This window comes from Kitasatospora sp. NPDC001159 (assembly GCF_053598235.1).
Genome location: NZ_JBSFJV010000014.1, coordinates 1 through 115,343 on the forward strand (window position 1 = coordinate 1; position 115,343 = coordinate 115,343).

At 72.2% G+C, this 115,343-nt stretch carries 72 protein-coding genes and 1 pseudogene (1 of these 73 running past the window's edge); 56 read left to right on the top strand and 17 right to left on the bottom strand.

Features of this window, described 5'->3' with window-relative positions:
- Window positions 1–99 precede the first annotated feature (99 nt).
- Window positions 100–936 (bottom strand): signal peptidase I, encoded by an 837-nt coding sequence (lepB, locus tag ACWC9T_RS10025; RefSeq protein ID WP_449820567.1) that lies wholly within the window; start codon window positions 934–936, stop codon window positions 100–102.
- A gap of 298 nt (window positions 937–1,234) precedes the next feature.
- On the opposite strand from lepB, the gene ACWC9T_RS10030 reads away from it, so the two are divergent.
- From ACWC9T_RS10030 to ACWC9T_RS10155, 26 genes are all read left to right on the top strand, one after another.
- Complete coding sequence (locus ACWC9T_RS10030; protein ID WP_449820568.1) at window positions 1,235–2,917, top strand: S53 family peptidase; 1,683 nt, start codon at window positions 1,235–1,237, stop codon at window positions 2,915–2,917.
- Window positions 2,918–3,409: 492 nt separating this feature from the next.
- Window positions 3,410–3,862, top strand: a complete 453-nt coding sequence (locus ACWC9T_RS10035) for a hypothetical protein (RefSeq protein WP_449820569.1) — start codon at window positions 3,410–3,412, stop codon at window positions 3,860–3,862.
- A 488-nt stretch (window positions 3,863–4,350) separates the two neighbouring features.
- On the top strand, window positions 4,351–4,488 hold the full coding sequence (locus tag ACWC9T_RS10040; RefSeq protein ID WP_449820570.1) for a hypothetical protein: 138 nt from the start codon (window positions 4,351–4,353) through the stop codon (window positions 4,486–4,488).
- A 223-nt stretch (window positions 4,489–4,711) separates the two neighbouring features.
- Window positions 4,712–6,052, top strand: a complete 1,341-nt coding sequence (locus ACWC9T_RS10045; protein ID WP_449820571.1) for a hypothetical protein — start codon at window positions 4,712–4,714, stop codon at window positions 6,050–6,052.
- Window positions 6,049–7,560: an NADH-ubiquinone oxidoreductase-F iron-sulfur binding region domain-containing protein gene (locus tag ACWC9T_RS10050; protein ID WP_449820572.1), complete on the top strand. Its 1,512-nt coding sequence runs from the start codon at window positions 6,049–6,051 to the stop codon at window positions 7,558–7,560. The genes ACWC9T_RS10045 and ACWC9T_RS10050 overlap by 4 nt, the downstream gene beginning before the upstream one ends.
- 955 nt (window positions 7,561–8,515) lie before the next feature.
- On the top strand, window positions 8,516–10,000 hold the full coding sequence (locus tag ACWC9T_RS10055; protein WP_449820638.1) for a sugar transferase: 1,485 nt from the start codon (window positions 8,516–8,518) through the stop codon (window positions 9,998–10,000).
- 73 nt (window positions 10,001–10,073) lie between these two features.
- Window positions 10,074–11,390, top strand: a complete 1,317-nt coding sequence (locus ACWC9T_RS10060; RefSeq protein WP_449820573.1) for a nucleotide sugar dehydrogenase — start codon at window positions 10,074–10,076, stop codon at window positions 11,388–11,390.
- The gene (locus ACWC9T_RS10065) at window positions 11,380–12,639 is read left to right on the top strand and encodes a glycosyltransferase family 4 protein (RefSeq protein WP_449820574.1); all 1,260 of its coding nucleotides are present in this window, start codon (window positions 11,380–11,382) and stop codon (window positions 12,637–12,639) included. The genes ACWC9T_RS10060 and ACWC9T_RS10065 overlap by 11 nt, the downstream gene beginning before the upstream one ends.
- The gene (locus tag ACWC9T_RS10070) at window positions 12,636–14,000 is read left to right on the top strand and encodes a Wzz/FepE/Etk N-terminal domain-containing protein (protein ID WP_449820575.1); all 1,365 of its coding nucleotides are present in this window, start codon (window positions 12,636–12,638) and stop codon (window positions 13,998–14,000) included. The genes ACWC9T_RS10065 and ACWC9T_RS10070 overlap by 4 nt, the downstream gene beginning before the upstream one ends.
- Window positions 13,997–15,529: a Wzz/FepE/Etk N-terminal domain-containing protein gene (locus ACWC9T_RS10075; protein ID WP_449820576.1), complete on the top strand. Its 1,533-nt coding sequence runs from the start codon at window positions 13,997–13,999 to the stop codon at window positions 15,527–15,529. The genes ACWC9T_RS10070 and ACWC9T_RS10075 overlap by 4 nt, the downstream gene beginning before the upstream one ends.
- 3 nt (window positions 15,530–15,532) lie before the next feature.
- Entirely contained in the window at window positions 15,533–17,467 is a 1,935-nt protein-coding gene (gene asnB / locus ACWC9T_RS10080; protein ID WP_449820577.1) for an asparagine synthase (glutamine-hydrolyzing), read from the top strand.
- Between the two features lie 55 nt (window positions 17,468–17,522).
- Window positions 17,523–19,724, top strand: coding sequence for a bi-domain-containing oxidoreductase (locus tag ACWC9T_RS10085; RefSeq protein WP_449820578.1), 2,202 nt, complete (start codon window positions 17,523–17,525; stop codon window positions 19,722–19,724).
- Window positions 19,721–21,679, top strand: coding sequence for an alginate lyase family protein (locus tag ACWC9T_RS10090; protein ID WP_449820579.1), 1,959 nt, complete (start codon window positions 19,721–19,723; stop codon window positions 21,677–21,679). The genes ACWC9T_RS10085 and ACWC9T_RS10090 overlap by 4 nt, the downstream gene beginning before the upstream one ends.
- A gap of 75 nt (window positions 21,680–21,754) precedes the next feature.
- Window positions 21,755–23,227, top strand: a complete 1,473-nt coding sequence (locus ACWC9T_RS10095) for a right-handed parallel beta-helix repeat-containing protein (protein WP_449820639.1) — start codon at window positions 21,755–21,757, stop codon at window positions 23,225–23,227.
- Between the two features lies 1 nt (window position 23,228).
- Window positions 23,229–24,620 carry an O-antigen ligase domain-containing protein gene (locus tag ACWC9T_RS10100; RefSeq protein ID WP_449820640.1) on the top strand — a complete coding sequence of 464 codons (1,392 nt, stop codon included), beginning with the start codon at window positions 23,229–23,231 and terminating at the stop codon, window positions 24,618–24,620.
- A 2-nt stretch (window positions 24,621–24,622) separates the two neighbouring features.
- Window positions 24,623–25,894 carry a glycosyltransferase gene (locus tag ACWC9T_RS10105; RefSeq protein WP_449820580.1) on the top strand — a complete coding sequence of 424 codons (1,272 nt, stop codon included), beginning with the start codon at window positions 24,623–24,625 and terminating at the stop codon, window positions 25,892–25,894.
- Complete coding sequence (locus ACWC9T_RS10110; RefSeq protein WP_449820581.1) at window positions 25,894–27,129, top strand: class I SAM-dependent methyltransferase; 1,236 nt, start codon at window positions 25,894–25,896, stop codon at window positions 27,127–27,129. The genes ACWC9T_RS10105 and ACWC9T_RS10110 overlap by 1 nt, the downstream gene beginning before the upstream one ends.
- Window positions 27,126–27,923: a glucose-1-phosphate cytidylyltransferase gene (locus tag ACWC9T_RS10115; protein WP_449820582.1), complete on the top strand. Its 798-nt coding sequence runs from the start codon at window positions 27,126–27,128 to the stop codon at window positions 27,921–27,923. Before ACWC9T_RS10110 ends, ACWC9T_RS10115 begins: the two co-directional genes overlap by 4 nt.
- A complete protein-coding gene (locus ACWC9T_RS10120; RefSeq protein WP_449820583.1) occupies window positions 27,920–28,600 on the top strand; it encodes a PIG-L deacetylase family protein in 681 nt (226 codons plus the stop codon). Before ACWC9T_RS10115 ends, ACWC9T_RS10120 begins: the two co-directional genes overlap by 4 nt.
- On the top strand, window positions 28,585–29,610 hold the full coding sequence (locus ACWC9T_RS10125) for an NAD-dependent epimerase/dehydratase family protein (RefSeq protein WP_449820584.1): 1,026 nt from the start codon (window positions 28,585–28,587) through the stop codon (window positions 29,608–29,610). The genes ACWC9T_RS10120 and ACWC9T_RS10125 overlap by 16 nt, the downstream gene beginning before the upstream one ends.
- On the top strand, window positions 29,598–30,881 hold the full coding sequence (locus ACWC9T_RS10130) for a DUF4910 domain-containing protein (RefSeq protein ID WP_449820585.1): 1,284 nt from the start codon (window positions 29,598–29,600) through the stop codon (window positions 30,879–30,881). Before ACWC9T_RS10125 ends, ACWC9T_RS10130 begins: the two co-directional genes overlap by 13 nt.
- A 5-nt stretch (window positions 30,882–30,886) precedes the next feature.
- A complete protein-coding gene (locus tag ACWC9T_RS10135) occupies window positions 30,887–32,200 on the top strand; it encodes a hypothetical protein (protein WP_449820641.1) in 1,314 nt (437 codons plus the stop codon).
- Window positions 32,197–33,144: a glycosyltransferase family 2 protein gene (locus ACWC9T_RS10140; RefSeq protein ID WP_449820586.1), complete on the top strand. Its 948-nt coding sequence runs from the start codon at window positions 32,197–32,199 to the stop codon at window positions 33,142–33,144. Before ACWC9T_RS10135 ends, ACWC9T_RS10140 begins: the two co-directional genes overlap by 4 nt.
- Entirely contained in the window at window positions 33,141–34,388 is a 1,248-nt protein-coding gene (locus tag ACWC9T_RS10145; protein WP_449820587.1) for a polysaccharide pyruvyl transferase family protein, read from the top strand. Before ACWC9T_RS10140 ends, ACWC9T_RS10145 begins: the two co-directional genes overlap by 4 nt.
- On the top strand, window positions 34,385–34,936 hold the full coding sequence (locus ACWC9T_RS10150) for a dTDP-4-dehydrorhamnose 3,5-epimerase family protein (RefSeq protein WP_449820588.1): 552 nt from the start codon (window positions 34,385–34,387) through the stop codon (window positions 34,934–34,936). The genes ACWC9T_RS10145 and ACWC9T_RS10150 overlap by 4 nt, the downstream gene beginning before the upstream one ends.
- 13 nt (window positions 34,937–34,949) lie before the next feature.
- The gene (locus tag ACWC9T_RS10155; RefSeq protein ID WP_449820642.1) at window positions 34,950–36,287 is read left to right on the top strand and encodes a glutamate-1-semialdehyde 2,1-aminomutase; all 1,338 of its coding nucleotides are present in this window, start codon (window positions 34,950–34,952) and stop codon (window positions 36,285–36,287) included.
- A gap of 7 nt (window positions 36,288–36,294) precedes the next feature.
- Here the strand turns inward: ACWC9T_RS10155 and ACWC9T_RS10160 are convergent, their stop codons facing one another.
- The gene (locus ACWC9T_RS10160) at window positions 36,295–36,990 is read right to left on the bottom strand and encodes a phosphatase PAP2 family protein (RefSeq protein WP_449820643.1); all 696 of its coding nucleotides are present in this window, start codon (window positions 36,988–36,990) and stop codon (window positions 36,295–36,297) included.
- Window positions 36,991–37,292: 302 nt separating this feature from the next.
- On the opposite strand from ACWC9T_RS10160, the gene ACWC9T_RS10165 reads away from it, so the two are divergent.
- Together ACWC9T_RS10165 and ACWC9T_RS10170 are read left to right on the top strand one after the other, a co-directional pair.
- Window positions 37,293–37,424, top strand: a complete 132-nt coding sequence (locus ACWC9T_RS10165) for a hypothetical protein (protein ID WP_449820589.1) — start codon at window positions 37,293–37,295, stop codon at window positions 37,422–37,424.
- Entirely contained in the window at window positions 37,421–37,555 is a 135-nt protein-coding gene (locus ACWC9T_RS10170) for a hypothetical protein (RefSeq protein ID WP_449820590.1), read from the top strand. Before ACWC9T_RS10165 ends, ACWC9T_RS10170 begins: the two co-directional genes overlap by 4 nt.
- A 64-nt stretch (window positions 37,556–37,619) precedes the next feature.
- Here the strand turns inward: ACWC9T_RS10170 and ACWC9T_RS10175 are convergent.
- Window positions 37,620–37,697, bottom strand: a pseudogene (locus ACWC9T_RS10175) (helix-turn-helix domain-containing protein); the annotation flags it as partial.
- A 99-nt stretch (window positions 37,698–37,796) separates the two neighbouring features.
- Entirely contained in the window at window positions 37,797–38,621 is an 825-nt protein-coding gene (locus ACWC9T_RS10180; protein ID WP_449820591.1) for an arylamine N-acetyltransferase family protein, read from the bottom strand.
- A 777-nt stretch (window positions 38,622–39,398) separates the two neighbouring features.
- Between ACWC9T_RS10180 and ACWC9T_RS10185 the strand changes: the two genes are divergently transcribed.
- The 6 genes from ACWC9T_RS10185 (at window position 39,399) to ACWC9T_RS10210 (ending at window position 45,775) form a co-directional block, all read left to right on the top strand.
- Complete coding sequence (locus tag ACWC9T_RS10185) at window positions 39,399–40,574, top strand: 3-deoxy-7-phosphoheptulonate synthase (RefSeq protein ID WP_449820592.1); 1,176 nt, start codon at window positions 39,399–39,401, stop codon at window positions 40,572–40,574.
- A gap of 50 nt (window positions 40,575–40,624) precedes the next feature.
- Window positions 40,625–41,395: a 2,3-dihydro-2,3-dihydroxybenzoate dehydrogenase gene (locus ACWC9T_RS10190; protein ID WP_449820593.1), complete on the top strand. Its 771-nt coding sequence runs from the start codon at window positions 40,625–40,627 to the stop codon at window positions 41,393–41,395.
- A 19-nt stretch (window positions 41,396–41,414) separates the two neighbouring features.
- On the top strand, window positions 41,415–42,074 hold the full coding sequence (locus ACWC9T_RS10195; RefSeq protein ID WP_449820594.1) for an isochorismatase family protein: 660 nt from the start codon (window positions 41,415–41,417) through the stop codon (window positions 42,072–42,074).
- A 26-nt stretch (window positions 42,075–42,100) separates the two neighbouring features.
- Window positions 42,101–43,990 carry an anthranilate synthase family protein gene (locus ACWC9T_RS10200; protein ID WP_449820595.1) on the top strand — a complete coding sequence of 630 codons (1,890 nt, stop codon included), beginning with the start codon at window positions 42,101–42,103 and terminating at the stop codon, window positions 43,988–43,990.
- Entirely contained in the window at window positions 43,978–44,319 is a 342-nt protein-coding gene (locus tag ACWC9T_RS10205) for a hypothetical protein (protein WP_449820596.1), read from the top strand. Before ACWC9T_RS10200 ends, ACWC9T_RS10205 begins: the two co-directional genes overlap by 13 nt.
- A 235-nt stretch (window positions 44,320–44,554) precedes the next feature.
- Entirely contained in the window at window positions 44,555–45,775 is a 1,221-nt protein-coding gene (locus tag ACWC9T_RS10210) for a 3-hydroxybenzoate 6-monooxygenase (protein WP_449820597.1), read from the top strand.
- A gap of 200 nt (window positions 45,776–45,975) precedes the next feature.
- Here the strand turns inward: ACWC9T_RS10210 and ACWC9T_RS10215 are convergent, their stop codons facing one another.
- From ACWC9T_RS10215 to ACWC9T_RS10225, 3 genes are all read right to left on the bottom strand, one after another.
- Window positions 45,976–46,179 carry a hypothetical protein gene (locus ACWC9T_RS10215; RefSeq protein ID WP_449820598.1) on the bottom strand — a complete coding sequence of 68 codons (204 nt, stop codon included), beginning with the start codon at window positions 46,177–46,179 and terminating at the stop codon, window positions 45,976–45,978.
- Window positions 46,180–46,284: 105 nt separating this feature from the next.
- A complete protein-coding gene (locus ACWC9T_RS10220; RefSeq protein WP_449820599.1) occupies window positions 46,285–47,316 on the bottom strand; it encodes a hypothetical protein in 1,032 nt (343 codons plus the stop codon).
- Window positions 47,317–47,553: 237 nt separating this feature from the next.
- Window positions 47,554–48,783, bottom strand: a complete 1,230-nt coding sequence (locus ACWC9T_RS10225) for a cytochrome P450 (protein WP_449820600.1) — start codon at window positions 48,781–48,783, stop codon at window positions 47,554–47,556.
- Window positions 48,784–49,028: 245 nt separating this feature from the next.
- Between ACWC9T_RS10225 and ACWC9T_RS10230 the strand changes: the two genes are divergently transcribed.
- Entirely contained in the window at window positions 49,029–50,075 is a 1,047-nt protein-coding gene (locus ACWC9T_RS10230) for a hypothetical protein (protein WP_449820601.1), read from the top strand.
- Between the two features lie 184 nt (window positions 50,076–50,259).
- Here the strand turns inward: ACWC9T_RS10230 and ACWC9T_RS10235 are convergent, their stop codons facing one another.
- From ACWC9T_RS10235 to hppD, 7 genes are all read right to left on the bottom strand, one after another.
- On the bottom strand, window positions 50,260–51,522 hold the full coding sequence (locus ACWC9T_RS10235) for a cytochrome P450 family protein (RefSeq protein ID WP_449820602.1): 1,263 nt from the start codon (window positions 51,520–51,522) through the stop codon (window positions 50,260–50,262).
- 70 nt (window positions 51,523–51,592) lie between these two features.
- Window positions 51,593–52,576 (bottom strand): TauD/TfdA family dioxygenase, encoded by a 984-nt coding sequence (locus ACWC9T_RS10240; RefSeq protein WP_449820604.1) that lies wholly within the window; start codon window positions 52,574–52,576, stop codon window positions 51,593–51,595.
- Window positions 52,577–52,885: 309 nt separating this feature from the next.
- A complete protein-coding gene (locus tag ACWC9T_RS10245; protein ID WP_449820605.1) occupies window positions 52,886–74,173 on the bottom strand; it encodes a non-ribosomal peptide synthase/polyketide synthase in 21,288 nt (7,095 codons plus the stop codon).
- The gene (locus tag ACWC9T_RS10250) at window positions 74,170–91,122 is read right to left on the bottom strand and encodes an amino acid adenylation domain-containing protein (RefSeq protein WP_449820606.1); all 16,953 of its coding nucleotides are present in this window, start codon (window positions 91,120–91,122) and stop codon (window positions 74,170–74,172) included. Before ACWC9T_RS10250 ends, ACWC9T_RS10245 begins: the two co-directional genes overlap by 4 nt.
- A 111-nt stretch (window positions 91,123–91,233) precedes the next feature.
- Window positions 91,234–92,049 (bottom strand): ABC transporter permease, encoded by an 816-nt coding sequence (locus ACWC9T_RS10255; protein ID WP_449820607.1) that lies wholly within the window; start codon window positions 92,047–92,049, stop codon window positions 91,234–91,236.
- Window positions 92,046–93,032 (bottom strand): ATP-binding cassette domain-containing protein, encoded by a 987-nt coding sequence (locus tag ACWC9T_RS10260; RefSeq protein WP_449820608.1) that lies wholly within the window; start codon window positions 93,030–93,032, stop codon window positions 92,046–92,048. Before ACWC9T_RS10260 ends, ACWC9T_RS10255 begins: the two co-directional genes overlap by 4 nt.
- Before the next feature lie 32 nt (window positions 93,033–93,064).
- Window positions 93,065–94,204 carry a 4-hydroxyphenylpyruvate dioxygenase gene (gene hppD, locus ACWC9T_RS10265; protein WP_449820609.1) on the bottom strand — a complete coding sequence of 380 codons (1,140 nt, stop codon included), beginning with the start codon at window positions 94,202–94,204 and terminating at the stop codon, window positions 93,065–93,067.
- A 435-nt stretch (window positions 94,205–94,639) separates the two neighbouring features.
- Here hppD and ACWC9T_RS10270 point away from each other — a divergent pair, with 435 nt between their 5' ends.
- From ACWC9T_RS10270 to ACWC9T_RS10325, 12 genes are read left to right on the top strand one after another with little or no spacing between them, the layout of a single operon-like run.
- A complete protein-coding gene (locus ACWC9T_RS10270) occupies window positions 94,640–94,888 on the top strand; it encodes an acyl carrier protein (protein WP_449820610.1) in 249 nt (82 codons plus the stop codon).
- A gap of 60 nt (window positions 94,889–94,948) precedes the next feature.
- Entirely contained in the window at window positions 94,949–96,184 is a 1,236-nt protein-coding gene (locus tag ACWC9T_RS10275) for a beta-ketoacyl-[acyl-carrier-protein] synthase family protein (RefSeq protein WP_449820644.1), read from the top strand.
- Window positions 96,181–97,320 carry a beta-ketoacyl-[acyl-carrier-protein] synthase family protein gene (locus ACWC9T_RS10280; RefSeq protein ID WP_449820611.1) on the top strand — a complete coding sequence of 380 codons (1,140 nt, stop codon included), beginning with the start codon at window positions 96,181–96,183 and terminating at the stop codon, window positions 97,318–97,320. The genes ACWC9T_RS10275 and ACWC9T_RS10280 overlap by 4 nt, the downstream gene beginning before the upstream one ends.
- The gene (locus tag ACWC9T_RS10285) at window positions 97,317–98,255 is read left to right on the top strand and encodes a beta-ketoacyl synthase N-terminal-like domain-containing protein (RefSeq protein ID WP_449820612.1); all 939 of its coding nucleotides are present in this window, start codon (window positions 97,317–97,319) and stop codon (window positions 98,253–98,255) included. Before ACWC9T_RS10280 ends, ACWC9T_RS10285 begins: the two co-directional genes overlap by 4 nt.
- Entirely contained in the window at window positions 98,255–99,103 is an 849-nt protein-coding gene (locus ACWC9T_RS10290; RefSeq protein ID WP_449820613.1) for an alpha/beta fold hydrolase, read from the top strand. The genes ACWC9T_RS10285 and ACWC9T_RS10290 overlap by 1 nt, the downstream gene beginning before the upstream one ends.
- A gap of 44 nt (window positions 99,104–99,147) precedes the next feature.
- Window positions 99,148–100,167, top strand: coding sequence for a hypothetical protein (locus ACWC9T_RS10295; protein WP_449820614.1), 1,020 nt, complete (start codon window positions 99,148–99,150; stop codon window positions 100,165–100,167).
- A gap of 50 nt (window positions 100,168–100,217) precedes the next feature.
- Window positions 100,218–101,327: a beta-ketoacyl synthase N-terminal-like domain-containing protein gene (locus ACWC9T_RS10300; RefSeq protein WP_449820615.1), complete on the top strand. Its 1,110-nt coding sequence runs from the start codon at window positions 100,218–100,220 to the stop codon at window positions 101,325–101,327.
- Between the two features lie 35 nt (window positions 101,328–101,362).
- Window positions 101,363–101,632, top strand: a complete 270-nt coding sequence (locus tag ACWC9T_RS10305) for an acyl carrier protein (RefSeq protein WP_449820616.1) — start codon at window positions 101,363–101,365, stop codon at window positions 101,630–101,632.
- The gene (locus ACWC9T_RS10310; RefSeq protein WP_449820617.1) at window positions 101,629–102,024 is read left to right on the top strand and encodes a 3-hydroxyacyl-ACP dehydratase FabZ family protein; all 396 of its coding nucleotides are present in this window, start codon (window positions 101,629–101,631) and stop codon (window positions 102,022–102,024) included. Before ACWC9T_RS10305 ends, ACWC9T_RS10310 begins: the two co-directional genes overlap by 4 nt.
- Window positions 102,024–102,527, top strand: a complete 504-nt coding sequence (locus ACWC9T_RS10315; RefSeq protein WP_449820618.1) for a 3-hydroxyacyl-ACP dehydratase FabZ family protein — start codon at window positions 102,024–102,026, stop codon at window positions 102,525–102,527. The genes ACWC9T_RS10310 and ACWC9T_RS10315 overlap by 1 nt, the downstream gene beginning before the upstream one ends.
- Entirely contained in the window at window positions 102,520–103,266 is a 747-nt protein-coding gene (gene fabG / locus ACWC9T_RS10320) for a 3-oxoacyl-[acyl-carrier-protein] reductase (RefSeq protein WP_449820619.1), read from the top strand. The genes ACWC9T_RS10315 and fabG overlap by 8 nt, the downstream gene beginning before the upstream one ends.
- Before the next feature lie 17 nt (window positions 103,267–103,283).
- Window positions 103,284–103,901, top strand: a complete 618-nt coding sequence (locus ACWC9T_RS10325; protein WP_449820620.1) for a DsbA family protein — start codon at window positions 103,284–103,286, stop codon at window positions 103,899–103,901.
- A gap of 118 nt (window positions 103,902–104,019) precedes the next feature.
- Here ACWC9T_RS10325 and ACWC9T_RS10330 read toward each other — a convergent pair whose 3' ends face one another.
- Complete coding sequence (locus ACWC9T_RS10330) at window positions 104,020–105,963, bottom strand: ABC1 kinase family protein (RefSeq protein WP_449820621.1); 1,944 nt, start codon at window positions 105,961–105,963, stop codon at window positions 104,020–104,022.
- A 377-nt stretch (window positions 105,964–106,340) separates the two neighbouring features.
- Between ACWC9T_RS10330 and ACWC9T_RS10335 the strand changes: the two genes are divergently transcribed.
- From ACWC9T_RS10335 to ACWC9T_RS10360, 6 genes are all read left to right on the top strand, one after another.
- Window positions 106,341–106,685: a hypothetical protein gene (locus ACWC9T_RS10335; RefSeq protein WP_449820622.1), complete on the top strand. Its 345-nt coding sequence runs from the start codon at window positions 106,341–106,343 to the stop codon at window positions 106,683–106,685.
- Window positions 106,685–107,092 carry a hypothetical protein gene (locus ACWC9T_RS10340; RefSeq protein WP_449820623.1) on the top strand — a complete coding sequence of 136 codons (408 nt, stop codon included), beginning with the start codon at window positions 106,685–106,687 and terminating at the stop codon, window positions 107,090–107,092. Before ACWC9T_RS10335 ends, ACWC9T_RS10340 begins: the two co-directional genes overlap by 1 nt.
- Window positions 107,093–107,147: 55 nt before the next feature.
- Window positions 107,148–107,489, top strand: a complete 342-nt coding sequence (locus ACWC9T_RS10345; RefSeq protein ID WP_449820624.1) for a hypothetical protein — start codon at window positions 107,148–107,150, stop codon at window positions 107,487–107,489.
- 192 nt (window positions 107,490–107,681) lie between these two features.
- On the top strand, window positions 107,682–107,936 hold the full coding sequence (locus ACWC9T_RS10350; protein WP_396325255.1) for a LysR family transcriptional regulator: 255 nt from the start codon (window positions 107,682–107,684) through the stop codon (window positions 107,934–107,936).
- A gap of 349 nt (window positions 107,937–108,285) precedes the next feature.
- Window positions 108,286–110,754, top strand: coding sequence for an aminotransferase class I/II-fold pyridoxal phosphate-dependent enzyme (locus ACWC9T_RS10355; protein ID WP_449820625.1), 2,469 nt, complete (start codon window positions 108,286–108,288; stop codon window positions 110,752–110,754).
- Window positions 110,751–111,863 carry a prephenate dehydrogenase gene (locus ACWC9T_RS10360; RefSeq protein ID WP_449820626.1) on the top strand — a complete coding sequence of 371 codons (1,113 nt, stop codon included), beginning with the start codon at window positions 110,751–110,753 and terminating at the stop codon, window positions 111,861–111,863. The genes ACWC9T_RS10355 and ACWC9T_RS10360 overlap by 4 nt, the downstream gene beginning before the upstream one ends.
- A gap of 74 nt (window positions 111,864–111,937) precedes the next feature.
- Here the strand turns inward: ACWC9T_RS10360 and ACWC9T_RS10365 are convergent, their stop codons facing one another.
- A complete protein-coding gene (locus ACWC9T_RS10365; RefSeq protein WP_449820627.1) occupies window positions 111,938–112,468 on the bottom strand; it encodes a YbaK/EbsC family protein in 531 nt (176 codons plus the stop codon).
- A gap of 92 nt (window positions 112,469–112,560) precedes the next feature.
- Entirely contained in the window at window positions 112,561–112,734 is a 174-nt protein-coding gene (locus ACWC9T_RS10370) for a hypothetical protein (RefSeq protein WP_449820628.1), read from the bottom strand.
- A gap of 15 nt (window positions 112,735–112,749) precedes the next feature.
- Between ACWC9T_RS10370 and ACWC9T_RS10375 the strand changes: the two genes are divergently transcribed.
- From ACWC9T_RS10375 to ACWC9T_RS10385, 3 genes are all read left to right on the top strand, one after another.
- Complete coding sequence (locus tag ACWC9T_RS10375) at window positions 112,750–113,568, top strand: LuxR family transcriptional regulator (protein WP_449820629.1); 819 nt, start codon at window positions 112,750–112,752, stop codon at window positions 113,566–113,568.
- Window positions 113,569–113,979: 411 nt separating this feature from the next.
- Window positions 113,980–114,939, top strand: coding sequence for an ACP S-malonyltransferase (locus ACWC9T_RS10380; RefSeq protein ID WP_449820630.1), 960 nt, complete (start codon window positions 113,980–113,982; stop codon window positions 114,937–114,939).
- A gap of 22 nt (window positions 114,940–114,961) precedes the next feature.
- On the top strand, window positions 114,962–115,343 hold the 5' portion of the coding sequence (locus tag ACWC9T_RS10385; RefSeq protein ID WP_449820631.1) for a thioesterase II family protein. It continues 365 nt past the right edge of the window; only the first 382 of its 747 coding nucleotides appear in the window; its start codon is at window positions 114,962–114,964; its stop codon lies beyond the right edge, outside the window.

Here is a 115,343-nt window from a genome sequence, read left to right on the forward strand (position 1 = left end):
CGCTGGTCATACTGGCGACGGCGCAGCCAGACCCGCGCCCGCCGCAGCCACTACAAACGCCGAGGCCACACCCCATAACTGCGGTTGCAGTACTAAGGATCAGCTCATCTGAGGGACCGCTGCCGTCGGCCCCGACACCCGCCGTTGCCGCCGGACGGGGAGCACGAGCGCACCCGGTGTGCCCGCTGCGGACGGAGCCCGTACGGGCAGGACACCGGGATCGAACGGTGGCCGACCGTGTTCCTCGCCGCCTGCCGCCGCGGCCGCCGGCGAGGAGAACGAGGCGGGCGCGTCCAGGTGCCGGATCCGCGGGACCGGCCAGACGATCGCGACCGCCCGGCCCACCACGCTCGTCAGCGGAATGGTTCCTCGGCCCGGACTCCCCATGTGGAAGCGGGAGTCGGCGGACACATCGCGATGGTCGCCCATCACCCAGAGCCGTCCCGCGGGCACGGTGACGTCGAACGTCTGCTGGGAGGGCGCGTTGCCCGGCGCGAGGTAGGGCTCGTTCACCGCGACGCCGTTGACGGTGATCCTGCCGTGGTCGTCGCAGCAGGCCACGGTGTCGCCGCCGACCCCGATCACCCGCTTGATCAGGTTCCGCCTGTCGTCCGAGGGGAACAGGCCGACGAAGGAGAAGGCCGTCTTCACCGTGCGCAACACCGGCCCGTCCGAGGCGTTCTGCCGATCTGCCTCCAGCCAGCCGCCGGGGTCCTGGAACACCACCACGTCACCGCGGTGCGGCCGGCCGCCGAACCACGGGCTGAGCTTGTCGACCACGACCCGGTCGCCGATGCCGAGCGTGTTCTGCATCGAACCTGACGGGATCACGAACATCTGCGTCAGGAAGGTCTTCAGCGCCAGCGCCAGCACCAGCGCCACCACCGCGATCAGCGGCAGCTCGCGCAGGCGGGAACGCTTCCGCCGGCGCGCCACCCGACGGGTGAGCCTGCGCCGCTCGGCCCGTCCCCGAGCGACACGGTGGCGCACCCGCCGCCGCGAACTGCGAAAGCCTCGAGTTCTCATCGGCCGGAGCTTAGCGACCATTTGCGGGTGAAAGCCGATACGCGCGTCGGTGGAAGTCGCCGGCGATTCCGAAAATCCCTGGATCACGGGGAGACGAGCTTTTCCATCACCTGTCGATAAAGCTGGCCTAAGCCTTCTCTAACGGTTCTTCGGCAAGGCTCGTTCGAACGTTCCCCAACCCGGAACGTTCCCGCCCTCTGGAGGATCCGTGCGATATCGATCGTTCGCCCTGTCTGCCAGTCTGGCCGTGTTGTCGCTGGCCGCCGTCTCGTTGAGTGCCAACGCCTCGCTGACTCCGCAGGCCGCGGCTGCCCGAACGGCGCTGCCGGAGACCATGTCCCCGGCCGTTTCCCATTCCCAGCGGCAGGGCGCCCTCGTGGCCGGGCAGCCGCTGGCGGTCTCCGTCAACCTCAAGCTGCGCAACACCGCCGCCCTCGACCGGTTCCTCACGGCGGTCTCCACCCCGGGGGATCCGCGGTACGGGAAGTACCTGACGCCGGATCAGTTCAAGGCCGAATACAGCCCGACCCAGGGCGACGTGGACCGGGTCACCCGTTTCCTCACCTCCCAGGGCCTGACCGTGACCGGGGTGAGCGCCAACCGGCAGGTGGTCGACATCGGCGGTACGGCCGACCGGATCGCCGCGGCCTTCGGGACCCACGAGAGCACGTACCTCGACGGCGAGCAGCGCCGGACGTTCCATGCCAACGACACTCCCGCGTCGGTGCCGTCCGATCTGTCGGACGTCGTCGCCGGGATCGTCGGCCTGGACGACCACACTAGCCGCACCACCCGCATGTCCGGACCGGACGCCTCGACCCCGGCCGCCACCCCGGGCGGGTACGGCCCGGCCCAGTACGACGGCGCCTACAACCTCGGCAAAGTCGGTACCAACGGCGCCGGAACCACGGTCGCCCTCTGGGAGTTCGACGGCTACCGGTCGTCCGACCTGACTGCGTACGACCGCAGGTTCGGACTGTCCGGCCCGGCCGTGCAGACCGTCCCGGTGGACGGTGCCAACTACGATGCCCGCCCCGGCCAGGGCCAGGGCGAGGTCGAGCTGGACAGCGAGATCGTGCGCGGTGTCGCGCCGAACGCCCAGCAGCTGATCTACGAGGCGCCCAACAGCGACCAGGGCGAGGTGGACATGGCGGCCAGGATCGTCGCGGACAACAAGGCGTCGGTCATCTCGATCTCCTGGGGCTCCTGCGAGCCGGACACCACCGCCTCGATCATGACCGCGGTCGACAACTCGTTCAAGCAGGCCGCCGCCCAGGGCATCTCGATCTTCTCCGCCTCCGGTGACGACGGCTCGCGCGACTGCACCCGCTCCGCCGGCGGCCCCGGCGTGGCCGCGGTCGACTTCCCGGCCTCCAGTCCGCACAACACCGGTGTGGGCGGCACCAACCTGAGGTTGAGCGGCAACACCTACTCCGCCGAGAGCGCCTGGAGGACCTCGGGCGGCGGCACCTCCAAGGTCTTCGCCAAGCCGGTCTGGCAGAACGGCACCGGGGTCAACACCGCCGGGCGCACCGTACCGGACGTCTCCTCCGACGCCGATCCCGCCAGCGGCTTCGCGATCTTCACCCAGGGGCAGGCCGGCCCCGGCTGGCAGACCATCGGCGGCACCTCGGCGGCCGCTCCGCTGTGGGCCGGCTTCGCCGCGCTGTACGACCAGAAGGCCAAGGCGGCGGGCCAGGCCGTGCTGGGCGAGGCGAACCCGAAACTGTACGCGCTGGCCGGCTCCGGTGGCGGCGGGGCGGCGTTCCACGACGTGAGCTCCGGCGGCAACCAGGACTTCCGGACCAGGACCGGCTACGACCAGGTCACCGGCTGGGGCACCCCGGTGGCCGACCAGCTGGCCGACCGACTGCTCGCCGCCCACCGCTGAACGGGACGGCCCGAGTGGGACGGCCCGAGTGGGACGGCCCCGCCCGACCGTTGAAGCCGCGTACGGCGCCGGCCGCTGCCGAACGCGTGAGGTCCCGCGCGCCCGGTGGCCCGGGAGCTCCCGAGGACTTCCCGCCCAGCACCGTCGACGCGGTGCTGGGCGGGACCCCGGTGGTACCGGTTGAGCCCGGAGTGAGCACTCCCTTAGGGAAACCTGAGGTTCTGCGCCGACGGTGTTTCGACGGGCCGAAACGCCGTACGGTCTCTCTCGCCAAGCCCGGTACGGGCAGCACAGCACCGGGCTCACCTCACCCGCCCGCGTCGCCACGCCGTCTGTCGGGCGGCCGGCATTCGGGCCCACACCGACGCATGCCGACGCATGCCGACGCATGCCGATGCATGCAGACGCACGCCGGGCCGCCGGCCACGGCCGACTGCCGACGCGCGTCCCCGCCACGACCCCCGCCACGACCCAGCACCGTAAGGATCACCCGTGAACGACATGGCCATCCCGGCTATCACAGCCGCCCCTGACGGAGGCGCGGAGCTGCGCCTCGTGGTCCGTCTCGACTGGCAATGCGTCGCCGAACTCGGCTTTCTCGCATCCGAGTTGGCCAGTGAGCTGAAGCGGCCGGTCACTCTCGACGAAGCGGTGAGCCACCAGCTGGCCCTCCGTACCCGCCCGGTGGCGCCGGCTCACGGCACCGCCGGCGCCGTCACCGGCAGCACGTCGGCGACGGCGATGGTGCCACTGTCCGGCGCGGCCGTCGAACCCCCTCGCCAGACACCGGCCGCGACGGGCAAGCCGGCCGCACCCGCGTTGCTGGAGAGCGGCCTCTCGGGCAGGTCCGCAGCCGTTGCGTCCGGCCAGCCTCCGGTACGGCAGGCAACCGCGCCGGTGCAGAGCGACGACAAGAACACGTATCCGCTGGCCGCCGCCGGCTGACCGCCGAGGGCGGACCGGCACCCGCCCTCCCGGGCCTCCTCGCTGGCTCCGGCCCGTCACGCACCCACACCACTCGTCGGAATCGCTCATCCAGGAGGGACCGCAGCATGGAACTCTCATCCCGGACCACTTCTCGCCGCCCCCGTGACGGAGGCGGCCGAGTGCCCGTCCGCAGGCGGATGTCGTACGGTCTTCTCGCCGTCGGGACCTCGTTGCTCGTCGTGGCGTGCGTGCCCACCGCCCCGGCGGCCGCGCCCTCCGCCGTGACGGCGCCGTCGGATGCCGGGGCGACCGGAGCGCCGAGCGAAATGCCGGAGAGCACACCGTCCGGCACGCCGATGTCCGGGGCTACGGGCACGCCGACCGGGGCGCCCGCCACCACACCGGTCGGAACGCCGACGCTGAAGCCGGGCAGAAAGCCCGCCCCCGGGCAGCCCGCAATGCCCTCCGGGCGGCCGCCCGCCGGTTCGAGCGGTATGCCGACCGTCATGCCGACCGCCATGCCGGCGTCCGGCCCGGCCGATCTGACCTCCGGCATGCCGATGTCCGGCCCGGCCTACCCGCCCACCGGCATGCCGACCTCGGCAGGCAGTGCCCCCACGCCGGTCTACGGCAGCCACTGGTAGAGCGCCACCCGCCGGGCGCGGAGGCGCGCCGGCACTCAGGCGGTGGGTCTCCCACCGCTTTCCCCGGCGCCACACGGCTGATGTCGTCCGTCGCCGGGGAACCCACGCTCATGTGCACCGGGTCCGTGCCGACCGCCGGGCCACCATCACCATCGGACAAGGACAGAGCTTGAGGAATTCGACAAGGCCGCGGCCACGTCGCAGCTCCCCGCGGGACACCGTGGTGCGACTTCGCGCGGCCGCCGCCGGCACGGCACCGGAGCTGCCGAGGCCCCCGATCCCGGTCCTGGTCGCCGCCGTCGTGGTGGTGCTCGCCGTGGTCGCCACGGTGTTGCAGGCTCTCCAGCTCCCCGCGACGGCGCACAACCGCAGCGGCACGGAGGCGGTGCACCGGTTCGTCGACTTCTTCTTCGGCGTGCTGACGCTGATGGCCCTCAGCGGCAGTGTCACCCTCGGACTCCTGGCGGCCGAGCGACGGCTGCTGACACCGCGCCACAGGGTCGCGGTGCAGGCCCTGCACCGCGCCGTCTCCGTGGCCGCGGTGGTGACGCTGGTGATCCACGTCGCCAACAAGGTCGCCGAGGGGCATGCCGCTCCGGCGGCGGCGGTCGTGCCGTTCGCTTCCGGTACCAGCTTCGTGGTCGGCGTCGGCACCATCGCCGCGGAGCTCCTGGTCCTGGCCGCGGCCACCGGCGCGCTCCGCGGCCGCTTCGCCGGCAACCCCCGTCTCACCCGGCTGTGGCGACCGATGCACTGGGTCGCCTACGCCGCGTGGCCGCTCGCCCTCGCGCACGGGCTGGAGGCCGGGCGACCGGCCAGGGCCTGGGTCGTGTGGTCGTACGGCGTCAACATGGCCGCGGTGGCACTCGTCCTGCTCATCAAGTTCCTGCACGGAGCCGGACGCAACACCACCGGCGTCAACGCCAACCGCCGCCTGATGGCCGTGGACCTGATCGGCCCCGGCGAGGAGGCGGGCTACCCGCCGATCGGCGACCAGTTGCCCGTCTTCGGCGAGTCCTCCGCACTGCTGGCGCTGGACGTGGAGATTCCGGACGCCCGGCCGGCAGCGACGCCGGAACCCGCCTCGGCTGCCGCCATGCCCGCCCCGGTGCCCATGGACCCAGCCGCCATGCAGTGGGACACCGGTGAGCTGAACGCCCTGCTCGACGCCGGCCGTCAGCAGTACCTGGCCGAACAGGCGGCGTTCCAGCAGCAGCAACAACAACAGCAGCAGCAGCAACAGCTGCAACAGCAGGCCCAGTTCACGATGGGTGCCTGGGACACCGGCGAACTCAACGCGATGCTCTACGGAGGGGGTCAGCAGTACTTCGTTGAGCAGGCGGCGTTCCAGCAGCAGCAACAGCACGTTGAGTACCCCCAACAGTCGTATGTCCAGCGGTACCCGCCCCAGGCGTACGCCGGCAACCTCGGGTACCCGCAGGGACCCGACACCGGCCCGCTGTTCCCGCCCGCGGAGGGGTCCTGGGCCGGTCCCGGCTACTGGTACCAGCCCATCCAGACACAGCCGCCCGGGTACGGAGTCGACTCCTGGCCGAACCGATGACGGCCGGCACCGTGGACGCCCCGGAGGTCATCCGGATGGGACCACCCCGGCTCACCGCCGGGCTCGACCAGTACATCCGGATGGGCTACGAGGCTCATCTCGCCGTCCACGGGCCACTGCCCAAGTACGGCGGTCCGGAGCTGGTCGAGCTCGCCCAGCGGATCGGGCTGGCCGGGAAGGGCGGCGCCGCCTTCCCCTTCGCCCGCAAGCTCCAGGCGGTGATCGACTCCACCCGGCGCCGGCGTCTGCCCGCGGCCGTCGTGGTCAACGCCACCGAGGGCGAGCCGGGCAGCGCCAAGGACCGGATGCTGCTCGCCCGCGCCCCGCACCTCGTCCTGGACGGCGCGCTGCTCGTCGGCGAGGCGCTGCGCGCCGACAGCGTCGCCGTCGGCGTGGACGAGGGCAGCCCGGGCGTCACCTCGATGCCCGCGGCGGTCGCGGAACGCCGCTCCCGGCTGCCGATCCGGGTCGTGCAGCAGCCGGCCCGCTTCGTCTCCGGCGAGTCCGGTTCGCTGATCCGCGGCATCAACGGCCTGGTCGCCCTGCCGCCGAGCCGCAAGGTCCGCTCCTCCGACGGCGGACCCGGCGGCGTCGACGGGCTTCCGACGCTGCTCTCCAACGCCGAGACGTACGCCCAACTGGCCATCGCCGCCCGGCTCGGAGCGGAGGCGTACTGCGCCGTCGGCCCGGACGCCGAACCCGGAACGGTACTGCTCACGGTCAACCGCCCGGGCGCCCGGCGGCCCGTGGTGGTGGAGGCCCCCGCCGGGACACCGCTCGGTACGGTGCTGGACGCCTGCGGGACCGGACCGGGCCAAGGAGTGCTGGTCGGCGGCTACCACGGCATGTTCCTGGACGCGGCGTCGGCGGTGACCGCTCCCTGCTCCCGGGCCGGGATGCGGCAGTCCGGCGGAACGTTCGGCGCCGGGATCGTTATCCCGCTGCCGGAGGACACCTGTCCGCTGGGCGAGGCGTACCGGATCGTCCAGTGGCTGGCCGCGGAGTCGGCCGGCCAGTGCGGCCCCTGCCGGCGCGGACTGCCGGAGCTGGCACGGGCCTTCGGCGCGATGGTCGCTGGCGGCGGCACCCCGGCGGTGGAGGAGGTCCGCCGGCTCGCCGCCGCGGTGGTGGGACAGGGCGCCTGTTCCCACCCCGACGGTTCCGCCGGGTTCGTCCGGTCCGCGCTCAGCGCCTTCAGCGAGGACGTCCGCGCGCACACCGAGGGCGCCGGCTGCGGACGGCGGGTGCGCGCAGTGCTGCCAACCGTTCCCTGGAGCCCGGGCCGGGACGTCGGCGAGGTCGGCCGGGTGAACCTGAAGGTGGACTGGGCGCTGTGCGACGGGCACGGGCTGTGCGCCGACATCGCCCCGGAGCTGATCACGCTCGACCGGCACGGCTTCCCGGTGGTCAGTGAGGGCCCCGTGCCGGTCTGGCTGACGCTGTCCGCCAAACGGGCGGTCAACCAGTGCCCGGCCTTGGCCCTTCGCTTCGCCGTGTCCGGCCGCTGAGACGGATGGCCAGGTGATCGAAGGGCCGGCCCGCGTCTGACTGCACGTGTGCCGGACCGCCGAGGCATTGGTGGACCAGCTGGCGAGGCTCCCGCAGGAGGAGATCCTCGCCCATCAGGAGCGATTCGACGACACTGACGAGATGCACCGACGATCCCGAACGGGGGCACCGGTGCTACGACAAGACCTGCGAGTCCTACCGGGCGACCGTCGCCATCGCCTCGATCCTGCTCCGGATCTGACCCTTTGGAGACGATCTCCGGTGTCTTGCGGATCTTGCCGGGCCCGCGCCACCCGGCACGCACCCTCGACGCACGGCGCCAGCGGACAAATGGCTTCGCCCGTGCCCTGGGCGCGGCCCGGCCGGCAGTGGCGGGACGCCTCGGGATTGCCGGTGCCGGCAGCCCGGAGAACTCCCGTCATCACAGGTCACGATGCACGCCGTCGTCTGCAGGGCACCCGTCGGCCGTCACCGTTGGGTAGATCCGGCTTCAAATCAAGAGCACGTGTTTCACACATCCCTCTCATTGGGTGGCCCCGATGCTCTACATTGATTTTCGCTTCGCACGGTTGGACGCGAGGCAACGAAAATGATCTACAGGTCCGGCGCTGCGGACAGCCGTAGTCGTGTCCCCGGCAGCAGCGGGAGGTGATCAATTCCTGGTGCCCGAGATGGGGCTTTGAGTGTGGAGAGCAACCGCCGACGGTTTCCCGCGCACCTCGGGACTCTGGTGGGGCATGCGAGTCTGCTGGCGCCTGGGCGGGATGTTCGAGCAGCGCGGCAATAGCCGGTTCGCCATTCGCGGGGGGCGGGGCCTCCCGGAGGTAGGAACAGCGCGGCACGGGAGGCGGGGCCTCCCAAGGGGAGGAACAGGTGCGGGAGGCTGCGGGCCTCCCGGGGGGAGGAACCGTGTGGAGCGAACACGTCGAACCCACTGGTGACCTGGAGGGGGCTGTGGAGCAGGGGGAAGGAGAATTAGTCAGCCCGTTTCTATCGGCGCGGGGGCGTCCGGAGAACGGGAAAATCAGCCGGCCCGGGATCGACTGGGAGCAGCAGTACCGCCGTACTGTGATCATCAGCGATACCGTGGCCACCGCCTTCGTGATAGCGGCGATAGGCGGCTTCTTCGGGGTTCGGGACGCGGCCAACTGGCACGAGAAATGGGGAATTCTCGCCTTCGGCACCGAGCTGCTGGTGCTGGGAGCGCTTGCGATGACCCGGTCGTGGGCTCCGGCCGTGCTCGGCCAGGGCGCCGAGGAATTCCGCCGGCTCGGACGCTCACTGTTCACGGCGGCCGTCGTACTGGCGCTCGGCGGGATCGCCCTCACCTCGCACAACATCAAGCTCTGGATCTTCGTCGCGATCCCGGCGATCACGCTCGTCACCATGACCGAGCGGTATCTGCTGCGCCTCTGGTTGCACAAGCAGCGGAAGGAAGGACGGTGCCTGCGGCCGGTGCTCGCTGCCGGGAGCCCGGCCACCGTGCACGACCTGATCACCCGAACCCGCAAGTTCCCGCACCTCGGCTGGCGGGTGGAGGCGGTGTGCACGCCGTACAGTCTCGGGCCGGGCGGTGACCGACTGGACGGAGTGCCGGTCGTCGGCCGACTGACGGACGTCGCCAGCCACGTCCGCCGCGACGGCTACCGTGTCGTTGCGGTCACACCGGACCCGTACTGGACACCGGACCGGCTGCAGCGGCTGGCCTGGAACCTCGAAGGCGGCGACGCCGAGATGGTCGTGGCCCCCGTGCTGATGGAGGTGGCCGGCCCGCGGCTGCACGTCGACGCGGTGCTCGGGATCCCGATGCTGCGGGTCAGCATGCCGACCTTCACCGGGGGCCGCCGGGTGGTCAAAGAGGTCGTCGATCGGCTGGGTGCCGCGGTCCTGCTGATCCTGTTTGCGCCGCTGATGGTGTTCGTCGGGCTGCTCGTGCTGGTGGACAGCCGGGGTGGGGCGTTCTATCGACAGCACAGGGTCGGCAAGGACGGCCGCGAGTTCACCCTGGTCAAGTTTCGCACCATGGTCGCCGGGGCTGACAGCGCACGTGCCGAGCTGGCCGACCGCAACGAGGGCGCCGGCCTGCTGTTCAAGCTCCGCCGGGATCCGCGGGTGACCCGGGTGGGAGGAGTGCTGCGCCGGTACTCGATCGACGAGCTCCCGCAGCTTCTCAACGTGCTCACCGGCTCGATGTCGCTCGTCGGTCCGCGGCCTCCGCTGCCGGAGGAGTCCGCCGCGTACGGCCCGGACATCCGTCGGCGGCTGCTCGTCAAGCCCGGGCTCACCGGCCTGTGGCAGATCAGCGGACGCAGCGACCTGCCCTGGGAGGAGGCGGTCCGGCTGGACCTGCGGTACGTGGAGGACTGGTCGCTCGCCCTTGACACGGTGATTCTGTGGAAGACGCTGCGAGCGGTGCTTCAGGGGCAGGGGGCCTACTGATGCGTGGGGGGCGTCGTCCGATCGGCGCGCGGATGGCCGGCCAAAAGGGCCTGCCCGAGGGGAGGAACGGGTCATGAGGGTCAGCGTCCTAGGGCTCGGCTACGTGGGCTGCGTGTCGGCCGCGTGCCTGGCCAGCCTGGGTCACGAGGTCATCGGGGTGGACGTGAACCAGGTGAAGGTCGACCTGGTCAACGACGGCAAGGCCCCGGTGGTCGAGGAACGGATCGGCGAGCTCGTCGCCGAGGTCGTGCGGTCCGGAGCGTTGCGCGCCACCGGCGACGTCCGCGAGGCGATCACGGGCAGCGAGGTGTCGCTGGTCTGCGTGGGCACGCCGTCGGAGCCCAACGGCAGCCTGTGCACCACCTACCTGGAGCGGGTCACCGAGCAGATCGGTGCCGCGGTGGCCGAGCGGGGTGGGCGGCACACCGTCGTGTTCCGCAGCACCATGCTCCCGGGCACCTGCCTCGACCTGCTGGTGCCGATCCTGGAGAAGCACCTCGGTGGCACGGCCGGGGTGGACGTCGGGGTCGCGGTCAACCCGGAGTTCCTGCGCGAGGGCACCAGCGTGCGGGACTTCTTCGACCCGCCCAAGACCGTCATCGGCGAGCTCGACCCGGCGAGCGGCGACGTGGTCGCGGCGCTGTACGACGGATTGCCCGGCGAGGTGTTCCGGGTGCCGGTCCCGACGGCCGAGGCGATCAAGTACGCGGACAACGCGTTCCACGGCCTCAAGATCGGCTTCGCGAACGAGCTGGGCGCGGTGTGCCAGGCGCTCGGGGTGGACTCGCACCAGGTGATGGACGTGTTCCTGGCCGACCGCAAGCTGAACATCAGCCCCGCCTACCTGCGGCCCGGCTTCGCCTTCGGCGGCTCCTGCCTGCCCAAGGACCTGCGCAGCCTGGTCCACGCGGCGCGCCGGGCCGACGTCTCGGTGCCCATCCTCTCCCACGTGCTGCCCTCCAACTCCGACCACCTCCAGCGCGCGGTGGAGCTGGTCGAGCGCACCGGCAAGCGCCGGGTGGGCCTGTTCGGCCTGTCCTTCAAGCCCGGCACCGACGACCTGCGCGAGAGCCCGCTCGTCGAGCTGGCGGAGCGGCTCTTCGGCAAGGGCTACGACCTGCGGATCTACGACCCCAACGTGAGCCTCTCCCGGCTCCTCGGCGCGAACCGCGAGTACATCGAGACCCGGCTGCCGCACCTCGCGCAGCTGCTCGCGGAGTCCGTCGACGAGGTGCTCGACCACGCCGAGGTCTGCGTGGTCGGGACCAGGGAGCCGGGCGTCCTGGCGGCGCTGCCCCACGGTGACGGCCCGGTGATCGTCGACCTCATCCGCCTTCCCGACGCCGAGGCGCGCCGGACCGAACCGGGGTACATGGGCCTTGCTTGGTGACGCAACCGGCGGCGACGGGCGGGCCCGTCGCGCGCTGATCCTGGTGGAGAACCTGTCGGTGCCGTTCGACCGGCGGGTGTGGCAGGAGTGCGCGACGCTGCGCGACGCGGGCTGGGAGGTCCACGTCATCTGCCCCCAGGGCAGCAAGCGGGACACGGAAGCGGAAGCGGAGATCGACGGGGTGCGGATCCACCGCTACCCGCTGCGGGCGGCCACCGGAGGGCCGGCCGGCTACCTGCGGGAGTACGGATCGGCGTTGTGGCACACGGCCCGGCTGGCCCGCGAGGTCGGCCCGGTCCACGTGGTCCACGCCTGCAACCCGCCCGACCTGCTGTTCCTCCCGGCCCTGATGATGAAGCGGCGCGGCGCGCGGTTCGTGTTCGACCAGCACGACCTGGTCCCCGAGCTGTACCTCTCCCGGTTCGACCGCGGGAAGGACCTGCTCTACCGCGCCGTGTGCGCGCTGGAACGGTGGACGTACCGCGCCGCGGACGTCGTGCTCGCCACGAACGAGAGCTACCGGGACGTCGCGCTGCGCCGTGGCGGTCGGCGGCCGGAGGACGTCTTCGTGGTGCGCAGCGCGCCCGACACCGACCGGTTCCAGCCGGTGCCGCCCGAGCCGGAGCTGAAGCGCGGCAAGCCCCATCTGCTGTGCTACCTCGGCGTGATGGGCCCGCAGGACGGCGTCGACTACGCCTTGCGGGCCCTGGCGAAGCTGCGCGACGAACTCGGGCGGACCGACTGGCACGCGGTGTTCGTCGGCGCCGGCGACACCTTCGACGCGATGGTGGAGCTGTCCCGGCAACTCGGGCTCTCCGAGCAGGTGCAGTTCACCGGGCGGGTGCCGGACGCCGACCTGGTGCGCTACCTGTCCACCGCGGACGTCTGCCTCTCCCCGGACCCGCGCAATCCGCTCAACGACGTGTCGACCATGAACAAGGTCCTGGAGTACATGGTGATGGGCCGGCCGATCGTCTCGTTCGACCTCCGGGAGGCGCGGGTCTCCGCCGGTGACGCCGCCGTCTACGCGCCCGCCAACGACGAGTCCGAGTTCGCCCGGCTCATCGCGCTGCTGATGGACGATCCGGAGAAGCGGGCCCTGATGGGCAAGCTCGGTCAGGAGCGGATCAACGGGCCGCTGTCCTGGCGCAACTCCCAGCGATCGCTGCTCGACGCATACGCCGCCGCCTGTCGCAACCCGAGGTCGGCGGGCTCCCCGGACCAGCCTGGGAGAAGGCCGCACCGTTGAGCGACGAAACGATACGCCTGGTCACGGTCGGCCGGATCCTCCGTCGGCGCTGGCGGCTCCTCGCCGTCCTCGCCGTGGTGGGTGCGCTCGTCGGCTACGGCACCTCCCTGCTGTTCCCGCCGCGCTACACGACGTCGGCATCGGTCCTGCTGCCGGGGGTGTGGCAGGACCGCGAGCTGCTGACCCAGGCGGAGATCGCGACCAGTTCGGTGGTGGTCGACCGCGCGGCCACCACGCTCGGCTGGACCGGGGTCAGCGGCACCGAGCTGCGGGACCGGGTGAGCGCCACGGCCGCGGACGGGAACATCATCAAGATCTCGGGTACGGCCGACACCCCGGAGCGCGCACAGCAGCTCTCCGATCAGGTGGCCCATCAGTTCGTCGCGTTCGCCTCGCGGATCGCGGGCGACAGCACCGACCCCGAAGCGGCGCAGCCCGAGGCACTGCGGCAGCTGGTGCTTCAGGCCGGCCGCCGCATCACCGACCTGGCCGCTGCGGCCGATCCGGGCCAGACCGTGGAGAGCGTGCAGACCCGTACCGAGCTGGAGAAGCTGCGCACCACGCTGCAGGACGCCATCAAGAAGCTGGACCAGGTCGACCCGGCCGCCAACAAGGCCAACATGGTCGTCATGGGGGCGGCGCCCCGACCGTCCGGCGAGGCACCGCCGACGAGGACACAACTCATCGCCGCCGGGGCGCTGTTGTTCTTCGTGCTCGCCGTCATCGGCCATCTCACCGCAGCACGGATGAGTCGCCGACTGCGCACCGAACCGGAGATCGCCGCGGCGCTGGGCTCGGCGCTCCTCGGCACCGTCGACGTACCCGGTGAACGGTCCGCGCAAGGGCCGGAAGGCCGTGGCCCGCGGGCCCGGATCCGCCGGCTGCTGGGCATCGACGTCCGGTGGGATCTGCCGACCCCGCACGCCTCCGGCGACGAGGCCGGCAGGCAGCTCCGCTACCGGCGGGTGTGCGCCCGCCTCCGCGACCAACGTCCGGGCCCCCGAAGGCTGTTGGTCATCGTCCCGGACGGCGACGAGTCGGCCCGCCGGGCCGCCGACCAGCTCGTCGCCGAGGCCGGGAGCGATCCGCTGCTGCGGGTGGTGGGGGTTCCGGTGTCCCGGCCGCTGGTGCCGGACCGCGACGAGGAGTCCGGTGCCCTGGTCGTGCTCAGCGCGGGCAGCTGGACCGAAGGCGAGCTCGCCGGTATCGCCGGGGCGTGCGCGGACGCCGAGCACGAGGTCGTCGGCATCGTCGTCGCGGGCATGGTCCAGGCCCGTCCGGCGAGGTCCGTCGGCCGTCGTCCGGACGGCGCCACGCCGGCTCTCGCGGTCGGCGACGAGGCGAGGAGAGGTTCGGGGTGACGGCGAGTACGACGTCGGAGTCGTCGGCCGCCGCTCCACTGCTGGACCTGCAGGCGCTGGTGGTCGCGGTGCGCAGGCGGCGCCGCCTCTGGTGTTCCCTGGCGCTGCTCGGGCTGCTGGTCGGCGCGGCGCTGGCGGTGCTGCGGCCGCCGCCGCCGACCGCGACGGCCAAGGTGCTGGTCGCGCATCAGGCGGACCAGCCGAACGACCCCGGAACGCTGATCCGTACCGACGCCGCTCTGCTGCAGACCACGGGGATCGCCGCCAAGGCTCTGCAGTCCCTCGGATCCTCGGAGAAGCCGGAGGACTTCATGCGGGACTACGGGGGGATCGGCTTGACCAACAACCTGCTGGAGATCACCGTGACGGGTCACAGCGACGCGGAGGCGCAGGCCCGGGCCAAGGCGCTGGCCGAGGCGTTCGTCGCGGACCACGTGAGGCGGATACAGGAAGCCGCGGACGCCGAGGCCAAGTCTCTGCTCGACCAGCGCGACCGGATGCGGGACGAGCTCGCCAAGGTCAACCAGGAGATCGGAGACGGATCGCAGCAGAGCGGGCCGAAGGCGTCGGCGAACCTGGAGTCGCTCTTCGCCAGCCGGGCGGAACTCACCTCGCGGATCACCGACTTCGGCCAGCGCGCCGCGGAGGCGCGCGTCGGCATGCCCCGGCTCGTCGCCGGCACCCAGATCGTGGACGCCCCGCGCGTGGTGCGGCAGTCCCTGCCGAAGACCGCCGCCACCGACGCCGCGATCGGGCTCGTCCTCGGGCTCGTCCTCGGGCTCGCGGTGGCCGCGGTCGGGGCGGTGGTGGCGGACCGCCCCGTGTTGCGCCGGGAGATCGCGGCGAACCTCGGCGCCTCGGTCATCGCGGAGCTGCGCCGCGTGCCCCGCCGGTCGGTCGGACGGTGGCAGCGCCGACGGACCCGGGCGGCACGGACCAGGCTCACCGCGACCTTGGCCCGCACCGTGCGCGGCTCCGCGGAAGCGGTGTCGCTGCTGGAACTGGGCTGCGCGCGCAGCACCAGCGTGATCGCCCTGGACCTCGCCGGGGCACTGGCGGCGGAGGAGGGGCCGGTGGTCATCGTCGACGGTCTGCCCGGCCCGCAGCTCGCCAAGCGCCGCGCGAAGCCGGGGGACCCGCCCGTGGTCGGCGGCGAGGGTGCCGCGGCCGTGCCGCCCCAGGAGCGCCGGCTCGGCGTCGGCTCGGTGGCGCCCGGCACGGCGTGGACCGACCTCCAGCACCTCGGCACCCGGACCGTGCTCGTCGTGCGTGCCGGGCACGGCAGCGCCGCATGGCTGCACACCGTGGCACGGCAGCTCGCGGACCAGCGCATTCCGGTGATCGGTGTGGTGCTGATCGACCCCGATCCGCGTGACCGGACCGACGGCACGCTGTGGGACGGGCCGCACACCGCGCCGCGCGGCCGGAACGAGCGGCCGGCCCGGCGGACCGGGACGGGCCGGCGGCGGACGAAGCGACGACCGGTGTGGACCGCACGGGTCCCGGACAGCGACCAGGAGGCGAGGTAGGACATGTGTGGCATCGCAGGCACGTACCGGTGGCCGGACGGGAAGGTCGTGACCGACCTGCTCACCGATACCCTCGCCCACCGCGGTCCGGACGGGGCGGGTCGCTACAGCCACCCCCTCGGTGACGGCGAAGTGCACCTGGGGCACCGCCGGCTGGCCATCGTCGACCTGTCCGGGACCGGCGCCCAGCCGATGGTCTCGGACGGTCTCGTCCTGACGTACAACGGCGAGCTGTACAACGCGCCCGAGCTGCGTGCCGAACTGGCAGCCGCCGGGGTGTGCTTCCGTGGTACCTCCGACACCGAGGTGCTGCTGGAGGCCTGGCGGCGCTGGGGCACGGACTGCCTGCCCCGGCTGCGCGGCATGTTCGCGTTCGGGATCTTCGACGAGCGAACCGGTGACCTGGTGCTCGCCCGCGACCAACTCGGCATCAAGCCGCTCTTCCTGGTCCGGCGCGGTGAGGGCCTGGTGTTCGCCTCCGAGCTCAAGGCGCTGGCCGCCGCCACCGGCGGGTCGCTGGAGGTGGACCGCGCCGCGCTGGTGGCCTCGCTGCTGTACTACTGGGTGCCGGACTCGCGGTGCGCGTTCCGCGAGGCGCAGAAGCTGCCGCCGGGGAGCTGGCTGCGGTGCCGGCCCGACGGCCGGGTGGAGCGCGGCCGGTTCTGGCACCTGCGGGACGTCGCCGCCGAGGGCCGGGAGCGGGCGCGGGCCGGTGAACTGCCGGACCTCGCCGCCATCGTCGAGGAGTCGACGAGGCGTCACCTGCTCGCCGACGTCCCCGTGGCGACCTTCCTCTCCGGCGGGCTGGACTCCAGCTACCTGACCGCGCTGGCGGCCCGCGACCACCCCGGGATCTCCGCCTACACGATCGGGTTCCGTGCCGAGGACGCCAGGTTCGAGGCGATGCCGGACGACCTCCGCTACGCCCGGCAGGTGGCCGAGCAGTTCGGCGTCGACCTGCACGAGATCGAGATCGCTCCGGACGTGCTCGACCTGCTGCCGCAGATGACGTACCACCTGGACGAGCCGATCGGCGACCCGGCCGCGATCAACACCTTCCTGATCTGCTCGGCCGCCCGGGAGGCCGGGGTCAAGGTGATGCTCTCGGGGATGGGGGCCGACGAGTTGTTCGCCGGCTACCGCAAGCACCTGGCCAACCAGCTCGCGCTGCGCTACCAGCGCATCCCGCGGCCGCTGCGGCGGGGCCTGTCCGCGACCGTGGACCGGCTGCCGGTCGCCACCTCCCGCCGGGGGTTCCGGTCGGTGCGGTTCGCGAAGCGGTTCCTCTCCTTCGCCGATCTGCCGGAGGAGACGGCGTTCCGGCGCAGCTACACCATGTACGACCAGGAGGAACTGCTCGCCCTGGTGAATCCGGACCTGGCCGGGACGGTCCAGGACGTGCTGACCGAGCACGCGGACGTCTACCAGGACAACGACCTCGACGACTTCGTCAACCGCATGTGCCTGGGCGACGCCCGGATGTTCCTGCCGGGCCTGAACCTCGCGTACACGGACCGCTCCAGCATGGCCGCGTCGACCGAGGTGCGGGTGCCGTACGTGGACGTCGAGGTGGTCAAGGCGGCGTTCACCGTGCCCGGCGATCGCAAGATCGTCGGACGCCAGGGCAAGGCCGTCCTCAAGGAGGCGGCCACCTCGATCCTGCCCCGGGAGATCGTGTACCGGCCCAAGGGCCTGTTCAGCGCCCCGCTGCGCGCCTGGATGAGCCGGGACCTGGCCCCGCTGGTGCGCGAGGTGATCAACGACGGCGTGCTCGTCCAGTCCGGGTTGCTGCGCCGCGACGCGCTGGCGCGGCTCGTCGCCGAGGACGCCGCCGGGCAGCGGGACTTCTCCAAGCACCTGTGGCACGTGCTGACCCTCGAGTACTGGTACCGCGGCGCGACCTCCGGCTCCGGCCACAGCGCTCATTCGAAGGCGTAGCGCTCATTTGACGGCGTAGGGCTCACCTGACGGCTTAGAAGCAAGGGGACTTCCGGTGAAACAGGTTGTGCAGAACTACAAGAGCGGCGAGCTGTCGGTGCTCGACGTGCCGGTGCCGGGGTGCAAGCCGGGTGGGGTGCTGGTCCGCAGCGCCTACTCGCTGATCTCCACCGGGACCGAGATGATGAAGGTCTCCGAGGCCGGCATGTCGATGGTGGGCAAGGCCCGCTCGCGTCCGGACCAGGTGGCCAAGGTCATGCAGAGCGTGGCCACCAACGGGCTGCCCGCCACGTACCGCAAGGTGATGGGCAAGCTGGACTCCTACACGCCGCTGGGCTATTCGCTGTGCGGGGTGGTCGAACAGGTCGGCGCGGGGATCGACGATGTGAAGGTCGGCGATCTCGTGGCCTGCGCCGGCAACGAGCACGCGCTGCACGCCGAGTTGAACTGGGTGCCCAGGAACCTCTACGCCCAGGTGCCGGACGGTCTCGCGCCGCAGCACGCCGCCTTCGGCACCGTCGGGTCGATCGCCTTGCAGGGGGTCCGCCAGGGCGAGCCGCAACTCGGCGAGGTGGCGCTGGTCATCGGCCTCGGGTTGATCGGGCAGCTGGTGGTGCAGCTCCTCGCCGCCTCGGGGGTGCGCGTCGTCGGGGCCGACCCCGACCCCGTGCGCTGCGAACTCGCCGAGGGCCTGGGCGCCGTGGCCTGCGGCGATCCCGCGTCCGCGGCCGTGGAGACCGCCGTCGCCGAGCTGACCGGCGGTCACGGTGTGGACCAGGTGTACCTGGCCGCCGGCGGCGGCAGCAACCAACCCGTGGAGCTGGCTGCCCACTTGAGCCGGGACCGCGGCCGGGTCGTCGACATCGGCAAGTGCCGCCTGGACCTGCCGTGGAACGCGTACTACGAGAAGGAGCTCGACGTCCGGTTCTCCCGCTCGTACGGCCCCGGGCGCTACGACCCGGAGTACGAGCTGGAGGGGCGGGACTACCCGATCGGCTACGTGCGCTGGACGGAGCGCCGCAACCTGGCGTGCTTCCTCGACCTCCTCGCCCGCGGCCGCGTCGACGTGGAACCCCTGGTCTCCCACATCGCCGACTTCGACGACGCCGTCGAGACGTACCGGAGCCTCAAGGACGGCGACCTCAAGGCCGTGGCCGTGCTGTTCCGGTACCCCGAAGCCGCGGGAGAGGAGAAGGCGCAGGCCCCGGCGGTGGCGCTGCCCGCGGTGCGACGCGCTGCCAAGGCGAGCACCCCGGCCCGGCCCGCGCTCGCCCGATCCGCAGGGGCTCCGGTGCGCCTCGCGTTCGTCGGCGCGGGCAACTACGCGACGTCGATGCTGCTGCCGCACCTGGCCCAGCGCGAGGGCGTCTCGCTGTCCACCGTCGTCACCACGACGGCGCTGTCCGCGGCCAACGCGCAGCGGAAGTTCGGCTTCGCCCAGGCGACCACCGATCTCGACGCCGTGCTCGGGGACAAGTCCATCGACGCCGTGTTCGTGGTCACCCGGCACAGCTCGCACGCCGACCTGACCCGTAAGGCGCTGCTCGCCGGCAAGACGGTGTTCGTGGAGAAGCCCCTGGCCCTCACCGAGGACGAACTGGCCGGCGTGCTCGCGGCGGTGGAGGAGTCCGGCAACGACCGGTTGCAGGTGGGCTTCAACCGCCGCTTCGCGCCGCTGCTGCGGGAGGCCAGGAACCGGTTCGGCGCCCGGAGCGGTCCGGCGAGCCTGCGCTACCTGGTCAACGCGGGCCGGCTGCAGCACGGCAGCTGGTACCTCCAGCAGGGCACGGAGGGCACGCGGTTCGCCGGCGAGGGCGGCCACTTCATCGACACGGCGAGCTGGCTGCTGGAGGCCGACCCGGTCTCGGTGTACGCCGTCGCCCCGTCCGGCAACGAGGACCTGCAGGTCGTCCTGCGCTACCCGGACGGCTCCACCGCCACCCTCAGCTACGTCACCACCGGCGCGCCCGGCTTCCCCAAGGAGACGCTGGACCTCGTCGCGGACGGCAAGGTGCTCAAGCTCGACGACTTCGTCCGCGCCTCGGTGTACGGCCGCAAGCGGTGGGTCAGCTCGCGGCTGCCCAAGGCCCGGGACAAGGGCCAGTCCGCCGAACTGGCCTCGTTCATCAAGGCCGTGCGCACCGGCGGGCCGATGCCGGTGCCGCTGGAGTCGCTGGTCGCCACCACGGCGGCCACCCTCGCCGTGCGGGCCGCCCTGGTCGGCGGCGCGCCGGTGACCTTGGCGAGGCCGCTGTGACCATGAGCCCGGGATGGTACCTGCGGCGGCTGTCCCGGATGGGACCGCAGGAGGTCGGCGGCCGGATCGGCGACGCGGTGCGCAGGCGCCGGTGGCGGTCGGCGCCACCGCACTGCCCGAACGTGACCGGCGCCCGGTTCACCGCCGTCCTGCCCGCCGGGGCGATCGACGCGGTGTCGCCGGGCGCCGCGAAGCGCCTCGTCGCCGAGGCGGACCGGTTGATGGACGGTCACGCCGAGTTCTTCGGGGTGGACCGTGACGACCTGGCCGCCCCGGACTGGTGGCGCGACCCGAAGACCGGGCGCCGGGCGCCGTCCGGTTACGCCTTCGACGTGCCGTACCGCGACGAGGACGCGGTCGGGGACGTCAAGCAGATCTGGGAGCCGTCCCGGCACCAGTACCTGACCGTGCTCGCCGCCGCCCACGCGATCACCGGGAACGAGCGGTACGCCGAGCGCGTGGCCGAGCACCTGCGGTCGTGGTGGGAGGCCAACCCGCCGCTGCGCGGCGTGCACTGGATCAGCGGCATCGAGCTGGGCATCCGGCTGCTGTCCTGGGTGTGGATCCGCCGGCTGCTCGACGGCTGGCAGGGCGCGGCCGCCCTGTTCGAGGGCAACCCGGTGGCGCTGGACCAGATCTGGCACCACCAGCGCTGGCTGGCCGCCTTCCCCAGCCGGGGGTCCTCGGCGAACAACCACGTCATCGCCGAGGCGGCCGGGCAGTTCGCCGCGGCCTGCGCGTTCGGCTGGTTCCCCTCCTCGGAGCGCTGGCGCTCCGACGCGCTGCGGTCGCTGGAGCGGCACCTGCGGGGCAACAGCTTCCCCTCCGGCCTCAACCGCGAGCTGGCCACCGAGTACCACGGACTCGTCCTGGAGCTCGGTCTGGCCGCGGTGGCCGAGGCGGACGCCGCCGCCGTGCCGGTCCCCGCGACCGTCCGGCTGGTCCTGCTGCGGATGACCGACGCGCTCGCGGCCGTCGTGGACAACCGGCTGCGGCCGCCGCGCCAGGGGGACGCGGACGACGGGCACGGTCTGGTCGTGGACGGCGCGGGCACCGATCGCTGGGCCTCGCTGCTGGCCACCGGGGACGCCGTGTTCGGCCGGCTCGCCTGGTGGCCGGAGGTGACCGGCAACGATGTGCGCACCCCGCTGCTGGCCGCGCTCCTGCGGCCGTACGGGAAGAGCGGAAGCTCACCGGCCGTGACCCGCCCGGCGAGCCGGCCGGTCCACTTCCCGGACGCGGGGATGACCGTCCTGCGCGGTGGGGAGGAGATCTGGTGCCGCTGCGACGGCGGTCCGCACGGGTTCCTGTCCATCGCCGCGCACGGCCACGCGGACGCGCTGTCCGTGGAGGTGCGGCACGACGGGGTCGACGTGCTCGCAGACCCGGGGACGTTCTGCTACCACGGGCAGCCCGAGTGGCGGCGGTACTTCCGGTCGACCCTGGGCCACAACACCCTGGAGCTGGACGGCACCGACCAGTCCGTCTCCGGCGGCCCGTTCCTGTGGGTCAAGCACGCCCGCAGCCGCGTCCTGGTCGCGGACACCTCCGACGAGAAGGTGGCCCGCTGGTGCGCCGAGCACGACGGCTACCAGCCCTCGGTGCACCGCCGCCGGGTGGAACTGACCGCCGCGAGCCGGGAACTGCGGCTGGTCGACGAGGTGCGCGGCCCGCGCCGGGCCGTGCGCCTGGCCTTCCACCTCGGCCCGGCGATCACCGCGGACCTGACGGGCAACCGGGCCGTGCTGACCTGGACCCGCGACGGCGAGGAGCGCTCTGCGGTGCTCGACCTGCCCGAGGAGCTGTCCTGGCGGGCGCACCGCGGCGAGAGCGACCCGCCGCTGGGCTGGTACTCCGCCGGCTTCGGACGCAAGGAACCCGCCACCACGCTCGTCGGCGCCGGCGTCGCCGACGGTGCGCAGGGGTTTACCACCGTACTCAGGTTCCGCGGCTAGGGGGGCGGGCAGGTGGGGATCACGAGGGGGCTCCGGGGGGCGTTGGCGGCGGCGCCGCTGACGCTGGCCCTGCTGATGGCGACCGGCTGTACGAGCACGTCGGACGCCCCGGCGGAGCCGACGGCCACGCCGTCCGGGCCCGGGCCCGTGGCCGTGGCCCAGGTGTGCGCCAGCCCCGCGGCCGGGCCGGCGGACGCGCCGGCGGGCGCGGTGACGGTCGACCCGGCGGTGGTCGGTGACCTGGCCGCGAAGACCAAGAGCAGCCCCCCGAACACCACGTTCTGGCTCCGACCGGGGACGCACCGGCTCGAACCGGACCGGTACGCCCAGGTCATCCCCAAGGACGGGGACAGCTACCTCGGCGCGCCGGGCGCGGTGCTCGACGGGGGGAAGACCAACCAGTACGCCTTCGGCGGTACCGCCGGCGACGTCGCCGTCCGCTACGTGACCGTGCAGGGTTTCGTCGCGCCGCAGAACGAGGGCGTGGTCAACCACGACTCGGCCGACGGGTGGGTGATCGAGCACGCGACGATCCAGAACAACTCCGGCGCCGGGCTGATGGCCGGTGCCCGCCAGCGGGTCCGCGCCAACTGCCTGCGCGGAAACGGGCAGTACGGCCTGAACGCGTACAAAGCCGGTGCCCCCGTCAGCGATCTGGTGGTCGAGGGCAACGAGATCACGGGCAACAACACCGACGACTGGGAGCGGCGGCAGCAGGGCTGCGGCTGCACCGGAGGCGTCAAGTTCTGGGCCGTCAACGGCGCCGACGTACGCGGCAACTGGGTGCACGACAACCGCGGCGCCGGGTTGTGGGCGGACACCAACAACAACGACTTCCGCATCGAGGACAACGTGCTGGAGGCCAACGACGGTGCCGCGCTGATCTACGAGACCAGCTACAACGCGGTCATCCGGAACAACACGATCCGGCGGAACAACTGGGTCGAGGGCCGCAGAGCCGCCGACCGCGGCGACAACTTCCCCTATCCGACGGTCTACCTGTCCGAGTCCGGCGGCGAACCGCGGGTCCCGGCCCGCACGGACAAGATCGAGATCGACCGGAACGTGCTGGAGGACAACTGGTCCGGGATCACCCTGTGGGAGAACGCCGACCGGTTCTGCAACAGCCCGGCCAACACCTCGTCGGGTGTCTGCACGTTGCTGGTGAAGAACACCGACCGCTGCGCACAGCCGACGATCGCCACCGCGCCGCTCTACGCCGACTGCCGGTGGAAGACCCAGCGGGTCGACATCCACGACAACCGCTTCGTGCTGGACCCGTCCGTCGTCGGGTGCACGGTGAAGTGCGGCCTGATGGCGGTGCTGGCCAACTACGGCACCTATCCGGACTGGTCGCCGTACAAGGGCGAACCGGTGGCCGACGCGATCACCGGAAAGCAGCAGAACCGCTGGCACGACAACGCCTACCTCGGACCGTGGAGCTTCGTCGCCCACGACCCCAGCCGGACGCTCGACTTCGAGCAGTGGCGGGCCGCGCCGTACCAGCAGGACACGGGCAGCACCCTCCAGCCACGGGCCGGTGGTTGAGATGGGCCGGGACCTGACGCACGACGGACTACCGGGCGGACCGGACGGGGCGGCGGAGCCGCCGAGCGAGTCGGAGGTGACCGCGGGCACACGGCCCGGCGCCCGACCGCGCCCCGCCGGCACCCCGAAGGCCGTCGAGCTGGTCTGGGGGCTGCTGATCCTCAACACGCTCGGCTCCGCCGGGGCGCAGACCATCATCCCGCTGCCCCGCTCCCTCATCCAGATGGCCACCATGGGCGCGCTGGTCTCCGCGTTCGCGCTGGCGCTCGTCCTCGATCTCCGGCTGCGCGTCCGGGCCAGCGCACTCCTGTTCCTGCTCACCCTGATGCTGGTGCTGAGCGTGATCTCCAGCGCGCACCTGGAGTCCGGGTTCGGCGCGCTGTTCCGCTGCTTCCGGCTGGCGCTCTTCGTCGGCACGCTGTGGCTGCTCAGCCGCTGGTGGGACGGCGGCCCGACGTTCGTCCGGTACCACATCCGGATGTACTTCGCGGTGCTCGCGACGGTGGCCGCCGGCCTGGTCGTCTCACCGGGCGCGGCCATGCCCGAGCTCTACGGCGGGCGGCTGGTCGGCGCGTTGTGGCCGCTCACCCCGCCGCAGATCGGACAGTACGCCGCGGTGATCACCGGGCTCACCGTGCTGCTCCTCCTGGATCGTCGGACCACCGGGGCCGGCGCGGCGGCGGTCATCGTGCCGTCACTCGTCCTGCTCGCGTTGACCCACACCCGGACGGCCACGCTCGGCCTGATCATCGGCTTGGCGTTGGCGATCGGCTCGCTCATCCTGACCAGCGCCGCCGCCCGACGGTTCTTCGCCTGGGCGGTGCTGTGCGCCACCGCGGCCGCGGTGGGCCTGAGTTCGCTGCTCCGGGCGTGGTTCCTGCGCGGACAGAGCCAGGAGAACTTCTCCAACCTCACCGGTCGGGCCAAGGTCTGGGACGCCCTGCTGGCAGCGCCCCGGACGACCACGGAGCAGCTCTTCGGCACGGGCCTGGGCGACAAGTCGTTCGGCGGGCTGCCGATCGACAACAGCTGGCTGGCCGTCTACAACGAACAGGGTCTGGCCGGCGTCGCCGTCGTGACGGCGATCTTCATCGTGCTGGGCGGCGTCGCGTTGCTGCGGCCGCCGTCGCTGTCGAGGGCCTGCGCGATCTTCCTGATCAGCTACTGCGCGATCGCGTCGTACACCGAGGCCGGGCTGGGCGACGCCTCGCCCTACCTGCTGCACCTGACCGTGGCCGCCTCGCTGCTGGCGGCACCTGCCGCCGCCGCGGCCCTCCCGACGCCCGAAGTCCATCGACGACGCTCAGGGCCTGTCCGGCGGATCTTGCCGGGACCGACGACATCCGCCGGACAGGCCCCAGCGCACCGGGCCCAGAGATCGGAGGGAACCTGAGCATGCGCATCCTCGTGGTGCACAACCGCTACGCCTCGGCGCAGCCGAGCGGGGAGAACAAGGTCGTCGACCAGGAGGTGGGGCTGCTGCGCGAGGCCGGCCACCGGGTCGAGCTGTTCGAGCGGCGCAGCGACGACATCGCCGCCCGGTCCCTGCTGGGCAAGGTCGCGGTGCCGCTGCTGGTGCCGTGGAACCCGGCGGTCCGCGCGGAGCTCGCCGCCCGGCTGCGCACCGAGCGGCCGGACGTGGTGCACGTCCACAACGTCTTCCCCCTCCTGTCGCCCGCGGTGCTGTCCGCCTGCGCCGACGCCGACGTGCCCGCCGTCGCCACGCTGCACAACTACACCCAGGTCTGCCCGCCGGGCACGCTGCAGCGGGACGGCCGGCCGTGCACCGAGTGCGTCGGGGCGTCACCGGTGCCCGCCGTCCGGCACGGCTGCTACCGGAACTCCCGGCTGGCGACGGTGCCGCTCGCGGTCAGCCTGTCGGTCAACCGGCGGCGGTGGTGGTCCGGCGTGGAGCGGTTCTTCTGCATCTCCGCGGCGCAGCGCGACGTCCTGGCGCGGGCCGGCATGCCGCCCGAGCGGCTGGCGGTGAAGCACAACTTCGCGCCCGACCCGGGCGCCTGCCGAACGGGCGCCGGCGAGCACCTGCTCTACCTCGGCCGGCTCGCGGAGGCCAAGGGTGTGCGGCTGCTCATGGCCGCGTGGGACGAGATCGCCGCGGCCGGCGGTGTGGGCGTGCCGCTCGTGGTCGCCGGCGCGGGGCCACTGGAGCGAGAGGTGACCGCCTGGGCGGCGGGCCGGGACGACGTGCGGTACGTCGGCCTGTACGACCCGGACCAGTGCCGGCAGGCCGTCGCGCGGTCGGTCGCAGTGGTGGCTCCCTCGACGTGGCTGGAGGCGTTCGGCCTGGTGGTCGTGGAGGCGATGGCGGCGGGGGTCCCGACCGTCGCCGCCGGTCACGGCGCCTTCGTCGAACTCGTCGAGGACGGGGTGACCGGGCTGCTGCACCAGCCGGGCGAGGCAGCCTCGCTCGCGTCCTGCATACGCCGGATCACGGCCGAGCCGGACCGCAACCAGGAGATGGGCCGGGCGGCCCGGCGCCGTTACGAGCAGGGGTTCAGCCCGGCCGTCGGGCTGGAGCGCCTGGTGGAGGGGTACCGCACCGCGATCGCGGGTCGGTCCGGCGGCGCGGACGGCGCGTCGCCGGTGGGGAACGGAAACGCTGGCTCGCGGCGGGGCACCCGCGCGAGCAGGAATGGGGGCAGTTGATGACACGATGCCGACTCTGCGGCTCGGCGGCGATGGGGAGCGTCGTCGATCTGGGGGCGACCCCGCCGTGTGAGAGCTTTCTCGCCGCGGACCAACTGGACCAGCCGGAACCGGCGTACCCGCTGCACCTGCGGGTCTGCACCGACTGCTGGCTCGCGCAGATCCCTCCGCTGATCACGCCGGAGGAGACGTTCACGCAGTACGCGTACTTCTCCTCCTACTCGACCTCCTGGGTGGAGCACGCACGCACGTTCGTCGCCGATGCCGTCCAGCGGCTGGGTCTCGGCCGCGACGCCTTCGTGGTCGAGGTCGCGAGCAACGACGGGTACCTGCTCAGGCACGTGGTGGACCGGGGGATCCGCTGTCTCGGCATCGAACCGTCGGTGAACGTCGGCGCCGCGGCGCGGGACGCGGGTGTGCCCACGCTCACGGCGTTCCTGGACCCGGCCACCGGCTCGGCCGTCCGCGCCGAGCACGGCCCGGCGGACCTGGTCGTGGCCAACAACGTGTACGCGCACATCCCCGACGTGGTCGGGTTCACCCGGGGGCTGCGCGCCCTGGTGTCCGACGACGGCTGGGTCTCCATCGAGGTGCAGCACCTGCTGACCCTGATCGAGGAGAACCAGTACGACACGATCTACCACGAGCACTTCCAGTACTACACGGTCGCGTCCGCGATCCGGGCGCTGGCGAGCGGCGGACTCACGCTCGTGGACGTCGAGCTGCTGCCCACGCACGGCGGCTCCATCCGGCTGTGGGCCCGGCCGGCCGAGGCGGCCGGCGAGCCGACCCGGCGGGTGGCCGACGTGCTGGGCCGGGAGAAGGCCGCCGGGCTCCAGGAGCTGTCCGGGTACACCGAGTTCTCCGCTCGGGTGGCCAAGGTGCGCCGGGACCTCCTGCGGTTCCTCATCGACGCGGCCGAGCGCGGCGAGACGGTCGTCGGCTACGGCGCCCCGGGCAAGGGCAACACCCTGCTCAACCACTGCGGCATCCGGCCCGACCTTCTCCCGTACACGGTCGACCGGAACCCCTACAAGCACGGCAGGTTCACCCCGGGCACCCGCATCCCGATCCTGCCGCCCGAGCAGATCCGCACCGACCGGCCGGACTACGTCCTCGTCCTCCCGTGGAACCTGCGGGCCGAGCTGGTCGAGCAGTTGTCCTTCGTGCACGAGTGGGGCGGCCGGCTGGTCTTCCCCGTCCCGGAACTGAGCATTGTCGAGGTCAAGCCATGAAGGTCGTACTGTTCTGCGGCGGTTACGGGCTGCGGATGCGCAGCGGAGCCTCCGACGACATGCCCAAGCCGATGGCGATGGTCGGCCCGCGGCCGCTGATCTGGCACGTCATGCGCTACTACGCGTACTTCGGGCACACGGAGTTCATCCTGTGTCTCGGGTACGGCGCTCACCACATCAAGAACTTCTTCCTCAACTACGAGGAGACGACGTCCAACGACTTCGTGCTGCGGGGCGGGCAGACCGAGCTGCTGTCCACCGACATCGCCTCCTGGACGATCACGTTCGCGCAGACCGGCATCGAGTCGCCGATCGGAGAGCGGCTGCGCCGGGTGCGGCACCACCTGGACGGCGACGAGATGTTCCTCGCCAACTACGCCGACGTGCTCACCGACGCCCCACTGCCGGAGATGATCGACCGGTTCGCCCAGCGCGACGCCGGGGCGTCGATGATGGTGGTGCCGCCGCAGTCCTCGTTCCACTGCGTGGAGTTGGGCGAGGACAACCTCGTGGGGGGCATCACCGCGGTGAGCGAACTGCCGCTGTGGGAGAACGGCGGCTACTTCGTGCTCCGCCAGGAGGTCTTCGACCACATCCCGGAGAACGGGGACCTGGTCGCCGACGGATGTTCCCAACTGGCCAAGCGCGGCCGGCTGGTGGCACACCAGCACCGCGGCTTCTGGAAGCCGACCGACACCGTGAAGGAGCGGGCCGCGCTCGACGCCGCCTACGCGCGGGGCGACCGCCCGTGGGCCGTGTGGGAACGGGACGGCTCCGGCGTGAGGACCGCGTGATCCGGCTCGGGGCCGGGCGCCTGGAGCGGATCGTCGCGGTGGGGGCGCACTGCGACGACATCGCCATCGGCGCCGGCGGCACGCTGCTGACGATGTGCCTGGCGCGGCCGGGTCTGCGGGTCGACGCGCTGGTGCTCTCCGGCGGTGGGGGCGAGCGGGAGCAGGAGGAGCGGGCCGCGCTCGCCGCCTTCTGCCCGGGCGCCGAACTGCACCTGACCGTCCTCAAGCTGCCGGACGGCCGGGTGCCCGCGCACTGGGAGGAGGCCAAGGCCGCGGTGGAGGAGCTGCGCGCGCAGACCGAGCCGGATCTGGTCCTCGCCCCGCGCACCGAGGACGCGCACCAGGATCACCGCGGCCTGGCGAAGCTGGTGACCACCGCGTTCCGCGACCACCTCGTGCTCGGCTACGAGATCGTCAAGTGGGACGGCGATCTCGGCCGTCCGGCGGCCTACCAGCCGCTGTCCCCGGAGACCGCCGAACAGAAGGTGCGGCTGCTGCAGGAGCACTACCCCTCGCAACGGCACCGGCCCTGGTACGACCGGGAGGCCTTCCTCGGGCTGGCGCGGATCCGCGGCATCGAATGCCACGCGCGCTACGCCGAGGCGTTCGCCGCCACCAAAGTCACGCTCGATCTGGGCACTCTCAACCTGGGGGATGAACCATGCGCGTACTGCTGACCGGGCACCAGGGCTACCTGGGCACCGTGATGGCCCCGGTCCTCGCGGCCGCCGGGCACGAAGTCGTCGGGCTGGACGCCGGCCTGTTCGCGGACTGCGTCCTCGGCCCGACGCCCGCCGACCCGCCCGGGCGGCGGGTGGACCTGCGCGACGTCACGGCCGACCACGTGGCCGGGGTGGACGCCGTGATCCACCTGGCCGCGCTGTCCAACGACCCGCTGGGCTCGCTGGCCCCGGACCTCACCTACGACATCAACCACCACGCCTCCGTACGGCTGGCCAAGCTGGCCCGCGACGCCGGAGTGCGGCGCTTCCTGTACGCCTCGACCTGCTCCGTCTACGGCGCCGCCGGCGGAGACGACCTGGTGGGTGAGGACGCCCCGCTGCGCCCGGTGACGCCGTACGCGGAGTCCAAGGTGCGGGTGGAGGACGACCTGCACGACCTGGCCGACGGCGAGTTCAGCCCGGTGTACATGCGCAACGCCACCGCCTTCGGCTACTCGCCCCGGCTGCGCGCCGACATCGTGCTGAACAACCTGGTGGGCCACGCGCTCCTGTCCGGCGAGGTGCTGGTGCTCTCCGACGGCACCCCCTGGCGCCCGCTGGTGCACGCCGCCGACATCGCCCGGGCCTTCGCCGCCGCGCTGACCGCGCCGCGGGAAGCGGTGCACGACCGGGCGTTCAACATCGGCAGCGAGATCAACAATGTCACGGTCGCCGAGATCGCCGGGCAGGTCGCCGAGGCGGTGGACGGCTCGCGGGTGGTGATCACCGGGGAGAACGGTGCCGATCCGCGGTCGTACCGGGTGGACTTCTCGCGGTTCCGCGCCGCGCTCCCCGGTTTCGACTGCGAGTGGACGGTGAAGCAGGGAGCACTCGAACTCGCCGACGCCTACCGGAAGTTCGGTCTGACCCGGGAGGCCTTCGAGCGACGCTTCACCCGGCTGGCCGTGCTGCGCGAGGCGTCCGAGGCCGGCGCCGTCGACGACACCCTGCGGTGGCGCCGATGACCGCGCTCGGCGAGGAGATGTACGAACTGGTGGAGCGGATGTACCCGCTCTGCCGGAGCATCACCGGCGACGGTGTGCGCGCCACCCTGGACATCGTCCGCGAGTACCTTCCGCTGCAGGTGCACGAGGTGCCGACCGGGACGCAGGTGCTCGACTGGACGGTGCCGCAGGAGTGGAACATCCGGGACGCGTACATCGCCGACAGCGCCGGCAACCGGGTCGTCGACTTCGCCGCGTCCAGCCTGCACGTGCTCGGCTACAGCGTGCCGGTGGCGGCGACCATGCCGCTGAGCGAGCTGCGCGGACACCTGCACACCCTGCCGGACCAGCCGACCCTGGTTCCGTACCGCACCAGCTACTACGCACCGGACTGGGGGTTCTGCCTGTCCCAGGAGACCCTGGACGCGATGCCGGACGGCGAGTACGAGGTGCGCATCGACTCCACGATCGCCGACGGCCACCTCACCTACGCCGAGCACGTCGTCCCCGGTCAGGTCGCCGACGAGGTGATCGTCTCCTGCCACGTCTGCCACCCGTCGCTGGCCAACGACAACCTGGCGGGCATCGCGGTGGCGACGTTCCTGGCCCGGGAGCTGGCGCAGCGCACGCCCTGGTGCACCTACCGGTTCATCTTCGCCCCGGGCACCATCGGGGCGATCACCTGGCTGGCCCGCAACGCGGAGCGGGTGGAGCGGGTCAAGCACGGGCTGGTGCTGGCCTGCGCCGGCGACCCGGGCCGGCTGACGTACAAGCAGAGCAGGCGCGGCGACGCGGAGATCGACCGGGTGCTGCGGCACGTCCTGGCCGCATCCGAACGCCCGCACCGCGTCGCCGAGTTCACACCGTACGGCTACGACGAGCGGCAGTTCTGCTCGCCCGGGTTCGATCTCGGCGTCGGTTCGCTCACCCGGACCCCGTACGCCGGGTACCCCGAGTACCACACCTCGGCGGACAACCTGGACTTCATCTCCCCGGAGGCGATGGCGGACACCCTCGCCGTCTGCCGCGAGGCGTTCGCGCTGCTCGACCGCAACCGGCGCTACCTCAACCTCAGCCCGTACGGCGAACCACAGCTGGGCCGGCGAGGGTTGTACGACTCGCTCGGCGGCCGCAGCGACGCCAAGCAGGCCCAGATGGCCATGCTCTGGGTGCTCAGCATGTCCGACGGCGAGCACAGCCTGTTGGACGTCGCCGAGCGGTCCGGGCTGCCGTTCGACACGGTCGCCGTCGCGGCCGGCGCCCTGGAGGGCGCCGGGCTGATCAAGGCATGACGCGGATGACCACCGAGGGGGTGAAGACGACGACGGCCGGTCCGTCCGGGGAGACCGGGCGGACCGCCAAGCGAGGCGTGCTCGGCCGGCTGTCCTGGGGACTGGCCGACCAGGCGGCCTCCAGCATGACCAACTTCGCGGTGGGCATCTACGTGGCACGCTCGCTGGGGGTGACCGCGTTCGGCGTGTTCAGCCTGGCCTGGCTGACCTACGGCGTGGTGCTCAACGTCGCCCGCGGGCTGGCCACCGACCCGCTCGTGGTGCGCTTCAGCGGCGTGCCGGACGCGCCCTGGCGCGCGGCGGCGGCCCGGTCGACGGGTGCCGCGCTCGGCGTCGGTGCCACCCTCGGAGCGGTGTGCCTGCTGGTCGGGCTCGGCCTCGGCGGCCGCGTGGGGCCCGCCTTCGCCTGCCTCGGCGTCGCACTGCCGGCGCTGCTGCTCCAGGACTCCTGGCGGTTCGCGTTCTTCGCCGCCGGCACCGGGAAGAAGGCGTTCGCCAACGACCTCGTGCAGGGCGTCGCGCTCGTCCCGGCCATGCTCCTGGCGGCCCGCGTGGGCAGCGTGGCCGCCTTCGTGCTGGCCTGGGGCGCCTCCGCCGCGGTGGCCGCCGGGTACGGCTGCCTCCAGTCCGGCATCCGGCCCCGAGCGACCGAGGCCCGCGGGTGGCTCCGCGAACAGCGCGATCTCGGCTCCCGGTACCTGGTCGAGAACGTCAGCCTCAGCGGCGCGAGCCAGCTGCGGGCGTACGGGCTCGGCGTGATCGTCGGGGTCGGCGCGGTGGGTGCGGTCCGGGGCGCCGAGCTGCTGCTCGGCCCGTTCCTCGCCCTGCTGATGGGGCTGTCGCTGGTCACCGTGGCGGAGGCGGCACGGGTGCTGAGGCAGGCACCGCAGCGGCTCGGCAGGTTCTGCCTCCTGCTGGGCGGTGGGCAGGCCGCCGCCGCGCTGCTGTGGGGCGCGGCGCTGCTGCTGATGCCGGACCGGGCCGGCGAGCTCGTCCTCGGCGACGTCTGGCACTCCGCCTCGGAGCTCATCGTGCCGGCCACGCTCGGCGTCGCCGGCGCCGGCCTCGGCAGCGGCGCGGCGGCCGGGCTGCGCGCGCTCGCCGCGGCCCGGCGCAGCCTGCGCTGCCAGCTGTTCGCCTCCGCCTGCTACCTCGGCGGCGGGCTCGGCGGGGCGGCCGCGGCCGGCACGGTCGGCTCGGCCTGGGGCGTCGCCGCCGCGACCGCCTGCGGCTCGGCCGTCTGGTGGCTGCAACTGCGGACCGCCCTGCGCGAGCGCCACCGCCACCCTCTCCCCATCCCCGACATGAGGACACCATGACCGCCCTTCCCCGGTTGAGCATCGGGCTGCCCGTCTACAACGGCGAGAAATACCTCGCCGAGTCGCTCGACGCCCTGCTCGGCCAGACCTACGAGGACTTCGAGCTGGTCATCTCCGACAACGCCTCGACCGACGCGACCCAGGACATCTGCCGCCGGTACGCCGCGCGGGACTCGCGCATCCGCTACCTCCGGCTGCCCCGGAACATCGGCGCCGCGCCGAACCACAACCACGTGTTCACCGAGTGCCGTGGCGAGCTGTTCAAGTGGGCCTCGCACGACGACCTGTACGCCCGGGACCTGCTGCTGCGCTGCGTGGAGGCGCTGGACGAGCGGCCGGACGTGATCCTCGCGCACTCCGGCCAGGCGGTCATCGACGGCGACGGCAAGGTGAAGGTCCCCTACGAGTACGGGCTCGCCACCGACTCGCCGCACGCGCCGGAGCGCTTCCGCAGTCTGCTGTTCGAGCCCGGTGGCGACGACTTCTACGGGGTGATGCGGGCCGACGTGCTGCGCCGGGTGAAGCCGCACGACAGCTACCACCATGCGGACCGCACGTTCGTCGCCGAGATCACCCTGCACGGGCCCTTCCACCAGGTGCCGGAACTGCTGTACTTCCGCCGCGACCACCCCACCCGCGCCGAGCGGGCGAACCCTTCCAAGCGCTCCCGGTGCGTCAACCTGGATCCGCGCCGGGCAGGCCTGCTGCACCCGACGCCCCGGCTGCTCGCCGAGTACGTCGGGGGCTTCGCCTCGGCGATCCGGCGGGCGCCGTTGTCCCCGGAGGACCGGCGCGCGTGCTACCGCCACCTGGTCGCATGGATGACCAGCCGGCTCCGGCCGGGCGCCGGCGAGCGGGTCGAGGACCGCGCCCCGGTCGAGCCGGCCCTGCTCACCGTCTCCGTCGACGCCCTCGTGGCCGGACGCGAGGGGAGGCAGGGATGACGTCCGCGGACGGAACTCCGGTGCGCGTCGGGGTGTTCGGCCTGCTCGGCTCCGGCAACCTCGGCAACGACGGGTCGCTGGAGGCCGTGCTCGGCTACCTCCGCACCGAACACCCGGAGGCGGTCGTGGACGCGCTGTGCGGCGGACCCGAGGTCGTCACGGCCCGGTACCGGATCCCCGCGACGCGGCTGCACTGGTACCGCGGGGAGTACCGGACCGCATCGCGGGCGGGCGCGATCGCGGCGAAGGGCCTGGGCAAACTCGTCGACGCCGTCCGCACCGCTGCCTGGGTGCGCCGGCACGACGTGGTGATCGTGCCAGGCATGGGCGTCCTGGAGGCCACGCTGCCGCTGCGGCCGTGGGGCTTCCCGTACGCGCTGTTCCTGCTCTGCGCATCCGGCCGGCTGTTCGGCACGCGAGTGGCGCTGGTCGGCGTCGGCGCCGCCCCGATCGGCAACCGGCCCACCCGGGCCCTGGTGCGCTGGTCGGCGCGGCTGGCCGCGTACCGGTCTTACCGGGACGCCCTGTCCCGCGACGCGATGCGGGCGATGGGCGTGGACACCGTGCGGGACGAGGTCTACCCGGACCTCGCCTTCTGCCTGCCGACGCCGCCGGCGAACGCGTCCTCGGGTCCGCCAGGCCCGGTCTGCGTCGGCATCATGGACTTCCACGGCGGCAACGACGACCGCGTCCGGGCCGAGGAGATCCACCGGCGCTACCTCGACGGGACGACCCGCTTCGTCCGCGCGCTGGTCGAGGACGGCAGGCCGGTCCGGCTGCTCACCGGCGACGAGGTCGACGTTCCGGTGGTCGCCGCGATCCTCGACGCGGTGGACTCGCCGCTGGTCACCGCCGCCGAGGCGGCCTCACTGACCGACCTGATGAAGGAGGCGGCGGCTGCCGACGCCGTGGTGGCGACCCGGTACCACAACCTGGTCTGCGCGCTGAAGGTCGGCACGCCGGCGCTCGCACTGAGCTATGCGGCGAAGAGCGACGCGCTCATGGCCCAGATGGGGCTGGGCGCGTACTGCCACCCGGCCCGCGAGGTCGACGCCGACCTGCTGATCGCGCAGTTCCGGGAGCTGGAGCAGCGATCGGCGGAGCTGCGACGAACCCTCACCGCGCGGAACCTGGCGGCCACCCGCCGCCTTGAGCACCAGTTCACCGCCTTGACCGCGGCCCTCTTCCCGACGACCGACCACGACCACCATGACCACGCCCATGCTCTGAGGGAGGCGCCGTGAAGGCGACCGAAGTCCCGGCGATCGCCGGCGCGTACCTGTTCGAGCCGACTCCGTACGCCGACGAGCGCGGCTTCTTCTGCCGCACCTTCGACGCCGACGTGGTCCGCTCGGTGGGCCTCGACCCGAACGCCTTCGTCCAGCACAGCGTGTCCCGCTCGGTCCGGGGCGTGCTGCGCGGCCTGCACCTGCGCTCCGGTGCCGGCGAGGCCAAGCTGGTGCGGTGCTCGTACGGGAGGGTCTTCGACGTCGTCGTGGACCTGCGGACGGACTCGCCGACCTACCGAGGCCGGGCCTTCTTCGAGCTGTCCGGCGAGACACAGGTGAGCGTGTACATCCCGGCGGGGTGCGCGCACGGCTTCCAGGCGCTGACCGAAACCGCCGACGTCTCGTACCGGATCGACCGCCCGCACGATCCGGCCGAGGACGTGACGATCGCCTTCGACGACCCGGAGCTCGCCATCCCCTGGCCGCTGCCGGCCCTGTCGATGTCCAAGCGGGACCGGGAGGCACCGAGCCTCGCCGAGGTCCTGCGGCAGAAGGAGAAATGAGGCCGGCGTGAACATCCAAGTCACCGACGAATCCGGAGAGTTCGCCCTGCCCCGGTCGCGGGCGGCGAACGAGCGGCTGCACGCCCTGATCCCCGGGGGCGCGCACACCTACGCCAAGGGCGACGACCAGTACCCCGAGAACCTGGCCCCGGTCATCAGCCACGGCCGCGGTGCCCACGTGTGGGACATCGACGGCAACCGCTACGTCGAGTACGGCTCCGGCCTGCGGTCGGTCAGCCTCGGCCACGCCCACCCACGCGTGCTGGAGGCGGTGCGGCGGGAACTCGACCGCGGCAGCAACTTCGTCCGGCCGTCCATCGTGGAGGTCGAGGCCGCGGAACGCTTCCTGGCCACGGTGCCGACCGCCGAGATGGTGAAGTTCGCGAAGAACGGCTCCGACGTCACCACCGCCGCGGTGCGACTCGCCCGCGCCGTCACCGGGCGCCCGCGGGTGGCCATCTGCGGAGACCATCCGTTCTTCTCCGTCGACGACTGGTTCATCGGCACCACGCCGATGTCCGCCGGAATTCCGGCCGCGATCACCGAGCTCACCGTGGCGTTCCCCTACGGGGACCTGGCCGCCACGGAGGAACTGCTCACCCGGTACCAGGACGAGGTCGCCTGCCTGATCCTCGAACCTGCCGGCCACACCGAGCCGCCGCCCGGGTACCTCGCCGGCCTGCGCGAGCTGGCCGACCGGCACGGCTGCGTACTGATCTTCGATGAGATGATCACCGGCTTCCGCTGGTCCGAGGCGGGCGCCCAGGGCCTGTACGGCGTCGTCCCCGACCTCTCCACGTTCGGCAAGGCGCTGGGCAACGGGTTCGCCGTCTCCGCTCTGGCCGGGCGCCGCGACCTGATGGAGCGGGGCGGGCTGCGCCACTGCGGCGACCGGGTGTTCCTGCTGTCCACCACGCACGGCGCGGAAACGCACTCGCTGGCGGCCGCGATGGCCGTGCAGACCACCTACGTGGAGGAGGGCGTCACCGCTCGGCTGCACGCCCTCGGCGAGCGGTTGGCCGCCGGTGTCCGCGAGGCCGCCGCCGGTATGGGCGTCGGCGACCACCTCGTCGTCCGGGGCCGGCCCAGCAACCTGGTCTTCGCCACCCTCGACGAGAACCGGCAGCCGTCGCAGCAGTACCGCACCCTGTTCCTGCGCCAGCTCCTCGCGGGCGGAGTGCTGGCCCCGTCGTTCGTGGTGAGCAGCGCGCTCGACGACGCCGACATCGACCGCACCGTCGACGTGGTGGCCGGGGCATGTGCCGTGTACCGGAAGGCACTGGACGCCGCTGACCCCACCCCCTGGCTGGCCGGGCGGCCGGTGAAGCCCGTGTTCCGCCGCCTTGCCTGACGCGGCGTCAGCAGCTCTCCCGCCGACCGGCGTCGGGCGGCCGGCCGACCAGCCGGTCGGCGGCCCGGTCGACCAGCCACGCGGTCGCCGGTACCACCGCCAGCGCGGTGCACCAGCCGCCGAGGACGTCGGTTGGGTAGTGCGCGCCCAGAGCGACCTGCGCCCAGCCCATTGCGGCGCCGGCGACCAGCGCCGCGGCGAGCATGAGCAAGGTGCCGGCCGTTCCGCCGAGGCCGGGCCCGTCCCGGCCTCGGCGGCGAGTCGCGAGCATCGCCACCACGAGGGCTAGCGCGGTGACGAAGGCGGTGTGCCCGCTCGGGTAGGACAGGTTGTCGCCGTGGATGGTGCGTCCCACCAGGTGCTTGAGCAGTGTCGCCGTCCCCACGGTCATGCCGACGCCGGCAACGACGAGCACCGCCGCGCAAGGGCGCCGAAACAGTAGACAGCCCGTCATGATGGCCACGACCAGGGCGGAGGCTCCCACCGGCTCACCCAAGGAGTCCATGGCCGGAGCAACGGACCGCCACGGCGACCCCACGCCGTACACCGCCGCCCCGATCCGCGCGTCCATCCTGCCGGGCTCGCTCTCGTCGGCGTACAGGATCCCGAGCGCGACGACCACCAACGCGGCGAAGGCTGCGAACAGCCCGAGCCACACGCGTAGCGACGGGGGCAGCACCGCGGGCGCCGGCCGGCCGGTCAGCAGACCCGAACGCGCCAGCCTGGCCGTCGTCCTGGCACGCGGCATCGGGATCAGCCTCCACTTGTCAACCCAACCGATGATCCGGCGCGGCAAATAGCTGACGGACAGTCACAGAGCCTGAGTCGCAACCTGCTTCGCGGCTTCCCTGAAGTCGGATCCATGGTACTGGCGTACGGCGACAACCGAGCAGTGTCAGCACCACGCGGAGCCGTCGGCCGCCGGGTGGCGCCGACGGGAGGTCCTCGTTCACCAGGGTCTGGACCGACACCACGCTCGGCCAGAACCTCCAGATCACCCTGCTGGTGGCTGGCGGCTCGACCCTCCTGGTGCTGCTGGTCGCCCTGCCCGCCGCCTACTACACCGCCCGGGTGCGCTTCCGCGGCCGCAAGGCTCGCCCGACCGGCAACCGCTCACCGTCGGCATCAACAACATGATCGGCGCCTACAGCGTGCAGTGGAACTACGTGTTCGCCGCCGCGCTGGTGGCCATCGTGCCGGTGGTCGTGCTCTTCGCGGCGATCGAACGGCACGTCGTGTCCGGACTCACCGCCGGCTCCGTCAAGTAGCCCGCGCAGACCACGGCCGACCGTCACCGGCCCGCTCCTGGACGGGACCAGGGGCGGGCCGGTGCGATCGGACGGTGGCCTTCTCCCGCAGCCGGTCGGCGATGTGGATGCGTCCGTCCTCGTGCAGGAACCGGGACGGCCCGAAGTTCCGACCACTATGCCGCTTTACCTGGCCGGATGATGTACCGGCACCCACAGCGGCGGTGATCCGTCATCCCCACCACGCTGCCGGGGGCCGGGCTCACACGGGCAGGTGGAGACCCTCGGGGAGCTCGATGCCGAAGACGTCGGCGAGCACCGCTCGCACCTCCTCCACGCTGCCCAACTGGCGCTTGCTGACGGCTCCTTCGGCGCGCTGCTCCACCAGGACCCGGCCGGTCAGTGCGATGTGGGCCTCCGGGGTGGTGATGTGGACGTGGACGAGTCGGCGGGCGGGAGAGCGGGGGTTGGTGGCGATGTGCCAGTTGAGGACCGCAACGTCGACCGGCTCGAAGGGCTCCAGGGTGAAGAAGTACTGCGTCTCCCAGTTGCCGTCCTGGCGGGAGCGGAGGACCCAACGGTCGGTCAGTCCGGCCTGCGGCTCGCGGTCCAGACGCAGCTCACGGCCGAACTGGTGGAACTCGGCGCACGGCTGGAGGGGAACGGCCTCCAGCAGTCCACCGGCGAAGCCGAAGCCCACATCGGCCACGTAGGGCGTCTCCTCACCCGGCACGTCCACCAGCAGCAGCATGTGGGTGCGGGGTAGCACCTTGCCCCCGGCTCCCGCGATGACCCGGCCGGTCAGGATGGTGACGGTGAACCCGATCTCTCTCAGGGCCGCCGCGAGCAGGGTGTTGTGTTCGTAGCAGTAGCCGCCACGGCGTCCGTGCACCATCTTGGCCTGGAGATCGGGCAGCTCGAGTGACGGGACGGAGTCCAGCATGGGGTCGAGGTTCTCGAACGGAATCCCCATGGCGTGGGCCCGGTGGACCGAACGCAGTGTGGCGGCGTCGGTGCGCGGCTCACCGGTCCAGCCGATCCGGCGGAGGTAGGAGTCAAGGTGGAACTGGTGGGTGGCGGTGGCCATCTGGTCGTCCTCCTGTGTCTGGGGTCTGGTCTTTCAGGCCCTCCGGACCGGTCTCGCGGCCCGTGCGCCTCCCGAATGTCGGATTCCCAGAATGTGGCACTTGACTGATCATCAGGTCAAGCAGGGTTTGATGCGCCTTAAGTGGCCGTTGCCGTTCCGGTCTTGAGCGGTCGAACGGGGTATCGACCGGATGGCTGGCGGCACCGAGATCGTCTCGCGGAGCCCCTCGGTGATCGGCCAGCTCAGGCGGCATGTTGGTGCGCGTGGAGAGTTCCACCGAGCCGGTCTCGTCGGCAGACCTCCAGCCGTGTCCGCGCGGAACGCCGGGCTACGGCGGGAAGGTGTGGTTCCAATCGCCGTGGAATTTTTGATACAGACCTGCCGGCACGGGCTCCTCGACCGCACCCTGATCTGGAGCCGCGCCCATCTCCTCCACGAACTCCGCGAGTTCGAGACCCACTACGACGAGCACTGGCAACACCGATCGCTGGGACAAACCGTACCCCTGCGCCCACTACCCGAACCAATCAACCTGCCAGCCCACAGCGCACAACTGGAAATCCGCCGACGAGACCGACCCGGAGGAACCCTCCACGAGTGCCAACATGCCGCTTGACCTGGCCGGATGATTCATCGGCACCCGCAGAGCCCACCTGACGACGCGCGTCATCGCCAGGCCGACACCTTGCCGACACACACGAGGCCCGTACCGCTTCACACGCGGCCGAGCCCGCCACCAGCCAGGGTGACTCCGACATGCACCGCCGAGGGAATCCTATGACCGACATTGAGTCCTACGTTCGCTCCCTGCCCGCCCTCCAGCAGCCTGACTGGGCCGACCACCCACGTCTCGACCAGGCCCGCGTCCATCTGCGGCGCATGCCCGCCCTCGTGGACATCGAGGCCGTGCGCCGCCTCGGGTCTCTGCTGGGCGAGGCCGCAGCCGGCCATCTGCAGATCGTGCAGGCCGGCGACTGCGCCGAGGACCCGGCCGAAGCGACGCCCGAGGACGTCGCGCGCAAGGCGGCGCTGCTCGATGAACTCGCCGGGACGATGAAGCTCGCGTCCGGCCGGCCGGTGCTGCGGGTGGGCCGGCTCGCCGGACAGTTCGGCAAGCCCCGCTCGAAGCCGACCGAGACCGTGCGCGGCGCCGAACTGCCCGTCTACCGGGGCCACATGGTCAACCGACCCGAGCCCGACGCCGAGCTGCGTCGCCCCGACCCCGGCCACCTGCTCTCCGGCTACCGGGCTGCCAGCGACACCATGGACCACCTGGGCTGGCGCGGCACCGCCGGCCGTCGCCCGGAGTGCGACGTGCCGGTGTGGACCAGCCACGAGGCGCTGCTACTCGACTACGAACTGCCCATGCTGCGCCGCGAACCCGATGGCTCGCTGCTGCTGGCCTCCACCCACTGGCCGTGGGTGGGCGAACGCACCCGGCGGCTGAACGGCGCCCACGTCGCCCTGCTGGCCGCCGTGGCCAACCCGGTCGCCGTCAAGGTCGGGCCGAGCATGACGACCGAGGAGCTGCTCGGACTGTGCGAGCGCCTGGATCCCGAGCGCAGCCCCGGCCGACTCACCCTGATCGCACGCATGGGTGCCGAGAACGCCCCGCGCAAGCTGCCCGCCCTGGTGGAAGCCGTCGCCCGGGCCGGCCATCCGGTCCTGTGGCTGTCGGACCCGATGCACGGCAACACCGTCTCCGGCCCCGAGGGGCTCAAGACCCGCCTGGTCGAGACCGTGGTAGGGGAGGTCCGCGCGTTCCAGGAGGCGGTGTGCACAGGTGGCGGCGTCGCAGCAGGCCTGCACCTGGAGACGACTCCCGAAGCGGTCACCGAGTGTGTCTCGGACACGGTCAACCTGCACCGCATCGGCGACAAGTACCTGAGCTTCTGCGACCCGCGGCTGAACCCGCAGCAGGCCATCGAGGTGGCCTCGGCCTGGCGGGGCTGACGCCCCGCCGCTGCTACCCAACTTACCTACATCACAAGGAGGCTGGAACCGTGAAAGGAACCATCGCCCTGGTCACCGGAGCGGCCGGCGGCATTGGGCAGGCCGTCGTCCGGTTGCTCGCCGAGCGCGGAGCGGAGGTCGCCGCTGTGGACCTCGACGCGGAGCGGACCGCCGCCACTGCCGCCACTCTGCGCGCGGAGGGCCTCATGGCGACCGGCTTCGCTGCTGACGTCACCTCCAGTTCCGCCGTGGACGAACTGGTCGACGAGGTCGAGACCCGGCTCGGCCCGGTGTCGCATCTGGTGAACGCCGCCGGTGTGCTGCGTCTGGGCCAGGCCCGCGCCCTGTCCGACCAGGACTGGAACGCCACGTTCGCCGTGAACGCCACCGGCGTGTTCCATGTGTCGCGCGCCGTGGTCAACCGCATGATCCCTCGCGGCGCCGGCGCCATCGTCACCGTCGCATCCAACTCCGCGGGCACCGCGCGCGCCGAGATGGCCGCCTATGCGGCGTCCAAAGCCGCCGCGACCGCGTTCACCAAGTGCCTGGGCCTCGAAGTGGCGCACCGGGGCATCCGTTGCAACGTGGTGGCTCCCGGCTCCACCGACACCATGATGCTGCGCGGCATGCACACCGCTGAGACGGCCGCCAAGGCGTCGATCGCGGGCAACCCGGAGCAGTACCGGGTCGGCATCCCGCTGGGCAAGGTGGCCCGCCCCGAGGACATCGCGCGGACCGTCGCCTTTCTGCTGTCGGACGAGGCCGGGCACATCACGATGCACGAACTGACCGTGGACGGCGGAGCCACCCTCGGTGTCTGAGAACGAAAGGAACCGGCCCATGCCCGGCATCCCCCCCATCCAGCCGTACTCGCTGCCCACCGTGGAGCAGCTCCCCGAGAACACGGTCGACTGGCAGCCGGATCCCCGGCGCGCGGTGCTGCTCCTGCACGACATGCAGGAGTACTTCCTCAAGCCGTTCCCGCGCACCACCGAACTCGGTCGGGCCCTGGTGGACAACACGGCGCGGCTGCGCGCGCGGGCCAGGGCGCTGGGCGTCCCCGTCGCCTACACCGTGCAGCCCGGCGGCATGACGCCCGAACAACGCGGGCTCCTCAAGGACTTCTGGGGCCCCGGCATGCGGGCCACACCCGAGCACCGCCGGGTCGTCCCGCCGTTGGAGCCCGACGACGGCGACTGGACGCTCACCAAGTGGCGCTACAGCGCCTTCTTCAAGACCGACCTACTGGCCCGGATGCGGGAGCAGCGCCGCGACCAGCTGATCATCTGTGGCGTGTACGCGCACGTGGGCGTCCTGATGACCGCCGTGGATGCGTATACGAACGACATCCAGCCGTTCCTGGTGGCCGACGCGGTCGCCGACTTCTCCGCCGAGTACCACCGGCTGGCACTCACCTACGCCGCCGAGCGCGCCGCCAAGGTCGTGACGACCGAGGCGGTACTGACCGGCCTGAACGCAGCCACCATCGCGACGCACTGAGCGCGCCCGAAGGAGAATGGATCCCCATGACAACGCAGGACGGCGTGCTGCTGCTGTCGCGCATCCTCGACGGCTCGACGGAAGCCTTTGCCCTGCTGCACCGTCCTGAGGCAGCGGGAGACGACGCTCTCGAGGTGCTGACCGGTGAGATGACCCAGGTCGGCGCGATCGCCGAGCTCGAACTCGCCGAAACGCCGGAGGCCGGCGCCCGCCAGGAACTGCTGGTGCTCATCCCCTATCGGCAGCTGGCCGAACGCGGCTTCGCGGCTCCGGACGACGGCCGGCCGCTACTGGCGATGCGGGTGGGCGAGCAGGCCGCGCTCTCGTTGCGCGACAACCTGGGACTGCTGCCGAACCATCCGGTGAAGGTGACCGAGGACCACTTCGACATCGACGACGACACGTACGCGGAGACGGTTCGTCGCATCGTCTCCGACGAGATCGGTATGGGCGAGGGCGCCAACTTCGTGCTCAAGCGGTCCTTCGTCGCCCAGCTGCCAGGCTTCGGCGTGCCGGACGCGCTGTCGTTCTTCCGTCGTCTGGTCGAGCGGGAGACAGGCGCGTACTGGACGTTCCTCATCCACACCGGCGAGCGGACGTTCGTCGGAGCCACTCCCGAGCGGCACATCAGCGTTCGCGACGGCCGTGCGGTGATGAACCCCATCAGCGGCACTTACCGCTACCCCGTGTCCGGACCGGATCTTGACGGCGTTCTGGCCTTCCTCGCCGACACGAAGGAAGCCGACGAGCTGTACATGGTGGTGGACGAAGAGCTGAAGATGATGGGCCGGATCTGCCCCGAGGGCGGCCGGGTCACGGGGCCGTACCTCAAGGAGATGGCGCGTCTGGCGCACACCGAGTACTTCATCGAGGGCCGCACCGACCGCGATGTGCGCGACATCCTGCGCGAGACCCTGTTCGCGCCGACGGTGACCGGCTCCCCGCTGGAGAGCGCCGCCCGGGTCATCAGCCGTTACGAGCCGGCCGGGCGCGGCTACTACAGCGGGGTGGCCGCCCTTATCGGGCGCGATGCCGCGGGCGGGCGCACACTGGATTCCTCGATCCTGATCCGGACCGCCGACATCGACTTGGCCGGAGTGATGCGGATCGGGGTGGGCGCGACGCTGGTGCGCCACTCCGACCCGGCCTCCGAGGTGCAGGAGACCCGCGCCAAGGCCGCGGGGCTGCTGGCGGCGCTCGGCGGGGCCGAACCCACTCGGTTCGGGTCGCACCCTGCGGTGCGCGAGGCGCTCGACGCGCGGAACGACGGCATCGCGCGCTTCTGGCTGAAGGACACGGCCGATCCCTGTCGGCGCACCGGTCCACTGGCCGGACGCAAGGTCCTGGTGGTCGATGCCGAGGACACGTTCACCGAGATGATCGCGCACCAGATCCGTTCGCTGGGCTGCGAAGTGGACATACGTCGCTTCGACGAGCCGTACGACTTCGACGCGCACGACCTGGTGGTCATGGGCCCGGGTCCGGGCGACCCGCGGGAGACGACACACCCGAAGATCGCTCATCTGCGCTCGGCGACGGCCCGGCTCCTGGACGAGCGGCGGCCTTTCCTCGCGGTGTGCCTGAGCCATCAGGTGCTCAGCATGTTGCTCGGCCTGGACCTGGTGCGCCGTGCGGTGCCCAACCAGGGCGCCCAGCACGAGATCGACCTGTTCGGCAGGGCGGCGCGGGTGGGCTTCTACAACACCTTCGCCGCCCGGTGCGCCGCGGACTCCTTCGAGCACCCGGTGCACGGCAGGGTGGAGGTCAGCCGGAACGCGGCGACGGGCGAGGTGCACGCGCTGCGGGCGGCCGGGTTCGCCTCGATGCAGTTCCACGCCGAGTCCGTCCTGACCGTGGCCGGGCCGAGCATCATCGGCTCGCTTCTCCAGGAGGTGTCCGGCGCATGTACGCGGTGATCGTCTGGTGGGATCTGGCGCGCTCGGAGCAGACCGTCGAATCGCTGCGTGGCTTCCTGCGCGAGGAGGCGGTGGATCGCTTCTCGCAAGTGCGCGGACTGCGGCTGAAGTTCTGGATCTCCGACGGCGGCGCCAACCGGTGGGGTGCGGTGCTGCTCTGGGAGTCCCGGCAGGCCGCCGAGGCCCCGCTGCCCAACCGGGCCGCCCAGCTGATCGGCTATCCGCCGACCGAGCGGTACGCCTTCGCCGTGGAGGCCACTGTGGAGGGTGAGTTCGCCGTGGCGGCACTCGCCGGGCGCGGGATCGCGCTTGAACCGGCCGGTTCCTGACGGGTAACCCCCTCCCCTGGCGCACGACCGGGGCCGTACAGGGACCCGCTCGATGCCCGGGGCCCACACCGTGGGACCTGAACACCGGAAACCCCGCCCCGGACGGTCCCGGCTGCATCGTCGAGACCTTCCCAGGCTTCCACGAGGAACTGCCCAGGTTCTTCCCCCGGCATCCGCTGCCGGCCTTCGCCCGACAGCTACACACCACCAACCACCTGAAGGAACGTGACGAACCGTGGCACACGTCATCATCGCCGGCGGCGGCATCTGCGGGCTCGCGACGGCACTGTCGCTGGCCCGGTTCGGACACCGCGTCACCGTGCTCGAGCGCAGCGGCACCTTCGCGGAGATCGGCGCCGGCATCCAGCTCGGCCCCAACGCCTTCCACGCTCTCGATCGCCTCGGCGTCGGCGAGAGCGTTCGCGAACGCGCGGTGTTCATCGACGAGTTGCGTTTCATGGACGGCACCACCGGCGAGAAGGTCATCGCCATGGAACTGACCGGCGCCTACCGTGAGCGGTTCGGCAACCCGTACGCGGTGGTGCACCGCGGCGACCTGTACCGGCCGCTGCTCACCGCCTGCCAGGAACTGGACGGCGTCGAGCTGCTCGCCGACGCCGCGGTGCGGAGCTACGAGCAGGACGCCGCGGGCGTCACCGTGCGCACCACCGACGGGAGGGCCTTGCGCGGTGCGGCCCTGATCGGCGCGGACGGGATCCGCTCCACCGTGCGCGCGGCGATGCTGGGTGACGGCGAACCCCGCGTCTCGGGTCACACCATCTACCGCTCGGTGATCCCGATCGAGAAGGTGCCGGAAGAGCTGCGCTGGAACACGGTCACGCTGTGGTCCGGACCCAAGTGGCATTTCGTGCACTACATCATCGGCGGCGGCGAGTACCTCAACCTCGCGGTCACCCGCGACGACGGGGCGACCGTTCCCGTGACCGGGCGGGAAGCCGAACGCGACCACGTGCTTGGCCAGTTCCCCGGAATCGGCGCCACCGCCCGCCGTCTGCTCGAACTCGGCGAAGGGTGGCGCGAATGGGTGCTGTGCGACCGCGACCCGGTGCGGACCTGGACCGAACGGCGCGTCGCCCTGGTCGGTGACGCCGCCCACCCCATGCTGCAGTACGCGGCCCAGGGTGCCTGCCAGGCGCTGGAGGACGCCGTGGTCCTCGGCGACCTGCTCGACGGGATGGGCGAGGACGACGTCGTCCAGTGCCTGGAGAAGTTCAACGCCGTACGTCATGAACGCGCGGGACGCACCCAGCTGGTCGCCCGGCGCATGGGCAGCGAGCTGTACCACCCGGCGGGTGAGGCGGCCGAGGCGCGCAATGCGATGCTCTCCGCGCTGACGCAGACGGAGATGCACGACAAGGCGGCGTGGCTGCACGGTGACCGTGATTTCACCGACAGCGGCCTCGGGGAGAACCGTCGAGTGGGCCGCACCGGCTGACCGCGGGGCGTCTGCGGGTGCCGATTGATCATCCGGCCAGGTCAAGCGGCATATTGGTGGTCGTGGAGGGTCCCACCGGGTCGGTCTCGTCGGTGGACCTCCGGCGACGCGCTGTGTGCCGGCGGGTCGATCGGTGTCCACGCCGGGGGCGGGCGTTCGGGCGGCACTTGGCGTCCGGCAGGTGCCGGCCGTCCGCCGGATCACGACCGGCGCGAGCACGACTCCCGTAGGTTGATGACAGCCCGATACGCGCGATGGTGGCCGATCACCTGCATGAACAGCTGCTTGGAAGCTGCCGCGGTGTCCGCTCTGACGGTCCCGTCCAGCAGCGTCGGTGTGACCAGTGCCGCCAGGAACACGAGGGCGACGCAGCCGAGCAGGTGGCGCCGTCCGATCGTGAGCACGGGCCCTCCTCCAGGAGAAAGCCCCTGCTACGTGGGGCCGTTGGTGAATGCGAATCGCTGACCCGCCCACCTGGGGAGGCGCCAGGCGCTTCCCCAGGAGTCCGACTACTCGGGCTGCGTCACTTCCAGGGCGCTGGAACAGATGGGGCGGGTGCGGGCGGCGTAGGAGCGGGCGGCCAGGATGAGGCCGATGCCCAGTCCGCCGAATGCCAGGCCGCCGAACTCGGCGAACCAGGTGATCCCCGAGCTGGAGGTGAACGGCGGGGTAGGCTTGATCTCGGGCAGTGCGCCGACGGCGATGAGCGGGGCCGAGATGGTGAGGACAGCCCCGTACATCGCCAGTGGGATGCCGGTCAGCCAGGCCGGGATCAAGGGCAGCAGGCGCGGGACCCGTCGTCCGGACAGAAACAGCGTCCAGCGGGGGAACACCTGCCCCCACACGTAAAGCAGCCCCAGCAGCAGGAAGATCCCGACCATCGAGGCCAGCACGGTCACGTCGATCCCCGCCGACGCGGTTGCCTTCGCCGGGCCCGACGCGTCGGCGGTCGCTATCTTCTGCCAGTCATCGCCCGCGACGCCGAGCGCGTTGCCGCCCAACGTCCAGATGGTCTTGGATCCCGCCCACGGCAGGAGTCCGCACATGAACAGGTACACCGCGACGCGGGTGCGCCTCGGGGCTCGGGAGGCGGTTGGGTGGGCCAGCGGGCCGTCGCTGGCGCCGGCGTGCGGCCTGCCGCAGCGCGGGCAGTCTCCGCGCAGCCGCCGACGGTACGACAATCCGACGAGGAGTAGGAGAGCGGCGCCGGCCGTGTTCAGCAGCACCTGGGCCAGCCCGGTGGCGCTCTCGACCCCGGAAAGCGTCGTGATCGTCACGAAATAGATCGGCAGCCCGTTCATTCCCACGACGAACACCGGGAGCGCCGTCATCAGTGCCGTCGCCACCGCAACCCGGCCGAGCCTGGCGAGCGTTCGGGTGCTGGCCAGGCAGGCGCCGCCGGCCAGGAGCGCGAGGGCCGCCAGGAAGAGCTGGACCCCCGGCGCGTAGGCGGAGTGCTCCTTCCATTGCACGCGGGTTCCCGTCACCGCCCAGGCAACCTCGACAGCGGCGTACAACACGCCCCAGAACGCGGCTGCCACGGGCGTCCACACGGGCCATCGTCGCCACCACAACATCCGCCCCGGGCTCGGGGCCTGCGGCCGGGGAACGCCTCCTGCCTTCGAGTCCGTAAGAACAGCCACCGTGACCTCCGTATTTTCGGAATGTGCATCCACGTCAAGACTTCCCGTCGGCCGCGACGGTCACATCCGTCGATCGGATCATCCGCCTCCCCCACGCGGGGGAGGCGGGATCGTGGGTGTCGGCCCGGTGGAGGATCACGGTGCGGTGCGCCTGGTCAGGGTGAGCGGCATCGAGGTGAAGCCCCAGATCAGGTTGGATTCCATCCGTTTCGGAGTACCGCGCAGTGTGGCGGTGGCCACGCGCGCCGTGAACTCCTCGAAGAAGATCGAGAGTTCGCTGGTGGCCAAGGCCGATCCGAGACAGAAGTGCGTGCCCTGCGCGAAGGCCAGGTGGCGGTTCGGGGAGCGGGTGATGTCGAAGCGGTCGGGCTGGGTGAACACCGCCTCGTCGCGGTTGGCCGCGGGCAGCCACACCGCCAACTGGTCACCCGGGCGGATCAAGTGGCCACCGAGGACCGCTTCCTGGCGTGCCGTGCGCAGCACGTGCAGGGCGGGACTGGTGAATCGCAGGATCTCCTGCACGGCGGAAGGGATCAGACCGGGATCCGCCCGCAGCAGGTCCCACTGCTCCGGTTGCCGGATGAACGCCAGTAGTCCGCCGACGGTGGAGTGGCGGGTCGTCTCGTTGCCGCCGGAGATCAGCCCGTTGCAGTTGAGCAGGATCTCCTCGTCGGTGAGGGGGGCTCCGTCCACCAGGCCGTGCGCCAGGGCGCTGACGATGTCGTCCTGGGGGTCGCGCCGTCGTTGCCGCAGCAGGTCGTCGTAGTAGACCAGGAGTTCGGTGTGCGCCTCGGCGACGGTGTTCCGGTCGGTGTCGGTGGCTTCGTCGGCGCCGAACGCGATCATGGTGAGCTTGAGCATGAAGTCCCAGTCGGCCCTCGGGACACCGAGCATGTCGGCGATGACCGAGACCGGGAGGCGAGCCGCGACCTGGGTGAAGTCGACGTCGCCCTGATCGAGCGCGGCCTCGATCACCTGCACTGCGGTCAGCCGGATGTTGTCCGTCAGCCGCTGCACCATGCGGGGCGTGAAGGCGGAGTTGATGACCCGGCGGATCCCGCCGTGCCGGGGCGGGTCGGTGACGATGAGCATCTTTCCGGCGGCCGCCGCGTTGGCCACCGGGTCCGCGTCGAGCCGCATCCCTCCCGTGGAGGAGAAGGTCGCGCTGTCCTTGAGGACCTGGGTCGCCAGGTCGTGACTCAGGACCGACCAGAAGTCGGTGGACCTGGGACGCCGGGTCAGGAAGACCGGTTGGGTCTTGCGGAGCCTGCTCCAGACCTCCTCGATGCCGTCCTCGGTGTACCGGTGGGGATCGGAAAGGTCGGGGGTGGCGCTGCTGAGCAGCGCGTCGGTCATGTCGGTCATGTTTCCGCCGTTTCGTGCGGGCTGGGGATACCCGGCGGGGCCGCGGCACTCGACGGGCTGCACCATCCTGGCCTGCCGGACCGGGTGCGGCCGAGGCTGCTTCGAAGAATTGAGTGCGTGACCTGCTGCCGCCGCGCGCCCCGGACCGGCCCGCCCCGGTTTTGAATCTTCGAAGTGAACTTCCGTGCCGGCCCGGCGAACTCCTAGGGTGCATGCGACCTAGGTGGCACGGGCGGGGAGCTGGCATGACGACGAGCGAGTGGGCCGGCGGCGTCCCCGGTACCCGATCCGCAGAACACCGCCGAGCACGGCTGCGGGCCCGAACGGCGCTCGCGATGGCCGGTTGCGCCGCGACGTTCGCGGCGAGCGCGCTCGCCCGCCGCAGTGGCGGGAGCAGCCGCTATCCGGGCGAGCGACTGGTGCGGGGAGCGTCCGTCGTCGGCGGGTTGGCTCTCGGTGCGGCTCTGGCGGCGGACCCGGCTGTGCCCCGACGCGCGCGCCGGGTCGCCGAGGTCGGGGCGCTCGGCGCCGCCGCGGGGCTCGCCCAGGGCGGCAGCCCGGTGTTGTTCGATGTGCTGGGCGCCCTCGTCCGTCGGATGACCGGCTCGGGGGACCCGGATGTTCCCCGCTTCGAGGCGGGTCGTGTCGTGGTCCGTTCGCTCGCGCTCGGTTCGGCCGCGCTGACGGCGTCGGCCGCTACACGGAGCGCGGCGCACGGAGCGGCGGCCTGCGACGAGTGTGGGCGCCCGGCCCCCGAGGACCGCATGCGGGCGCCGTCCTGGAGCGGCTACGCGGCGGTCGCGCTGTCCCTGCCGTACCCGGTGGTCAAGCTCGCCTGGGAGTGCGGCAGCAACGTCGGGATCACCCGGCCCGAGGTGATCCACAATGCCCCCGGCGGATGGGTGCCCGTCGTACCGGCGCTGGCCGGGACGGTGCTGTCGCTGGCACTGGTACGGCCCTTCGGGCGGGACTTCCCGCGCTGGGTGCCGGCAGTCGGCGGCTCCCGCGTGCCGCGTCTCCTGGTGCTGGGACCGGCCTGCTTCGGTACGGCTCTGCTGGCCCAGGTGGGCCCGGGGGCGTTCATGTCGCTGGTGCGGCACTACTTCGGCCCGCGGAAGGCGTCCACCGACGACTTCGGGCTGCGTCCGTGGGTGCCCTGGACGTTCTACTCGTGCTGGATGCTGTGGGGTGTCGCGCTCGGCGCCGCCACCTGGGAGTACCACCGGACGACCACCGGGTGCCCGGCATGTGCGCCCGGGCGGGGAGGCAACGGCGCCCCCGCCACCGCGTGAAGCGGTGATCGACGTGGGCCCCGGAGGAGTGGGCCGCCTTCCCCGCCGCGTCGACGTGGTGCGGGGCGCGCCGGCCGCCCACAGGTGACGCCGCGACCTCGCCGTTCCCCCTCTGCTCCGCACCCGCGGCACAAGTCGGGCCGCCCTCGCATCGTGCGATGGCGGCCCGATGGCTTTCCGTGCGTCAGTCCAGTCGGAGCATCAGGTTCAGCGGCGTGCGGCCGAGGGGGTTGGGGATGTAGGGCACGTTCGGGCCCTCGGCGTGGCGCAGGTTGGGGAAGCGCTGGAACAGGCGACCGATGGCGACGCCCGCTTCCATGCGGGAGAGCGGCGCGCCCAGGCAGCGGTGGATGCCGTAGCCGAAGGCGAGGTGTCCGGTGGTGTCTCGGGTGATGTCCAGCTTGTCCGGGTTGGGGAACTGCTCGGGGTCGCGGTTGGCGGCGCCGAGCGAGAGCAGGACCGGCTGGCCCTTGCGGATGTCGACGCCCGCGACGGTGGTGGGCGCTCCGGACATGCGGACGTTGGTGAGGAAGAGCGACGGGTCGAACCGGAGGAACTCCTCGACGGCCGCGGGTAGCAGCGTCGGGTCGTTCTCCACGAGGGCTCGCTGATCGGGGTTGAGGAGCAGTGCGTGCACGCCGTTGCCGATCAGGCTGACGCTGGACTCGAAGCCGGCGAGCAGGACGATGAAGGCGGTGGAGATGAGCTCCATCTCACTGAGCTTGCCCTCGTCGGCGTCCCGGGCCTGCACCATCTGGCCGAGCAGGTCGTCGGTGGGGGTGACGCGCCGCTCCTCGATGAGGTCCTTGATGACGTCGATGATGCGGTAGGCGATTTCCTCGCGGCCCTCGTGGGTGCCGCCGGTGAAGTCCCGGGTGTTGCGGGACCAGTCGTGGAAGACGTCGCGGCGCTCCTCCGGGATGCCGAGCAGCTCGCAGATCAGGACCAGCGGCAGCGGCCAGGCGAGGCCCTCCATGAGGTCCACGGGAGCGCCGTCGGCGCCCTGCCGGGCGAGGCCGTCCAGGAGTTCTTCCACGGTCTGTTCCACGCGCGGGCGCAGGCGTTCGGTCTGGCGGGCGGTGAAGGCGCTGCTGAGGAGCTTGCGCAGGCGGGTGTGCTTTGGGGGATCGGACACGACGGGGTGTTCGTTGTAGATGCGCCAGATGCCGCCTTCCTCGTCGGTGACGGGGTCGTCCTCCGGATCCGGCTTCTGGCGCAGGGCCGGGTCGAGGTGGGCCTGGCGGATGTCCTCGTAGCGGGTGGGGACCAGCCAGCGTGCTCCGTCCGGCAGTTCGGCCCACCACACGCGGGACTTGGTGCGCAGCTCGGCGAAGAACCCGTACTGGTCCTGGACCAGCCTGGGGTCCATCAGCTGGAAGACGGGAACGCCGTCGTCGTCGGCGGACGAGGGCTGCGGGTTCTCCGCCGTCCCGGGCGTTTGCTGCATGTGTTGTGCTCTCCTTCTCCTGGGTGAACCCCGGACGGCTGCCGGGATGACGACGGGGACAGTGGGCTGCCTAGCGCTCCAGCACGTAGCCGTCGCCAGGCCGGTGGTCGCGCGATCGGCGCAGGTCGGCCAGGACGAAGGTCCGCTGGAGCCAGCGGTCCTGGCCGTCGTAGCGGGGCTGGAAGGCCGTCCGGCCGTGCAGGGTCACGTGGTTGTCGACGATCGCCAGGTCGCCGGGCAACAGCCTTACGGTGCGGGACACTTCGTCGAGAGCCAGGGACAGCTCGATGAGTGCTTCACGGGCCGACGGGGTCAGCCCGGTCGTGGCGGCGAAGTCGACCCGGATGTCCGGATCGGCCGAGTCGCCGGTCAGCACCGGAAGTTCCGGGACGGAGCCGCCGAGGGAGCCGAAGGACGGCGGGGGCTGGGTGCTGAACTCGGGGCGGGCGAGGTTCTCCCTGGCCCGGTCGGACAGCAGTGGCAGCGCCTCGCGGATCGAGGCCGTGCGCAGCCCGGCGACCCGGTCGTGGTCCGGGCGCAGGCAGAGCAGCATCACGTAGTCCGGGCGGTGCGGGTGGAAGGCGTTCTCGTTGTGCATCATCAGGTCCACCGACCCGGCGTTGCCCTGGAACTCCTCCCTGCCCGGCACAGGGACGACGTCCTGGACCAGTGCGCCGGACTTCTCGGCCAGGAAGGCGGCGGGATCGCCGAGCCCGCAGGCCGTCATCATCAGCAGTGCGGCCGGCCCGGTGGTGGTCCGCTGCACGGACCCGGGGACCGACGGGGTGGCCGGCACCCGTCTTTCGTCCACCGGAAGTCCGCGTACCACCAGCACGCCGCCCGGACCGGAGTCGCGGCGGAATTCGCGGATGCGCTGCCGGAAGGTGCCGGGCAGGGACTGCCAGGAGTCCCGGGCGGCGGCTACCCAAGCATCGTCGTCGACCTCGTCCGAGACCGCCTGCAGCTGCTCGGCGATCCGGCCGATCTCCATCGATTCCGCGGGGGAGACCGTGAGGGTGGCCTCCGGGGGCGCGAGCTGTAGGGCGTTGAGCATGGCTACTCCCAAGAGCCTAGGGTTGCGGTCGTCCCGCCGGCGGTGATCTCGGCGAACACAGGCGACAGGGCGTGCTGGCCCTCGTCGTCGTTCAGTCGCACCAGCGGGTCGGTTGTCCGGGACGTGGATACGTCGTTCTGCCGACCGCGCGGGATCGGTCCCCCGGTCGGGCAGCGGCGATGGAAGGGACACCGCCATCCTGGCCCGGCCGGTCGCTGTGGTCGCTGACGCTTCCAAGACTTGAATACGTGTGCTGCTCCGCCCGGACGGCCGCCGTGCCGGCGGCCGTCCGGGCCGGGAGCCCCGCCCTTACTGTTCGGCGGCGGCCCGGGTTTCGCGGGCGTCACGCAGGGACTGTGCGAGCAGCGGACCGATCTGCGCCCAGGCGGGGGCCGTCGTCAGGTCGTTGTGGGCGAAGGCGAGGTCGTGCCTGATCACCCTTCCCTCGACGTGCGGCTCCCACAGGGCCGGTGTGTACGCCGAGCCCTCCTTGCCCACCGTGGCGACGAACATGAGCAGGTCACCGCGGAACCGGTCCAGGCTGAAGTCCTGGGTGATCCGCGCGATGTTGGTGCCCACCCGGGCCAGCGCCTCGATGTGCCGCTCCTCCAGGCCGGCGATGGCACTGTTGCCGTCGTCGAGCAGGCTGCGCGCCCGGGCGTAGTCCAGTGGGTCCTCGCCCAGCTCGGTGAGGTCGTGGCCCAGGTAGCCCAGCAGCTGCCGCAGGACGTCCTCGGGCCGTTCCTCGACGACCTCGTGCTCGTTGATCACCGGATAGGCGTCGAGGACGGCCAGCGTCGCGACCTCCTCTCCCGCCTCCTGCAGGCGGGTGGCGATCAGGTGGCCCAGGAGGCCGCCGAGCGACCAGCCGGCCAGGTGGTACGGGCCGTGCGGCTGGACCGCCCGGATCTGCTCCAGGTAGTCCTCCGCCATCGCGGTCAGCGACTCCGGCAGCGCCTCGTCCCGGGCCAGGCCGCGCGCCTGCAGCGCATAGACCGGATGCTCCGGGTCGATGTGGCGCAGCAGGCCCGCATAGCTCCAGCTCAGGCCGCCGGCGGGCGGCAGGCAGAAGATCGGCTCGGCCGTGCCGGTGCTCCTCAGGGGGAGCAGCACGTCCAGCGGATCGCTCTCCTCTCCCGTGGTCAGCCGCTCAGCGAGACTCTCGACGGTCGGACTCTCGAACAGCGCCGCGATGCTGACCTTGGTTCCGAAGGTGAGGTTCACCCGGCTGACCAGACCCGCCGCCATCAGCGAGTCACCACCGAGATCGAAGAAGCTGTCCTCGATCCCGACCCGGCCGACCTCGAGGGCCTCCGCGAACAGACCGCACAGCACCTCTTCGCGCGGCGTCCGGGGCGCCCCCCTGCTCACGCTGCCCTCGGCGTCCGGAGCGGGCAGGGCCGGACGGTCCAGCTTCCCGTTCGGCGTGACCGGCAGCGCCGCCAGCGATACGAAGGCGGCCGGCACCATGTAGTCGGGCAGCTGTCCTGAGAGCTGCTTGCGCAGCACCATCGGGTCGATCGTGACGCCGTCGCCCGGCACCACGTAGGCCACCAGCCGGCGGCCGCCCTGGCTCATCTCCCGCAGGACGACGGCCGCCTGGGACACGTCCGGGTGGTCGAGGAGCACCGACTCGATCTCGGCCGGCTCGATCCGGAAGCCCCGGAGCTTGAGCTGCTGGTCGGCCCGGCCGACGTAGGCGAGCCGGCCGTCGCGGGTCCAGCTGGCCAGGTCGCCGGTGCGGTACATCCGACTGCCCGCCGCGCCGAACGGGTTCGGCACGAAGCGCTCCGCCGTCAGGCCGCCGCGGTTCAGGTAGCCGCGCGCCAGACCGGGGCCGCTCACGTACAGCTCGCCCGCCACGCCGGTCGGCACTGGCCGGAGCCGCGCGTCGAGCACGTAGACCGAGGTGTTGGTGATCGGCCGGCCGATCGAGATCGCCGTCGTGGACAACGGGTCGCTCATGGTGGCGCAGACGGTCGTCTCGGTGGGGCCGTACGCGTTGATCATGCGCAGTCGGGGTGCCCACTGGTCGACCAGGTGCTGCGGGCAGGGCTCGCCGGCGACCACCAGGGTGCGCAACCCGGGCAGGTCGTCGGGCGAGATCGCGGCCAGCACCGTGGGCGGGATCGTGGCATGGGTCACCCCGTGGCGGGCCATCACCCCGGTCAGCGTCGGGCCCGGCAGCAGCTCGGCCGTCGGGGCGAGCACCAGGGTGGCTCCGGCGACCAGGCTCGTCACGATCTCCGACACCGCGGCGTCGAAGCTCGGCGACGCGAACTGCAGGAGCCTGCTCTCCGTGTCGATCGCGAACCGCTCGATCTGCGCGGCGGCCAGGTTGCCGATGCCCCGGTGGGTGACCACGACGCCCTTGGGGCGACCGGTGGTGCCCGAGGTGTAGATGACGTACGCCGCGTCGTCCGGGGACGGCTCGGAGGCCGGCACCAGGGGCGTCGCGGGCTGCGCCGCCCACTCGGCCCGCAGCTCCGGGTCGTCCAGGACGAGGGTCGGGATGTCGGTGCCCACCTCGGCCAGCAGCTGGGCGGTGGCAGTGCTCGCCACGACCAGCGCCGGACGGGCGTCGGCCAGGATGAACGCGCGCCGGTCGGCCGGGTACCGCGAGTCGACCGGCAGGTAGGCGGCCCCGGCCCGGGCGACCGCGAGGACCGCGACGACCGTGTCCGGGGTGCGCTCCAGCACCAGCCCGACCAGGGACTGCTCGGTGGCGCCGTGCCGGGCCAGCAGCCGGGCGAGCTGGTTGGCCCGCCGGTCGAGCTGCGCGTAGCTGAGCCGCTCGTCCTGGTAGACCACGGCGGTCCGGTCCGGGCTCAGCCTTGCCTGATCGGCGACGAGCTCGGACCACCGCTGCGGCGGTACGGGCCGTTCGGTGGCGTTGAACCGCCGGACCACCTGGTCGAACTGGTCGGCACTCAGCAGGTCGATCAGGCCGACCGGCTGGTCCGGGTCCGCGGCCAGGGCCCGCAGCCAGCTCACCAGCTGGTCGAGCAGACCGGTCACGCTCTGTCCGTCGAACACGTCGGGCCGGTGGTCCACTCGCAGCCGCAGGGACGAGCCGCGCATCGAGGCGCACAGCGCCAGCGGGTAGTGCGTGGCGTCGCTGCTCTGATCGTCGCTGACGTCCACCTCGCCGGGCTCGGCGTGCAGGCCCTGGGGCGGTGCCGGGTAGTTCTCGAACACCGTGGCCGTGTCGAAGAGTTCACCGAAGCCGGCGAGTCGCTGGATGTCGGACAGCCGCAGGTACGAGTGCTCCGTCAGCTCGGACTGCTGTTGCTGGATCCGTCCGAGCAGGGCGATCACCGGCTCGGTCGGCTCCAGGCGCACGCGGACGGGCAGGGTGTTGATGAAGAGCCCGACCATCGTCTCGATACCGGCGATCTCCGGCGGCCGGCCGGACACGGTGGCACCGAACACCACGTCGTCCCGCCCGGTCAGCCGACTCAGCAGGGCCGCCCAGGCGCCCTGGACCAGCGTGGCCAGGGTCAGCCCGTGCCGGCGGGCCAGCGCGGCAAGCGTCGTGCTGAGCTGCTGGTCGACCTCCACGGTCCGGCGGTGCGGCGTGACCGCCGCCCGCTGTCCCGTCGAAGGGGCGAGCAGGAGGGGCTCCTGCAGCCCGGCCAGCGCCGTTCGCCAGGCCTTCTCGGCCTCGCCGCGGTCCTGCCCGGCAAGCCAGGTCAGGTAGCCGCGGTAGTCGGCCGGCCGCGAAAGGGTCCGGTCGTCGCCGCCCGTGGTGTACAGCTCGCCCAGCTCGCCGAGGACCATCGGCATGGACCATCCGTCGAGCAGGATGTGATGGTTGGTGAGCAGGAAGCGGTACGCGTCGTCGGCCACCCGGATCAGCGTGAAGCGGATCAGCGGCGGACGGGCCGGGTCGAAGCGGCGGGTGCGGTCCTCCTCGGTGATCCGGGCCACCTCGCGGTCGAGGTCCTCGCCGTCCAGCGCCCGCAGGTCATGCTCGTACCAGGGCAGCGCCGGGTCCTCCACGACGACCTGCACCGGACGGGCGAGGTCGTCCTGCCGGAAGGCCACCCGGAGGTTCGGGTGGCGGCGCAGCAGGGTCCGCGCCGCGGCCCGCAAGGTGTCCCGGTCGACGTGGCCGTCCAGCGCCCAGAGGAGCTGGACGGTGTACGGGTCCGTGTCGCTTTCGTCGTACCGGGCGTGGAAGAGCAGCCCTTCCTGCAGCGGCGTCAGCGGCAGCACGTCGGACAGGTCCGGCAGGTCGGTCTCCAGACGCTCGATCTGGTGCTGGGTCAGCTCGACCAGCGGCAGATCGGACGGCGTGTGTCCGGCGTTGCCGGGGCGCTGCAGCTGGTCGGCCAGCACGCGCAGTGCCGCGACCCAGCCCTCGCAGAGCTCCAGGACCTCCTCGTCGGTGAAGAGCCCGTCCGGCCAGGTCCACATGCAGCTCAGCGAGGAACCGGCGGTGAAGTCGTCCGTCCGCGCGTTGATCTCCAGCGCGTGGGTGAACGGTCGTCGGCCGTCCGCACCGCCGTCGTACCGTCCGGTCTCGAAGGTCGGCTCGGTCGCGGTCGGTGCCGGCTCGCCCTCCGGCGCCGTGAAGCGGCCGAAGTAGTTGAAGGCCACCTGGGGCTCGGCGCCGTCGGCCAGCCGCTCGGACGCCTGCGGGTCCAGGTACCGCAGCAGGCCGTAGCCCAGACCGTGGTCCGGGATCCGGCGCAGCTGCTCCTTGACCGCCTTGGCCGCCCGTGCGGTGGTCGGTCCGCCGGCCAGCGCACGGGCGGTGTCCACACCGGAGAGGTCGATCCGCGCCGGGTACATGGCGGTCAGCCAGCCGACGGTCCGGGTCAGGTCGACCCCTTCGAGGACGTCGTGCCGGCCGTGGCTCTCCACGGCCACGAGCAGGTCCTGGCGGTCGGTGCCGCGCCACTTGGCGCGCCACTGGGCGAGTGCCAGTGTCAGGCCGGTGAGCAGGACGTCGTCGACGCCGGCGTGGATGGCCCGTGGGGCGTCCGCCAGCAGCGAGGTGCTGAGGTCGGCGGGCAGCCGGACATGGACGAAGCGGGTGGCGTCGACGGTGTCGCGGGCCGGGTCGAGCGGCCGGAGGCCGAGCAGCGGCTCCGGATCCCGCACCATCGCTTCCCAGAGCTCGAGTTCGCCCCGGCGTTCGGCCGCGAGCTCGTGCAGTCGGGTCGCCCAGCCGCGCAGCGAGGTGCCGGGCGGGTCGAGCGCGATGGGCCTGCCCTGCTCGGCCGCGTCGTAGCCCTCGAACAGGTCGGGCATGAGCACCCGCCACGAGACGCCGTCGACGGAGAGGTGGTGCACCATCAGGAGGAGCTGGCCGCTGCGCCCCTGGCCGGCGTCGAACCACACGGCCTGCAGCATGACGCCGTCGTCCGGGGCCAACCTGGCCATCGCCGCGGTGCGGTGCTCGACGATCACGGCTTCGAGCGCCTCGTCGTCCAGGCCGGCCGTGTCGACGCGGTGCAGCAGGTCGCCCGCGCGGACCGTCCCGGTCTCGGGGACGCTCAGCCGCCACTGCCCGTCGGTGCGGTCCAGCCGCATCCGCAGGGCACCGTGCCGGTCGATCAGCGCCTGCAGTGCCTGCTCCAGCAGGTGCAGGGTGGCTCCGGCCGGGGCCGGGACGATCCGGGACTGGTTGAAGCCTTCGATCGGGCCGCCGTTCTCCCGCAGCCAGTGCACGATCGGCAGCAGCGGGACGTCGCCGGTCTCCGGCTCGTCGGCCGCGGCCGAGACCGCGCCGTCGGCCAGCCGGACCACCGCCGCCAGTTCGGCGACCGTCTTGTACTGGAACACGTCACGCGTGCTCATCAGCAGCCCGGCACGCCTGGCACGACTGACGAGCTGGATCGACATGATGCTGTCGCCGCCCAGGTCGAAGAAGTTGTCGTCGATGCCGATCGCCGGCAGGCCGAGGACGTCGGCCATGACCGTGCAGACCCGTGCCTCCAGCTCGGTGCGCGGCGCCCGGCCCGTCGACGCGCTGGACAAGTCGGGAGCCGGCAGCGCACGGCGGTCCAGCTTGCCGTTGGCGGTCATCGGGAGGGCGTCCAGCGCCATGAACGCGGCCGGCACCATGTACTCGGGCAGCCGCTGCGCGACGAACGACTTCACGGAGCTGACCAGTTCACCGGTTCGGTCAGAGTCCAGCGAGTCATCGCCGGACTCCTCCGGCCGCTCCGGGTCGTACGGCTGCGCGTCGTGCTCCTGCGACTGTCCGGTCTGCTGGCCGGCGGTGCCGTTGTCCCCGGTCGTCCCGGCCGCGTCCGCGGACGGCGTCGTGTCCGGCACCAGGTAGGCCACCAGTTGGCGGTCGCCAGGGCGGTCCTCGCGTACCAGGACGGCCGCCTGGGCGACGTCCGGGTGGTCGGCCAGGGCCGCCTCGATCTCGCCGAGCTCGATGCGGAAGCCACGGATCTTGACCTGCTCGTCGGCCCGGCCGAGGAACTCGACCTCGCCGTCGGCATTCCAGCGCACCAGGTCGCCGGCCCGGTACATCCGGCTGCCTGCCGGGCCGTGCGGGTCAGCGACGAACCGTCCGGCGGTCAGACCCGGCTGGCCCAGGTAGCCGCGGGCCAGCCCCGCACCGGCGATGTACAGCTCGCCGGCGACCCCGACGGGGACCGGCTGCAGCGCCTCGTCCAGGACGTAGACCCGCATGTTGTCCAGCGGTCGCCCGATCGGGATCTGGGCAGGGATCCGCTGTGCGTCGTCGACCCGGAAGATGGTGGTGATCGCGGTCGCCTCGGTCGGGCCGTAGGCGTCGACCACCGCGGTCTGCGGGCAGGCCGTCATGACCCGGCGCACCGCTTCGGCGGGTATCACGTCGCCGCCGGTCCACACCTCGGCCACGCCCGCGAAGCACTCCGGGGACTCCTCGGCGGTGAGCCGGAACAGACCCGCGGTCATGACCAGACCGGTGACGTGGTTGTCCTTGAGGACCCGGGCGAGGGTCGCCAGGTCGAGGTCGCCGCGGGGGGCGACCACGGCCTGGCCGCCGTTCAGCAGCGGCACCCACAGGTCGAAGGTGGACATGTCGAACGCCTGCGGGGAGTGGACCAGCACCCGGCGGTACATCTGCGGACGGAAGACCCGGTCCGTGGCGAACGCCGTCACGTCCGCGTTGGCGATCCCCACGCCCTTCGGCACACCCGTCGAGCCGGAGGTGTACATCACGTACGCGAGCTGCTCGGGGTGCACGACCGCGGGCAGCCGGATGTCCCGGACGCTCGGGTCGGTGTCGGTGTCGGCGTCCACCACGATGACCGCGCCGGCGTACTCGCATTCCAGCGCCGGTGAAGTGGTGTCCGTCAGCAGCACGCGGACCTGGCTGTCGGACATGATGTGGCTGCGGCGGGAGGCGGGGAAGCGCGGGTCGATCGGCACGTAGGCCGCACCGGCCTTGAGCACCGCCAGGATCGACACCACCAGCCACGCCGAGCGTTCCTGGAACAGCGCGACCCGGTCCTCGGGCCGGACGCCGGCCGCCACCAGTCGGCGCGCGAGTCGGTCGGACTCCTCGTCCAGCTCGCGGTACGTCAACTGCCGTTCCTCGTAGGACACCGCGAGCGCGTCCGGTGTGCGGGCGACCAGCGCGGCGAACCGCGCGGGAACACTGGTCGGCACGGAGTCCGTCGCGGTGTCGTTCCACTGCCGCAGGACGGTGTGCCGCTCGGCGTCGTCGAGCAGGTCGATCGAGGCGATCGGCAGCTGCGGGTCCTCCGTCACGGCGGTCAGCAGGCGCTCCAGCCGCTTCACCAGAGCGGTGACCGTTCCGGCGTCGAACAGGTCGACGCTGTATTCGACGAAGCCGTTGATGCCCGCGGGCGCCCCGCCGGCCTCATCGAACTGCTCGGCGAAGTTGAGCAGCAGGTCGAAGCGGGAGGCTCCGGTGAAGCTGTTCTCCGGGCTGAGGGTCAGATCGGGCAGCTCGACGTCCGTGGCGACGGTGGCGTTCTGGAGTGCCAGCATCACCTGGAACAGCGGCTGGTGTGCGGCGGAGCGGGTCGGCCGGAGCACCTCCACCAGGTGGTCGAACGGGACGTCCTGGTTGGCGTACGCCGCCAGCGCGGTCTCCCGCGCCCGGCCCACCAGTTCGGCGAACGAGGGGTTCCCGGTCAGGTCGTTGCGCAGCACCAGGGTGTTGACGAAGAAGCCGACCAGATGGTCGAGCGCCTCGTCGGTGCGGCCCGCGATGGGGCTGCCGAGCGGGATGTCGGGGCCGCCGCCGAGCTTGCCGAGCAGCGCCGCGACCGCGGACTGGAGCACCATGAAGGTGCTCGCGCCCTCCCGCTTCGCCAGGGACCGCACCGCGGCGTGCAGCTCGGGGCCCAGCTCGATCGGCAGGCGCCCCCCTCGGTAGCTGGCCACCGAGGGGCGCGGCCGGTCGGTCGGCAGGTTCAGCAGCTCCGGCAGGTCGGCGAGGGCCTGCTTCCAGTAGGCGACCTGTTCGGAGAACAGGCTGTCGGGGTCGGACTCGTTGCCGAGCAGCTGCCGCTGCCACAGCGTGTAGTCGGCGTACTGGACCGGCAGCGACTCCCACTGCGGGGCCTGGCCGGCGTGCCGGGCCGTGTACGCCCGCGACACGTCGGCGGACAGCGGGGCCAGCGACCAGCCGTCGCCCGCGATGTGGTGCACGACCAGGACGAACACGTGCTCGGTCGGGGACAGCGTGAGCAGGGTCGCCGCGACCGGCAGCTGGGTGGTCAGGTCGAGCGCCACGCGCACGGCGGCGTCGGTCGCCTCCTCCAGATCGGCCTCGGCCACCTGGCGGCAGGTCAGCTCGATCCGCGCCTCGTCGGTTCCGAGCACCACCTGCCGGGGCAGGCCGTCGATCTCCGGGAAGACCGTGCGCAGACTCTCGTGCCGGGCGACGACGTCCTGTAGCGCCGCCTTCAGCGCGTCCAGGTCGAGGTGACCGGAGAGCCGGACGACGAACGGCATGTTGTAGGTGGGGCTCGGGCCCTCCAACTGGTGCAGGAGCCACATCCGGCGCTGGGCGAAGGACAGCGGGACGGCGTCGGGGCGCGGCTGCGGCCGAAGGGCCGGGCGGGCCTGGTCAGCCGTGTCCAAGCGCTCGACCAGTCCGGCGACGGTCGGGTTTTCGAACAGGGCGCGCATCGCGAGTTCAACCCCGAAGACCGTCCGGATCCGGCTCATCAGTCGGGTCGCCATCAGCGAGTGGCCACCGAGATCGAAGAATCCGTCCTCGACGGAGACCACGGCCAGCCCCAGCGCCTCGGCGAACAGGCCGGACATGATCTCCTCGCGCGGCGACCGCGGCGCGACGATCTCCCCGGCGGCGCTGTCGGCGGGCACGGGCAGCGCCCGGCGGTCCAGCTTGCCGTTGGCGGTCATCGGCAGGGCGTCCAGACTGACCACGACCGACGGGACCATGTAGTCCGGCAGGTCAGTGCCGGCCCACCGGCGCAGCGCTGCGGCGTCCACCGACCGGCCGGCCAGCGGCACCACGTAGGCCACCAGCCGCTGGTCTCCGGGCCGGTCCTCGCGCAGGACCACCACGGCCTGGGCGACGTCCTCGTGGCGCGCCAGCACCGACTCGATCTCACCCGGCTCGATCCGGAAACCACGCAGTTTGACCTGGTGGTCCACCCGGCCGAGGTACTCCAGCCTGGATCCCCGGCCCCAGCGGGCCAGGTCACCGGTCCGGTACATCCGGGCACCACCGGCGAACGGGCTGGCGACGAACCGCTCCGCCGTCAGGCCCGGACGCCCCAGGTAGCCCTGGGCCACGCCCGCTCCGGCGATGTACAGCTCGCCGGGCACGCCCGGCGGGACCGGGCGGAGCCGCTCGTCCAGGAGGTGGACGTCGGTGTCGGTGATCGGGCTGCCGATGTGCGGCGCTCCCGTGCCGAGCACCGCGGCCGTCGACCAGATCGTGGTCTCGGTGGGCCCGTACAGGTTGGTCACCCGACCGCCCGCGGCGGCCAGTCGGTCGGCCAGCTCCGGCGGCAGCGCCTCGCCGCCGACCAGCTTGCGCAGGCCATGCAGGGCAGCGGCGTCGTGGTCGGCCAGCGCCTGCCACAGCGAGGGGGTCGCCTGCAGGATCGTGGCTCCCGCCTCGGCCGCCAGCCCGAGCAGGGCCGAGGGCTCGCGCACGGTCTCCCGGTCGGCGACGACCACCGCAGCGCCGGCCGTGAGCGGCAGGTAGAGCTCCAGGGCGGCGATGTCGAAGGACACCGTGGTGACCGCCAGCCACCGGTCCTCGATGGTCAGCGGGAACCGGCCGGCCATGTCGTGCAGGAAGTTGGCCAGCCCGCGGCGCGGGACCACGACGCCCTTGGGCCGTCCGGTGGAGCCGGAGGTGTAGATGACGTAGGCGGGGTGCTCGGCGTGCACCGGGGCCCGGCGCTCACCGTCCGTCCAGTCCCGACCCGACTGCTCCGCGATGGCCTTCCGGGTCTGCTCGTGGTCCAGCAGGACGACGGCGTCGCCCAACGGCAGTTCTTGTACGGCGGCGGAGGTCACGGTCAGCGTCGGCCGCGCGTCGGTGATGGTGTAGGAGAGGCGGTCCACCGGGAGACCGGGGTCGAGCGGCAGGTAGGCCGCGCCCGATCGGAGCACCGCCAGCAGGGTCACCAGCAGTTCGGCTCCGCGTGGCAGGGCGACGGCGACCAGCTCGCCGGGAGCCGCGCCGAGCGCGACCAGGTGCCGGGCGAGCCGGGTGACCTGCTCGTCCAGCTCGCGGTAGGTCAGCGACCGGTCACCGGCGCGGACGGCCAGGGCTTCCGGCAGGTCCGCCGCGCGGCGGGCGAGCAGGACGTCGACGTCCTCGGCCCGCGCCGTCCGACGCGGCCCCGCGCCGGCGGCCCGGACGGCCGCGAGCTCCGCGGCGTCCAGCAGCTCCAGCTCACCGACCGGGCGGTCGGGCTGCTCCACCGCGGCGGTGAGCAGCCGGACCAGCCGGGCGCCCAGGGTCTCCACTCGGTCATGGTCGAACAGGTCGACGGCGTAGCTCGCCGTGCCGACGATTCCGGCCGGCACACCGTCCTCAGTGCGGTGCTCGGCGAAGGTGAAGGAGAGGTCGAACTTCTCCGTCTCCAGGTCGAAGCCCTCCGGCTCCACCTCCAGACCGGGCAGGCCCATGCCCCAGTCGGCCTGGGCGGCGTTCTGCAGGTTGAGGGCCACCTGGAACAGCGGGTGGCGGGACATCGACCGGCTGGGGTTGAGCGCCTCCACGAGCCGCTCGAACGGCAGGTCCTGGTGGGCGTACGCGCCCAGGCCGGTGGCACGGACCCGGTCGAGCAGCTCGGTGAAGGTCGGGTCGCCGGAGACGTCGGTGCGCAGCACCAGCGTGTTGACGAAGAAGCCGACCAGATCGTCGAGCGCCTCGTCGGTGCGCCCGGCGATCAGGCTGCCGATGGGGATGTCCTCCCCGCCGCCCAGCCGGGACAGCAAGGCGGCCAGACCCGCCTGGAGCACCATGTAGACGCTCGCCTGCCGGGTGCGGGCCAGCTCGTTCACCCGCTGGTGGACGTCGGCGGGGATCTCGATCGTGATCCGCGCGCCCTGGTAGCTCGCCACGGCCGGGCGGGGCCGGTCGGTCGGCAGGCCGAGTTCCTCGGGCAGCCCGGCGAGGGTCTGCTCCCAGTAGCGCAGCTGCTGGGAGATCTGGCTGTCCTCGTCGGCCTCGTCCCCGAGCACCTCGCGCTGCCAGAGCGCGTAGTCGGCGTACTGCACGGGCAGCGGCTGCCAGTCGGCCTCCTGACCGGCGGTCCGGGCCCGGTAGGCGGTGGCGAGGTCGGCCAGCAGCGGAGCCAGGGACCATCCGTCGGCGGCGATGTGGTGCATGGTGACCGTGAGGACGTGCACGTCCCCGGCGAGGGCGAACAGCCGGGCCCGGAGCGGGATCTCCTCGGCGAGGTCGAAGCCGCGACTGATCTCGGCGGCCACCTCCTCGGCCAGCTGCTCCTCGGTGGTCTCGGTGACGTCCAGGCGCAGCCCGGCCTCGTCGGTGGCCCGCACCCGCTGGACGGGTACGCCGTTCCACTCGGCGAAGACAGTACGGAAGACCTCGTGCCGCTCCAGCAGGTCGCGCAGGGCCGCGGCGAGGGCTTCCCGGTCGAGGCCGCCGACGAGTCGCAGCACGATCGGCAGGTTGTACGCCGAGCCGGTCTGCTGGTCGAAGCGGTTGAGGAACCACAGTCGCCGCTGGGCGAAGGACAGCGGGAGCTCGTCCGGGCGCGGCATCGGCGTCAGCGCCCGGCGGCCTGCCCCGGCGGTGCCGAGCCGTGCGGCCAGCTTGGCCACGGTCGGCGCCTCGAAGACGGCGCGGATCGGCAGCTCAAGGTCGAAGGCGGTGCGGATCCGGCTGATCAGCCGGGTGGCGAGCAGGGAGTGCCCGCCCAGCTCGAAGAAGTTGTCGTGCACCCCGACATCCGGCACGCCGAGCATGTCCGCGAACAGGTGGCAGAGGATCTCCTCCTGCGGCGAGCGCGCGGCGGCCGGGGCCTGGGAGTCCAGGCGGTGGACGGGGGCCGGAAGCGCCTTCCGGTCGACCTTCCCGTGCGCGGTCAGCGGGATCCCGTCGATGGGCACGAACAGCTGGGGGACCATGTACTCGGGCAGCCGTCCGGCGAGGTGCGCGGACAGCTCCGCGGCCGTCGGCGCCTCCGCCGTCGGCACGACGTAGCCGACCAGGCGCTGGTCGCCCGGCTGGTCCTCACGGACGATCACCGTGGCGGCGCGCACCGCCGGGTGGGAGGCCAGCGCGACCTCGATCTCGCCCAGCTCGATCCGGAAGCCGCGCAGCTTGACCTGGTCATCGCTGCGGCCGAGGTACACCAGTTCCCCGGAGCGGTTCCACTTGGCGACGTCGCCGCTGCGGTACATCCGGCTGCCCGGCGCCCCGAAGGGGTCGGGCACGAAGCGCTCCGCGGTCAGCGCCGGCTGGTTCAGATAGCCGCGCGCCAGCCCCTCGCCGGCGAGGTAGAGGTCGCCGGGCACGCCCTCGGGCACCGGCTGGAGCCCGGCGTCCAGCACGTACAGCCGGGCGTTCGCCTGCGGGCGGCCGATCGGCACCGGGCCGTCCGGCACCGGCTCGCCGGGCGCGATGCGGTACTCGGCGCAGTTCACCGTCGCCTCGGTCGGGCCGTACACGTTGCGCACCGTCACGTCGGGGTGCTGTTCGCGCCACTCCCGCAGCACCGCGCCGAGCAGCGCCTCACCACCGAGCAGCAGCTCGCCCGAGGGCGAGTAGCCGGCCGGGAGCGCCGTGAGCAGGGGCAGGTGGCTGGGGGTCGCCTTGAGGAAGGTCGCCGGAGCCTTGGCCAGCCCGGCGGCCTCGCGCGGCTCGGGGTCGGTGAGCGAGGCGAGGTTGACGCAACCGCCGACCAGCAGCGGGGTGTAGAGGCCGGTGACGGTCAGGTCGAAGGACACCGGCGAGTGCACCAGCGCCACCCCGCGGGCCGCGTCGTACTCCCGGGTGGTGTGCGCCAGGTAGTCGCTGACCGAGCGGTGCTCGATCACGACGCCCTTGGGCCGCCCGGTCGAGCCCGAGGTGTAGATCACGTACGCGGCGTCGCGCGGCGACAGCGGCCGAAGCCGCTCGGCGTCCGTGACGGGGCCGCTCGGGTGGGCCGCCAGCTCCCGCGCGGTCTCGGGCCGGTCCAGCCGGATGACGGGGGCGGCGCCGGACGGCAGGGCCGCCGAGGTGGCCCCGTCGCTCAGCACCACCGTCGGGGCCGCGTCGCCGAGCACGTAGGCGATGCGGTCGGCCGGGTTGGTGGGATCGATGGGCAGGTACGCGGCACCGGCCTTGAGCACCCCGAGCAGGGCCGTGACCAGCTGCGGCGTCCTGGGCAGCGCGATCGCCACCAGGGAGCCGGGCCCGGTGCCGCCCGCGATCAGCAGGCGGGCGAGCCGGTTGGCGGCAGCGTCGAGTTCGGCGTAGGTCAGCGTCTCCTCCCCGCGGACCACCGCGGTGGCGTCCGGGGTCCGCCCGGCCTGGGCGGCGAACAGCTCCGGCAGCGGCGTGGCCGCCACCTCGTTGGCGGTGTCGTTGTACTCCGCCAGGAGCCGGTACCGCTGCTCGGCGGGCACCATGTCGATGGTGTCGATCGGCTGGTCCGGGTCGCCGGCGGCGGATCGGAGCACCCGGACCAGGTATGCGGCGAAGCCCTCCGCCGTGTCCCGGTCGAAGAGGTCCGTGCTGCACTGGATGTCGCCCTGCAGACCGGCCGGCCGGCCCTGTGCGTCGAACTCCTCGGAGAACCCGAAGCCCAGGTCGAACCGGGCCGCGCCGAGGTCCACGACGTACGAGCTGAGCTCCAGGCCGTGCATCTCGGTCGTGTAGTCCTGCAGGTTCTGCAGGTTGAGCAGCACCTGGAAGAGCGGGTGGCGGGCCAGCGAACGGGTCGGGTTGACCGCCTCGACCAGCCGCTCGAACGGCACGTCCTGGTTGTCGTAGGCGTTGAGGTCGGTCTCCCGCACCCGGTCCAAGAGCTGACGGAACGTCGGCCGCCCCGAGGTGTCGGTGCGCAGCACCAGCATGTTGGTGAGGAAGCCGACCATCTCGTCGAGCGCCTCGTCGGTGCGGTTGGCGATCACGCTGCCGATCGGGATGTCGGTGCCCGCCCCGACCCGGTGCAGCATCGTGGCCAGCGCGGCCTGCAACACCATGTAGAGGCTCGAGCCGGTCTCCTTGGCCAGCGCCAGGAGCTGCTCGTGCACGTCCGGGTCGATTCGGAAGTACACCGGCATGCCGTGGTAGCTCGACACGGCCGGACGGGGCCGGTCGACCGGGAGCGCCAGCTCCTCGGGCAGGCCGGCGAGGTTCTCCTGCCAGTACCGCAGTTGCTTGGAGTAGACGCTGTTCGGGTCGTCCTCGTCGCCGATGACCTCCAGCTGCCACAGCGCGTAGTCCGCGTTCTGCACCGGCAGCGGTGCGAACTCCGGGGCCCGGCCCGAGCAGCGGGCCTCGTACGCCTGCGCGAGGTTGGTCGCCAGCGGCCGCATCGACCAGCCGTCACCGGCGATGTGGTGCAGCACGAAGAGCAGGACGTGGTCCTCCTCCCCGAGGGCGTACAGGTGCACGCGCAGCGGCACCTCGGTGGTGAGGTCGATGCCGGCCCGGACCGCGGCCTCCAGCTGGGCGTCCAGGTCCTCGGGCCGGGTCTCCACCACGGTCAGCGGCGGCCGCGCCTCGCTGGCCGGCAGGATCCGCTGGTACGGCACGCCGTCGGCCTCGGGGAAGACCGTCCGCAGCGCCTCGTGCCGGGCGACGAGGTCGCCCAGCGCCTCGGCCAGCGCGGTGCGGTTCAGCGGCCCGGTGAGCCGCAGCGAGATCGGCATGTTGTACGTGGCGCTCTGGCCGTCGAAGCGGTTGATGAACCAGAGCCGGCGTTGCGCGAACGAAAGCGGGATGAGTTCCGGCCGCTCCATGGCCCGGAGCGCGGTGCGGCCGGTGCGGGCGCCGTCCATGAGCTCGCCGAGGGTGGCGACCGTCGGAGCGTCGAAGACCATCCAGATGGGCACCTCCACACCGAAGGCGGCCCGGATCCGGCTGACCAGGCGGGTGGCGAGCAGCGAGTCGCCGCCGAGCTCGAAGAAGCTGTCGTCGATGCCCATGTCCGGCTGGCCGAGCAGGGCGGTGAACAGGCCGAGCAGCTGCTCCTCACGCGGGTTGCGCGCGGCCCGGCCGGTGACCACGGCCTCCGGCGCGGGCAGGGCCTTGCGGTCGACCTTGCCGTTGGCCGTGAGCGGGAGCCGCTCCAGCTGCACGAAGGCGGAGGGGACCATGTACTCGGGCAGTTGGGCGCCGAGCCGATCACGGACGGCCGATTCGTCGAGCGTTGCCCCCTCGGTGGGGACGAGGTACGCGACGAGCCGGGGCTGGCTGTCGTCGTCCCGGCGTGCGACGACCGTGGCCTGGGCCACCTCGGGCATTCGGGCCAGGGCCGACTCCACCTCGCCCAGCTCGATCCGGAAGCCGCGGATCTTGACCTGGTCGTCGGCGCGGCCGGCGAACAGCAGGCTGCCCTCGGGCGTGCGCCGCACCAGGTCGCCCACCCGGTACATCCGGCTTCCGGCCGGACCGAACGGGTCGGCGACGAACGACGCCGAGGTGAGGCCCGGCTTGGTCCAGTAGCCGGCCGCGAGGCCCTCGCCAGCGAGGTACAGGTCACCGACGACCCCGACCGGGACCGGGCGCAGCGAACCGTCCAGGACGTACGCGCGCATGTTGTCCAGCGGGAGACCGATCGGCACGCTCTCGGCCGGCGGGTTCGCCGCGTCCATCCGGTGCGACGTGGCGAAGGTCGTGGTTTCCGTCGGGCCGTAGGTGTCCCGGACGACCATGTCCGGGAAGCGCTCCAGGACGCGGCGGACCGAGGCCGCGGGCACCACGTCGCCACCGGCCAGCAGCTCGCGCACCGGGGCCAGGCAGTCCAGGTCCTCGTCGACCACGAGCCGGAACAGACCGGCGGTCAGGTGCAGCGCCGTCACCCCGTACTCGGACACCAGCCGGCCGATGGTGGCCACGTCCAGGTCCTGGGGCGGCGCGAGGACGATCCGGCGGCCGTTGAGCAGCGGCATCCACAGCTCGTAGTTGGAGGCGTCGAACGCGTGCGGGGCGTGCATGAGCACCGTGCCGTGCGCGTCCCCGGCGAAGCAGCGGTCGAGCGCGAACGCGAGCAGGTCACGGTGGGTGATGGCGACGCCCTTGGCCTGCCCGGTGGAACCGGAGGTGTACATGATGTACGCCAGCTGCTCCGGGTGGCCCTCGACGGCGGGCGCCGTGTCGGACTGCTCCGCCAGGCGCGGCTCCCGGTCCACGACGATCGTCGGGACCTCGGACCGCGGCGCGGTGGCCGCCGACGCGGCGTCGACCAGGAGCAGCGAGGCCTCGGTCTCGGCCAGGATGCTCTCGTGCCGCGCCTTCGGCGCACGGGCGTCGAGCGGCACGTAGGCCGCGCCCGCCTTGAGCACGCCGAGCAGCGAGACCACGAGGTCGGGGGAGCGGCGCTGCAGCACCGCCACCCGGGAGCCGGTGCCCACGCCGGAGACGCGCAGCAGGTGCGCGAGCCGGTTCGCCGCGTGGTCGAGCTCCCGGTAGGTGAGCTGCCCGTCCTGCCAGACGAGGGCGATCTCCTCCGGCCCGCGCTCGACCTGCTCGGCGAAGCGCGCCTGCACCGGCGCGGCCAGCGCCGGCACCTCGACCGCGGTGTCGTTCCAGCCCGTCAGCAGCTGCTCGCGCTCGGCCTCGGTGACCAGCCGCAGCTGCGACAGCCGCCCCTCCGGGGCAGCGGCCATCTGCGCGAGCACCGAGACCATCCGCTCCCAGAGACGGGACACCGTCTCGGCGTCGAACATGGTGGCGCGGTAGTACAGCCGCCCGGTGAGCTCCTCGCCACCGGACCGCTCGTCGACGACGACGGAGAGGTCGAACTTCTCCAGGCCCAGGGCGGCGTCGTCCGCGCGCACGACCAGGCCGGGCAGCTCAAGGGCGAGGTCGCGGTGGCTCCGTACGGTGAGGGCGACCTGCGCCAGAGGATGACGGGCCGCTTCGAGGTCGGGTTCGAGGCGGCTCAGCAGCCGCTCGAACGGCACCGGTCGCAGCTTCGCCGCGGCGGCCGTCTCGCCCGTCCGGGCCAGCAGTTCGGCCACGGACGGGTCGGCGGACACGTCGACCCGCAGCACTGTGGGGTTCGCCGCGAACGCGCCGGCGCCGTCCTGGCGCAGCTGGGACAGGGTGGCGATCGGCAGGTCCTGGCCCGCGCCGAGCCCGCTCAGCACGACGGCGAACGCACCGCGCAGGACCGTCTCCAGGTCCACTCCGGCCTGCTCGGCGAGCGCGGTGACGCTCTGCCGCCGGGCGGTCGGCAGCTGGATCGGCACGCTTTGCAGGTGCTGGGACCCCTTGCCGGCCCGCGGCCGGTCGGTGGCCAGGACGAGCTCCTCCGGCAGCTCCGCGAGCTGCTCGGCCCACCACTCGACGGCCTCGTCGTCCACCGCGAACGCGGCCGCGTCGTCCCAGCTCACCGGCTTCCCGGCGATCCTGGACCGGTAGGCGGCCGTCAGATCGGCCAGCAGCCGCCCGCCCGCCCAGTCGTCGCCGGCGATCCGGTGCAGGACCGTCACCAGCACGGTCTCCGTGGCACTGACCCGGAACACCGTGAAGCGCACCGGAACCCGGGTGGTCAGGTCGAATCCTTCGGCGGCCTCCGTGCACACGGCGGTCTCGTCGAAGTCGGCGACCGTCAGGGCCGGGCGCACGCTCTCCGGCGGCAGCACGGCTCCGGTCGGCTCGCCGTTGAGCTCCGGGAAGATCGTCCGCAGCTCGTCGTGGCGGGCGAGCACATCGTGCACCGCGCCGGTCAGCGCCTCGTGGTCGAGGTCGCCGGTGAGACGAACGGCGAACGGGACGTTGTGCGTCGGGGTCCGCTGCGCGAAGCGGTTGATGAACCAGAGCCGGCGCTGCGCGTGGGAGAGCTCCACCGGCCGCGTCTCGGCCGCTGGGGTGGTGTCGGGGAGCAGTGCCTCGATCTCAGCGACCAGCGCCTCGGGGGAGGGGGAGTCGAAGACGACCCGGATCGGCACGTTCACGCCGAAGGCGGTGCGGATCCGGCCGACCAGCCGGATCGCGAGTAGCGAGTGCCCGCCGAGCAGGAAGAAGTCGTCGTCGATGCCGACCTCGGGTTCGCCGAGGACGTCGGCGAACAGGCCGCAGAGGATCTCCTGATTGGGCGTCGAGGGTGCCTTGCGTGCCCCGCGCGCGACCACCGGCTCGGGCAGCGCGGCCCGGTTCACCTTGCCGTTCCTGGTCAGCGGCATCTCGTCGAGCAGGACGAAGGCGCTGGGCACCATGTGCTGGGGGAGCTGGTCCCCGAGGTACCGGCGCAGCGTCTCCGCGTCCGCGCCCTCGGTCACCGCGTAGGCCACCAGCCGGCGATCGCCGGGGCGGTCCTCGCGCACGATGACCGCGGCGTTCTGCACCGCGGGGTGGGAGCGGACTGCGGCCTCGACCTCGCCGAGCTCGATCCGGAAGCCGCGGATCTTGACCTGGTCGTCGGCGCGGCCGGCGAAGGCGAGTTCGCCGGAGTCGGTCCACCGGCCCAGGTCGCCAGTGCGGTACATCCGGCTTCCGGCCGGGCCGAACGGGTCGGCGACGAACCGCTCGGAGGTCAGGGCGGCACGGCCCAGGTAGCCGCGGGCCAGCCCGGGACCGGCGGCGTACATCTCGCCGACCGAGCCCACCGGCACCGGCCGCAGTGCCTGGTCGAGCACGTAGACGCGGTAGTTGTCGATCGGCCGACCGATCGGCGGGGTCTTGCCGTCCGCGGTGAGCGGGCCGTGCTGGGTCGCGAGGACGGTCACCTCGGTCGGGCCGTACTCGTTGAACATCCGGACGTGGGGCGCGATGGTGGCGACCGTCTCGGCCGGGAGCGCCTCGGCACCCGTCAGGAGCACGCGCAGCGTGTCGAGGCTCCCCTTCGGCATCGCCGCCAGCGGTGATGGCGGCAGGAGCACGTGGGTGATCCGACTCTCGGCGATCAGCTCAGCCAGGACCGGCCCGACGGTCAGCCGCTCCTCGGGCGCGACGACCAGCGTGGCACCGCTGAACAGCGCCATCGACAGGGCCCAGTAGGAGGCGTCGAAGCTGTGGGACGCGAAGTGCAGCACGCGGTCGCCGGGGCCCACCGGGAAGGAGCGGCGCTGCAGGGCCGCACCGTTGGCCAGACCCAGGTGGTTGATGACGACGCCCTTCGGGCGTCCGGTCGAGCCGGAGGTGTAGATGATGTACGCCGGGTTGAGCAGGTGCGGCGGCGAGGTGCGTTCGGCGTCGGTCAGCGGGTCGTCCGGCGCTGCTGCCAGCGCCTTCTGGACCTCGGGGGAGTCGATCAGCAGATGCCCGGCGTGCGTGGCCTCGGGCAGCAGCGGTGCGGCGCCGGTCGTGGTGATCACTGCCGTGGGGGCGGAGTCCTCGATGAGCAGGGCGATGCGTTCCTTCGGGTACGCGACGTCCACCGGGAGGTGGGCGGCCCCGGCCTTGGCGACGGCGAGCACCGACATGACGAACTCGATCGACCGCGGCAGGGCCAGCGCGACGACCTGCTCCGGCCCGATCCCCCGGGCCGCCAGCAGCCGCGCCATCTGGTTCGCCCGCGCGTCCAGCTCCGCGTACGTCAACAAGGTCGACTCGAACTCGATCGCCACGGCGTCCGGCGTGCGGGCGGCCTGGGCTTCGAAGAGCTCCGCGAGCGTGGCCGGCTCGACCGTTCGGTCGGTCTCGTTGTTCCGCACGAGGACCCGGTGCCGTTCGGCGGGGTCCAGCAGGTCGAGTCGTCCGACCAGCTGCTGCGGCTCGGTGACCAGGGCTTCCAGCAGCAGCCGGGCCCGGTCCAGCAGCGCGGCGGTCTCCTCGGCGGAGAACAGGTCGGGCTGGTAGCTGACCCGCAGGTGAAGCCGCTCGCCGGGCAGCGCGATCAGCGTGATCGGGAAGTGGCTGTAGTCCGTGCCGTCGGATCCGAGCACCTTCAGCCCGGTGCCGGGCAGGCTCTCGGCGTTGTGGTCGACCGGGAAGCTCTCGAACACGGTCACCGTGTCGAACAGTTCCGCCCCGCCGACCAGCTGCTGGATGGCGGCAAGCCCCAGGTGCTGGTGCGGCAGCAGCTCTGACTGCTCGGCCTGCAGCCGGGTCAGCAGGCCGATGAGGGGCTCGCTCGGATCGATCCGGACCCGCACCGGCAGGGTGTTGAGGAAGAGGCCGATCATGTTCTCGACGCCGGGCAGCTCCGGCGGCCGGCCGGAGACCGTGGCCCCGAAGACCACGTCGCCGCGGCCGGTGAGCTGGCCCAGCAGCAGCGCCCAGACCCCCTGGACCACAGTGTTCAGGGTGATGGAGTGACGGCGTGCCAGGTTCGTCAGCGCCGTGGTCAGCGAGCGACTCAGGTCGATCACGGCCCGCTCGGGCACCATCAGGGCGCGGCTGGACTTCACCGGCCGAACGATGGTCCCTTCGGCGAGGTCGTCGAGCGCCTGGCTCCACGCCAGCTCGGCTGCCGGCTTGTCCCGCTTGGCCAGCCAGGCGAGGAAGTTGCGGAACGGGGCCACCGCGGCCAGGCCGCTGTCGTCGGTGCCGCCGCGGGCGTACAGCGTGAACAGCTCGCTCAGCAGCAGCGGGATGGACCAGCCGTCCAGCAGGATGTGGTGGTGGGTGAAGAGCAGGCGGCATCGCTGGTCGCCGAGGCGGATCAGGGTGAAGCGCAGCAGCGGCGGGCGCCCGAGGTCGAACCGGCGGACCCGGTCCTCCTCGGTGATCCGCTCAGTCTCGGCTGCGCGCTCGGCCTCGTCGAGTCCGGAGAGGTCGTGCTCCGCCCACGGGATCGGCACCTCACGAAGCACCACCTGGACCGGCCTGGCGGAGTTCTGGTGCTGGAAAGCCGTACGGAGGTTGGGGTGACGGCGCAGCACGGTGGCCGCCGCCGCCCGGAACGCCTCGACGTTCAGGTCGCCTTCGAGGTCCACGCTCATCTGCGAGGTGTAGAGGTCGACGCCGCGGTCGTCGTAGAGGCTGTGGAAGAGCAGCCCCTCCTGCAAGGGAGTCAGCGGCAGGATTGCCTCAACTGCTGACGTGCTCATTCCGACACCCTCCAGTTTGCTTCGAACATCTTCAATTCGTCATCGGACAGTGACACCAGCGACAGGTCGATCGCCGTGTCGTCGGGGGCCGGTGGTTCGGCCGCTGCTTCATCGGCTGCCGGTTCGGCGTCATCGACCGCGGCCAAGGCCGCCATTGCCGCCGCCGTCTTGTGTCGGAAGACATCGCGTGCGGACACGACGACGCCTGCGGCCCGCAGCCGGCTGACGAGCTGGATCGAGATGATGCTGTCGCCGCCGAGGTCGAAGAAGTCGTCGTCGACCCCGACCGTGGGCAGAGCCAGGACCTCGGCCATGACCGCGCACACCCGCGCCTCCAGCTCGGTGCGTGGCGCCCGCCCGCTCGCCGCGCTGGAGAAGGTCGGCGCCGGCAGCGCGCGACGGTCCAGCTTGCCGTTGACCGTCATGGGCAGGGCGTCCAGCGGCACGAACGCCGCCGGCACCATGTACTCCGGCAGTCGCTTCTCCGTGAACGACCTCAACTCGGCGACCAGCGAACCGAGTTGGCGCGACCCAAGTGGGTTGCTGACGTGCGCTGCCGGCTCCAGCTGCGCGCTGGCCAGGTAGATCCCGGCGAGCGTCCCGTCGTCGACGCCGAACACCGCGTCCAGCCGTCCCGGCGCACCCGGTGCGTACGTCACCCGCACGCCCACCCCGCACCGGTCGGCCAGCTCGTGCAACTCCTCCGGGTCGATCCCGGCGGACAGTTCGAGCAGGGCCGCCACCTCGGCGACCGGGCGTCCGTCGGTCAGCGCTTCCGCCGCCGCCAGCTCACCGGCCACCCGGGCGTCCGGGATGCCGGTGACGCGGAGCGGATCGCCGTCGAGCGAGGCCAGCCGCTGCTCCACGTCCGCCAGATCCATGACGTCCACGCCGTAGCGCAGGACCGCCGCGCCGCTGACGTCGCGGGCCCCGGCCGGAGCCGTCCGCAGGACCACGTCGTAGCGGTGACGGGTCAACTCGTTGGCGCCCCGGCCCCGCTTGACCTGGACGTCCACGGCCTCGAACGCCGGGATCTGCCGGGCCGCCGCCGCGAAGTACTCCGGGTCGACCAGGAGTTCCTTCTCCATCATGATCGCCTGCTCGACGGCGCGGGACAGCGCCGCCTCGTTCTGCTGCTCCGTCCGCTGGTTCAGCCGGATCGCGGTCTGGAAGCCCCGCTGGGTCCGCAGGTTGCGCTGGTCGCCCAGGAAGACGGCGCCTCCCGGAACCAGCAACTGCGACAGCGAGCCGAGCAGGTCGGTCAGGTAGGCGGCGTTGGGGAAGTACTGCGCGACCGAGTTGATGACCACGGTGTCGAAGAACTGCTCGGGCAGGCCCTCCAGTTCGTGCGCCGCGCTCACCCTCAGCTGCACCCGCTCGGCGAGGTCGGGTTGCGCCGCGACCTGCCTGCGCAGGACCCCGATGGCTTCGGTGGAGAAGTCGACGCCCCAGTACGCCTCGACCTGCGGAGCCACCTTCGACAGCAGCAGACCGCTGCCGACACCGATCTCCAGGACCCGGCGCGGTCGCAGCCCGAGGATGCGGGCGACCGTGGCGTCCCGCCACTCGCGCATCTCTTCCAGCGGGATGTCGTCGCCGGTGTAGCTGCTGGTCCAGCCGCTGAAGTCCTCGCCGAACTCCTCCGGCCGCTCCGCGCCGTACATCAGCTCGTACACCTGCTGCCACTGGTCGACCTGCTCGTCCGCGGTGCCGGCTTCCGCCGGGGAGGCGTCCGTGCTGGGCACCACGTACGCCACCAGCTGCGGATCGTCGGCGCGATCGGTGCGGACCACCACCACGGCCTCGTCCACTCCGGGGTGACGGCGCAGCGTCTCCTCGATCTCGCCCGTCTCGATGCGGTAGCCGCGGACCTTGACCTGGTCGTCGACCCGGCCGACGAACTCCTGGTTGCCGTCAGGGAGCCAGCGGACCAGGTCGCCGGTGCGGTACATCCGCTCGCCCGGCGCGCCGAACGGGTCGGCGACGAAACGCCCCGCCGTCAGGGCGCCCTGGTTGAGGTAGCCGCGGGCCAGCAGCCCGCCGGCGATGTACAGCTCGCCCGGCACACCCACCGGAACGGGCTGCAGATGGGCGTCCAGCACGTACATGCGGGTGTTCCACGCGGGCGGGCCGAGGACGACCACGCCGGGACCGGGGTCCTCGCCGGGTGCGATGCGGTGGACGCTGCAGCCGACGGTGGTCTCGGTCGGGCCGTACTCGTTGTACACGGTGGCCTGCGGGTTCCGAGCGCGCCAGCCCGCCAGGGCGGCACCGGTCAGTGCCTCGCCGCCGGTCACCAGGTCCCCGGTGGGGGAGAACTCCGGCGGCAGCGCGTCGAGCAGCCGCAGGTGGGTGGGCGTCGCCTTGACGAAGGACAGCGGGTCGGCCGCCAGCGCCTCTTCAGTGCGCCGGTCCTCCTCCATCGGCGCCACGTGCAGGCGCCCACCGGAGATCAGCGGCCCGAACAGCGCGGTGACCGTGAGGTCGAAGGAGATCGGCGAGTGGAGCAGCGCCGTCCCGCCGCCGAGCGCGGGATAGACGTCCGCCGCCCAGGCCAGGTACTGCAGGACGGAGGCGTGGTTGACCAGTACGCCCTTGGGGCGCCCGGTGGAGCCGGAGGTGTAGATGACGTAGGCGATGTTGCCCTGGCGCAGTGCCACCGTCCGCTCCTGGTCGGACAGGTCGTGGTCCGGCCGCTCGGCCAGCGCCGCCGCCGTCTCGGCCGCGTCCAGCCACAGGCGGGGCCGGGTGTCGTCCGCGGGAAGCTGGGCGGCGCCCTGGGCCGTGCAGAGCACGAGTGCGGGGTCCGCGTCGCCGAGTACGTAGCCGATCCGCTCCGCGGGGTGGCGCGGGTCGAGCGGCAGGTAGCCGGCGCCGGCCTTGAGCACCGCGAGCACCGCGAGCACCTGCTCGACGGAGGCGGGCAGCGCGATCGCCACCAGGCTCTCCGGCCCGACCCCGCGCTCGACGAGCAGCCGGGCGAGCCGGTTGGCCCGCGCGTTGAGGGTGGCGTAGTCCAGCGTGCCGTCCGTGCCGGTCAGCGCGGTGGCCTCCGGGGTCCGCGCGGCCTGCTCCTCGAAGCGGCTGACCAGGGTGCCGGTCGGGGCGGGGCGCGCGGTGTCGTTCCACTCGACGACCACGCGGCCGTGCTCCTCCTCGTCCATGATCGCGAGGGTGTCCAGGCGGCGGTCCGGATCCTCGACGGCGCTCGCCAGCAGCCGGATCAGCCGCTGGACGAAGACCTCGACGGTCCGCGTGTCGTAGAGGTCGGTGGCGAACTCCACGGAGCCGTTCATACCGGCCGGGAGACCGTCCGCGTCGTGCGTCTCGGTGAAGCCGAACATGAGGTCGAAACGGGCGACCTTCATGCCGACGAACTCCTCGCGGCTCTCCACCTCGGGCAGCGCCAGGACGGGCGTGGCGTCGTTCTGCAGACCGAAGGCGATCTGGAACAGCGGGTGGCGGGACGGGTCCCGCTCCGGCTTGATGGCGTCCACCAGCCGCTCGAACGGCATGTCCTGGTTGGAGTAGGCGTCCAGGTCCGTCCGGCGCACCCGGTCCAGCAGCTCCCGGAAGGTCGGGTTCCCCGAGGTGTCGTTGCGCAGCACCAGGGTGTTGACGAAGAAACCGACCATGTCCTCGACGGTCTCGTCGGAGCGGCCCGCGACGGGGCTGCCCAGCGGCAGGTCGGTGCCCGCCCCAAGCCGGGTCAGCAGCGCCGAGAGACCGGCCTGGAGCACCATGAACACGGTGACCCCGCACTGGCGCGCCAGCTCCGTCAGCCCGGTGTGAGTCGTGTCGTCCACGTGGAAGACGACGTCGTCGCCGTGGTAGCTGGGCACCGGGGGCCGCGGTCGGTCGGTCGGCAGCGTGAGCTGCTCCGGAACGCCGTCCAGGGCCTGTGTCCAGAACCGGAGTTGACGGGCGAACGGGCTGTCCGGGCCAGCCTGCTCGTCCAGCAGTTCGTGCTGCCAGAGCGTGTAGTCGCCGTACTGGACCGGCAGCGCCTCCCAGGCCGGCTCCTGCCCGTGCAGCCGTGCCGTGTAGGCGGTGGTGATGTCCTGGCACAGCGGCCCCATCGACCAGCCGTCACCGGCGATGTGGTGGATCACGATGACCAGGACGTGCGTCTCGGCGTCCAGTCGCAGCAGCTCGACGCGCAGCGGCGGGTCGACCTCCAGGTCGAAGAGCCGACGGGCCGCCGCGGTCATCGCGGCCTCGACCCCGTCCTCGGCCACGGCGGTGACCGGCAGATCGACCCGGACCTGGTCGGGCTCCAGGATCCGCTGCCACGGCACGCCCGCCTCGTCGGGGAAGACCGTGCGCAGGGCCTCGTGCCGGGCCACCACGTCGGCCACCGCGGAGCGCAGCGCGGCGGTATCCAGCGGGCCGGAGAGCCGCATCGCGATCGGCATGTTGTACGTGGCGCTGCTGCCCTCGTACCGGTCGATGAACCAGAGGCGCCGCTGGGCGTGCGACAACGGGAGGCGTTCCGGCCGCAGCCTCGGCAGCAGCGGCGGACGGCCCGCGGTCGCGCGGTCGAACCACTCGGCCACGCCGGCGACGGTCGGGTTGTCGAACAGCACCCGGACCGGCAGCTCCGCCCCGAAGGTGGTGCGGATGCGGCTGGCCAGTCGGCTGGCCAGCAGGGAGTGGCCGCCCAGCGCGAAGAAGTCGTCGTCGACCCCGACCTCGGGCAGACCGAGCACGTCGCAGAACAGGGTGCACAGCACCTGCTCGGTCATGGTCCGGGCGGGCCGCCCGACCGTCGTCGGCGCCTGCGGCGCGGGCAGCGCGGCCCGGTCCAGCTTGCCGTTGGGCGTCATCGGCCATTCCGTGAGGACCACGAAGGCCTGCGGAACCATGTAGTCGGGCAGGGCCGCCCCGGCCGTGGCGATGACCGCGTCCAGGTCGAGGTCCGGGCCGTCGGCGGCCAGCAGGTAGGCGACCAGACGAGGGTCGCCCGGCTGGTCCTCGCGGACCGTCACCAGCGCCTCGGCCACGCCCGCGGCCCGGGCCAGCACGGTCTCGATCTCCGCCGGTTCGATCCGGAAGCCGCGGAGCTTGACCTGGTGGTCGGCCCGGCCGAGGAAGTCCAGCTCGCCGTCGGCGCGCCAGCGCGCCAGGTCACCGGTGCGGTACATGCGGGCGCCGGGCGGACCGAAGGGGTCGGCCACGAACCGCTCGGCCGTCAGGCCGGCGCGCTTCCAGTAGCCGCGGGCCAGCGGCAGACCGCTGATGTAGACCTCGCCCGCGATGCCCACCGGGGCGGGGCGGAGCGCGGAGTCCAGCACCCGCACGTGGGTGTGCGGGATCGGGGTGCCGATGGTGGGGCGGCCGGTGTCGAGCGCACCGCTGACGGTCGCGCAGACCGTGGTCTCGGTCGGCCCGTACGCGTTGATCATGGTGCGGCCCGGGGCCCAGCGGTCGACGAGTTCGGCCGGGGTGGCCTCGCCCGCCACGACGAGCGCCTCGAGGCTCGGCAGGTCCTCGTCCCCGACCGCCCCGAGCGGGGTCGGCGGGATGGTGGCGTGGGTGATCCCGTGCTCGGCGACCAGTTCGGCGAGCGCCGGGCCCGGCATCAGCCGGTGCGCGGGCGCCAGTACCAGCGTGGCGCCGGTCAGCAGCCCCATGCAGATCTCCCAGACCGACGCGTCGAAGCTCGGCGAGGCGAACTGCAGGACCCGCTTGCCGGGTCCGGCCCCGAGCCTGTCCGCGTGCAGGTCGGCCAGGGCGGCCAGCGCCGCGTGCGTGACGACGACGCCCTTCGGACGGCCGGTCGAGCCGGAGGTGTAGATCATGTACGCGGCACCCGCGACGCCCGGAGTGCCGATGCGATCGGTCTCGCGAAGGTCGCCGTCGGGCTCGGCGGCCAGTGCGGAGACGACGTCGGCGTCATCGAGCCGCAGCTGCGGGAGGCCGACCACCGGGGCCACCGCGTCCGCGGTCGCGCTCGACGTGACGGCGAGCACCGGCTGCGCGTCCGAGAGCATGAACTCGATCCGGTCCTGCGGGTACTCCGGGTCGACCGGCAGGTAGGCGCCGCCGGCCTTCGCCACCGCGAGGACCGCGACGATCCAGGACAGGGACCTGGGCAGGACCACCGCCACGAAACGCTCGGGCCCGACGCCGCTCGCGACCAGCCGGCGGGCGAGCCGGTTGGCGTGCCGGTTGAGCTCCTCGTAGCTGAGCGTCTGGTCCTCCCAGCGCACCGCCGGAGCCTGCGGCGCCATGGCGACCATCCGCTCGAACAGCTCGGCGAGGTGGCCGGCCGTCACTGGCACGGTGCCGCCGGACGCGAAGTGGCGCAGCTCGTCACGCTCGCCCTCGGCGAGCAGGTCGAGCCGGCCCACCGGACGTTCCGGCTGGGCGGCGAACGCGGACACCGCCAGGGCCAGCCGCTCCAGCATCGCCCGTGCCGCCGCCTCGTCCAGCAGGTCGGGCTGGTAGGTGATGCGCAGTTCCATGCGGTCCCCGGGGAACGCGTGGAAGACGAACGGGTAGTGGCTGGCGTCGGTGCTCTCGGCGGCCGTCACCTCCAGGGCGGCCTCGCCGAGGTCGGGCAGGGCCTGCTGCAGCGGGAAGTTCTGGAAGGAGATGACGGTGTCGAACAGCTCACGCTGGGACGCCGCCCGCTGGATGTCGGCCAGCCCGAGGTGGTGGTGGTCGAGCAGCGCCGACTGACGCTCCTGCAGCAGCTTCGCCGTCTCCAGCAGGGTCTGATCGGGGCGGATCGTCGCCCGCACCGGGATGGTGTTGATGAACATGCCGAGCATGTCCTCGATCCCGGGCAGCTCGGCCGGGCGACCGGAGACGGTCGTGCCGAACACGACGTCCGTCCGTCCGGTGAGCCGGGCGATCAGCACCGCGAGCGCCGACTGCACCACCGTGTTGAGGGTGAGGCCGTACTGACGCGCGGTGGCGGTCAGCGCCGCCGTCGCCTCCTCGGACAGCTCGGTGGTCAGGCGCGACGGCACCACGACCTCCCGCGAGAGCCTGGCCGGCGCCAGCAGGGTGGGACCGTCCAGGTCGGCCAGCTCGCGGCTCCAGGCCAGTTCCGCGGCGTCCCGGTCCTGGCGGCCCAGCCACGCGAGGTAGTCCCGGTAGGTGTACGGGAGTCGGGGAGTGCGCTCACCGCCGGCGTACAGCTCGAACAGCTCGGCGAAGAGCATCGGCATCGACCAGCCGTCCACCAGCATGTGGTGGTTGGTGAACAGCAGCTGATGGTGGTCGGCGCCGAGGCGCACGACGGTGAACCTGAGCAGCGGTGCGTTGCCGAGGTCGAAGCGGTGGCCCCGCTCCTGCTCGACGAGCCCGCGCAGTCGCTCGGCACGGTCCTCCGGTTCGAGTCCGGAGAGGTCGACGTGCGTCCACGGAAGCTCCACGGATGCCACGACGACGGCGACGGTGTCCCGCAGCCCCTCCTGGCGGAACTCGGTCCGCAGGTTGGGGTGTCGGACCACCAGCTCGTCCCAGGCGACGCGCAGCCGGGCCACGTCCAGTGGCCCGCGCACGTCCAGGGTCAACAGCGAGGTGTAGAGGTCCAGCTCGCCCTCGCTCGCCAGGCTCTGGAACATCAGTCCCTGCTGCAACGGGGCCAGCGGCAGGACGTCGACCAGCGCGGGCTGGGCGGCCTCAAGCAGCTCCACCTCACGCATGGACAGCGACACGAGCGGGAAGTCGGACGGGGTCCGGCCGCCGGCCGCCGGGTCCGCGGCGTGGGCGGTGAGCGCGTCGACCGACCGCAGCCAGGCCTGGGAGAGCTGCTCGATCTCCTGCTCGGAGACGAGTTCACCGGCCCACGTCCAGGTCGCGACCAGCACCGGGCCCTCGGGGCGGTCCTCGGTGACCAGCGTCAGGTCGACGGCGTGCTCCAGGGGCATCTGCGGGTCGGCCCCGCCGATCAGACCGGTCGTGCCGACCGGCGCCCAGTCCCGGCCGGCGTCCCCGCCGGAGAACCGGCCCAGGTAGTTGAAGCCCCACTCGGCGGACGGCAGTTCCGCCAGGGCCGGGGCGGTACCCGGGTTGAGGTACCGCAGGAGGCCGTAGCCGGCCCCGTTGCCGGGCAGCGCGTTGATCTGCTCCTTGACCCGCTTGACCGCCTGGCCGACGGACGGACCGCCGAGGGAGACGTCGCCCCAGTCCAGCGGGCCGGGGTCGACCCGGAGCGGGTGCTGCTCGGTGAACCAGCCGACCGTCCGGGAGAGGTCGGCGCCGTCGACGAGGTCGTGCCGGCCGTGGCTTTCCACGTCCACCAGCGGGCCCTCCGCCGGCTGGCCCCGGTGGCGGCGCCAGTCGGCGACGGCCAGGGCGAAGCCGGCCAACAGGATCTCGGTCACGCCGGTGGAGAAGGCCGCGGGCAGGGTGGTGAGCAGCGGCACGGTCTGCGCCGAGGAGACGGACACGGTGAGGGTACGGGCGGTCGCGGCCACGTCCCGTGCCGGGTCCAGCGCGCGGTCGGCCACGGCAGGGCCGCCGGCGCGCAGCAGGTCCATCCACAGCGGCAGCTCCCGCTCGCGCTCCGGGGTCCGGGCCAGCTCCGCCAGTTGCGTGGCCCACGACCGCAGCGACGTTCCCACCGGGGGAAGCTGCGGCTCGCGGCCGGCTTCCAGCGCCTCCCAGACGATGCCCAGGTCCTCCAGCAGGATCCGCCAGGACACCCCGTCGACGGCCAGGTGGTGGATGCTCAGCAGCAGCCTCCCGGCGTGGGCGGGGCCCGCGTCAAACCACACCGCGTCGAGCATCGTCCCGGCCGTCGGTTCCAGGCGTGCCTGGGACCGCGGGAGTTCGGCCCGGAGCACGGCGTCGAAGGCCTCGTCGCGCGGCGCGTCGACCGCGGTACGCGACAGGAGGGCGTCGGCGCGGACCAGGCCCCGTTCCCGGACGGTCAGCTTCCAGCCGCCGTCGCTCACGTCCAGCCGCAGGCGCAGCGCGTCGTGGTGGTCCACCACCGTCTGCAGCGTCGCTGCCAGCCGGTCCGCCGCGGCGTCGGCCGGCAGGGACAGGACGAAGGCCTGGTGGAAGCCGTCGACCGGACCGCCCAGCTCGTGCTGCGCGTGGACGATCGGGGTCAGCGGCACCTCGCCGACCGCGGCCGGGTCGTGGGTCGTCCCGCGGTCGGTGACCGCCGTCGCCCCGGCCGCCAGCGCTGCCACGGTGCGACGCGTGAAGACGTCGCGGGGGCTGATCTCCAGTCCGGCGCGGCGGGCGCGGCTGACCAACTGGATGGAGATGATGCTGTCGCCGCCGAGCGCGAAGAAGTCATCGTCGACCCCCACCGCGGGCAGGCCCAGCACCTCCTGGAACAGCTCGCACAGGGTGTGCTCGGCCGGGGTGCCCGCCGACCGCGAGGACACCGCGGCCGTGAAGTCGGGTGCGGGCAGCGAGGCGACGTCGAGCTTGCCGTTCACGGTGAGCGGCAGTTCCGCGATCGGCACCACCGCGGCCGGGACCATGTACTCGGGCAGGGCCCGGGCCAGGTGGGCACGCAGCTCCACCGGGTCCACCGCCTCGGTCGCTCCGACGACGTAGGCCACCAGTCGGGTCACCGCGGCGTCGGTCCGGGCCACCACCGCGGCCCGGGACACCGCGGGGTGCGCGGTCAGGGCCTGCTCGATCTCGCCGAGTTCGATGCGGTAGCCGCGGATCTTCACCTGCTCGTCCGCACGTCCGAGGAACTCGATCCGCCCCTGCTCGGACCAGCGCACGACGTCACCGGTGCGGTACATGCGCCCGCCCGAGCCGAACGGGTCGGCGACGAAGCGCTCCGCGGTCAGCGCCGGCCGGCCGGCGTAGCCGCGGGCCACCTGCGGCCCGGCGAGGTACAGCTCGCCGGGCGCGCCCGGCGCCACCGGCTGGAGCGCGTCGTTGAGCACGTACGCCCGCCCGTTGCGCAGCGGGCCGCCGATCACGGGCTGCTCCGAGCCGCTCAGCGGGTACGACAGGGCGTCGATCGTGTACTCGGTCGGGCCGTAGAAGTTGTGGCTCGCCGTCGTACGGGCGGCGCGCAGACGGGCCCAGAGGTCCGGGCCGAGCGCCTCACCACCGAGCATGAGCACCGCGGGCGCCGTGTCGGCGTCGTCGAGGAGCCCGGCGTCCAGCAGCTGGGCGCAGTAGGACGGGGTGACGTCGAGGAAGTCGACCCGCTGCGCCGCGACGTAGGACACCAGGGCCCGGGGATCGCGCCGCACGTCGTCGTCGATGACGTGGAGCTCATGGCCGGCGAGCATCCAGAGGACGCCGTCGAAGGACGTGTCGAACGACATCGACGCCGTCATGGCGGCGCGGAAGCGCCGTCCGCCCGCGGCCGCCACGGCCGGCTCGAAGAGGTCGTGCCGGTGAGCCGTGAACAGGTTCATCAGGCTGCGGTGCTCGACCCCGACGCCCTTGGGCACACCGGTGGAGCCGGAGGTGTGGATGAGGTAGGCCAGGTTCTCCGGACGCGCCGCGGCACCCGGCTCCTCCGGAGCGCGGTCGTGCGCGGGGAGCGCGGCGAGCTCGGCGACGGTCGCCGCCTCGTCCACGAGCAGGAGGGACGCGCCGGACAGCGCCGGGGCGAGGCCGGCGGCCAGGTCGCGGGTGGTCACCACGACGGCCGGGGCGGTGTCGTCGATCGCGAAGCGGATCCGCTCGGCGGGGAGCCCCGGGTCGATCGGCAGGTAGGCCCCGCCGGCCTTCAGGACCGCGAACATCGCGACGATCGTGTCGGTGCCGCGCGGCATCAGGAGACCGGCCGTCCGCTCCGGTCCGACCCCGCGGCCGGTCAGTAGACGGGCGAGCCGGTTGGCCCGGGCGTTGAGCTCCGCGTAGGTCAGCGTGTCGTCGCCGCCGACCAGCGCCGTGAGGTCCGGGGTCCGTGCGGCGTGCTCCTCCAGCAGTCCGACGACGGTGCCCGCGGCCACCGGGGCGGCCGCGCCGCGTCCCCGGCCGAGGACCGCGGCGCGGGCGGCCGGGTCCAGCAGCCGGACCCGGCCGACCGGCTGCTCCAGGTCGTCGGCGAACTGCTCCAGGACGTGCACCAGGCCCGCCGCGACGGCCCGCACCTGTTCGGTCGTGATCAGGTCGGTGCGGTGTCCCAGCCGCAGGCGCAGCGACTCGCCCATCATCACGGCGATGCTCAGCGGGTAGTGGGTGTCGTCCCGGCCGTCGATGCCCACGACCCGCAGGCCGCCGTCGGCGGTCTTCAGTGACTCTGGCTCGAACGGGTAGTTCTCGATCACCAGCAGGGTGTCGAACAGCTCGCCGACGCCGCCCAGGCGCTGCACCTCGGCCAGCGGCAGGTGCTGGTGGCCGGTCAGCTCCGCCTGCTCGCCCTGAAGGCGTGCGAGCAGCCCGCGGACGGGCTCGGCGCCGCTGAAGCGGGCGCGGACCGGCAGGGTGTTGATGAACAGGCCCACCATCGACTCGATGCCGTCGACCTCGGCCGGGCGGCCGGCGACGGTGCCGCCGAAGAGCACGTCCTGAGTCCCGGTCAGACCGCCCAGCAGGACCGCCCAGGCGCCCTGCACGAGGGTGCCGAGGGTGATCCCGTGCCGTCGGCCGGCGCGCTCCAGCGCGCCGGTGAGCGGGGCGCCGAGATCCACCGCGAGTTCGGTGATGTCGCCGCCGACGGGCTGGGCGTCGCGGGTGGCGAGCCGGGTCGGGCCCGGCAGGTCGGCCAGCGCCGCGCGCCAGGCCTTCTCGGCCGCGGCGCGGTCCTGGTCGCGCAGCCATTCGGCGTACGCGTGGTAGCCGACGGCCGGCGGCAGCGCGGCGGTGTCGGAGTCCGCGGCGTACCCGGCGAGGATCTCGCGCAGCAGCAGCGGAACCGACCAGCCGTCCAGGAGCAGGTGGTGGTGGCTGAAGACGAGACTGTGCCGGTCCGTCGCGGTCCGCACCAGGATGAAGTGGAACAGCGGGGGCCGACGGGGGGTGAAGCGCGGCTGGTCGGCCATGACGCGGTCCAGCTCGGCGGCGAGGGCCTCCTCGTCCAGGTCGCTCAGGTCCAGCTCCTGCCACGGCACGGTGAACGCGCGGGGCACGAATTGCACCGGGGCGCCCGACCCGTCGTGCCAGAAGCCCGCCCGCAGCTGGGGGTGGCGGCGCAGTGAGGCCTCCACGGCCCGGCGCAGCCGCGCGGGGTCGACCGGACCCTCCAGCTCGAAGCGGAACTGCACGGTGTAGGCGTCCGGCTGCTGGGTGTCGTACTCGGCGTGGAACAGCAGGCCCTGCTGCAGCGGGGCGAGCGGCAGCACGTCGGCCAGCGGGCCGGCCTCGGCCGCGAGAGCGTCGAGCCTGCTCTGCGTCAGCGCTGCCAGCGGGACGTCCGCGGCGGTGATGCCGCCGCTGTCGGGCCGGTCGGCGTGCGCGGCGAAGCCCTCCAGTGCCTCACGCCAGCGCAGGGTCAGTGCGGTCACGGCCTCCTCGGTCAGCACGCCCTGCGGCCAGGACAGCACTGCGGTCAGCTCCGGTCCCTCGGCCCGCTCGTGCGCCAGCACGTTGACCTGCAGGGCGTGGCTGACCGGCATCGACGGGTCCTCGGCGCCGGTGAACCCCTCCAGGCCCGGCAGCGGGGTCCACGCCTGGGAGGTGTCGGCGGTGCCGAACCGTCCGAGGTAGTTGAAGAGGATCTGCGGGGCGCGGCCGTCCGTGTCGCCCAGCAGGGTCCGCGGCGGTGCCAGGTGGCGCAGGATGCCGTACCCGATTCCGGCGTCCGGGACGGCCCGCAGCTCCTCCTTGACCTGCCGCAGCGCCAGCCCGGCGGCCGGGCCGCCGGCGGCGAGCTCGGCGAAGTCCAGCGAGGCGAGGTCGAAGCGGGCGGGGAACAGGGTGGTCAGCCAGCCCACGGTGCGGGTCAGGTCGACGTCGTCCTCGACGGCCTCCCGGCCGTGGCCTTCCAGGTCGAGCAGCACCGTCGGCTGCGATTCGCGGCCCAGGTCCTGCCGCCACTGCGCGACGGCGGCGGCGAAACCGGCCAGCAGGACGTCGCGGACGCCGGTGTGGAAGGCGGCCGGGACGGTGGTCAGCGTCGCGGTGGTCAGGTCGGCGGGCAGGGTGAGCGTCAACTGGCTCTGCGTCCCCGCGAGGTCGAGGGCGGCGTCCAGCGGGCGGTCGCCCAGCAGCGGGTCGTCGGCGCTCAGGACCTCACGCCAGTACGGCAGTTCGGCTTCCCGGGCGCCGGAGTCGGCCTGCGTGGTGAGCAGGCCGGCGAAGCGGCGCAGGGAGGTGCCGACCGGTGCGGGACGCGGGTCGCGTCCCTCGCGCACGGCCTGCCATGCCGCCGCGAGGTCGGGCAGCAGGATGCGCCAGGAGACGCCGTCGACCACCAGGTGGTGCAGGACGAGCAGCATCCGGCCGGGCCGGTCCGGGCCGGCGTCGAACCACACGGCCTGCAGCATCACGCCGTCGAGGGGCGCCAGACGGCGGACCGCGGCCTGCGACTCGCGCTCGGTCGGGTCGTCGGTCGCGTCGTCGCCGAGCACGACGTGCCGCAGGCAGTCGGCCGCCGACACCGCGCCGCGGGGCGCGACGTCCAGCCGCCAGGGGGCGTCACCGATCGCCAGCAGCCGCGCGCGCAGGGCGTCGTGGCCGTCGAGGAGCGCCTGGAGAGCCGCGGTCAGATCGTCGGCACCGGCCCCGGCCGGGGTGGTGAAGGTCATCGCCTGGTGGTACTGGTCGATCTGCCCGCCCCGCTCCTGGAGCCAGCGGATCACCGGGGTGGCGGGAAGTTCACCGGTGTCGGGCTCGTGGTCGGTGGCCTGGGCCGGGTTGTGGTCGGACGCCGCGGCCAGCGCCTCGACGGTGCGGCTCTGGAAGACGTCGCGGGTGGTGAACCGGAGGCCGGCCCGCCGGGCGGCGCCGACCAGCTGGATCGACAGGATGCTGTCGCCGCCCAGGGCGAAGAAGTCGTCGTCGATGCCGACCCGCGGAAGGTTCAGCAGCTCGGCGACGAGGTCGCACAGCAGCGACTCCTGGGCGGTGCGCGGTGCCCGTCCGGACACTCCGGCGCTCAGGTCCGGTGCGGGCAGTGCCGCCCGGTCGATCTTGCCGTTCACCGTCAGCGGCATCGCCGGGACGGGCACGAAGGCGCTCGGCACCATGTAGTTCGGCAGGGCCGCGGCGGCGAGCCGGCGCAGCTCCGCGAGGTCGAACGGCTCGTCGGTGGCCGGCACGACGTAGGCCACCAGCGTGGTCTCGCCGGGCCCGTCCGAGCGGGCGAGGACGGTGACCTGGGTGGTGCCCGGGAGGTCGCTGAGTACAGCTTCGATCTCGCCCAGCTCGATCCGGAAGCCACGGATCTTCACCTGGTCGTCGGCGCGGCCGACGTATTCGAGCGAGCCGTCCTCCTGCCGCCGGGCGAGGTCGCCGGTACGGTACATCCGCTGGCCGGCCGCGGCGAAGGGCGCGGCCACGAACCGGCTGGCCGTCAGCCCGGGGAGCCCCAGGTAGCCGCGGGCCAGACCCGCGCCGACCACGTAGAGCTCGCCTACGACCCCGGCGGGCACCGGCTGGAGCGCCTGGTCCAGGACGAGCAGGCCCAGGTCGTTCAGCGGGCCGCCGATGAGGCTGCCGCAGGCGCGGGCGGAGAGGGTGCGGTCGAGCGCGAGGTGGCTGACGTGGACCGTGGTCTCGGTGATCCCGTACATGTTGACCAGCACGGGGGCGTCGTCGGCGCGGTGGTCGTACCAGGCCGCCAGTCGGCCCAGGTCCAGGGCTTCGCCGCCGAAGACCACGTAGCGCAGGTCCAGCGGCCGGTCGGGGTGTTCCCGGTCGGCCTGGACGAGCTGGTGGAACGCCGAGGGGGTCTGGTTCAGGACGGTGACGTGCTCCTCGGCCAGCAGCGCGAGGAAGTCCTCGGGGGAGCGCGACACGTCGAACGGCACCACCACGAGCCGGCCGCCGTGCAGGAGCGGGCCCCAGATCTCCCAGATCGAGAAGTCGAAGGCGAAGGAGTGGAACATCGTCCACACGTCCATCGGCCCGAAGTCGAAGTGCTCGGCGGCGGCGGTGAACAGGCGCAGTACGTTGCGGTGGCTGACCACGACGCCCTTGGGGCGTCCGGTGGAGCCGGAGGTGTAGATGACGTACGCGGCGTTGTCCGGCGTCAGCCCGTCGACCACCGGGTCGGTGGACGGCTCCTCGGCCAGGGCGGCCAGGACCTCGGGTGCGTCCACGACCAGCTGGGGCACGGCGGACCGCTGGTCCGCGCCGGCCGGACCGTCCGCGTCGCCGACGGTCACCAGCATTGCGGGGCGCGCGTCGTCCAGCATGAACGCCAACCGGTCGGCCGGCGCCGCGGGGTCCATCGGAACGTAGGCGGCGCCGGTCTTGAGGACGGCCAGGACCGCGACGACGAGGTCCAACGAACGCGGCAGGGCCAGGGCGACGTAGCGCTCCGGGCCCGCGCCCCGGCGGATCAGGTGGTGGGCCAGCCGGTTGGCCCGGGCGTTCAGTTCGTCATAGGTCAGCGTGGTGCCGGCGTACGTCAGCGCCGGGGCGTCCGGCGCCCGTCGGGCCTGCCGCGAGAACAGACCGGTCAGGGTCGCGTCCGGCCCCGGAATCCGCGCGGCGGGGAAGGCGGTGCTGCCGGCCGCCGGAGCGAGGGCCTGTTCGGCGGGGGTGAGGATCTCCAGCCGGCCGAGCGGAAGGTCGCCGCCGGCCGAGGCGAGCTGCTCGAAGACCAGACCCAGGCGCCGCTGGTGCGCGGCGACCTCGTCCGCCCGGTACCGGTCGGCGTTGCCGTCGACGTCGATGCGCAGCTCGGTGCCCTCGGCCTGGGTGTACACCACGACCGAGAGGTCGTCGGTCGGCCCGATCGACAGGTTGTGGACGGTGACGGGGTGGCCGTCGAAGGTCAGCTCGGCTCCGAAGGCCATGACGTTGACCTGGGGACCGACCAGGACGTTGTCCCGGCCGCTGCCGCCGTGCTCGCGGCGCAGGTCCTCGTAGCGGTAGCGCTGGTGCCGCATGACCTCGCGCAGGCGTCCCGAGACGTGGCGCAGCGCCTCGTCGACCGTCATGCCGGAGCGCAGCGACAGCCGCAGCGGCAGCACGTTGGACACCATGCCGGGCGTCTGCAGGGCGGTCCGGCCCAGCCGGGTCGTCACCGGTATGCCGAGCGTGACCTCGTCGGTGCCGGCGATGCGCTGCAGATAGAGCGCCACCGCGGTGAAGACGGCCACCGGCCAGGCCACCGCGGCCTCGCGGGCCGCGCCGCGCAGCCCGTCCAGCTCGGTCGCGCCCAGGGCCATGGTGTGCCGCACCTTGGTGCGCGGCAGGGCCGGCGGTTTGGTGGCGAGCGACGCCGGCGTGGGCGCGTCCGCGAGCTCCAGGGCCCAGAACGCGCGGTCGGTCTCGAACTGCTCCGACGCCCGGTAGGCGGCGTCCGCCTCGATCAGCTCCGCGAGCGGCAGGAACGGCGCGGCGACCTCCTGGTCCGCGTTCGCCGCCGCGGTGTAGAGCTCGGACACGCGCCGGGCGACCGCGGAGACCGTGAAGCCGTCCGCCACCAGGTGGTGGTAGTGGTGGAACCACAGGAAGCGGTTCTGCTCCACGGCGAACAGCACACAGCCGAAGAGCGGGTCGCTTCCCGGGTCGAGGGGGGTGCCCAGCACCCGCCACATCTCCTGCTCGGCCGCGGCCAGCGGATCGGACTCGTGGCACAGGTCCACCACGGAGAGGGTCCAGTCGGCCGCCGGTTCGACGATCTGCCGGGGGCCGTCCGGTCCCGCGATCACACGCGCGCGGAGCGTCTGCGCCTCGTCCAGGGTCTGCCGGATCGCCAGTTCCAGTCGTCGGGCGTCGACCGGGCCGGCGATCTCCAGGTACTCGCCACCTTGGTAGGCCGTGCTGAAGGGGTCGAGCTGCTGTGCATGCCAGATTCCCAACTGCGCAGCAGTGAGCGGAAGTTCATGCCTCGAACGGTCGGCCACATCTCCGCTCGCGGTGCGCTTCGAGGTCTCGCTAGGCACGGTACGTCCCCTTCTGCAATGAACAAGATGATGAGAGAGCCCAAACGGGAACCGGGCGACGCGCCCAGCCGGGCGGCTGGGCGACGTCGCGTCCGGTTCCGGCGGCGGCGCTTAGATCCGGCGCCCGTACGCGCGGACGGCCAGCGGCACGAACACCGCGAACACCACTCCACACGCCAGTACCGTTGACAGCAGGTGCGAGCCGGCTCCGGACGTCGGGCCAGTCAGCAGGCCCCGGAGGGAGTCGGTCAGCAGCGATACGGGGTTGATCTTGGACCAGGCCTGGAGCCAACCCGGCAGGGTGCCGGTGCCGACCAGGGTGTTGCTGCCGAACGCCATCGGGAACAGCAGCATCATCACGAGCATGTTGACCGACTCGGGCTTCTTCGAGACCAGACCGATCGTCAGGGCGATCCAGGAGAAGGCGAACGACACCAGAAGGACCAGCAGGACGGCCGCGAGGACGGAGAACGGGTTGGTGTGGACCCGGAACCCGACGCAGAATCCGAAGGTCAGGATGACGATCGTGGAGGCCGCCTGCCGGGGCAGATCGCCGATGATGTGCGCGACCAGCGGCGCGGACCGGGCGATGGGCAGGCTTCGGAAGCGGTCGAAGATGCCCTTGTCGATGTCGCTGTTGATCCCCTGCCCCACGTTGACCACCATGAAGGCCGCGTTCTGGGCCAGCATCCCCGGCAGCAGGAACTGGAGGTAGTCCGACTGGCTACCGGAGACCGCGCCGCCGAACAGGACCATGAAGATCACCATCATGATGATGGGCTGCAGGGCGCTGAACACCACGAGCTGCGGTGCGCTCCGGAGCTTGGTCAGGTTGCGGCCCGCGAGGATCAGCGTGTGGCTCAGCAGGCCGCCACGGGTCGCGTTCGTCAGCGGTGCGGACTGAACGCTCGGATCGGTGACGCTCATCGACGATTCCCTTCAACGGCTCCGGCCGGCACGGCCTCGGGGGTGGCCTGGGACGCACCGCGGCCGGTCAGGGTGAAGAAGACCTCGTCGAGCGTCGCCTGGCGCAGCGCCAGTTCGACGAACGGCACCTCGGCGTCCTCCAGTTGCTGGGCCAGCAGGCGCAGCGACTTCGCGTCGCCGGCCGGGGCGCCGATCAGGCCGGTGTCCTGGTCCACGGTCGCCTCCGCTCCGCTGATCACCGTGAGGTAGTCGGCCACCTCGGTGCAGCGGGCCGGGTCCAGCACCCGGACCTCCAGCGTGAGGCCGCCGACCTGGGACTTCAGCTCGGTCGGGGTGCCGGTGGCGGCCACCCGGCCCTGGTTCAGGACCACCAGGTCGTTGGCCAGCTGGTCGGCCTCCTCCAGGTACTGCGTGGTGAGCAGGACCGTGACGCCGTCCTTGACGAGTTCGCGCACGAGCGACCAGACCTCGCTGCGGCTGCGCGGGTCGAGACCGGTGGTCGGCTCGTCGAGGAAGAGCACGCGCGGGCGGCCGACCAGGCTCGCGGCCACGTCCAGCCGACGCCGCATGCCGCCGGAGTACGTCTTGGCCATCCGCCGGGCCGCCGCCTCCAGTTGGAACCGCTCGATCAGCTCCGTGGCGCGGGCCCGGGCCGCCGCGCGGGACAGCCCCAGCAGCCGCCCGATCAGCTCCAGGTTCTGCTGGCCGGTCAGCTCGTCGTCCACCGCCGCGTACTGGCCGGTGAGGCCGATCGCCGCGCGGACCCGGTCCGGCTCGGCGGTGACGTCGTGGCCGGCGATCCAGGCGCGCCCCTCGTCCGGGCGCAGCAGGGTCGAGAGGATTCGGACCGTGGTCGTCTTGCCGGAGCCGTTCGGGCCCAGCAGCCCCAGGACGGTGCCGGCCCGGGCGGTGAAGTCGATCGCGGACAGCGCCTGGGTGCCGGCGTAGGACTTGGTCAGGCCTTCGACGCGGATGGTCTCCACGGCAGCGCCCCTTTCTCTTTGGTTTCCGACCCTCACCGGCTGGCGGACGGCCGCGCTTCCGGGTGGGACAGCAGGGACTGCTGAGCCTCCTGCTCGCTCTGCCGGGTCTGTTCGTGGTGCAGTTCGACCGCCTCGTAGAGCGCCTTGATGTTGCCGCTGCCGAAGGTCCGGGCACCGGCTCGCTCGATGACCTCGAAGAAGTAGGTGCCGCGCGGGTGGGTGGACCGGGCGAAGACCTGGAACAGCTGTCCCTCGTGGTCCTCGTCGACCAGCAGGTTCAGGGCGCGCAGCTCGTCCACCGAGTGCCGGGAGACCTCGATGCGGTCCGCCAGGAGCTCGTAGTACGTCCCGGGGGTGGACAGGAAATCCACTCCGCGCCGCACCAGTTCACCGACGGAGGCGACGATGTCCTCGGTCGCCATGGCGACGTGCTGGACGCCGGCGCCGCCGTGGTTCTTCAGGAACGAGTCGATCTGCCCCGGATCGCGGCTCAGGTCCGGCTCGATGACGGTGAGGGTGACCAGGCCGGACGCGCTCTGCACCACCTTCGAGTTCATCGCCTGGGTGCCGACGACGATGCGCTCCTCGAAGATCATGGCGAAGTCGAGGACGTCGCAGTAGAAGCCGACGACCTGGTCGAGCTGTCCCGCCTCGACACAGATCGCGAAGTGGTCGACCTTGCGCAGTCCCAGTTCCGCCGAGGCCTGGAGGTCCGTCTGCGGGAGGAACCCGGGCAGCGCGTGCCGCGCGGCACCGGCCGGACGCTGCACGAAGGTGTGCACCACGTCCCCGAACGCCATGATCGAGGCGAGGACGAAGCCGTCCCGCTCCACCGGCTCCGCCACCGGGCTGGCTCCGCGCCGGACCGCCTCGTGGAACGCGGCGCGGGCATCGTCGGTGCCCAGCGCGATGTCGGCCACGCCCTCGCCGTGCTGCTCCAGGTAGGCGGAGCCGGGGTGATCCTCCGTCATCGGCTCGGTCAGTACGAACAGGATGTCGGAGGACGCCAGCGTGTAGGAGTGGGCCGTCCCCGGAACGCGGGCGGAGCCGACCGGGCACAGGCCGTAATTCCCGGCCAACGCCTCAGCCTTCGAGGCGATATCGCTTACATAGACTTGAATGTGGTCAACGGTAAGGCCCGTGAAACACCTGGTCTTGTGGTCCGCGCTCACTGAGAACCCACTCCTAGTCGTCTGGGTGGTTCATTTCACCGATCAGCCGTGGCCATGCTGGCCGGTCGGTCTCCCCGGCTTCCAGCCCACATCGAAGAATCGAGTGTGGTAGCGGATCTGCCGCCGAGTTGGGCCACTTCGGTAAGGCCCGATGATGCAGGAGTTCGTGACGGGGATTCCGTCGGGTGGCAGGTTGCTGCAGTGGCCGCCCCGGACGGAGAGGACCGCCGTCGGTGACGCTGCCGAGTCGTCAGGCCTCCCGGACGTCCTGGTCAGCAGCGACGCGGGCCGGCGAGCGGGGTTTCGCGCGGGCGTACTTGGCAGGATTCTGCCGTCACGGTTGCCGGTGCCCGCGGGGGTGTCATAGAACGATCTCCGGCAGAAAACCTGGGCAGTTGCCCCCGATTGCCGTACCGAAAAGGAAGGGTCCCCATAATGGCCACCTACGAAGAGCAGTCCCAGAAGATCAAGGAGATCGTCTGTGACATTCTCGAGATCGAGGAGGACGAGGTCACCGAGACCAGCCTCTTCAAGGAGGACCACAACGCCGACTCGCTGCGTTCGATCGAGATTCTCGCGAATCTGGAGAAGCAGTTCAGCATCACCATCGACCAGTCCGAGCTGGCCCGCATGGTGAACCTCAAGGGCGTTTACGAGGTCGTCGCCGAGGCCGCCGGCTGGTAACCGAGGGCATCGTTCGGACAGGGCAAGGCCGGGACACGGGACGGAGAGGTCGGGATGGCGATGTTGGGGCGGACTGGCCCGCGCAGAGTGGTGATCACCGGGCTGGGGGTGGTCTCCAGTATCGGGATGGGAGCCGGTGAGTTCCTGCAGGGCCTGCGCAGCGGAAGCAGCGGGGCCAAGCCGATCACCGTGTTCGACGTCGAGGGCTTCGACCACGCCAACGGATGTGAGGTGGTCGGGTTCGAGCCCGAGCAGTGGATCCGGCACCTGCCCGTCGAGCAACTCGGCCGCGCCACCCAGTACTCCGTCGCGGCCGCCCGGATGGCGATCGACGACGCCGGGCTGGACCTCGAGGTATGGCGGTCACGCCCCGGCGTCGTCACCGTAGGCACCACCGACGGCGAGTCCCGCGACCTCGACCACATGGTCGAGGCCGAGGTGCTGCACGGCCCCGAGCACATGGCACCCGAGTCCGCCCGTCGGGTCGCGGCCGGTCGGCTGTCCGCGGCCATCGCCCAGGAGCTGCAGCTGGCCGACGTCGAGGCGGTGACGATCCCGACCGCATGCGCCGCGGGCAACTACGCGATCGGCTACGGCTTCGACGCGGTCCGCTCCGGTGAGGCCGAGTACGCCCTGTGCGGCGGCGCGGACGCCATGTGCCGCAAGACCTTCTCCGGGTTCTACCGGCTCGGCACCATCGCGCCCGACCGGTGCCAGCCCTTCGACGTGGACCGCAAGGGCATCCTCACCGGCGAGGGCGCCGGCATCCTGGTCCTGGAAAGCCTCGACTCCGCGCTCGCCCGCGGCGCGCGCATCTATGCCGAGGTGCTCGGCTACGGCCTGAACTGCGACGCCTACCATCAGGTCGCACCCAACCAGGACAGCGTCGGCCGGTGCATGGAGATCGCCCTGGAGAACGCCGGGGTCAAACCGGAGCAGGTGGACCTCATCTCCGCCCACGGCACCGGCACCAAGGCCAATGACGTCACCGAGGCGCGCGCCATCCGCGAGGTTTTCGGAACGCAGCCGCCGAAGGTCATCTCCATGAAGTCGATGATCGGCCACACCATGGGTGCCGCGAGCGCGCTCTCCGCGATCGGCTGTGCGCTGGCCATCACCAACAACTTCATCCCGCCGACCATCAACCACACCACCACCGACCCCGAGTGCGACGTCGACTGCGTGCCGAACGTCGCGGTCGAGGCCGAGCTGCGGATCGTCCAGAACAACGGGCTGGCGTTCGGCGGAAACAACGCGGTGGTCCTGCTCGGGAAGTACGACGGGGTGGAGGCATGAGCTGGGCCGTGACCGGTGTGGGCGCGGTGGCCGGCATCGGCCGTGACCCCGGCGAGCTGTTCGCCAACCTGTGCGCCGGAGTCTCCGGCGTGGGCGAGCTGAAGGGCTTCGACCTCAGCCGTCACGACTCCCACTTCGCCTACGAGGTCGACGACCGCCCCGAGCCTGGTGCCGACGTCCCACGCCGCGCGACCGCCCTGCTGATCGACGTGGTCGGCCAGGCCGCTCGGGACGCCGGCCTCGACGAGCGGGACCTGAGCGGCGTGCCGATCCTGGTCGGCACCGGTCTGCGGGAACTGCGCTCGGTCGAGTTGTGGCAACGCGACGGTATCGACTTCCCGCCGCAGGACCTGCACTTCGGCACGGCACTGCGTGAGGCCTTCAACGCCGACGACACCCACACCTTCTCCAACGCCTGCTCCGCCGGGCTGTACGCGTTGGCCCTGGCCACCGACCTGCTGGAGGCCGGCACGGCCGAGACGGTGATCGTGGCCGGCGTGGACGTGCTCACCGAGACCATGTACGGCCTGCTGGAGCGGGTCCAACCCGTTCCGCCGGAGCGGGTGCGGCCGTTCGACCGCAACCGTGCCGGTGTTCTCATGGGCGAGGGCGCTGCCGCCGTCGTACTGACCCGGACCCCCGCCGAAGGCCGGAAGCCGCACGGCGTGGTGCGCAGCGTGGCCGTCAACTGCGACGCCTACCACGTGACCGCGCCCGACCCGGTCGGCATCGCCGAGGCCATCCGTGCGGCGCACGCCGGCGCCGGCCTGAAGCCTGCGGACGTCGACCTGGTCATGGTGCACGGCACCGGCACCCTGCTCAACGACGAGGCCGAGGCCGTCGCCCTCGCCGACGCGTTCGGCGAGGACGCGGGCAGGCCGCTGATGACGGCCATCAAGTCCATGACCGGCCACACTTCGGGAGCCTCCGGCCTGCTCAACCTGGTCGTGACGCTGAGCTCCCTGGCCGAGGGCCTGGTGCCGCCGACCGTCGGGCTGGACGACCCGGTGGACGAGGCGGCCGGCTTCCGGATCGTCACCGGGGAGGCCGCACAAGCACCCCTGGCGGTGGCCCAGTTGAACGCATTCGGCTTCGGCGGCGTGAACGCCGTGGCGATCGTGGAGGCGGCCCGATGACTGTGCTGGTAACCGGGGTGGGCGTGGTGCTGCCCCGTGCGGCGTCGGCCCGCGAGCTGATCGAGCCGGGGCCGGCCGACGCGCCGCCGGTCGAGCCGAAGGAGCTCGTCGGTAGGAAGGGCCTGCGCTACAAGGACCGGGCGACCCAACTGGCGTACTGCGCAGCTCAGTCGGCGCTGCGCGACGCCGCGCTGGTGGACGACGAGGGCCTGAAGGTCCCAGCACTCAGCGTGGCGGTGGTGGTCAGCTCCAACTACGGCAACATCGACACCATCACCCGGGCGATGGACACCATCACCCGGGAGACCGCGGCCGCCGGCAGCCCCATGGACCTGCCGAACGCCTCCAGCAACGTCGTCGCCTCCTCCGTTGCCATCCGCTTCGGCCTGCGCGGCCCGAACCTGATGCTGTGCAACGGCGCCACCTCCGGGCTGGACGCCCTGCGCTGGGGCGCGGAACTGATCCGGGCCGGCCGGGTCTCCCGGGCGCTGGTCCTGGGCGTCGAGCCCGACAACGAGGCCGTGCGCGCCTTCGTCGGCGGCACTGCGACCGTGGACGGCTCGGCGGCCGTGGTGCTGGAGAGCGCGGAGGCGGCAGCCGAGCGGGGCGTCCCGGCGCTGGCCGTGCTGGGTGACACCGTGCGTGGCGCCGGGCTGGCGGCCTCCCTGGCGAAGCTGACGGCCTCGGTCGGCGAACGTCCGGCCCTGTGGCAGGTGCCGGAGACGGACGCGTTGCCGGAGGGGCTGCTGGACGGCGTACTGCGACAGGACCTCGGCGCCCGCTTCGGCCTCGCCTCCGGCACGCTCGGCGTCCTCCAGTGCGCCGCGGCCGTCGGCTGGTTCGCCAGCGGCGGTACCGGGCCGGTGTTCGCCAGCGCGGGGGGAGACACCGACGACGCCAGCGCGGGACTCGTCCTGCTCCGGCCGGGCGCGTGATGTCCGGCCCGGGTAGCGTCCTCGCCGCCGGTGCGGCGCCGAAGGCCCCACTCGCCGTGCCGCCACCGGTGGTCGTGCACCGCCGCGCGGCCGGCGGCCCCGGCCGGATGCTGCTGCTCCACGGACTGGCCAACAGCGCGAGCGTCTGGGACGCCTTCCTCGCCCACCGCGGGCGGAACGACGGCCCCGAGGTCTGGGCCGCCGACCTCCCCTGGCGCGGTGACTGCGTGGCCCACTGGAGCTCGCGGGGTGATGTCGTGCCGTACGTGGCGGACGCGCTGCGCGGGGTGCCCGGCGGGGCCGGCGTGGTGGTCGGCCACTCGATGGGGACCAACAGCCTGCTGGAGTTCCTCCACCGGCAGTTGGAGCTCGGAGCCGACCCCTTCACCGAGTACGGCATCACCGCCCTCGTCCTGGTGTCCCCGTTCTACCGCCGTTCGGCAGAGGACTTCAGCTGGGAGTCGGTGGAGATCGCCGTCCAGAACTTCGTCCGGACCATGACCGAGGGCGTGCGGGCGCACGCCGGTGGCCGGGTCTCGGACGAGCTGGTCGAGGAGCTCGGCGGGCGGGTGCGTGACCGGGTCGGCGCCTACGGCTGGATCCGGTTCTTCGAGACTTACCTGGCCACCCCGTGGCTACGCACCGAACGGTTCCCCGTGCCCTGCCTCGTGATCGCGGGCGAGCACGACTCGATCGCGCTCCCGGAGGAGGGCCGCCTGCTGGCGGCCGACCTGCCGCAGGGGCGGTTCCACCAACTGCCCGACAGTGGGCACTTCCTGATGATCGAGCAGGCGGGCGACCTTGCCGCCGTGGTCGATCGCTTCGTCAGCACCTTGCCGGCCGCGTGACCGACAGGCGGCCCCGGACCCACACCTTCAGGGGAGCACCTCCGATGACCACCGTGACCGAAAGCGCAGTCAAGGCGCTCCTCACCAGCGAGACGACGGTGCCGCTGCGCACACGCTTCGAGGGCGCCAACATCTGCACCTGGATCGGCTTCAAGCACATCAACTACCTCGTCGAGGAAGCCATCCTGCTCCACTTCGCCGAAGCCGGCCTCGAGGCCCGCGCGCTCTACACGGAGCACGGCCTCGGCGTGGACCTCGTCGACCTCGACACCCGCATCCTGAGCGCCCTCTTCATGGACGAGACGGTCGAGGCGCACGTCGTCCCCAAGGCCGGGGACGAGGACACCGCGGTCTCCTTCACCGTCACCCTGACCGGTGAGCGCGACGGCGCGCCGACCAAGCTGGTCGCCGCCAGGGCCAAGGCCGTGCTGCGCCGCGAGAGCTACATCGAGGAGGCGAGCGAGCCGCCGGCGCCGATCGCCCGCTTCGTCACGGACCGCCTCGGCACACCGGTGCGCGGCCTGCAGACGCCGCCCGACATCTCCGGGCTCGACCTCGGCGCGGCCACCACCTCGCTGTCCGCCGGCCGCGGCACCACCGGTCCCGACCCGGTGCTCGACCTGCTCACCGCCGGCACCAACTCCTTCGGCTGGAAGTGGCGCATCCCGTACCCCTACTGCCACTTCTCCGAGCGCCTGCAGATGTCCAGCTACCTGCGCCAGATGGAGGAGGTCGTCGACCTGTTCCTGGCCGACCGGGGCATCTCCGTGCGGACCCTGATGGACGAGCGCCGCTGGATCCCCGCCTGCCCGCACTCGAAGATCCAGATCGTCGACGAGGCGCTCATGGAGGAGGAGCTCTACACCGTCTACACGGTGGAGGACATCTTCAAGGACTTCACCTACACCTCGCGGATGGACTGCTACGTGGTCCGTGACGGCAAGCTCGTCCAGACCGCCACCGGCAAGGTCACCCACGGCTACGCCGTCGTCGACAACCGGCGCGAGTGGAACCTGGTCACCTTCGACGAGCGCGTCGCCAAGGCGCTCCGGGGCGAGGCCTGACAGCCGTGCCGGATCCGGCAGGCGAAACCGCGGAGAGCAACGGAGCAGATATGAGTACGACCTCAACCCCTGTGAATCGCACGGTCATCACGGCCTGGTCGGCGGTGTCGCCGTTCGGCATCGGCCGGGAGGCGTTCGCCGAGGGGCTGCGGGAACGCCGGGTGGCCGAGGCGCCGCTGGCCCGTGAGCCCTGGCAGGCGCCGGCCGAAACGGCCTGCCTGGTACCGGACTTCGACATTCGCGCGGTGCTCGGCAAGAAGGGCACCCGGTCGATGGACCGGGCCACCGGACTCGCCGTCACCACGGTCGGCCGGCTGCTCGACGACGCGCCGCGCAACCGGCAGGTCGCCACCGGCGAGGACTCCGCCCTCGTGCTCGGCACGACCATCGGCAGCGTGCAGAGCCAGATGGACTTCACCCGGGACTCGTTCACCGGCGAGAAGCCCTACTTCGTGGACCCGGCGCGGTTCCCGAACGCCGTGATGAACTGCGCCGCCGGCCAGAGCGCGATCTGGCACCAGCTCAAGGGTGCCAACACCACCATCGCCGGCGGTCACGCGGCCGGGCTGTACGCCCTCAACTACTCCCGTCGGCTGCTGAACTTCGGCCGGGCCCGGACCGTGCTGTGCGGCGCCGTGGAGGAGTTCTCGCACGCCCGCTCCTGGCTGGACGAGCACTCCCACGACCCGCAGGCCGACGGAGCGCCGCAGCCGGCCGGCGAGGGCTGCGGCCTGCTGCTGATCGAGCGCGCGGACCCGGACGACCCGGAGCAGCCGGTGCTGGCCGAGCTCCTCGCCGTCCAGATGGGCATCGCCCTCGACGGTGACGTCCGTACGGCCCTGGCCTCCTGCGTGGAGCGTGCGCTGCGCCGCGCGCAGGTGCGGCCGGAGGAGCTGTGGGCGGTCTCCACCAGCGAGCTGCCCGGCCCGCTGGGCGAGCAGGAGCAGGCCGTGGTCGAGGCTGCCACCGCCGGTGCGAACCCGCGCCACCTCACCCAGGCCGCCCTGCTCGGCGACACCGTGGCCGCGTCGGCGGCCTTCCAGGTGGCCGGTGTCCTGGTGCACGCCGAGGACGACCCCTCGGCCGCCGGCCGGATCGCCCTGGTCACGTCGGTCGACCGCGACGGCGCGGTCGGCTGCGCCCTGATCCGCCTCCGCTGACCCCGACCCACCCACGCTCACGGAAGGACATCACCATGACGACGCAGGACGCCTCGGCCATCACCGTCCTGGAGAAGGAGGACCTGCGCCGGACCGTCGCGCACGTCCTCGACGTCGACGTCGAGGAGCTGACCGACGACGCCGCCTTCGTCGCCGATCTCGGGATCGACTCGCTGCTGGCCCTGGAAGTGGTGGTCGTGCTGGAGAAGAAGTACGGCCTGCGGTTGGAGGAGCGGGACTTCCCGCTGATCACCTCGCTCCGCACCGCCTACGAGCTGCTGCGCGGAAAGCTCGGGTCGGCGTGATCAGCCCGGTCGTCGCCAGGGTGGAGGTGGTGCGCCCGCCGGCCGTCGACGGGAAAGGGCGATTCCACGCGGCTGCCGAGGTCACCGTCGGCGAGGACGAGACGGTGCTGCCCGGCCACTACCCGGGGTTCCCGATCTTCCCGGGGGTCTGCGTGATCGAGTGCGTCCGGCTCGGCGCGCTCCAGGCCCCACCGCCGGGGGGTGGCCCGTTGGCCCTGGCATCGGTGGAGTCGGCGCGCTTCCTGAGCCCCGTCTTCCCGGGCGACCGGCTGCAGGTCGAGCTCACCTGGACCGGAGGCCCCGGTGCCTGGAAGTGCAGCGGCAAGGTGGCGACCGAGCGTGCCGCCGCGGCTCAGGTCCGGCTGCGGTTCGGTAGCGGAGGGGAGGCGTGATGGCCGGGTCGTCCGAGGTCATCGGCCAGGCGGGGATCAGGCGGGTGCTGCCGCACCGCTTCCCGATCCTGCTGGTCGACCGGGTCCTGGAACTCGTACCGGGGGAGCGGATCACCGCCGTGAAGGCGGTGAGCTGCAACGAACCCTGGTACCGCGCGGCGGCGGACGACGAGGACTTCGCCTACCCGCAGGTGCTGTTGATGGAGTCCTGGTGCCAGGCGGCGGGTCTGCTGGCCACCTGGGAGGACCCCAACCCCGACGTGATGGCCGGGCGGGTGATGCTCTTCGGCGGTGTGTCCGGCGTCGAGTACCACCGGCCGGTGCTGCCGGGCGACCTGCTGGAGCATCGGGCCGTCATCGTCCGGGCCCTGAGCGACACCCTGATCATCACCGGCCGGAGCCTGGTGGACGGTGAGCCCGTGCTGACCGTCGAAAGCGCCGTGCTGACGTTCCGCCCGGCCGAGGAACTCCGGCTGGTCCCCATTGGAGAGAGTCATGGCTGAGAACGACACCCGGGTGGCGCTGGTCACCGGCGGCTCGCGCGGCATCGGCCGCGCCACCGTGCTGCGACTGGCGCAGGACGGCTTCGACGTCGCCTTCTGCTACCAGTCCAACGAGGAGGCCGCCCGCGTCCTTGAGAAGGAGACGGGGGACCTCGGCGTGCGGGTGCTGAGCCGCAAGGTCGACGTGCGCGACCTCGCGACGGTGCGCGGGTTTGTCGAGGAGACCGAGCGGGAGCTCGGCCCGATCGACGCGGCTGTGACCGCCGCCGGCATCACCCGGGACAACCCGCTCGTCCTGATGAAGGACGAGGAGTGGCACCAGGTGCTCGACACCAACCTGGACGGGGTCTACCACGCCTGCCGTGCCGTCGTCTTCGGCATGATGAAGCGCAAGGGCGGCGCGATCGTCAACATCTCGTCGGTCGCCGGCGTCTACGGCAACGCCACCCAGAGCAACTACTCCGCCTCCAAGGCCGGGATCATCGGCTTCTCCCGGGCCCTGGCCAAGGAGGTCGGCCGCTACGGCATCCGCGCCAACGTGGTCGCCCCCGGCTTCATCGACACCGACATGACTTCGGTGCTCACCGGCAAGACGAAGGACAAGGCGCTGGAGTCGGTGCCGCTGGGCCGCCTCGGCACCGCGGACGAGGTCGCCGACCTGGTCGCCTACCTGGTCTCGCCGCGTGCGGGCTACATCACCGGCGCCGTCCTGCAGATCGACGGCGGCATCACCATCTAGAGCCCCAGGAGCCTGAGTTGGCGGTCGAACCGGCACGCTGGTATTTCTCCCTACGCAGCCCGTACTCGTGGCTGGCCTTCCGGGAGCTGACCGAGAACGCGCGCGACGTGGCGGAGCGGATCGAATGGCGTCCGTACTGGGAGCCGGGCGAGGCGACCTCCCGGCTCCTGGCCGGGACGGACGTCCGGCTGCCCTACGTCCCGATGTCGAAGGAGAAGCACCTCTACATCCTGCAGGACGTCAAACGGCTGGCCGCCGAGCGGGGACTGACGGTCGCCTGGCCGGTCGACACCGCACCCGACTGGGACATCGCCCACCTCGGCTGGCTGGTCGCCGAGGACGCCAGCCTGGGCCGTGAGTACCTCGACCAGGTCTACCGGGCGCGGTTCGAACGCGGCCTGGACATCTCCGACCGGGCCGTGATCGCGGACGCTGGCGCGGCGGCGGGCCTCGACCCGGACGCCGTCGGCAACGCCGTCGACGACCCGGCGATCCTCGCCCGCGGCGTCGAGGCGCTGCGCGCGCTCGGCCGCGACGGCGTGTTCGGGGTGCCGTTCTTCCTGCACGGGCCCGACAAGTTCTGGGGCTCCGACCGGCTCGCCGGGTTCGTCGCGAGCGTCCGCGCCGCGGCGTAGCGCGGCGGTGGGTGCCCGGCTGCCGGACTTCGCGAGCCGCTCGTCGGTCCGGTCGGATCGGCGGGCGGCCCCGGACCTCACGGTCCCGGCCGCGTCATCGGCGGCCGGGACCCCACGGCTACCGGCGGCGGGCGTGGAAGATGGTGAAGAGTACCCGCACCATCAGGATGGCGCTGACCACCAGCAGGTTGTAGCCGATCACCTCGAAGAGGCTGACCGACGAGGTGATCCGGGGTCCGCGGGCGGTGCTGAGCAGGATGACCGCCATCACCCCGGTGGTCGCCCCGAGGGCGGTCAGGATGACTTCGTGCACGAGGGTCTGCAGGAAGCCGCGGTCATGGCGGTTCCCGAGCAGCCGGATGTTCACGCTCAGCCGGCCCTGCTCGATCGCGCTGGTGATCCGGTCCAGCCGACGGGGCAGCCTGCGACCGATCAGGAGCATGTCGAGCAACTCGTCGGCGGCCCGGCCTCCCAGCTTCGACGGCGATGCCGACTCGGTGACCTGCGCCCAGGCGAACTGCTTCGCCTCGGCCGTCAGATCGAAGTCGGGGGCGATCCGGGTGAGGGTGCCCTCCAGCGTGGCGAGCGCGCGGAACGCCGCCGCGATGCTGTTCGGAATGGTCAGCCGGTGGGCGGTGACCAGCCGGAAGAGATCGCTGAACGCGGTGCGGTCGAGCGCCGTTCCGGAGCTGAAGTGCCGTGCGAGGAAGAGCCCGAGGGCCCGTTCGAGGTTCTTCTGGTCGATCTCCTCCGGCTGGTTGGCCAGTGCGAGCAGTGCGTCGCAGAGCGCGGCCGCGTCGGCCCGGCGGATGGCCACGAGCAGGTCGCGCAGCCTGGCCTGGAGTTGCCCGTCGATCCGGCCGACCGAGCCGAAGTCGAGCATCGCGAGCCGGCCGTCGCCGAGCAGCAGGATGTTCCCCGGGTGCGGGTCCGCGTGGAAGGTCCCGCCGATCATGATCTGCCGCAGGACGCTGTCCAGGACGGTGCGGGCGACGGCCGTCGGGTCCACGTCCGGACCTTCGAACGCCGACCTGGACGCGCTGAGCGGCTGGCCGTCGAGCCACTCCGTGACGAGCACCTTCTCGCTGGAGAGCTCCGGGAAGACCTTCGGTATCAGCACCTTCCCGGCCTGGTTGCGCGCCGCGACCGCCGTCATGTTCCGGGCTTCGACCCGGAAGTCCAGCTCCTCCAGGACGGATTCGGCGAATCCGCGGGCCAACGCCTCGACCCCGGCGGCGCGCCCCCAGTCGGTCCGTTCCTCGAGCCGGCGGGCGACGCTGCACAGGATGTCGAGGTCCCGTTCGACGACCGGTCGGCAGCCGGGGCGGCGTACCTTGACGACCACCTCCTGACCCGAGTGCAGTCGGGCCCGGTGCACCTGTGCGATCGACCCCGCCGCCAGCGGCACCGGGTCGAACCGGGCGAAGACCGACTCCAGCGGCCGGTGGAAAACCTGCCGCAGCTGCTCGGCGACCTCCTCCCAGAGCGCGGGCGTGGCCTGGTGCTGGAGGTTGCTCAGCTCCTTGGTGAAGCTCGGCGGCAGCAGGTCGTGCCGGGTCGAGAGGACCTGGCCCAGCTTGACGAACGTCGCTCCGCCCTCCTCCAGGGCTCGCCGAAGCGAGCGGGCCAGTTCGTGATGGCCGGCGTGCCCGGTCGCCGAGGTGCGGCCCGCGCTGCGGAGCAGCCGTCCGAGGCCGTGCCGATAGGCGATCGCGCTGAGTTGGGAGTAGCGGCGGGTCCGGGCGATTCGGCGGCGCAGTGCCCGGGGCAGTCGCAGCATCGACGGCCAGGAGCCACTGGGCAGGACGACCTCGGAGACGGCGAGGAAGCCCATGGTCAGCAGGAGCACCGAACCGATCTCGACCGTGATGAGCGCGCCGCGGTCAGCCGAGTGCACAGTCCGGCTGAAGACCATCGTGGCGAAGAGGCCGACGCACCCGGTCACCGCGGCGCGGATACGGCCGACCCGAAGCCCCAGTAGCAGTCGTGCGCCCGCAGAGAAGCCCGCGATCGTGACTGCGATGGTGACGCAGCCGATGGCGAGCAGGATAGCCGTCTTCACGTGTGGCTGACCCCCTGAGCTGTACCGGACGCGAGACGATGGCCAAGCCTACGAACGACCGGGAAGGCCGAGCCGGAACGGCGGTCCGGGTGGCCGCAAGATGCCAGTCGAGCGCCAGGACCAGCGGCTCACCGGCAGCGGTCGACCTGCGGCGGCAGCGCCGCGTCGGCGGAGGCCGGGTGCGGCCGACCGGTGGAGACGGGGAGGGTGCCTCCGCTGTCACCTTCCTGTCAGAACGGTGTGCCGGCGGACCGCGGAGGCCGGGACCCTTGCGAGGATCACGGGGCGGTGCCGCACGTGGAACGGCGGCCGTGCTGTCGCCCGACCGGGCGACAGAGCCCGCCCGAAGGCGGACACCATAAGAGGGGATGCACCCGATGAGCACAGTCCTCCACCGGCAGGCGCTGCGATATCTCCTGGTCGAGAGCCAGGAGTCCGCGACCGAGGAAGCCCTGGCCTTCGTCGGTGACGGTGCGGTCCAGGCGCGGGCCGGGGACGAGGTGACCCTCTTCCTGGTGCAAGGGGGGGTCTCGCTCGCCCTGGGCGACCGTCCGGAGCTGCTGGACTTCCTCGACGCGGGTGGCCGGCTGCTGGTCGACCGTTTCTCGCTGGACCAGCGGGGGATCGTCGCCGCCGCGGTCCGTCCCGAGGCGGTACCGACCGAGATGGACGAGATCGCGCGGCTGGTGCTCGACCCCGCGGTCCGGACGGTGTGGCACTGATGCCCCGCCGGATTCCCACGACCGACGTCCTGGTGACCTTCATGGGGGCGCCGCACCGGACCGATCTGACCACGACCGTGCTACGGCTGGTCCAGGCGATGCTGGAGCAGGGCGGGCGGGTCCAGGTCTGGGCATGCGGCTACGCGACGATGCTGACACAGCAGTCGCTGGGCGAGTTCAAGCCGCGCGACCTGGCGGACTGGTCGACGCGCCACCTGACCACCGCCACGATCGTTCAGGAGATGCTCCAGGCGTTTCCCGAGCAGCTCTACTGGTACGGCTGCCGGTTCTGCAGCGATGACCGCGGGGCGACCGGTCACTTGCCGGAGATCGCCATGCGGGCACCGCACGCCTACGCGGCCAACCTGGCAGCGACGGGCAAGACCGTACTGATCGGAGTGATCTGAGATGACCGGGCAGGCCCGAGTGCTGGCGATCGTGGACCGCGGCTACCGAGGCGCAGTGGAGAAGCAGTTCGTCGACACGCTCTACCTGGTGCGCGAACTGCACCGGCAGATGGGGGGAATGGACATCCTGCTGCGGGGACAGGCGGTCAGCTACGCGGCCAGGGCCGCGACGGTGGCTCCGCTGCGTTTCGGCAATCGTGTGGTGGAGACCCTGAGCGACCCGAGGAAGGACGTCCAGGCACTGTTGGACGCCGGCATCCGGGTCCGGGCGGAGGAACCGGGACTGATCGCGAGCGGGATGACTGGTCGTGATCAGCTCTTGGAGGGGGTCGAGTTGATCGGTGCGCGGACCTCGGCGGAGAGCTGGTCCGAGTATCGGATGATCTGTTTTCTGTGAGCGAACCGCGGTTCGGGCCGTGGTTCGACTACCTGCGCGGGGCGTGCCGGGCGGGGCCGGCGCGCAGGCCGGATCGGCCCCGTTGCAGCTTCCTGTAGCCGCTGTTGCGCCGCCACTTCGAATCGGCTGTTATGGACTGGACATTACGGAGTTCGGTTGCTCCGGCGACCCGCCGAAACAACAGGGGGAGATATGCATGAGCGGGAGTTTCGAGCCTTTGTTTCCGTGGCCGAGATCGGGCGCATGGATCACGCGGCGAAGGAACTGGGGTATTCCCAGCCGGCGATCAGCTACCAGATCAAATGCCTGGAGCAGATGCTGGGAACGAAACTCTTCATCCGGGACTCCAACGGGGCGCACCTCACCCGCGAGGGGCGGATGATCCTGCCGTCGGCGAAGGCGGTCCTGACGCTCATCGACAGCATGAAAGGCGTTTGCGCGGTGTGAGCCCGTCGGCGTCCGCGTTCGGTAACAGCATTCACCGGGCGCGGCAGCGGCACACGGCCACGTCAAATAGTTGAAAACAGGCACGGTATGACGCACTTGGCGTCGTATACGCAGCCACCGCGTCTTCTGGAGATCCCGGCCGTCCCGCGAGGGACGGCCGGGACCTCGGTCATTGGGAAGGACGGACGTCCCGTCGGGCTGTCAGCAAGTTGCCGAGCCGTGCCGGTCGGGGCGTCCGGACCGGGAGTTGTGACGTCTAATCGACATCGCTTCCGATTACTGGATGGGGACTCAGCATGCGCGGACACGACATCGAACTCCCGACGCCGCGGGCAGAGGTGGTCGTCCCATGACGGCTGACGACGTGCGGACCGAGGCTCCGCAGGCGCTGACCCTGGACGACTACGCCGCGCTGGCCCGTGAGCGCCTGGACCCGTCGGTCTGGGACTTCATCCAGGGCGGGGCGGGGGAGGAGCGGACGCTCTCCCAGAACCTCCTGGCCTTCGACCGGATGCGGCTGCGCACCCGGGTGCTGACCGGTGTGAGCGAGGTGGACACCTCGGTTACGGTGCTAGGGCGTCGCTGGGCCGCCCCGGTGGGGGTGGCACCGATGGCGTACCACACGATGGTGCACCCCGGGGGTGAGGTCGCCACCGTGCAGGCGGCGGGGGTGGCGGGCCTGCCGGTCGTGGTGAGCACCTTCGCCGGGCAGGCCTTCGACAAGCTGGCCGCCGCCGCGAGTTCGCCGCTCTGGCTGCAGGTCTACTGCTTCCGTGACCGCTCGACGACCCGTCAACTCATCGAGCGGGCCGAGCGGGCTGGCTTCGAGGCGATCGTCCTCACGGTGGACGCGCCCCGGCTCGGCCGGCGGCTGCGCGACCTGCGCAACGACTTCCGGCTGCCCGACGGCATCGTGCCGGCCAACCTGCCTGCGGCCGACTACTCCTCGCCGAGCGGCCACGGGCGCACCGAACTGGACCCGGCCCTGGACTGGTCGGTGGTCGACTGGCTGCGCTCGGTCAGCGCACTGCCCGTGCTGCTCAAGGGGATCACCACGGCCGAGGATGCCGCCCGGGCGCTGGAGGCCGGCGCGGACGGCCTGGTCGTCTCCAACCACGGCGGGCGACAACTCGACGGCGGCTACGCATCCTTGGAGGTGTTGGCGGAGGTCGCCGGCGCGGTCGGCGGGCGCTGCCCGGTGCTGCTGGACGGCGGCGTGCGGCGCGGCACCGACGTGCTGGCGGCGCTGGCGCTCGGCGCCGACGCGGTGCTGCTGGGCCGCCCGGTGCTGCACGGGCTGGCGGTGGCCGGGCAGACCGGTGTCTCCGACGTCTTCGACATCCTGGTCGGCGAGTTCGAGGACGCCCTGCTGCTGACCGGCACCCGCTCGGCCGCCGATGCGGGCCCCGCCGTGCTGGAGCCGGGCCCGGTCCCGTCCGGCGGGGCCGCGCCGCAGTCCGGCGCAGCGGCCGGGCAGCCGTCCCCCTCCGGTGTCCTGCACAAGGAGGAGCTGCACGCCAGCGTCAGCGACCCGGTGCTGGACACCATGAACTTCCTCAACGAGGTGACCATCCGCTACCCCGAGGCGGTCTCCTTCGCCCCGGGCCGGCCGTACGAGGGCTTCTTCGACACCGAGGAGCTCTTCACGCACCTGCGCCGCTACCTCGACCACCTGGCCGAGCAGGGCGACACCCCCGCGAACGTCCGTACCAAGCTGTTCCAGTACGGCCCCACCGCGGGACTGATCAACGGGCTGATCGCCGACTCGCTGCGCAAGGACGAGGGGATCGACGTCAGCCCCGCCTCGATCGTGGTCACGGTGGGCTGCCAGGAGGCGATGTTCCTCACCCTCCGGGCGCTGTTCGCCGGCCCCCGGGACGTCCTGCTGGCCACCAGCCCCTGCTACGTGGGGATCACCGGCGCCGCCTCGCTGCTCGGCATCCCGGTGACCGCGATCGAGGAGGAGCCGGACGGCCTTTCCTGCGCGGCGGTGGAGGCGGCCGTCCGCGCGGAGCGGGCCCGCGGGAGGCGCCCGCGCGCGCTCTACGTGGTGCCCGACCACTCCAACCCGTCCGGCAACACCATGCCCCGACAGGCCCGCGAGGACCTGCTCGCGCTCGCGGAGCGCCTCGACCTGCTGGTGATCGAGGACAACCCCTACCGCCTGGTCAGCACCGGCGAGCGGCTGCCCACCCTCAAGGCGCTCGACACCGGCCGCCGGGTGGTCCACCTCGGCTCGTACTCGAAGTCGGTCTTCCCCGGCGCGCGGATCGGCTTCGTGATCGCGGACCAGACGGTCCGGGACGCCAGCGGTTCCACCGGCCTGCTCGCCGACGAACTGGCCAAGGTCAAGAGCATGGTGACGGTGAACACCCCGCCCATCGCCCAGGCCGCGGTGGCCGGGATGCTGCTGGCGGCCAACGGGCGGCTCTCCGAGCTCAACGCCGGGCCGGCCGCGCACTACGGGGAGGTCCTGGCAGCCGTGCTGGAGCAGTTGGAGCGGCACTTCCCGGAGGAGCGGCGGCGTGCCCTCGGTCTCAGCTGGAACGTCCCCAGCGGCGGGTTCTTCCTGGCCGTCAAGGTGCCGTTCCCGGCGGACAACGCCGCCCTGCTGCGCTCGGCCGAGCAGCACGGTGTGATCTGGACCCCGATGTCGTACTTCTACCCGCAGGGAGGCGGCGAGCACACCATGCGACTCTCCTTCAGCTACCTGACCCGCGCGGACGTCGAGGACGGCATCGCCAGGCTGGCGCGCTTCGTCGAGGCCGAGACCGGGACCGGGGCCGCGGCCACGGCCGTCGACGGGCCCGGGCGATGAGGAGCGCCGCCGTCATCGGGACCGGGGCGATCGGCACTTCCGTCGCGCTCGCGCTCAGCCGCCACGGGGTGGCGGTGCACCTGGACGACGTCAACCGGACGGCGGCGAGGACCGCGGAGGCCATGGGCGCGGGCTCGCTGACCGCACCCGACGGGCCGGTCGACCTCGCCGTCCTCGCCGTCCCGCCCGCGCACATCGGCACCGTCCTGGCAAAGGCCCAGCGCGACGGCCTGGCCCACGCCTACACCGACGTCGCCAGCGTGAAGGCGCAGCCGCACGACGAGGTGGCGCGCGCCGGGGCCGACCCGGCCAGCTACATCGGCGGCCACCCAATGGCCGGCACCGAGCGCTCCGGCCCGCTCGCCGGGCGGGCCGACCTGTTCGAGGGCCGGCCGTGGGTGCTCACGCCGTCCCCGGACACCGGCCAGGAGACGCTCAACCGAGCCCTTGAACTCGCCTCGCTGTGCGGCGGCACGCCGGTGGTGATGGACGTCGCCGCGCACGACCACGCCGTCGCGCTCATCTCGCACGCCCCGCACCTGGTCTCCTCCCTGATGGCGGCCCGCCTGGCGGACGCGGGGGAGTCCAGCATCCGGGTCGCCGGGCCGGGGGTACGGGACGTCACCCGCATCGCGGCCGGGGACCCGAGCCTGTGGGGCGAGATCCTGGATGCCAACGCCGCCGCTGTCGCGGACGTCCTCGACGAGTACGCGGCCGACCTCGGCCGGACCATCTCCGCGCTGCGGGGCCTGGCCGGAGCGGACACCGCGCGGCGCAAGCACGCCGCGGCCACGCTGGACGCCGTCCTGCGGCACGGCAACCGGGGGCGGGCGCGGGTCGCCCACAAGTCGGGCACCCCGCTCACCGACCTGGCCGCCGTCCCGGTGCTGGTGCCGGACCAACCGGGCGCCCTGGCAAGGCTGTTCACCGCGGTGGGCGAGATCGGGGTAAACATCGAGGACGTGCGGATCGAGCACTCGATGGACCGTCCCCGTGGCCTGGTCGAGCTGCTCGTGCAGCAGCAGTCCGCGCCGGCGCTCTCCCGGCTGCTGGACGCGGACGGCTGGACCGTGGCGGAGGAGGCCGCACTGGTCGCGGGCTCCCGCTGACCGAAAACGGAGCTCCGGGGGTGCGGGATCGCCGCACCCCCGGAGCTCGTCGCCTGCCGGTGCCGTCGGTTCGATCAGTCGGCGGTCACCGGATCGCGCTGCGCCACCGACCTGATCAGCGGTCGCGCGAGGTCGGCCCAGTCCGCCGGAGCGATCGCCAGTGATCGGTCGAGGCGGGCCGCGTTGAAGAAGATCTCCTCGGGTTCGAGCAGCGCCGGGTCGGCGAGCAGCCCGAGGTCCCGCTGAAAGGCGAAGGGGACGATCGATCCGCTGCGGCACTGGGTGAGCCGCTCTGCGGTCCGTCGGTCGGCGAACGCCGTCCGGTCGCCGCCGAGATGGTGTGTGACGGCTTCCAGGTCGACCCGGCGGTCACCGGGCACGACGACGACAGTGTGCCGCGGCGGGCTCCCGGCGGTCCTGGTGCGGACCACGATGCATTTCGCGGCCTGCCGAAGCGAATGCCCGCGCATTTCACTGGCCTCGGCGGTGCGTCCTTCCGGTCGGTGGTCAATCAGACGAAAGGGCGTCCCGGACGACGACATCATTGTCATGATCCGGTGGTAAACGCCGTATTCGGGCTCGTCCGTGAGCTCAGTGCTGTTCACGGAATTTCCTCCCTCGAAAGGCTGGCTCGAACGTAATGCCCGAAGCGATCGGAAATCCGGGGCTGGCCACTAGCTGTCATGGCCGGAATCGGTCAAACGGTCGGGCCGAACCGGCGACTCCGCCACCCCGCGTGGACGGCCATGTACGGATCGTCGCCGATCGGGGTGTCCATCGGGCAGGCGGTCGCCCGGGTGCGCAGCTTGCTGACAGCTCCGTAGGACTCCGGGAGCGCCGCGCTGTTCGATGACGGTGGACGGAGTCGCACGTCATGGGGGTAGCCATGAGGGAACTGTCGAGCACACCAGCGCCGGCTTCGCGCGGCCGCCGGTTCGGGGACGAGGTCGAGCGGGGGCTGTTGGAGGTTCAGGCCCTGATCGAGGACACCGTGATGAGGCACCGCGACTTCGTGTCCCGAGCGGCCGTCGTCGCGGCGGTGCCGCCGGACGAGGAGGAGCTGTCCGCCGAGGCGGCCCGGTTGATCGGGCGTACCCGGCACGGGCTCCAGGTGGTGCTCGCCTCGGACGTACCCAGAGCCGGGGCGATCTACGGTGCTCTGGGTGAGATGCTCACGTCCTGCGGTGACGAGGTCACCGTGCGGATCCTGTGCGTGCCGGAGACGCTGGACCGGGAGTTCCTCCAGGAGCAGCTCGACGCGGGCTGCCAGCTGGAGGCCAGGATCTGCCAACTGCCGTGGATGGAGACCATCATGGTCGACCACCAGGTCGTGCTTGCCTGCGCGGACCTGGTGACCGGCAGCCGGCGGGCCGCGGTGATCCGGGACTTCTCCGTGATCCGCACCATGCACAACCTGTTCGCGGGCGTCTGGCGGCGTGCGGTTCCGGTCGAGGCCCGGCCCGACTTCGGGAGCACGGCCCGGCGGGAGTTCGCCCAGCGCATCCTCGACCGGCTGAACGCCGGTGTGACGGACGAGGTGGCCGCCCGGGACCTCTCGGTCTCGGTTCGCACCTACCGCCGGTATGTCGCCGAGATCATGGAGCAGCTCGGCGCGAACTCCCGCTTCCAGGCCGGGGCGCGGGCCGCCGAACTCGGGCTGCTGACCGGAGGGCAGTCCCTGCACGAGGCTCGTCGTACCGCCTGACCTGCGGCGCGATACCGCCGGCCGGGCGGTGGCAGCTTCCTGAAACGGGCATTGTCGCCGCTCCGGGCGGCCGGATAGAACTGGCGTCGGACACCAGCGGTCGGCGAACACCCGTTGGGGGCAAAGTAGTCGGTCGAGGGCCGGACAGTGGTCCGGACCCGGCCCGGGACCTCGTCGCCGACCGGGATCCGCTCCGCGGATCGACCTCAGCTGTACCGAAAGCCTCCGGCAGCCACCTCCCCCGGGCGGGCCGCCGGAGTCGCCGTTCCGGGTGAGGAACGTGCCGTCGCGGTGGGCAACGGCGCGTTCCGGGCGGCGGCACGCGGCGGAGCCGGCCCTGCACCCCCGGCGGGACCGGCTCCGCCTCAGACCCCGACGACTCGGTGATCCGCCGGCTGGAAGGTGTGGGCCATGACCCCCGAACCGATCGCGCTGCTGTTCCCCGGACAGGGCACCCAGAAGCAGGGCATGGGCGCGCCCTGGCGGGACACCGAGGCGTGGTCCCTCGTCGATACGGTCTCCGAGCGGGCCGGCGAGGACGTCGCGGAACTGCTCCTGCACACCGACGGCGCGCTGCTGCGCCGCACCGATCTGGCCCAGCTGGTGATCTTCACCGTCGACGTGATGGCCTTCGACGAGGCACGGCGGTGCGGACTGTGGTCCGACGTGCCGGTCGCCGCTTGCGCAGGCCACAGCCTGGGCGAGTTCGCCGCCCTGGTGGCCGCCGGGGCGCTCGGGCTCGCGGACGCGGCCGGGCTGGTCGCCGTGCGCGGCCGGGCCATGCGGGAGGCGGCCGAACTGTCCGACGGCACCATGGGAGTGCTCGTCGGCGCGCCGCTGCCGGATGTCGAGGCGCTGGCTGCGGACGCCCGGGCCGCCGGGCACCGGGTCTGGGTGGCCAATGTGAACGCGCCCGGCCAGGTGGTGCTCTCCGGCTCCGTGGCCGGGGTGGCGGCGGCCGCCGCCGAGGCACCGGGGATCGGGGCCAAGCTGATCAGCGTCCCGGTCGGCGGGGCCTTCCACAGCCCGTACATGGCGCCCGCGGCCTCGCGGCTGCGGGCCGCGCTGGCGGGCGTCGAGTTCGCCGCGCTGCACACCCCGGTGGTCGCCAACGTGGACGCCCGCCCGCACGCGTCCGGCGCCGACTGGCCGGAACTGATGGAACGCCAACTGGTCTCGCCGGTGCTCTGGGAGACCGCGATCCGGACGCTGGTCGACCTGCTCGGGTGCGAGCGGCTGATCGAGTTGGGCCCCGGCCGCACGCTGGCCGGCATGGTCCGCCGCATCGCACCGGCGGCCGAAGTGCTCTCCGTCGACAGCCCGGTGGCCCTCGGGGCCGTCGGCCCGGCGGTGTCGGGTGTGCGGGGATGACGTACGGACAGGAGAGGGAGAGATGATCGAGAGCGCAGTCGGCAGCCGGTGGTTCCGGCGTTACCCGCCGTCGGACGGCAGGGCGGTCCAACGGCTGGTCTGCCTGCCGCACGCGGGTGGGACCGCCAGCGCCTTCCACGGCTGGGTGGACCACCTGGGCGGCGGCGTGGAGGTGTTGGCCGCCCGCTACCCCGGTCGGCAGGAGCGGATCGCCGAGGAATGCATCACCGGCATGACGGAGCTCGCCGAGGCGGTCACCGAGGCGCTGCTCCCGTTCCTCGACCTGCCGGTGCACCTGTTCGGCCACAGCATGGGTGCCTCGCTCGGCTACGAGGTGGCGCTGAAGCTGGAGCGGGTGCACGGCGTCCAGCTGGCCGGACTATACGTGTCGGCCCGCAAAGCGC

What these genes read in the sequence shown, in the direction of transcription:
- ACWC9T_RS10180 (WP_449820591.1), bottom strand. Translation starts at nt 38,621, where the DNA reads ATGGCCACCGCCACCCACCAGTTCCACCTTGACTCCTACCTCCGCCGG.
- ACWC9T_RS10235 (WP_449820602.1), bottom strand. Translation starts at nt 51,522, where the DNA reads ATGCAGCAAACGCCCGGGACGGCGGAGAACCCGCAGCCCTCGTCCGCC.
- ACWC9T_RS10195 (WP_449820594.1), top strand. Translation starts at nt 41,415, where the DNA reads ATGCCCGGCATCCCCCCCATCCAGCCGTACTCGCTGCCCACCGTGGAG.
- ACWC9T_RS10135 (WP_449820641.1), top strand. Translation starts at nt 30,887, where the DNA reads ATGACCACCGAGGGGGTGAAGACGACGACGGCCGGTCCGTCCGGGGAG.
- ACWC9T_RS10380 (WP_449820630.1), top strand. Translation starts at nt 113,980, where the DNA reads ATGACCCCCGAACCGATCGCGCTGCTGTTCCCCGGACAGGGCACCCAG.
- ACWC9T_RS10280 (WP_449820611.1), top strand. Translation starts at nt 96,181, where the DNA reads ATGAGCTGGGCCGTGACCGGTGTGGGCGCGGTGGCCGGCATCGGCCGT.
- ACWC9T_RS10340 (WP_449820623.1), top strand. Translation starts at nt 106,685, where the DNA reads ATGCCCCGCCGGATTCCCACGACCGACGTCCTGGTGACCTTCATGGGG.
- ACWC9T_RS10225 (WP_449820600.1), bottom strand. Translation starts at nt 48,783, where the DNA reads ATGACCGACATGACCGACGCGCTGCTCAGCAGCGCCACCCCCGACCTT.
- ACWC9T_RS10360 (WP_449820626.1), top strand. Translation starts at nt 110,751, where the DNA reads ATGAGGAGCGCCGCCGTCATCGGGACCGGGGCGATCGGCACTTCCGTC.
- ACWC9T_RS10350 (WP_396325255.1), top strand. Translation starts at nt 107,682, where the DNA reads ATGCATGAGCGGGAGTTTCGAGCCTTTGTTTCCGTGGCCGAGATCGGG.
- ACWC9T_RS10240 (WP_449820604.1), bottom strand. Translation starts at nt 52,576, where the DNA reads ATGCTCAACGCCCTACAGCTCGCGCCCCCGGAGGCCACCCTCACGGTC.
- ACWC9T_RS10275 (WP_449820644.1), top strand. Translation starts at nt 94,949, where the DNA reads ATGTTGGGGCGGACTGGCCCGCGCAGAGTGGTGATCACCGGGCTGGGG.
- ACWC9T_RS10050 (WP_449820572.1), top strand. Translation starts at nt 6,049, where the DNA reads ATGACGGCCGGCACCGTGGACGCCCCGGAGGTCATCCGGATGGGACCA.
- ACWC9T_RS10245 (WP_449820605.1), bottom strand. Translation starts at nt 74,173, where the DNA reads ATGAGCACGTCAGCAGTTGAGGCAATCCTGCCGCTGACTCCCTTGCAG.
- fabG (WP_449820619.1), top strand. Translation starts at nt 102,520, where the DNA reads ATGGCTGAGAACGACACCCGGGTGGCGCTGGTCACCGGCGGCTCGCGC.
- ACWC9T_RS10285 (WP_449820612.1), top strand. Translation starts at nt 97,317, where the DNA reads ATGACTGTGCTGGTAACCGGGGTGGGCGTGGTGCTGCCCCGTGCGGCG.
- ACWC9T_RS10115 (WP_449820582.1), top strand. Translation starts at nt 27,126, where the DNA reads ATGAAGGTCGTACTGTTCTGCGGCGGTTACGGGCTGCGGATGCGCAGC.
- ACWC9T_RS10205 (WP_449820596.1), top strand. Translation starts at nt 43,978, where the DNA reads ATGTACGCGGTGATCGTCTGGTGGGATCTGGCGCGCTCGGAGCAGACC.
- ACWC9T_RS10315 (WP_449820618.1), top strand. Translation starts at nt 102,024, where the DNA reads ATGGCCGGGTCGTCCGAGGTCATCGGCCAGGCGGGGATCAGGCGGGTG.
- ACWC9T_RS10140 (WP_449820586.1), top strand. Translation starts at nt 32,197, where the DNA reads ATGACCGCCCTTCCCCGGTTGAGCATCGGGCTGCCCGTCTACAACGGC.
- ACWC9T_RS10355 (WP_449820625.1), top strand. Translation starts at nt 108,286, where the DNA reads ATGACGGCTGACGACGTGCGGACCGAGGCTCCGCAGGCGCTGACCCTG.
- ACWC9T_RS10375 (WP_449820629.1), top strand. Translation starts at nt 112,750, where the DNA reads ATGAGGGAACTGTCGAGCACACCAGCGCCGGCTTCGCGCGGCCGCCGG.
- ACWC9T_RS10170 (WP_449820590.1), top strand. Translation starts at nt 37,421, where the DNA reads ATGATCGGCGCCTACAGCGTGCAGTGGAACTACGTGTTCGCCGCCGCG.
- ACWC9T_RS10290 (WP_449820613.1), top strand. Translation starts at nt 98,255, where the DNA reads ATGTCCGGCCCGGGTAGCGTCCTCGCCGCCGGTGCGGCGCCGAAGGCC.
- ACWC9T_RS10185 (WP_449820592.1), top strand. Translation starts at nt 39,399, where the DNA reads ATGACCGACATTGAGTCCTACGTTCGCTCCCTGCCCGCCCTCCAGCAG.
- ACWC9T_RS10110 (WP_449820581.1), top strand. Translation starts at nt 25,894, where the DNA reads ATGACACGATGCCGACTCTGCGGCTCGGCGGCGATGGGGAGCGTCGTC.
- ACWC9T_RS10145 (WP_449820587.1), top strand. Translation starts at nt 33,141, where the DNA reads ATGACGTCCGCGGACGGAACTCCGGTGCGCGTCGGGGTGTTCGGCCTG.
- ACWC9T_RS10125 (WP_449820584.1), top strand. Translation starts at nt 28,585, where the DNA reads ATGCGCGTACTGCTGACCGGGCACCAGGGCTACCTGGGCACCGTGATG.
- ACWC9T_RS10335 (WP_449820622.1), top strand. Translation starts at nt 106,341, where the DNA reads ATGAGCACAGTCCTCCACCGGCAGGCGCTGCGATATCTCCTGGTCGAG.
- ACWC9T_RS10295 (WP_449820614.1), top strand. Translation starts at nt 99,148, where the DNA reads ATGACCACCGTGACCGAAAGCGCAGTCAAGGCGCTCCTCACCAGCGAG.
- ACWC9T_RS10255 (WP_449820607.1), bottom strand. Translation starts at nt 92,049, where the DNA reads ATGAGCGTCACCGATCCGAGCGTTCAGTCCGCACCGCTGACGAACGCG.
- asnB (WP_449820577.1), top strand. Translation starts at nt 15,533, where the DNA reads ATGTGTGGCATCGCAGGCACGTACCGGTGGCCGGACGGGAAGGTCGTG.
- ACWC9T_RS10095 (WP_449820639.1), top strand. Translation starts at nt 21,755, where the DNA reads ATGGCGACCGGCTGTACGAGCACGTCGGACGCCCCGGCGGAGCCGACG.
- ACWC9T_RS10305 (WP_449820616.1), top strand. Translation starts at nt 101,363, where the DNA reads ATGACGACGCAGGACGCCTCGGCCATCACCGTCCTGGAGAAGGAGGAC.
- ACWC9T_RS10200 (WP_449820595.1), top strand. Translation starts at nt 42,101, where the DNA reads ATGACAACGCAGGACGGCGTGCTGCTGCTGTCGCGCATCCTCGACGGC.
- ACWC9T_RS10060 (WP_449820573.1), top strand. Translation starts at nt 10,074, where the DNA reads ATGAGGGTCAGCGTCCTAGGGCTCGGCTACGTGGGCTGCGTGTCGGCC.
- ACWC9T_RS10300 (WP_449820615.1), top strand. Translation starts at nt 100,218, where the DNA reads ATGAGTACGACCTCAACCCCTGTGAATCGCACGGTCATCACGGCCTGG.
- ACWC9T_RS10270 (WP_449820610.1), top strand. Translation starts at nt 94,640, where the DNA reads ATGGCCACCTACGAAGAGCAGTCCCAGAAGATCAAGGAGATCGTCTGT.
- ACWC9T_RS10100 (WP_449820640.1), top strand. Translation starts at nt 23,229, where the DNA reads ATGGGCCGGGACCTGACGCACGACGGACTACCGGGCGGACCGGACGGG.
- ACWC9T_RS10230 (WP_449820601.1), top strand. Translation starts at nt 49,029, where the DNA reads ATGACGACGAGCGAGTGGGCCGGCGGCGTCCCCGGTACCCGATCCGCA.
- ACWC9T_RS10105 (WP_449820580.1), top strand. Translation starts at nt 24,623, where the DNA reads ATGCGCATCCTCGTGGTGCACAACCGCTACGCCTCGGCGCAGCCGAGC.
- ACWC9T_RS10040 (WP_449820570.1), top strand. Translation starts at nt 4,351, where the DNA reads ATGCCGACCGCCATGCCGGCGTCCGGCCCGGCCGATCTGACCTCCGGC.